Origin of the sequence: Acinetobacter sp. YH12205, assembly GCF_013418125.1 — a bacterium.
GTDB classification, from domain to species: domain Bacteria; phylum Pseudomonadota; class Gammaproteobacteria; order Pseudomonadales; family Moraxellaceae; genus Acinetobacter; species Acinetobacter towneri.
Genome location: NZ_VPCQ01000001.1, coordinates 115344 through 230686, shown reverse-complemented (window position 1 = coordinate 230686; position 115343 = coordinate 115344). Strand labels below are relative to the sequence as shown.

Below are 115343 nucleotides of genomic sequence, written 5' to 3'. Positions count from 1 at the left end.
TGGATATGAAGCATTTCACACCACATTATAATCCGTGGGATCAGCGTTTATGTGTTGTGCCTGATGGTGATTTATTTAAGATTTTACGCGAAGGACATGCCTCGATTGAAACTGATCAAATTGCTAGTTTTACTGAAACAGGTGTGCAATTAAAATCAGGTAAACATTTGGATGCCGATATTATTGTGTCTGCGACAGGTTTGAATATTCAAATTCTAGGCGGTATTCAAGCCACAATTGATGGTGAGCCTTTGGATACCTCCAAACACATGCTGTATCAAGGTGTGATGGTCAGCGATGTGCCGAATATGGCGATGATTATTGGCTATATTAATGCGTCTTGGACACTTAAAGTGGATGTGGCTGCGGATTATATTTGTCGTTTGCTCAATTATATGGATCGACAAGGTTATGACGAGGTGATTCCTCAAGGTGACCAAACAGAGTTGTTAGAAGATACGGTGATGGGCAGTTTGAGTTCGGGCTATATCGCACGTGCTGCTGATGTGATGCCAAAGCAAGGCAAACATGCGCCATGGCGAGTCACTAACAATTACTTAGAAGATCGCAAAACTTTAAAACAAGCAAGCTTTGAAGATGGTATTTTAAAGTTCAAACAGGCTGTGCCTGCACAGCAGCGTAAACCTAAATTAGTGTCTTAAATCGTTGGGTGCAAAAATAATATGGTGCAAGGGATTTAAAATCTCTTGCGCCATTTTTATGTTGAAGTGGTAATTTTATAAAGAACGTGAAATCAGCTCTTTCATAATTTCATTGGTGCCTGCATAAATACGATTGGCCCGATTGTCTAAGTAAGCACGTGCAATTGGATACTCAAGCATATAGCCATAACCACCATGCAGTTGTAGACATTCATCCACCACTTTGGAGTACATCTCTGAAATTTTATATTTGGCGGCCGCTGCAGCTTCAACACTGAGCTGATCTTGAAGTTGTAACTGCATACATTGATCTAAAAAAGCACGACAGAAATCAATTTCGGTGCGTAATTCTGCCAGTTTAAAGCGCGTATTTTGAAAGCTATGAATACTTTTGCCAAAGGCTTGACGTTGCTGAGTATATTGCAGTGTATGTGCAAAAGCAGCTTCTGCACCTGCTTGGCAAATAATCGCGACAATTAAGCGTTCCCAAGCCAGTTCTTTCATCAGCATGATAAAGCCCATGCCTTCTGCACCCAATAAATTGCTGCGAGGCACGCGGACATTATCAAAAAATAATTCGCAAGTGTCCTGACCTTTCATACCAATTTTATTCAGTGGTTTGCCTTTGCTAAATCCCGCACGGTCTGCTTCTACCAATATTAAAGACAGATTGGCTGAACCTTTGTCTGTGTTCGCTGTTTTACATACCACAATCGCCATGTCGCACAAATAGCCGTTGGTAATAAAAATTTTAGAACCATTAATCACGTATTCATCGCCATCCAATACCGCAGAGGTACGCACAGCTTGTAAGTCTGAACCTGTACCGGGTTCGGTCATGGCAATCGCGGTTATCACTTCGCCTGTGGCCATGCGGGGTAACCAGTGTTGTTTTTGTTCAGTTGTGCCAAAGTTATTAATGTAATTGGCGACAATATCTGAATGCAGTGAAAAACCGGTAGCACTGTCACCTGCATAGGCTTGTTCTTCAATCAAAATCATGCTGTATAAGCGGTCTACCCCTGAACCTGCATATTCTTCAGGCATGGTGCTACACAGCAAACCCAAAGTACCTGCTTTACGCCATAGCTCACGGTCTACATGCTGCTGCGCTTCAAATTTTTCAGTATGGGGGATGACTTCCTGCAAATAGAATTTTCGTACCAAATCACGAAAACTGTCGTGTTCAGCACTGAATAAGGTGCGCGGTAACATATTGGCAATGGGGCGAATTGCGGCAGATTGCATGGTTTTATCTTCCTGATGTTGTTATTTTGAATTCACCTTAGAAGAATTTATAGGGGGCAACAAGGTGCAAAAGTTTCAATTGCAAATGAAAGATGATGCTTTTGGTCAATGCTGCATAAAAGTCATCGAAACTTTAAAAGGGGTCGGTTAAACTAGCCTGAGTTTAATTTTAATGGGGAAACCGCATGAGTGATGACATCAGCTTAGAAGAACGCAAAGTGATTTACCGTGCCCGTCGTGGTTTAAAGGAAATTGATGTCTATTTTGACCCGTATGTGAAAAATCATTATTTGACTGCCAGTGCGGAAGAAAAACAAATGTTTGCCGATTTGGTTGAGCAGGAAGACCCAGATTTATTGGATTGGTTTATGGAAGTGTCTGAGCCACCACGTCCTGAGTTGAAAGATTTTATCCGTAAACTAAAGCATTATGTGCATGGCTAAGCAGCAGTTTCAGCTGAAACCTAGTGTCATCGCAATAGTGTTTCAGCTGATGATCGCTCTACTCATCGTTTGGCTTTTACTACAAGTGTTAAAGCCATGGCTTAGCGTTGTATGTATTGTCATTATGGGCTGGACATATTTTAAATTTGTTCGTGCAAACCGAATTGTTGGTTTAGATCAATTAGATGACCGTGAATGGTCAATTTCCTATCTCGCGCCTCGTGTAGTATCACAACAGATTAAAAGCACAGCTCGCCAAATTGAAATTCAGCGTGTGCAACTGCGTCAAGTGATAGATCATCAAATTTATATCGTCATGGAATTTCAGCAAGCCTTTAAACCTCTGGTGATTTGGTGTGATCAGGTTTCCAAGGCGGAATGGAAGGCTCTAAAAGTATTGGCGAAAATGCTCTAATTTACAGACAGCTGTATATTTTTATAATAATAAAAAACTATAAGTATCATAAAGATAAAATTATCATCTATTTTTCGTGTCCTGATCAGTCATTTTATATTGGCATAAAAGATTACACATATCCCTATTTTCAGTTATATTCATTCCAGACAAGTGTAGATCAATACAAATCAGATTCCTGAAATGTGCAGATTTAAATTTAGTCGAAAGATTTTTTAAGATAAGCCCGAATTGGGCATCAGTTAATAAGTAGCATGTGCTGAACCGTCGCAATGCTACTTTTTTTTGCCTAAATTTTGTCGGATGACAGATTTCAGTCAATTTTAGTCACTTTAAAACATGGCAAAGTTATCCATCTGAAGCAGCAAGTAGACGCTTTTATTCAGATATTGCTTCTGCTATGTTTGTTGCAATGGACATAAACACAATTATAGAGGACAGGAAAATGTCGCAAGTCCAAAAAATAGGCCAGGGTGTGGCCGTATTTGCAATCACAAGTTTATTATTATCAGGTTGTTCACAAGTGATCAAAACAGGTGCCAATGTCGCACTTGGATTTACTGAAAAACATATTGTGCCGCCAATTTTAGCGATGGAAGATGCTGAAATGGTGTGTAATTCTGGTAATTCCTTAACCCCTGCCATTATGGCGACTAAAGATATGGGCGCAGACCCAACCCGTGTTGCGGTACTGATGTACTCGGCAGCGGGCATTTGTGCCGAAGAAAAAGCTTTGGATGCTGAATTGCGTTATTTACGTGCAGCAAAAGCAGGGCAAGTAGGCGAAGCGCAAGATGCGCGGATTCAACAAAAGCGTTGGGCGGCTTTGGCGGCACAGCGTCAATACACAGGCTATCAACTGTTTCAGCATCGTTGGGAAAAGAAATACCAGAAACCTTTGGGCGAAGGTTGTCCAAAAATGAACAGTGATATTGACCAAACCGTGTATATGTTGGGGATGTTGAGTGGCTTGCAAGCCATGACCAATGATATTAATTCAGGGGGGGCAGTACATGTGCCTAAAGACATTGCTGCGATTGTTGAACGTGGCATGACCTGTTTAAATAATGAAAAATTCTGGGGCGCACCAGAGGCCACACGTGCCGTAATTTGGACTTTGCTTCCAGGCGCGGGAGATGGCAAACCTGATCCGTATCAAACCTTAAAGCAGTCGATGCAAATCGGTGAAAATAAAGGCGTGCGTTTATCACACGCTTTATACGCGGTTGCTGCCCAAGCCAGTGGTGAAGATGCCAAAATCCGCGACGCACTCAAAGCCTTTTCTAATGCACGCAGTGACGAAAAACCTGTAAATCCACAATTTAAATTGATTGATGCCATGGCGGGAAGCATGGTACAAGGAATTTCAGACCGTTACTGGACTGAACATACAGGTGTGCGTACGGGTGATCAGCAGCGTTTCTGGGATGAGCAAGATAATTCTTCTGAATTAGATGATTTATTTAATGAGGACACGGCAGCTCAATTGTAAAAATATCAAGATTGCCCAATTCAATATAGACAAGATGTTTTAGGATTGGGCAATCCATTTGCCGAAGCACATAACAAGAATAATTTGGAGGATGCCAGCGCCTATGCAATATTCATCTCAATTTCTCAGTCGAAAAATTGTGTTTATTGCGGCATGTATGTCAGTTTCGGCATGTTTGCAGATTTTTGTAGAGCATTTTATTTATTGGTCTACACATTTATTGGATGAATTCTGGCGCTTATGGACAGGACATTGGGTGCATGTGGGCTGGATTCATTATCTGCTCAATATGATCGCCTTTGCCTGTTTACCTTTTATTTTTCCGCATGCCAAAGTATGGCACTTTGTGGCACTTTTGCTGGTACTACCGCCTGCCATTAGTCTGAGTTTCTATTATTTCCTTGCCGATATTGATGCCTATGCAGGACTTTCTGGGGTGCTGCATGGTGCTTATGTGGCGGTGGCATGTGTGCATTTGCTCTATAAAAAAGAACGTGGTTTTGCGGCATTGGTGTTGCTGCTTATTTTATCTAAACTGATTTGGGAAAATACCGTGGGCAGTTTGGGTACAGCAGAATTAATCGGAAGTCCTGTATTAGTTGAGGCACATTTATTGGGGGTGATTTGGGGAGTAATTTTTGCACTGGCTTATATTATTTGGGCCTATTGCATTGATCCGCATTAAAATTACATCAAAATGATGGCAAAAAGGGCTCACAAGAAATCTCACAATTGACCATTTTTACTTAAAAGAAAATCTATATTGTCATTTTAAAAATAACGACGTTCATTCACATTTAAACTGAATACAAAAATGCTCAATGGAAGATGGATATTCCGTTGAATAAGGACAGACAGAAATTCGAGTGTCTCGGTTTCTGCATAGAATAAAAACAGGAAAATATATGCACAATAACGGACAACGCAGGTCTGGCTTGGCTTTGCTCAGACATATATGGACAGAATGGATTTCTACATTCGTTATTTTGATCTTGTTGCTACTGACACTTATTATTGGTACAGGTGAAATGGTACATGGTCAGTTGTTGCGCATGGGTGAACGCCTATATGGTGACCCTGCAACAGGTATGCAATATTCATTTTTACGTGCCGAACCCACTGCACCTGACTGTGAACGCAACCCCGATGTCGATGCGCAAGTACATGCCCAAATGCAAGCCAATGCTGCTGATGAGTTTGCCGATATTTTTGGCACCGCCTCTGAGTCAGATGTCCGTGCTTCAATTTTGGCAGCCAAACAAATTTGTGAAGAAAAATTTCAATTTCATGATCAGGCGATTCAGCATATTCAAGCTCATCCAAGCTTGAAAATGTATCGAACCATTGAAACCTCTTTCTTTGGCATTTTTAAATTTGGTACTGAAAACCGTGCCATTTTATTGGTGTTGATGGTGGTCTTTGCCGCAATTAGTGCCACTTTAAAAACCCATCACATTGGTTTACGTGGCCCTGCGACCAAAATTGACTTCAAGGTGTACTCGACCTTAATGGTGGTGGCGAATGGTTTCTTAACCTCGTCAAGTATCAGTCAATATCGTTCAGTACTCGATTCGGGCGTACCGATGAGTGGCGAAACACAGGTCATTTACTGGATGTGGATGATTCTGTTTGCAACCCTGACTTTGATTAGTTTATTCCAGCTCATTAAGCCACCTGCACCAACTCGTGAAGGCGGCAGTTTAGGTCTTGCGTTCCTGAGCGTGCCTTTGTATGCCTATATGGCAATTAGTACAGGTTTCTCCTTTACTTTCCTAATGGATTATCCGATGGGGCAAGGGATTTACTTGGGGCAACTGGTCGAATTCTCCAGTATTTTCCTGAACTTGGCTTTGTTTGTTTGGGCGGGGATGCTGCTCAAACAAACCCGAATTGTGGATTTGTTCCTGAATATTCTACGTCCGTGGAATTTGGCACCTGAAACCTTAACCTGGCTGATTCTGATTGCCGCTGCATTGCCGACAGCTTATACCGGTGCATCGGGGATTTTTGTTATTGCTGCAGGTGCGATCATTTATAAAGAAGTTTGGAATGCGGGTGGACGACGTCAGTTTGCACTGGCGGCAACAGCTATGTCGGGTTCAATGGGGGTCGTGCTTCGTCCATGCCTATTGATTGTTGTGGTGGCATCGCTGAACAAAGAAGTTACAACAGACATGCTGTATCACTATGGTTTGTATGTGTTCCTCTTGACTTCAACCCTGTTTTTAGTGATTTCGTTGTTCTTTGCTGAAAATAAATTCCGCATTGCTGCACCGCGTATAGCTGTGCCATTGTCCTTACGTGCTTTTGGCCCAGTATTGCCATATATCCTCATTTTTATGTTGATTTGGTTGTTCTATAAATATGCTTTAGACACCAATATGAATGAATTTACTGCACCTGTAATGATGCCGGTTATTTTATTGATGATGGTGTTGTTTGATAAATTGCGCCATGAACCTGCGCCTATTCCAGCGATGGGGCAGTGGGATCAGACTTTAGATCACAAGCCTGTAGCACAACAGACAGCAGCTTCATCTGAGCGCTCATTATTGACTGCACCTGATTCACCATTGCGTCAGTATGGTTTCTTCAAAGCTCTGCATTTATCGACCAGTGAAACGGTGGGACATATTGGTGCATTGGTGATTTTGATGGCGCTTTCAGTCAGTGTGGGCGGCTATTTAGAACGCATTGAAATTATGGAAGCGTTTCCAACAGACATTAGCAGCATCTTTATTGTGATTAGCCTGATTGTTGCCCTGATGATTTTTGTGGGCATGATTATGGATCCATTCGGTGCGGTGATTCTAATTTCGGCAACTGTTGCACCTGTGGCGTATCAATATGGAATTCATCCTGCGCATTTCTGGATGATTACCCTAGTTGGTTTTGAATTAGGCTATGTGACGCCACCTGTAGCGCTGAATCACTTATTGGCAAGGCAGTCGATTGGTGATGAAGAAGTCGCTGCAGCCGATGCAGAAGTTCGTCATAAATCGTTCTATTATCGTTATGAGCGTTGGATTTTGCCTATGATTGTGATGCTTCCTGCGATGTTGATTATTGCTTATGCACCGTATGCGTTTAAGCTATTCGGCTGGTATGAATAAGCACATGGATACTTAATCACTGTCATCTTATTATTTAACAGCACCCTGTAGTTCGCTACGGGGTGTTTTTTTATAAGGTTTATGAGGCTGATGTGTAGGGAATACAAAAACAGCATTAAGAATGTGGTGCGTGGTGATTCAGGTGTTTTTGTAACAGTGGACTGCACAAAATAATGGCAAGTAAAATTAGGGCAAAGCCAATTAAACTAAATAAGTCTGGTGTTTCATGCCAAAAGCTAAAGCCCCAAATCCCTGCAAAAATAATCGCAATGTAATTCACAGGGCCAATTTGTCCTGCAGGGGCAAGACGGTAGGCATTGGACATAAAGATCTGACTGATATTGGCCAGCAATCCTGCACCAATTAAAAAACTCAATTCTTTTAAGTTGTAGGGTCGCCATGACCAGAACATCGGTACAACAGAAATGAGAGTCCCAATCATGCAAAAATAAAACACAATGCGTTCAGGTGGTTCGGTTTGAGTTAAGGCGCGTACCGTGACAAAAGCCATCGCTGCTAAAAAACTAGCACTGAGTCCAATCGCGGACATGCTATTAAACATACCTGCATCGGGTTTGGCGACAAATAACACGCCAAATAAACCAATGAACGCAGCCCATAGCATTGGTTTGGTGATTTTTTCTTTAAGGAATAGCCATGCAATTAAGGGAATAAAAATAGGCGATGAATAGGTGAAGACCATCGCATTGGACAGTTTTAGATTGGCAATCGCGTAGAAAAAACCATACATGGCGGTTAATCCGACTACCGAACGCCAAGTGTGCATCCATAACTTTTCAGTTTTAAAAAAGCCCAAGCCTTTATTGAAAATGAGCGGGATAAAAATAAACAAACCAATGAAATTACGGAAAAATACCACGGTGGCATTATCTACCGTTTCTGAGGCGTAACGAACGCACACGCCCATGAGCGAAAACAGAAAGGCAGAGCAGGTCAACAGCATAATTGCTTTGAGCAAATTTTGTTGGGCAGAACCAGAAGATGTCATACAAATAAAGCCAGAATAACCTCAGGCTATTCTAGCTTAAATTGGCTACAACACTGACCCTTTATCGTATTTTAAAATGACTGATGTGAAGCAGAGGAGGCTTACTGTGCCAGTTGGGCTTCCAGTATTTTGATTTGTTCTTCTTTCAGTTTAATCAATTCATCAGCATCGTTATGTTGCTGTTTTAATAAGGCACGTTGATCATTCAGCTGATTTTGAATGTCATCTAATTTAGCCACTTCTTCTTTGGCAAGCGCTGCATTCTCAGATATAGGTGCTTTGAGTAAATCTTCTGTGACCAACTGTTTTGGTGCTGCTTCATCTTCTTGCAATGGCGTTGCTTCAGCAGGTACAGCTTTCGCTACAGACGCCGTAGTTGGGGCAGTTTCTATAGGCGCAGTATTGTCGCTATCGCCCATCCATTGAAAGATAAATACGGCAATAATGACAATAATTAACCCGCCCGTAATGGCCCATAAGAGCTTAGGGTTATGTCGTTGATCTTCAGTCATGCGTTGTTGAACCTTATTGTTTTACTTTGACTGACGCGGCTTAAACTGGATCACCCCAATTTCATCTGAAACCTCTGGGATTTCAGGTTCATCAATATGTGTTGGACGGTTTTCCGTATAATCACACTCGATACATTCGATCCATTCAGCTTCGTCAGCGGTGAGCATGACAACCCGATCCATCGCCTGACATTTCGGACATTTTGCGCCTGCAATGAAACGACGTTTAATGGTCATCACGACTCCCCTAACTTCATCTAAAGTTCTTAGTTTAAGCGTTTTTGACTATGTTCGTCCAACCTTGATGACGTAATAGTGCGTCTATTTTTGGCTCGCGTCCGCGGAAATTGATAAATGCGTCAAGCGCTGAATCTTTTCCGCCAACTGCTAGAATAAACTGTCTAAACTGCTTGCCAGTTTCGGTGTTAAATAGCCCTTCATTTTCAAAGCGATCAAAGGCATCGCTGGCCAAAACCTCTGCCCATTTGTATGAATAATATCCTGCAGCATAGCCGCCTGCGAAAATATGGCTGAAGCTGTGCTGGAAGCGGTTGTAAGCTGTAGTTGGTGCAACGGCATAGTTTTGACGAATGTCATCTAGCATGGCTTGAATCTGTTCCGCATTTAAAGCAGGGTTGCTGCGATGAATACTTAAATCGAACAGCGCAAATTCAATTTGGCGCAGGCTTTGCATTCCCGACTGGAAGAAACGTGCATCTAACAGCGCTTTAAGCAGGTGTTCAGGCAGGGTGTCTTGGGTTTCAATATGCGCACTCAGCATATCTAAACTGTCTTGATCCCAAGTCCAGAATTCCATGAATTGGCTTGGTAATTCCACCGCATCCCAAGCGACACCGTGTGTACCTGCCACAGCAATATTATCTACTTCAGTCAGCATGTGATGTAAGCCATGTCCAAATTCATGGAATAGGGTGATGACTTCATCATGCGTTAAAAGCGCGGGTTGGTCTGCAACAGGTGGGGTAAAGTTACACACCATATAGCAAATTGGTTTTTGTAAACCTTGTGCCAATTGCATGCGTGAACGGAAACCACTCATCCATGCGCCGCCGCGTTTGCCTGTACGGGCATATAGATCAAAGTAAAAACCACCAATCACTTGACCTTGATCTTCAAGTTCAAAATAACGTGCATCAGGATGCCAAACAGGGGCAGCGCGCTCAATAATATCGACATCGTATAAACGCTTGACGATGCTAAATAGACCTTCAACCACTTTCGGTGCAGGGAAATATGGTTTTAACATTTCTTGTGAAAGGTTAAATTGCTGTAATTTTAATTTTTCAGAATAGTAGCCTGTATCCCACGGTTGTAAGGTATCAATCCCATCTTGGGCGGCAATGGCTTTGAGTTCGGCAATTTCTTGTTCTGCAGGTGCACGAGCATGTTCTGCCAGTTCACGCAGGAATTGATCGACTGCTTCGACACTTGGTGCCATTTTGCTGGCAAGGGATAATTCTGCATAGTTGTTAAAACCGAGCAATTGCGCCATTTCTTGACGTAAACGCAAGATTTCTTCCATGATCGGGGTGTTGTCAAATTCAGACTGGGCTGATTGATCGGACGCGCGAGTAGTGTATGCCTGATACAAGGTTTCGCGCAAAGCACGATCATCGGCATAGGTCATAATGGCTAAATAGGCAGGAATATCCAGTGTTGCCACAGCTTGTTCCAATTCGCGTTGCTGACCATATTGTTTCAGTAACTCAATGCTACTTTGTGGCAAACCTTTGAGCTGATCTTCGGACAATACTTTGTAATAGGCTTGGGTGGCATCCAACACATGATTGGAAAAGTCTGATGACAGTTGCGATAAACGCGCTGAAATTTCAGCATAGCGTTTTTTAGCTTCACCTTCTAAGGCCACACCTGACAGTTTAAAGTCGCGCAATGCCAGTTGAATTGCGCTTTGTTGTGCAGCAGGCAAATCTTTAAAGGTGTTGGCGTCGTGAATATGTTGATAGCTTTGATACAACACCGTGTGCTGACCCAATTGAGTGTAGTAGTCGCTTAAACTTGGTAACAGCGCTTGATACACTTCGCGGGTTTCAGGATTATTCATGACCGCATTTAAATGTGACAGCACGCCCCATGCTTCGCTCATGTTATTTTCGAGCTGATCAATCTGTTCTAAAACATTTAATTGCGCCGTCGTATTTTCAGGTACTGCAGTCAGATTATTTAAAAAGTTTTGTCCCTGCTGAATGGCATGCTCAATTTTTTGTTTTAAATCTGCCAGGGTAATTTGATCAAATTGTGGAACAGGCAAAGTTGCCTTTTCTAATGTCATGTCGGTCTGCCGATTTATTTCCTGTGTTATTTGTAGAAGTAAGGCTTCTAGAAGGATAAATCAAGCCTTGGGTGCTATTTATTCGCTCTTGTTTCACCGTGGATAGATTGAATATCTTGGATGTAGGTGCCAAAGCGCCCCTCAATGACCGATAATTTTATGAATAGATTTTGATTTTTGTAGTGTTCATATTCATCTACATTGATTCGAAACATACCAGTAGAGTCATACGGTGTTTCAATAGAATAGTAGACACTTCCTTTTTTACCATGTTTTTTAACAGCGCTTGCTTCCAATGTCACCACAGTAGGTGTACCCAAAACTAGGGTATGAAGCAGAGGAGGATAGACAACTAGATTTAAGTAAAGAAACAGAATTACAAAAATAGGGAAGAGGAGTAAAAAATAGAATTTTGGCTTTTTTTGTACATTTGTCCATGTACGTGGAATGATCCATTGTCCGTATCTATGCAGAACATAAAAGTAGATCAAAACAGCCAAATAAATCAACGTTGCAACAATGAAGGCTGTGATTTTGACTTGATTTGTTGGGGTGAAGTCTATAAAAAAGAGAGCAATCAGTGCTGAAATACTAAGTACAAAGACTAAGCATATTACATATTCATGGTAATAGTATTTAGTAATTTTCTGTGATGTCATGATTTTTAAGTGGTTTATTTTTATAGAGATATATTAAATGAAAAAGAGCGCCGTAGCACTCTTTTTTATTTAGTAAAATTTACTCACCCTTTGCTTTGGCATTGGATTTTTTCTTTTTCACCTTGGTCTTTTTTTTGGCTTTGTCTTTCGGTTTAGCTTCCGACTTCGCTGAGGTTTTTTTACCGTAAGAACTCGGTTTGTTTTTTGGTTTTTTCTTCGGCACAGGTTGCTCACCGTTTTCACTTAAAGTCGCCTTGCTTGGACGCTCAGAAAAAACTTCTTCGGTGGCTTCACGGCTGAACGGTTTTGCCACGCGCGGTGCGCGCATACGAATAGCGCGACCTGCATGGGTGAGTTGTTGCATGAGTTCAAAATCAATTTTGCGGTCTTCTAAATTGACAGCCGCGACTTTAATTTTGACTTCATCACCCAAGCTAAAGCTTTGACCACGTGCTTGTCCAATTAGGCTTTGGCTGGCTTGGTCAAATACAAAGAAGTCATCGCCCAATTGGCTGACATGAATCATGCCATCGACATAAAGGTCTTTGAGAGTGACAAACAGACCGAATTCGGCTACTGCAGAAATTACGCCTACAAATTCTTCGCCCAAATGCTGCTGCATATAGTGGCATTTTAGCCATGTGGTGACAGAGCGCGAGGCTTCATCGGCACGACGTTCAGTTGCAGAATAATGTTCGCCTGCATCATCTAAAGCTGCACCTGAAAGTGGTGATGGCTTTTGTTTTAAATGCGCTTTAATGGCACGGTGTAACAATAGGTCAGGGTAGCGGCGAATTGGTGAAGTGAAATGCGTGTAGGCATCATAAGCTAAACCAAAGTGTCCTGCATTGTTGGCACCATAATAGGCCTGCATCATGGAACGTAATAACACCGCGTGAATACTTGGCGCATCAATACGATCTTTAGTGGCTTCAATCACCGCTTGATAGTCGGCCTGAGTGGGTTGTTCTGGAAAATGTAGCCCAAGTAATTTGACAAAATCACGGACTTTTTGAATACGTGAAAACTCTGGCGGTTCATGCACACGGTACAGCATCGGCACATCATGTTTGAGTGCATATTCTGCTGCTGCGACGTTGGCGAGTAACATACATTCTTCAATCAGTTTATGCGCATCGTTACGGCTGCGCGGCAAAATTTCTTTAATTCCACCTAACTCATCAAAGGTCATGTAGGTTTCAACGGTTTCAAACTCCATGGCATGACGTTCAGCACGTAAACCTTTCAGCACTTGATACAGTTGGAACAGAGTATTTAATGATTTGCACACCTCCCGATCTTCTGGAATTGCCGCACTATCACCCTCAAAATATTGTGCCACTTGAGTATAGGTTAAACGCGCTTTGGAATGCATGACCGAAGGATAAAACTCAAAACCTGTGACCCGACCTGCGCGTGACAGTTTTAAATCGCAGACCATACACAAACGGTCAACCTGCGGATTGAGTGAACATAAACCATTCGATAAAGCTTCAGGCAACATCGGTAATACAAAATGCGGGAAATAGACTGAAGTCCCACGTTCCTGTGCTTCATCATCCAATGGTTTGCCTGTGCGGACATAATGGCTGACATCGGCAATTGCGACTACGACACGGTAACCACCGCCTGGACGTTTTTCGGCGTATACCGCATCGTCAAAGTCGCGGGCATCTTCACCATCAATAGTCACTAAGGCTAAATCGCGTAAATCAACACGTCCTTCACGGTCTTGGGCTGTCGGTTCTTGAAAGCTTTCGGCTTCTTGAATGACATCTTCAGGAAATTCATACGGCAGACCAAATTCTAAAATGGTTTGCGGAATAATAATTTCAGTTTCGGCTTTGTCTGCCATCGACTGAATAATATGTCCTGTGGCAAATTCTTCGCGGGTTGGATAGTCGTCAATGGCAATGCGCACGGAATCGCCCAATTTAACTTGGGCATGTTCAATTAATTCTTTTTCAAGGGTAATGGGTTGATGGCTATTTGGCTGGGCAGGCTGAATAAAATATTCACCATCGTATTCTGACAATTTACCAATGATTTGTTTGACACGACGCTGGGTGACTTCGGTAATAAAGCCCCATGCCTTGCCTTTACGATCTACCGAAGTCTGGCGGACTTTGACTTGATCGCCATTAAACACCAAACGTAGTTCGCGTTCAGGCAATAAAATATCTTCATGACCTGCAATATTGGCTGTGCCTAAACCTTTACTGTTGATGTAAACCGTGGCGTCATGAGTCGGTTGTTCTGCAGCCAGCTGGAACTTTAATCCATCTTTCATGAGCTGACCATCACGTACCATGGCAATTAAACGATGGCTCAGGGCATCAATACTTTTTTGATCGGCAATCGCAAAATGCTCTACCAAGTCTGCATGTGACTGTGCCGCCTGCAAGGTTTCAATGGTTTCTAAGATTAAGGTACGGCTTGGAATAGGATTTTCGTAGCGTTCGGCTTCAGCTTTCGCTTCAGGATCGACCCAATTTTTCATCATGGAATAAACTTCATGTCAGAAGATAGGTTTAGCATAAGTCATGTACGGAAAGACTGCACGTAAATGATTGCAATAATGTGTTTTCTGTCGTTATTTTACGATGTTTCTAGTTTTTGTGCAGCGATTGCCAAAAGTTCAGGCGTAATTCTGGTGATGAATCCTGAAAATTGTTTAAAAAATATTTAATTGAGCAAAAATATGCAAAAATTGTGGTATCGAAGCTTGCAGTGCTAGCACTTAATTTGTATTATGGCGGCACGTTACGGTGAGATGGGTGAGTGGCTGAAACCACGTCCCTGCTAAGGACGCATACGGGTAACTGTATCGAGGGTTCGAATCCCTCTCTCACCGCCACGCTTTACTTATGTCGCGCTCATAGCTCAGCTGGATAGAGCACTTGGCTACGAACTAAGGGGTCGGGAGTTCGAATCTCTCTGAGCGCACCAATAAGTAAACCGAACAGTAACGTATCGCCTAAATTGGCACACAAGTAATGCGCTCATAGCTCAGCTGGATAGAGCACTTGGCTACGAACTAAGGGGTCGGGAGTTCGAATCTCTCTGAGCGCACCAACTTAAACAATCAACCGCTTAAATGCGGCTTTTTTGTGCCTGAAATTTAGTAAACTCAAACAATAATCAGTTTATTAAAAAGAATAGCGTACTCATGGTTTTACGTTAAAATTCTTTTGAATCGTCCAATATCTGTGCATTTGATTGCAAAATGATGAATTAATACTTAACAGCCAGAAAAAAACACGTATAATGCACCCCATCAAGTCGTCGCGCTCATAGCTCAGCTGGATAGAGCACTTGGCTACGAACTAAGGGGTCGGGAGTTCGAATCTCTCTGAGCGCACCAACTTGAAATAAAAAACCGCACTTTTGATGCGGTTTTTTTGCATCTACACTATCTAAAAATGATGAAATTTTTGTGTCAAAAGCATGACCATTGTTTTACGTCTGGCTTTGAGCGAATAAACACGAAAAAAATAAGGAAAGTGCTCAATCTAGTGTAAGATTTAGCTCAATTTGAATGACTTGATGATGAGCTTATGTCTGACACGCAGCCAGCATTGTCTTTGCGCTATTTTTTAAATTTAGAAGAATCTCAAGACGGCTTTGCCCTTGCGACTTTTGGTAAAAAACAATTTACCCGTTTTATTACACCGTTGATTAGTGTGGCGATTATTGCTTGGGGCTTTTATTTGGGCTTCGATGGGGTAGGTCGCTATTATGTTGCACTCGGTGCTTTCTTTTTAATCTTGCAAACTTTAATGCGTTATTGGTTTTTGCCAATGATGTTTAAACGCCAGTTTGTAAAATACCAATTTGGAAAAAGCGAGCAAGGCATTGATTTATTTCAGGACTATGCCGAGCTGTATGCCAATGGTCGTAAACAGGTATTTCATTATAACGAGGTGCAAAATTTCGCTGTGGGTAAACTCACCTATATGCTGGAATTAAAAAATCGTACAGTGGTGATTGTACCGAAACGTGCATTTAATCTGCCTGCAGAACAAACGGTTTTTGAAAATACTTTTAAAAAGTAAGTTCTAATTTTCCCAATTTACGAGTTATTCGAGGATGATCATGAGTACACGTCCATCTAAAATTGTCTGTGTCGGTCGCAGTTATGCAGACCATGCCAAAGAATTAGGTAATGCTGTACCTGATCATCCTGTGTTATTTATTAAACCGCCAAGCAGTTTACGCAGTTTAAGTGATGGGATTACGTGGAATAAGGTCTGGGGCAATTGTCACTATGAATGTGAATTGAGTTTACGCATTGACCAGCCTTTAAATGCAGACACAGATCCTGCCAAAGTATTGGATGCTGTAAGTGCAGTGACTTTGGGCTTGGATTTAACTTTGCGTGAATTGCAGGATGAACTTAAGAAAAAAGGACAGCCGTGGGAACGAGCCAAAGCGTTTGACGGTTCTTGTGTGTTGGCAGATTGGGTGGATGTATCGGAAATTCAGGACTGGAAAAACGTGCAATATCGTTTGGACATTAATGATGAATTACGTCAGCAAGGCGATACCAGTTTATTGATTTTTGATATTGCGGCATTGTTGGCAGATATTAGCCAAGTATTTAGTTTAGAACCTGGTGATGTGGTAATGACTGGTACACCTGCAGGGGTGGCAGCATTACAGTCGGGCGATCAGTTGAAGATGACCTTACAAGGACGTACTCAGGCATTTGTCTGGACGACTTTTGTAAAATAAATAGTGGTGTAAACGGTGATGTCATCAAAAGATGAGTATCACCGTTTTGTACTTGCTTTTAAATCCAATGGTTATACTTTCAGTAAATGCTGAAATTTACTGCGTAATTTATTCAGTTTCGGTGGAATGGAAAAATTGCAGTAGCCCTGATTTGGATTTTTGGCAAAGAAATTCTGATGATAGTCTTCTGCAGGGTAAAATTCAGGTGCTGCACTGAGTTCAGTCACAACATTCACACCTTCAGCTTGTAAGGCTGCAATCATCTCGGCGGCAGCTTGTTGCTGTGTAGCATCTAAATAATAAATCACAGAGCGGTATTGTGTGCCGACATCATTGCCCTGACGGTTTAATGTGGTTGGGTCGTGTGTGGCAAAAAACACCTCAAGTAATTGTGAATAGCTGATCTGCTGCTCATCAAAATCAATCAAAATGACTTCTGCATGTCCGCTGTCGCCACGGCAAATATCTTCATAGCTTGGGTTTAAGGTATGTCCACCTGCATAACCGCTGGTGACTTTTTCTACGCCTTGCAGTTGTAAAAATACGGCTTCGACACACCAGAAACATCCGCCACCAAACAATGCTTGTTGCATGATTTTGTCCTTATATTTTATGAATAAACCATTTTAAGCCTGTCTATTATTTGGCTTAGCCGTTAACGTGCAGCCGTTGGTGTTTCAAATTGAATCAGTAAATTTCCATGGCGATCTAGCAATTTCAGGGTTTTACCATAGACCTGATAATGCGTCACTTTATTTAGGGCTTCATGAAATTTCTGATCTAAGTTGTTGTTATTTAAGCAAGCCATTCGCGTGGTTGCCAATTGCCCCAATTGTAGGGTGTCACGTCCTGCGACATAACTACCGCTGAGTCGGTTACAACTATCTGAACCTGTGACTGTTTGTGTGGCGGCATCAAAGTTTAAATATGGCAAGTTTTGGCGGTTTGCTTCTGTTTTTAACATGCTGTTGCCCAATTGCGTAGCAGTCCATGTACGTTGTACTAAGTTGGCTTGATTGATTGCGCTAATTTGGCTTGCACTCGTTTGAGTTGGCATAGTTTCACATCCTGATAAAGCAATCATTGCACCCAATAAGGTGATCCCGAAGTATTTTTTTAGCATGGAATGATCTCTAATTTTTTGAAATTGTTGCTATCTAAACAAATTATGCGCCGTGGCTCTAGTTAAATTTGTATGTTTGCTGCAACTTTTTCCAAGATATGGTGTGGTTTTTTCTCTGAATTGATTGTATCTGCGCAAAATGACCAAAATAGGTCAGGGCAGCACTTTGTTCTGATAAGTCGGATGCGAATAAGGCGTGCTGATGTTTGCTGAAGAATCGAGCTGCACGCCTTGTCGAATGAGCGCGGAAAAGTCTTGGCTGTGGATATCTTTTAAGTTTTCCACACGTGGGTTAATGTGGGCACGTTGATACCAAGTTTGCATATCCCAACGATGATCCAGCGCATGCAAATCATATAAATAATTGGGTAAATAACCCGAAGCAAACAGACGATAGTCGGCAGGGAAACGTTTTTGAGATACTGCCTGAATCATGTCAAACAGCAGCGTGGTGCAATTACTGGTCAACGTATTATACCAACGCGCTTTGGCGGCTAAAGCATCGGCTTTATGCAGATATTCCTGAAACAGTGCTTGTGCTTCTTGTGGATTGAGCTGGATCGGGAAAAAATAAACTTGCTCACCCCGAATATTGCTGCGGGTGTAGATGATATCTTTTTCATCGGCAGCGACAAGGCTGAGTTCATATTGCCGAAAGAAGCCACCAATCGCAGAAAACTCTTCGTGTTTTTCTTTGCGAATTTCAATGGAAAAGGTGAGTGGCGCTTGATCGGCAAAGTCAAAACTGACTAAGGTATGCGCAATTTTTGGCCCCATCCAGTAAGAGGTGATGATATTCACCCCCGTAATCTGTTTCAGGTTAAATTGGCGGGTTTCCCAACGTTCGGTATAGCGACCATCGGCATGCCAGTCAAAATTGCGGACATTGTGCAGCGTGACCTGATCTTGTACTTGTTCATAATGCAGCATACGGGCTACTTCAGGGTTCCAGTCACGGTCTTGCTTGGCATCCATCCCAAAATACCAAAACAGCCCCAAGGCAAAACCCAAAAGATAAACCAAAATATCCTGATTGCGACTGAGCAAATGCTGAGTGATATAAATGCCCAAAATGCTGAGGGTGAAGGCTAGCCAAGTCCCAATCAGCACACGGCTCATTAACCAACCCAAAGGCTGATGAATCCACAAGGCCATACTGAGCCAAATAGAAGAAAGAACGACACCTAAACTGAAGATGAAATGCAGCATCCGCCATTCCTGAGGCAAAGTTAAATTCCGTTTAAGTCATCATAATCAAATATTGCCAAGGCTGTCAGCATTATTTTTGATAGCGGGCAAACTCAAAGGCAATCCCTGATTTTTCATCGACATGCTGTTCTGAGGCCACTTTTTTAAACTCGGCAGGAATGGCAGGATAATGCGCATCTCCCTGAACATCTAGTTCAATATGCGTCAGTTCCAAACGGTCAGCAATCGGCATAGTTTGGCTAAAAATTTCACCACCACCAATAATAAATAAAGTGTTTGGTTTTTCTGAGGCTTGAACATCGGCAACGGCTTGTTGCAAGGCATCTTCAATGCTATGCGCCACTTTTGTGCCTTCAAATGCCCAGTTTGGGTCGCGGGTAATCACCCAATTGACACGTTTAGGCAGGGTGCGTCCCATCGACTCCAAGGTTTTGCGTCCCATAATCACCACGCCACCTTGGGTGATTTCTTTGAAGTGTTTTAAGTCTGCCGAAATATGCCACGGCAATTGGTTACCCTGACCAATGCAGCGTTGTTGATCCATAGCGACTACGTGTACAACTTCTAAATTTTGAAATGACATAATTAGGCTCGTATTTTCTTAGTCTGCCAAGCATCTTTTGGGGACGTTGGGGCAATTTAAATGTTGAGATGATAAATCTAGCAACAGGCAATTAAACAGCGACAGGTGCTTTAATTGCAGGATGTGACTCATAGCCTACAATTTCAATATCTTCAAATTTAAAATCGAAAATATCTTTGATTTCAGGATTGAGTTTTAACTGACATAACGCCAGTGGTTCACGGCTTAGCTGTAACTGTGCCTGTTCAAAGTGGTTGGCATATAAATGCGTATCGCCACCTGTCCAGACAAAATCTCCGACTTCTAAATCACAGACTTGCGCGATCATGTGGGTTAGTAAAGCATAGCTGGCAATATTAAAAGGCACGCCTAAAAACACATCGGCACTGCGTTGATATAGCTGGCATGAGAGTTTGCCGTTGTGCACAAAAAACTGGAATAAAGTATGGCAAGGCGGTAAAGCAACTTGACCTGCTTCTTTCGGGTTCCAGCCTGACACGATTAAACGACGTGAATTTGGATTGGTTTTAATTTCATTGATTAACCATGCAATTTGGTCAAAACCATCTTGCTCATACAGACCATCGGCTTTTTGTGTTGCACCAAAATTACGCCATTGATGTCCGTACACTGGGCCAAGTTCACCTTCAGGACGACCAAAGCGCGCGGTTTGTTCTGCGGTAGACCATTCATCCCAAATACTGACTTTATGTTCTTGGAGATATTTGACGTTGGTATCGCCTTTTAAAAACCATAACAGCTCAATTACGATAGAACGGAAATGTACTTTTTTGGTAGTCAGCAGTGGAAAACCTTGTGCAAGGTTAAAACGCATTTGGTGCCCAAACACTGAACGTGTGCCTGTTCCGGTACGGTCACCTTTGTCGCCACCATGGTCAAGAATATGTTGGAGTAGGTCTAAATACTGGCGCATAGCGTTCTCTGGTCAAGCAAAAGAAATATTTTTTGTTTGGGCAATTCGATGCCCAGTAAATCAGAAAGAATAATAGCAGAGTTTTTAAAGTTGTGACTTTATTGTGTGTCGGAAGCGTGATGTTGATGCAGTAAAGCCAACGGCGAAAACAGGCAAATAGCCAAAGCGGTAAAGCCAATGCCTTGAGCGCCCGACAGTAAAATTTCACCGTGTTGAATCTGCATGAAAATTATTGCGAGTAACAACGCCAGTGGAATCCAAGTCAATAGTCGTGCCAACCAACCTGTGGGATGTTGTGCAGTAAAATGAATTTTGCAGTAACGACAAATTAAAAAAACAATACCTGTGGCCAGAAACATTAAAATCGCATCGAGCTTTAAGGGTTCTAAGAAGTATACCGCTGCAGTGACCAGCGCGATCACCATCAGCAGGGCAATTTTCTTTGTGACCGCAACCTGTGGGTTAAACCAAAATTCAAGCATGTGAGATATTGATGTCTGAAAAGTGTAAGTAATAGATAGCACTGTAGCATAAAAAAGGCGAAGATTGACTTCGCCTGAATGGATGAAACCTGCATTTAAATGGGTAGTAGCTTAGCTGTTTTTTTGCGGCCCCCAATCATAAATTTTCTTTTGATAGGCATACCACATCATCCAGAAACCGACCAAAATCATTGGTAAGCTCAGGAATTGTCCCTTACTCATCCATGCAATAAAGAGCTGACCATGATCGGGTTCGCGGAAAAATTCGACAACAAAGCGCGCCAAACCATAACCAATCAGGAATAGGGCAGACACTGCCATGCGTGGACGTGGCTTTGAACTAAACCACCACAGTACAATAAACAGGATTAGACCTTCACATAAGGCTTGATACAATTGCGATGGATGACGTACCAATTGTAAAGGATCGGTCGGGAAAATCATCCCCAAAGCAAAATTCGGATCGGTCACAGGGCGACCATATAATTCACCACCAATAAAGTTACCAATACGACCAAACATTAGACCTGTAGGTACACATGGGGCAATAAAATCCAAAGTTTGAAACCACGTCATTTTGTATTTTTTACACCAGAACAGCATGGCTAAAATCACGCCCAGAAAGCCGCCATGGAAACTCATGCCGCCTGTCCAGACTTGGAATAACCACAGTGGATTTTCCAAAAATTGTTCAAAGCCGTAGAAAAACACATAACCGACACGTCCACCAATCACCACGCCCAAAGCGCCGTAAAAAATCAGGTCGGAAACCATGTCTGGTGTCCAGCCACGTTGTTTGGCACGGTAAGTTGCCAAACCCCATGCAAATAAAAATGCCAGTAAATACATCAAGCCATACCAATGGACTTGTAAAGGCCCGAGCGAAATAGCAACGGGGTCAATATTTGGATAGGTGAGCATTCCTGTTCCTTGTGATTCTGTTTTGCACAGATTTTAGCTGAATGTGATGAAAAATGTTGTACATTCAATGTGTAAAGATCAAGAGTTTAAATTATGTGTATTGTGGCATTGGCTTGGCAGGTCTTGACAGACACACCACTGTGTTTGATTTCAAATCGAGATGAGTTCTATCGACGTCCGACAGCAGCACTGGCAGCATGGTCTGATAGTCCAATTGTTGCAGGGCAAGATTTAGAATCGGGCGGTACGTGGATGGGCATTACCCCATCGGGACGCTGGGCTGTGATTACCAATTATCGTGATGCGAATGATGTTCGTGAATATCCAACTTCACGTGGGCATATTATTCAGGCTTTTTTAGAATCTGAGCAAACGCCTATCCGTTTTGCGCAAGCCTTAGAAAAACAGCAATGTGAATATGCAGGTTTTAATTTATTTGTGGGTGACACCACTCAAGCGGTGTACATGAGTAACCGTGGAGAAGCGCCGCAGGTTTTAGCTAAAGGCGTTTATGTGGTGTCGAATGGATTGATGAGTGACCCTTGGGAGAAAACTGCACGCTTACGCAAACGCTTTACGCAGGAGTTTTTACCGATGCTGCAATTGCCTGATCTTGCAACGGCAGAGCTAAATGCTGCGGCGTGGGATATTTTGCAAGATGAACGCAAAGTTGCATCTGAATTGTTACCGCAAACAGGGATTTCATTGGAGATGGAAGCGTTGTTGTCATCGACTTTTATTCAAAGTCCACTTTACGGTACACGTTGTTCCAATTTTTTACGTATGCAGGCGCAGCAATTTACATGGCTGGAAAAAACACAATATGGTGAGCAAAAGGGAGATATTGTGCAGCAACAGTTGAACATTGAGGCATAAAAAATGCCGACGTGATGTCGGCATTTTTAATTTATGGATGTTATCCAGCAATTGCTTTGCCGTCTTTACGGGTGATGACAACCGTTGCTGAACGAGGACGTGCAGTTTTATTGTTCATGTCAGTTTGTGTTGCAGGCCAATGGCTGCTTGGCGCATCAAAACTCTTTGAATCTTCACCTGGGTGCTGAACGTTAATAAAGATTGCTTTGTAGTCAGGTGTCATGGTTACACCTGTAATTTCACATTCTTTTGGCCCAACAAGGAAGCGACGTAAGTTTTTATCGGTGACTTGAGCACCAGCAATTGTACTTTGATCACCAACAGTTTTTACAACACCGCCATCACCAACTTGACCAGGTAGTGCTGCTAACATCATACAGTTTGTAACATCTGTATATGCGCCATCATCTGTTTGAATCCAAAGAACACCACGTGGGTCAAACCACATACCATCTGGACTTGAGAAGTCGTTTGCATCGCTTAAATTAGAAAGGTTAATTGTCGGATCCATACTTGCTTCAGCACCAAATAGATAGATATCCCATTCAAATGATGTTGCTGCAGTATTCTCTTCTTTAAAGCGGATAATATGACCATTGACGTTACCTTTACCACCTTCAGGATCGGTGTAGTTACGTGGGTTTGCAGGATCTGTTGCATAGCTTGAACCACGGTTCGAGTTATTGGTTAAAGTCACGTACACTTCACCATTTTCAGGGTTTACAGCAACCCATTCTGGACGATCCATTTTTGTAGCTCCTACAGCATCTGCTGCAAGACGAGCAAAAGTAAGGACATCCGCTTGTGAGCTAAATGGGTAAATAGCGTTTGTTTCGGTTAAGCCATTTTTACCATAAGCCAGTTCAATCCACTCTCCTGTGCCTGATGCATTAAATTTAGCGACATAGAATTTCCCTGAATTCATATATTTGTCGCCAGCTCGATAGCCACCATTCACATCTTTAGGATCCCATGTTGCATCTGATACAAATTTGTAGATGTACTCACCGCGCGAGTCATCGCCCATATAGAATGCAAATTTTTGCCCTTCAATTGCGCGGCTGGCGCGACAGTCTTCGTGAGCAAAACGACCTAATGCAGTACGTTTTACTGGGTTTGAGCGGCTATCGAATGGATCAATTTCTACAATCCAGCCAAATGTATTTGGCGCATTACGATAGTCTTGAGTTGCAGACTCTTTGGTTACGTTAGCAGCCCAACGATCATACATGTCTTGAGATTCAAAACCAGCTTCTGCTGTTTCCCAACCATAGCGTGAAGATTTATTCAAATACACGATGCGATCTTGCTCATCGCGTTCTGGAATTTTTTTACCATCAGCATCTAAAATATAAATGATGTTGTTTTTCGCATCACGTTTAACACTACCGTCTGCATTTTTTTCAGTTTGATAAGAGATCTCTAAGCCTAAGCCATAGCGTTTAAGTGCTATTTTTTCAGCTTCACTACGGGCTGAGTATTGGTCTGTACCTGAGCGTTGGAAATAACCAATAAAATTTTCTTCAGCAGTTAAATAAGTGCCCCATGGTGTATAACCATTACCACAGTTATTTTGTGTGCCTCGAGTTTGACGACCAGCGGGAGAGAATGCTGTGTGCAGTAATGGAGAACCAGCTACAGGCCCTGCAAAATCCATGACAGTCGAAGCTGTAATACGACGGTTAAATGGTGATGACTTCACAATCTCTACAGCTTGAGTTTCAGCATTTTTCTTAATATGAACGACTGAAACACCGTGTGCATTTACTTCACGAATCACTTCATCTTCTGGGCGACGTCCATCCTTTTTAGTTGCGCCTTTTGGATGTAAGAAGGTTTGGTTGATATATTCGTGGTTCAAAACCAATAAGCCATGATCTGATGCATTTTCATCATAACGACCAGTTTTAGTACTTAAGCCAAAATAGCTCATGCCATCGTGACAGTCACCAGAGCGGAATTGGAAACTTGGGCCAGATGGAACATCTGCATCTGCATTCCAATTGCTATAAGAAGGATTGATTGAGTCACCTAAAGCATATAATACAGTTGCTTGGTAACCTTCAGGAACAGTAACAATATCATTTAAATTTTTATCTACAGCTTTAAATGTTAATGTTTCAGGCTTGGTATTGGGTTCTTCTTTACTTGTTGGTGGTGTTACATTTGTATCTTCATCATCATCACTACATGCAGATAAAGAAGAAGCTAAAGCTAAAGCTGCTGCACCGCTTGCAGTTTTTTTAATTAAACTGCGACGGCTCATGCGTTGTTCTAGAATGTCACGAAAGTGCGTATTGTCTGAAGTGTTATTATCTAACTCTTGATCTTCATTGTAAGGCATAAAATCAGTCATTTTTTTTCCTAGCAAATTGCTTAGTCGTTTGAAAGTTATATGTAAATTAGTGGCTAAACATGACATGCGGGTTAAGCTTATGTGTCAAACTGATTAAATCCGTTCAGTTGTGATCTACACGCACAAAAAAAGAAGCAACCATGTGCTTCTTTTTAAAATTCAATATTTTAGATTAGCTGTGACTGACTCGGCGCTTCTCAATTAATTTGCCAAAAAACAAACCAATTTCAAACAGCATCCACATCGGAATGGCAAGCATGATCATCGATAAAGCGTCTGGCGGTGTGACAAACATGGCCACAAAAAAACAGCCAACAATAATAAAGCGACGTTTTTCAACCAAAGTTTGCGTAGACACGACACCAATCATAATCAGCAAAAGTGTGACAATTGGAATCTCAAAGGTAAAACCAAAAACCAAAAACAGCTTCAAACAAAACGTAAGATAGCTATTAATGTCGGTCATCGGGGCGACTGTTTCAGGGGAAACGCTAATGAAAAAGTGCAGAATGGATGGCAAGGCGACAAAGTAAGCAAAGCTAATTCCGATATAGAACAAGCAAATACTGCCGATCAGCAAAGGCAGCGCCAAACTTTTTTCTTTTTCATATAACGCTGGTTTTACGAATGCCCAAATCTGATACAAAATAAATGGCATCGCAATGAACAGCGCGACAAAAAAGTTTAGTTTAAACGGCGCCATAAAGGTTGCGGTAACATCAGTCGCAATCATGGTTGATGTATGTGGCAACTGTGCACGTAATGGTTCCGACAATACTTGATAAGTTTTATTGGCAAAGGGCAATAAACAGAAGAATAAGGCAAGAATAAGCCCTACAATTTTAAAAAGATGATTACGCAGCACCATCAAGTGCTTGGTAATTGGCATTTCTTCTAATGCGGCTTGCTCTGCCTTCACAGGCAAATGTGAAAGCTCAGAAGCGTTTGATTGGCTCATACTGCAACCTTCATTTCAGTATAGGGCGCTGTAGTATGTTGTAGCGCAGATAAATTTGAATGTGATGTCATTTTAGTTTTAGGGAGTAACACCGCAGAGGTTTTTTCAGTATTTAAAACCAAGGTGTAATGATGCTGTTGTAAGGTATTTTTTGATACGGCATGCGGGGAATGTGTGCTTTTTGCAGTTATATCTTCAAATATTTTTTCTTGCTGCATTTCATGCATTTGTGCTTGCATCTTTGCTTCAAGTTCCTGAATACGCGCCATTTCTTGCTGCATTTGCTCGCGTAATTCAGATAAACGCAATTCGCGGTCAATGTCATTTTGAACATTACTGACCATACGTTTAATTTTAGCGTACCACTTGCCGACAAAACGCGCTGCTTCAGGGAGTTTTTCAGGACCCAGCACCAATAATGCAATGATGCCGAAAATCAGCAGTTCCGTCATTCCAATATTGAGCATAATCTCAAACCCTCAGCCTTAATGCTTTACAGTCGAATTTACATCACTGCTATTGGCTTGATGTTCAATCGTACGAGGTTCTTTCAGTTGCGCCGCTTCTGCCTCATCATCTTTTATTGATTTTTTAAAATCTTTGACCGCGCCACCTACATCTTTACCTAAGTTTTTAAGCTTAGATGTACCAAATAATAAAATGACCACAATTGCAAAAATCAGCACGTGCCAAATAGATAATCCTGCCATGATTTAGACCTCTCAATAGTTGAGCCTATCTCAACAGGTCTGTATGACAATGCGGTGACGAATGTGTTGCGATTTGACGACAAGGGATGTTTGACCTGATTTGTAAAGCTTGAAAATAAAACAGCCCGTGTTTGAAAACGGGCTGTAAGATCAATCACATCTGTTAAATCTAAGCTTGTAAACTTGCTTTAAACAGTTGCATCGCCTGACCACGGTGACTGATTTTATTCTTTTCTGCTTTCGACATTTCTGCGCTCGACACTCCCAATTCAGGCAACCAAAAGAGCGGGTCATAGCCAAAACCATTTTCACCACGAGCTTCTGCTAAAATCTCGCCTTTCCAAATACCTTGGAAAATTTGTGGTAATGGATCATCGGCATGTTCAACCAAAGCCAAAACACAAACAAACATACCTTCAATTGCTGCGCCGTCTTGACGTAGTGGTTTGAGTTTATTCAAAAGTTTTTCATTGTTGGCTGCATCATTGCCATGTTCGCCTGCAAAACGTGCAGAATAAATCCCCGGTGCGCCGCCTAAAATAGGCACACATAAACCAGAGTCATCTGCAATGGCAGGCTTTCCTGAAATTTTTGCGGCATGGCGTGCTTTTAAAATGGCATTTTCAACAAAGCTCAAACCATCTTCAACAGCATCTTCAATATTTAGTTGACCTTGCGGAATCACTTGCACAGGCAAGTCTAATTGCGCAAACAGGGTTTCAAATTCTGCAATTTTTCCCTTGTTATTGCTTGCTAAAACCAAAGTACCTTGAGCGCGCCAATCAGTTACAGCCATAATTCAGATCTTAATTCAAAATAATATTGGATATTTTAACGGATTTTGCAGACTTAAAAGTTTAATCTTGCACAGATTTGTTTTCATACATGCTAATAATATTTAGGTTTCAAAAAGTAGGGGAATCATGATGAGCAAAATATCAGAGATTTACCGTTATTCGAGTCAGCACCGCGCATTACTGCAGCAAAGTGAGCGTTGTGGCTGTTTTTACTGTCTGGAAACTTTTGCTTATAGCGAAATTGAAGATTGGTGTGATGATGAGCAAACCGCAATTTGTCCGCATTGTGGTATAGATGCGGTATTAGGTTCTGCTGCAGTAGAAGAATTCAGCCCTGAACTGCTACAGGCCATGCAGGCAGTTTATTTCGGATAAAACAAAAAGCACCCGAAGGTGCTTTGAGATCACTTCAAACGTAGTTAAATTTATTGCGCTTGAATCCATTGGTCAGCACGGTCACGTGCTTGACGAATTTGTTCTTGAGTTAAGTTAGCTGCCAAAGCGGTTTTCTTACCTTCAGACAAAGAAATTACTTTATTGTCGAGCATGCCATCACGGGTAGATAACTCATACCACTGATACGCGCCCATATAGTTTTTCTTTTGTTCTTCCATCATGGCAAGGTTAAAGCTGGCACGGTTATCACCACGGCTAGCCGCCTTTTCAAAATATTGACGTGCTAAGACTTCGTCTTTTTTCGTGCCAATACCATCCGCCAACATACGGCCTACATTTAATTGCGCAGCCGATAAACCTTGATCTGCCGCAGCTTTGTACCAAGCAAACGCTTGACGGCTGTCTTGTTGAACGTCTTTACCTTGTTGATATTTCGTCGCTAAGTAAAATTGTGCGCCTGCCTGACCTGCTTTGGCTGCTTTAATCAAGCCATTAATATCCATAGTTGAATATTGAGCCGCTTGGCTCGCTACAGAAGATGACGGTGAAACATAATCTGCATGGGCTTGAATGCTCAACAGTCCAACCAATAGCGTGGTGCTTAATAATAGTTTTTTCATAGAGCGCTCACTCGATAAATTGCGACTTCACCAAACAAATTAGGCAGATGCTTACTGAGTAAACTATCTTGTTGATTCCCATTCACGGCAAGTCGGTTAATGATGCGAATATTATTTTCGGCACAAAGTGCCTCAAAATCACGAAACGTACATAAATGAATATTTGGGGTGTTGTACCACATATAAGGTAATGCATCTGAAACAGGCATTTTTCCTTTTAAGGCAAGAAAAGAGCGAGTCTTCCAATGCGCAAAGTTTGGAAAGGTAATAATTGCCTGTTTACCCACACGTACCATATCTCTTAATAATACGTCAGGTGCATCTACTGCTTGCAAGGCTTGTGCCATGACCACATAGTCAAAAGACTGGTCAGCAAAACGGCTAAGCCCCAAATTCAAGTCTTGTTGGATGATATTTAACCCGCGACTGATCGCAATTGCAATCTTTTCTTGATCAATTTCTAATCCGTATGCACGAATATTATGCTGTTTGCTCATGTGTGCCAACAGTTCACCATCGCCACAACCCAAATCGAGTACTTTAGAATTGGGTTTAATCCACTTTTCGGCAAGTTGCTGATCAAGACGCATTACACGGCCTCCTGTGGGGTTGCTTGAAGATGTTCTGTTCCACCCAAGAATGCACGCATGGCTTTTACGTATAGTGGAATTGGGAATAAGAACGAGTCGTGTCCTTGTTCGGCATCAATATCTAAATAGCTGACAGGCTTATGATTGCTAATTAACGCATCCACAATTTCCTGCGAACGTTCAGGGCTAAAACGCCAGTCGGTGGTAAAAGACACCACTAAAAACTTGCATTTTGTATTCGCCATGGCTTTTTGTAAGGATTGTTCGTATTCACGTGCAGGATCAAAATAATCCAGTGCCTTAGTCATAATTAAATAGGTATTGGCATCAAAATTACGGCTAAATTGTTCGCCCTGATAGCGTAAATAGCTTTCGACCTGAAACTCGACATCAAAACCATACATAAACTTGCCAGACTTTAAGTCACGCCCAAATTTCTGTTTCATGGCTTCTTCAGACAAATAGGTGATGTGGCCGACCATGCGTGCCAAAATCAATCCACGTTTTGGATAGCTGTCATGTTCCAAATAACGACCATGATGAAAATCTGGGTCAGATAAAATCGACTGACGTGCCACTTCGTTAAAGGCAATATTTTGTGCGGAGAGTTTTGGTGCACTGGCAATAATGACGCATTTTTTCAGACGGTCAGGATAATCTACCGACCACTGCAAGGCCTGCATACCACCCAAAGAGCCGCCAATAATCGAATACCAGACCTCAATGCCTAAACGATCAGACAGCATGGCTTGGGTTTTTACCCAATCTCGCACCGTAACTAACGGGAAGTCTGGGCCATAAGGACGGTTGTCATTTTCAGGGTTAGGCGATGTGGGGCCAGTAGAACCGTTACAGCCGCCAATATTGTTTAGCGCCACCACAAAGAAACGACTGGTATCAATGGCTTTTCCAGGGCCAATACAGGCATCCCACCAACCTGCTTTTTTATCATCGGCATGATGATAACCCGCAGCATGGTGATGCCCTGATAGTGCATGACAGATCAGAATCGCATTGGATTTATCGGCATTGAGCGTGCCATAAGTTTCGACCATGAGTTCAAAGCGGGGCAGAACACGACCACATTCGAGTTCTAAAGGTTCTTCAAATTGGAATTTTTCTGGAACAACAATACCTACTGAGTCAGCTGGAAAAGACACGGGAATAATTCGCCTTAAATCCTGAGGATGAATAAATAAAAGGATACCACTTGGGGTATCCTTTTCAAAATGCTTTTACATGTTAGCGCAAGATTATACTGCTGCTGCAACCACTTGATCTGTGCTTAACACACCTTGTTCAATCAAGCGGTTGGTGCAGGCAATAATTGCATCAATAGATGAGGTCACGATGTTGTCATGTACCCCTGCACCAAAGGCAGATTTACCTGTGCCTTTCACTTGCAATTCAATTAAAGCCAACGCTTTTGCATGTGCGCCCGAGCTAATGCTGCGCTCTTCATAGTTCAAGACATCAATTGGCAATTGCAATGCATTCAAAATTGCTGAAATTGGACCATTGCCTTCGCCGCGTAAGCGTTGCGTTTCGCCGTTTACCACAACATCTAGTTCAATGACTTGATTGCCATTTTCATCAGACAATTTGTAGTTTTGCGTTGCATATTGCGCATCTTTTACCGCAACGTAAGTTTCTTTAAACAAGTTCCAGATTTCGCTTGCGCTAATTTCTGTACCTTGTTCATCGGTACGTTGTTGCACAATTTGCGAGAATTCGATTTGTAAACGACGCGGCAAAGTCACGTTGTAGTTCGATTCTAACAAGTAAGCAATACCGCCTTTACCCGATTGTGAGTTGACACGAATCACTGCGTCATAGTCACGACCTAAATCTTTCGGGTCAATTGGCAAGTAAGGCATATCCCAAATTTCTTCGTTTTTCTGGAACTCAAAACCTTTCTTAATTGCGTCTTGGTGTGAACCAGAGAATGCGGTAAAGACTAAGTCACCTGCGTACGGATGACGAGGGTGTACTGGCAAGCCTGTGCATTCTTCAACTGTTGCAATAATTTCGTTGATGTTTGAGAAATCCAACTCAGGTGCAACACCTTGGGTGTACATGTTTAAGGCAATTGCCGCAACGTCTACGTTACCTGTGCGCTCACCGTTACCAAATACACAACCTTCTACACGGTCTGCACCCGCCATGATGGCCAATTCAGAAGCGGCAATACCACAACCACGGTCATTGTGACAGTGTACTGAAATGATCACGCCATCACGACGCTCAATGTTACGGTGCATCCATTCAACTTGGTCTGCATACACGTTTGGTGTAGACACTTCCACTGTTGCAGGCAAGTTTAAAATGACTTTATTGGTTGGCGATGCTTCCCAAATTTCAGTCACCGCATCACATACATCCTTAGCCACGTCTAACTCAGTTGCAGTAAAACATTCTGGGCTGTACTGGAATACCCACTCAGTTTCAGGTTGCTTCGCTGCGTATTCTTTTACTTTGGTTGCAGCGTTGATGGCCAATTGTTTGGCACCCGCCACATCTACATTCAAGACTTTTTGGCGGAAGGTAGGCGAGTTGGCATTATAAATATGCACAATTGCACGTTTTGCACCTTGTAAAGATTCAAAAGTACGTGCGATTAAATGGTCACGTGCTTGTACCAATACTTCAATATATACGTCATCTGGAATATGACCTTCTTCAATCAATTTACGTGTGAAATCGTAGTCAACTTGAGATGCCGATGGGAAACCAATTTCGATGTGTTTAAAACCAATTTTCACAAGCATTTGGAACATTTTGAATTTTTGTTCAATGTTCATTGGCTCAAAGATCGCTTGGTTGCCGTCACGTAGGTCGGTACTCATCCAGATTGGCGCTTTGGTAATTTCGTTATTTGGCCATTGGCGGTCTGGTAAGTCGACACGCTGGTACATACGACGGTATTTTTTACTTGGATCTGCCAACATCATGTGAAAACTCCTTGAATAGTAGCGGTTGCATCGGTCGTGGATAACGGCAACTTACTATAAATATAGATTGTGTCTATTCTATCAATTTACAAGCTATTTTCAGGAGACTATCGCTAAAAGTCGAATCATGGCACTTGTAAACCAATATCTGTATGTTAATCGATCTGCAAGGGTAATAATTCCCTGTTTTTTACATATACGGCATGTGCTGTGAAATATTTTTCGGCTATTGGCTGTTTTGGTGATAAATATAACTGCTGTTGATTAGTTCGATGCAGTTTGTTCCCATAAGTGCCATTGTGACTTCAAATTCTTCTTTTAACAACTTGATAGTATGCGCTGCCCCTAGCGCGCCTGCAACTGCCAAGCCATAAATATATGGACGACCGACCAAAACTGCATTTGCTCCCAAGGCCAGTGCTTTAAAAATATCTGTGCCACGACGAATACCACTGTCCAATAAAATGGGGAAATCTTGCGGTAAAATTTTTCGCAGCGTGCCTAAAATTTGAATTGGGCTGACTGCGGTATCTAAGATTCGACCACCATGATTAGATACAATAATACCGTGTGCACCGTACTGATACGCCTGCTGCGCATCGGCAGGATGTAGAATACCTTTGAGTAAAATAGGCAGCGGGCTGTGTTGTAACAACCACACAATATCTTCCCATGTGGCAGCCTGCTGCATTAGTCCATCAAAAAGAGGATGCTGATTTTCCTTGAGATGAGAGGTGTTTACAGGTGTTTGATATACTGCCTGAATATGTGCAGGTAATTGAAAATAAACGCGACGTTCACGATCCCGAATGCCCATGTACGGTGCATCAACCGTGAGAACAATGGCTTGAAAAGCATGATATTGAGCTTGAAAAATCAAATCCAAAGCGGCTTCACGACTACCTTGCCAATACAGCTGAAACCATTTTGGCGCAGAAGAAACCTGATTCAGTGTGCTCATTGAGGTGGTACTTAAATGACTGAGAATCATAGGTGCTTGCAGGGCGGCAGCGGCTTGTGCTGTGGCAATTTCCCCCTGCGGATGAAACAGTTGTTGATAAGCCACGGGGGCTAAAAAAATCGGGTGGGGATACTGTTCGCCCAAGAGCTGAATTTGGGTATTTGCCCCTGCAAAAGAATTTAAATGACGTGGCAACAATTGAATATTGGCAAAAGCAGCTCGGTTATTGTTTAGACTGTATTCATCGCCCGCAGCGCCTTCTAAATTAGCCCATGTGGTTGCATTTAAATGTAGTTGCGCCTGTTTTTGATAGTCGGCAATGGTTTGTAAATGTGGGGGAATATGGTTTAAGGCTGCCAATGGTGCGGTATTCATAATTGACTCCATTGACGAATCAAATTGTGATAGTGCGCAGTCAGGGACAATACTTCTGTGGTATCACCAAGTTGTTGACGTAATTGCAGAATGGTCATGTCTAAATTGAACAACATACTGCGCTGCCAGTCATCTTTCACCATACTTTGACACCAAGTAAAAGCTGCAATTCTTTGACCTGCTGTTACTGGTTCAACCCGATGTAAACTGGTCGCAGGATACACAATCGCATCGCCCGCACTGAGTTTGACTTCATGGCTACCATAGTTGTCTTCAATAATCAGTTCACCACCCTGATATTCTTCGGGTTCACTTAAAAATAAAGTCATAGAAACATCAGTACGAATCGGACGTTGTGCCTGCGCACAATATTGCACCGCACTATCGACATGATTGCCATAAGTTCCTGTGTTTTGATAACAATTGAACATTGGCTGGAGGATATGCAAAGGGAGCGCGAACGACTGTATTAAAGTCTGCTGTTTCAGTGCGCTGAGGATGTCTTGTGACAGTGTTGCACAGCTCGGATGTTGCAGGTCAAACTGCAAATTCTGTTTAATTTTCTGTGCTTGAGCCCCTGCACTGAGTTGACCATTTTGCCATGCATCTGCGGTGTCCAATTCAGCACGAATTCGTTGGACTTGAATTTTGCTGAGGACCTCTGGAATGTGAAGCATCATACCGATTCTTCCTGAAAAAGTTTGAATTCAAACTGCTGAACATTCTACAGCGTTGTTCGGCATGCAAAGTTCGAGCAATAGATGGTATGAAAAATAATCTATCGCTCGAATCTAAATCTGTAGCCTGTTTTAAGCGGGCTACTACAGATTTGCTATAACTTAGAACTTGTAGTTTAAGCTGATTGCTGCCGAGCGTGGCTGCCCAAGCACGACGCGACCACCACCATTGTTTAGCGTGCTGATGTATTCTTTATCGGCAAGGTTATAAAGGTTTAAATTTAACGAGGCATTTTTGTTGAAGTTGTAGCCTGCCAATGCATCAAACACGACATAGCCTGGAATATTTGGCATGTTGGCTGGTGCGTTGCTGTCAGTCACAACACGTTTTTGTTCATCGACATAACGCGCGCCCAAACCTAATTTAAAGCCCGCCCAGTCGTAGGTTGACCATAAACTTGCAGTCCATTCAGGCGACCAACGTTCCGATAAGGTTGTGGCACTCGTTGAACGTTGATTGAGTTGTTTCACTTTCATGTGCGCAACGCCTGCAGACAAATTCCAGTTTTCGGTCATTTGACCAACGGCACTCAACTCAATGCCATCGACCCGTTTTTTACCCTCTTGTACAGCAAGCTGAGAAATTGGATCTATAGTCGATTGATTTTCATTTTCTGTACGATACGCTGCAGCAGCCAAAGCCAGCTTGCCTTGTAGTAACTCCCATTTGCTGCCTACTTCATAATGATGGGTTTCTTGAGGCTTGGCATTGATTGCGTCATTGCCCGATTCAGACAGGCTAAAGTTGGCGCTGCCGGGCGGAGTCAGCGATTTTGCATACGCAGCGTAAATGCTGCTATTTAACGTAGGCTTATACACAGCGCCAAGTTTCCAACTGAACAGCGTATCGTGGGTGCTCAGATCTGTGGCCACCAAAGCATTTCCCCCACGTGGCAGAGTAAGCCCTTGATAATCTGTTTCATAATAATCGACCCGTACGCCACCATTCAGTTGAAAACGCTCCCCAAATTTTAGAGTATCAAATAAATATGCGGCTGCCGTTTGGGTTTCACCATCGGTATAACCGCCATTATAAATAAGCGCTGGCATGGCTTGATTGCGGTCTGGGTGATAAAGATTGGCCCACGGTGTATCGGCAGTGGCTTCGCCAGGCATCTGGGTTGCCATGAGTTTGCTAGATTGCTGTTCTTTTAAAAACTCCATGCCTGCAACAACATCATGCTGTACTGCCCCCGTTTTGACACTCCAGTTTAAAGTGCTTTGATTGGCCAGAATTTTATTTTCTTGATCGACGCCTTGGCGGGAGCGGTTCACTTCCCATTCGGCAGGGTTTGATGAACCATTGGTTCGAAGACCATTTGCACCTGTATTGATGCCTGTTAAAACCCGATTCATGTGGGTTTTCGCTACACGGGTGATATTGGTCAGTTTGAGTTGATCGGTTAAATCACTTTCAATTTTTGCGGTGAACATATCAGCATCGACATCTTCATAGTCATTGACATGACCATAAAAATTCTCCCGATTAACTTTAGGCGCAGTGGCTAACAGTGAATCGGTATTGTAAAAGCCTTGCATGCCCACAGTTGGAATGCCACCATCTGGAATATTGCGTTGTCTGATGTGTTGAGAATATAAATAAAGGCGTGTGGCAGTGTTTAATCCAAAGGCAATAGAAGGGGCGATGGCATAACTATTGTTTTCAATATAGTCACGTCCTTCTATGCCGCCTTCTTGCCCCATTACATTTAGACGAAATGCGGTATTTGGATTGATGGCCTGGTTAATATCTGCAGAAAGTCTTGTATGTTGTGCTGTGTTGTAAGTTGCAGAAATTTCCTGACTGCTTTCACTTTGCGGTAATTTGCTGACTAAATTGATATAACCCGATGCTGCACCACGACCCGCTTCTGAACCCGATGGGCCTTTGACAACTTCAATTTGATCAATGTTAAATACATCACGGCTGATTGCGCCTAAATCTCGGACACCATCAACATAGGTCGAGGTTTGGGTGGAAAAACCACGCATTTGAAAGGCATCGCCAGCACTAGTATTGCCATTTTCTCCCAATTGTAGAGTAATGCCTGGTGTATTGCGTAAGGCTTCAACTAAGGACGTTGCGCCTTGTTCTTGTAGCATTTCTTTTTTAATCACAGAAATTGTTTGTGGGGTATCCAACAACGGCTGTGTATATTTTGCAGAACTTAAACGGTCTGCCTTGTATTTGCTTTCGGCTTCTGATTTAACCGTAATGGTGGGTAAGTGGGTGACGTCATCTTCAGGGCTTGCGGCATGTGCAAGTAGTGGAAGAGAGGCGGCTAAAGCCATCAGTTGCGCAGAGCGATTGTGTTTGCGGCTTTTGATCTGTGCCATTTATGGTATTTCCCTAAATGTAAACCAACAGGAGGCCACGCTTTATTCAGCGTTTTTAGTTCAAAATGAATAAAGTGTGAAGTTGTTGTTATGACGTCTATAACAATTGTTGCTAATTGTATTGAGAATCATTATCAACAACAATGTGCGGAACGGCACTTTTTTCTAATTCTTATTTGAAAATAATAATCATTATCAATATTTTTATTTAATAAAACGATGTGAACGTGAAAGGCTTGGGAGTAAAGACAGAAAACCCTGCCGAAGCAGGGTTTGAGATGAAGTTTTAAGACTTAGAAGTCATAAGAAACAGAGAGCCAGTAGTTACGACCTGCTAAATATGTACCTTCAGAACTGCGTCCGATAGATAGATATTTATATGCCTGTTGTGTATCACCATTGATATCGATGTAATCCATATTTTGGGTAAAGTCTTTATCTAGTAAGTTGTTTACCGCAGCATTAATACGAATGTGATCGTTAAATTGATAGCTTGTGCCTAAGTTAAAGAGGTTATACCCAGAGAACTCATTATTTGTTTGTACTTCAATGCTTTGTGAGCCGGCATCTGTTGGTTTGGCAGTAAAGCGAGGGCGACCAGATTGGTACTCATGTTGTAACCAAATATCAAATGCATCATTAATATGCCAAGTTGAAGTCAAGTTAAGTAAATGTTTAGCAGTTGATTCTAAAGCATACCCTTTATCATCACCTTTGGTGATTTCTGATTCTGTAAAGGTGTAGGAGGCTTTGATATCCCATTCTGGGATAATTTGGTACTGCAATGAAGTTTCTAATCCGTAAATTTCTGCTTCATCAGCATTAAAGCTTTTACTAAAAGAGGTAACTTTGTTGCTGAAGTTAGAACAGTTATTGGTTTGACAGCTAAATGTTTTAGAAATAATTTTATCTTCAACTTGGTTGAAGAATGCTGTTGCCGTTAAATTTAAAGCATCAGTCGGTTGATAATTAAAACCAAGTTCATAGTTGACTGAAGTTTCTGGATCTAGATCAGGATTTCCGAGACTTGGTGTTGCACCTTGTCCACTATAACCATTGATACCGTTATACAAATCTTTGGCTGATGGAGTTTTATAGCCTGTGCTGACGCCTCCTTTAATCGTTAAGTCATCAGTTGTATTCCATACTAAATATGCGCGCGGGCTAAACTGTCCACCAAAACCACTGTGATCCTCAAAGCGTCCACCAAAGGTAAAATAAAGGTTATCTCTTAATTGCCATTCATCTTCAGCATACAGTGACCAAGTATCTTGAGTAAATTCTTTACCAATGCCTGCGATATCATCTGCAATAGTAGTGTCTTTATATTCGGTGCCAATAGTGAGTTTGTGGTTCGCAATTGGAGTGACTAAATGTGAGTCAAAGACTAAATCAGTATTTTCTAATTTGCGGGGTTGTCCTGCAAGTGCTGGAAATGCATCCGTTGGAATGGTGCGTCCTTTAGTCTCAGTTGTATTCTGACTGATATAAGTTTTCCACAAACCGAAGTTATATTGTCCATCATGACCTGCAGCAATTTGAATACGATTAAACTCAAGTTCATCTTCATATCCTGCAATACCGCCACGAGAAATGAAGTTACCCAAACGTTGATCTGAATTGTCATATTTTTGAGTTGATGAAAAACCATCGATCCAAAAAGAGTTTTGATCATCAAGTTTAAAGTCTAATTTTGCACCGATATCATAATTATCAGCTTTGCTTGGGCGTGGGTCACGACCTGTTGAACCCTGAATACGCTCTGAACGTTGACGGTCTAAATAGCTGCCACGTAGTTGCAAACCTAAACGGTCATTGATCAGTGGTCCATTGACGACAAAACTGGTTTTCCATGAGTCTGCTTCGGCATTACTTTCCATGACATTACCGCTGACAGTGACATTCCCATTCCACTCATCAGACACTTTTTTGGTAATGATATTGATCACACCACCCATCGCTTCTGAGCCATAGCGAGTAGCCATAGGTCCACGAATCACTTCAATTCTTTCGATTGCAGCCAGTGGGGGTAAAAATCCGTTTGATGTTTCTCCAAAACCATTTGGGGTAACATCTGAAGAGGTAGTTTGACGACGACCATCAATTAAAATTAAGCTGTAATCATTTCCAAGACCACGCATTTTTATATTTAGACCAGAGGTTTTACCGACACCAGAACGTATATCGATACCAGGAACATCTGCCAGTAAGTCTGCAATGCTGGTCGCATTTTTTTTCTCAATATCTTCTTTACTGACTATACTTATAGATGCGGGTGCATTTTTTAGCTCTTGTTCAAAACCTGCCGCTGAAACCACAATTGTGGAAAGTTGGTGGGTTGAAGTCGCATCGGTAGAGGTATTTGCGAAAACAGCAGTAGAGGTTGCCCCAAGTAATGCAAGACACAGCGGGTGTAGGTTGAACTTAGCCATAAAATTATATCTCTAATATGAATCAATGATCCTAATTTAGACCTATATGGTAATTAGAATCATTCATGAAGGAGTTGGCTAATAATAATGATAAGGATTCTTATTTACAACAAGAAATATACACAAAGTTGAAAATTTACAGAAAATAGCGCTCCGATTAAAAAAATTCAGTCGAGATCAGAACGTATTTTGTATATCCTTTAATGTTGTCATATAATGTGGCACTTTTTTATAAACTGTTATTACTAACTATATCGAGGAAGCCATGCAAGTAACTTCTGAAGCGGTTTCGGGCGTTGCCCGTCGTTTAAATGTATCTGTACCGACGAGCCGTATTAACGAGCAGTTTGAAGCTCGCTTGAAACGCACTGCCAAAACTGTGAAGATCAACGGCTTCCGTCCAGGTAAAGTGCCTCTAAACGTTGTTCGTCGTGAATACGGTGCGGGTATTTATCAAGAAGTGGTCAACGACATTATTCGTGACACCGTGTTTGAAGCAATCCAACAAGAAAAAATCAATGCTGTGGGTATGCCAAACATCGAAAAAACTGAAATGAAAGACGACGCTTTAGTATATGAAGCGACTGTTGAAGTTTATCCAGAAGTTGAAGTGAAATTTGACGGTTTGGAAGTTGAACGCAAGTCTTCTGAAGTAAATGATAGCGATGTTGAACAAATGCTTGAAAACCTTCAAAAGCAACGTGCTTCTTGGGTTGAAACCAAAGGCATGGCGAAAAAAGACATGCAAGTGACTTTCGACTTTGAAGGCACTGTAGATGGCGAAAAGTTTGAAGGCGGTGCTGCTGAAGACTTTAAACTAGTACTTGGTTCTGGTCGCATGATTCCTGGTTTTGAAGATGGCATCGTGGGCATGAAAAAAGGCGAAGAGAAAGTTATTGATGTAACTTTCCCTGAAGACTACCAAGCAGCAAACCTTGCAGGTAAAGCAGCTCAATTCAAAATCACTGTGAAACTTGTTGAAAAGCAAAAACTTCCAGAAATTGATGCTGAATTCCTACAAATCTTCGGTATTTCTAAAGAAGATGGCGTAGACAAATTAAAAGCTGACGTTCGTAAAAACATGGAACGTGAAGTGAAAAATGGTTTACGTAACCAAGTGAAAGGCGCAACTTTTGATGCTTTGGTTGCTGCAAACGAAGTTGAACTTCCAGCAGCGATGGTTGCTCAAGAAGTTGACCGTCAACGTCAGCAAATGATTCAGCAATTCACTCAGCAGTTTGGTGCGCAAGGTGCAAAAGCATTTGACTCAAGCATGCTTCCAGATGAATTGTTCAAAGAACAAGCTGAAAAATCTGTAAAACTAGGCGTATTGGTTAGCAAAGTATTGGCAGATGCTAAACTTGAAGTTGACCAAGCACGTGTAGATGCTTACATCGAAGATATGGCTTCTTCTTATGAAGATCCAAACGAAGTAATTGAATACTTCAAAAATGACAAACAACAGCGTTCACAAATCGAAGCAGTTGTTTTAGAAGATCAGGTTGTAGATCACATCTTGGCTTCTGCAAAAGTGACTGATACATCTGTAAGCTATGAAGACTTATTGAAAGAGCAACAAGCTCGTCAACAAGGCTAATTGGCTTTAGGTAAAAAAGGCGCTTTGTGCGCCTTTTTTATTGCATCGCAGTTTTTGGTTTTTCACAGATCGACAACATTTAACTCAAAATATCTACGATTTAAGCTGTGAATATTTTGCAATTTAGACAATTATCCCTCATATTGTGAACATGAGTCGTGTCACAAGAATTTAGGAATAAATAACCATTATGTATGTTCCAACAATTGAAAATGCTTTAGTACCCATGGTGGTCGAACAATCATCTCGTGGTGAGCGTTCTTTTGATATTTATTCACGTCTTTTACGTGAACGTGTCATTTTCTTAACGGGTGAAGTCGAAGATAATATGGCCAACTTAATTGTGGCGCAGATGTTGTTTTTAGAAGCTGAGAACCCAGATAAAGATATTCACCTTTACATTAACTCACCAGGTGGTTCAGTGACTGCAGGTATGGCAATTTACGATACCATGCAATTTATTAAACCAGACGTCGTGACTTACTGTATGGGACAAGCAGCATCTATGGGTGCATTCCTGTTAAATGCAGGCGCAAAAGGTAAGCGTTACTGTCTTGAGAATGCCCGCGTTATGATTCACCAACCATTGGGTGGTTTCCGTGGTCAGGCATCAGATATTGAAATTCATGCGCGTGAAATTCTATTCATTAAAGAGCGTTTGAACCGTTTAATGGCAGAACATAGTGGTCAGGACTATGAAACTGTCGCAAGAGATACCGACCGTGACAACTTCATGACTGCGCAGGCAGCGAAGGAATACGGTCTTGTGGATGAAGTTTTAACAAAACGTCCATAAGTTTTAAAGATTGAGATATTGGAGTGACTATGTCCGAACATCCTCAGGGACAAAAACATTGTTCATTTTGCGGTAAAACGCAGTCTGAAGTCGGGAAGCTGATTGCAGGCGAGGACGCATACATCTGTAATGAATGTGTGGACGTATGCTTAGACTTGGTTCAGACCAGTCAACAAGTTGAGTCGGGTGATTGGGCAACACGTCCATTGCCAAAACCACATGAAATTCGTGCTGCGCTTGATCAGTATGTAATTGGTCAAGATACTGCGAAAAAAACCTTATCGGTTGCAGTATATAACCATTACAAACGCCTAAAAGTGAGCAATCAGGCGCATAAAGCAGGCGATGCTGTCGAAATCTCAAAAAGTAACATCATGTTGGTAGGTCCAACGGGTTCGGGTAAAACCTTACTTGCACAGACCTTAGCACGTCTATTAGATGTGCCTTTTGCAATGGCAGATGCCACGACTTTAACCGAAGCGGGTTATGTGGGTGAAGATGTCGAAAACATCGTGCAAAAGCTGTTGCAAAAAGCCGATTACGATGTAGAAAAAGCACAAAAAGGCATTATCTACATTGATGAAATTGACAAGATCACGCGTAAGTCTGAAAACCCATCAATTACTCGTGATGTGTCTGGTGAAGGTGTTCAGCAAGCCTTGCTCAAAATGATTGAAGGCACGGTGGCTTCTATTCCGCCTCAAGGTGGACGTAAGCATCCGCAGCAAGAATTCATTCAAATTGATACTTCAAATATCTTGTTTATTTGCGGTGGCGCATTCTCTGGTTTAGAGAAAATTGTGCAGCAACGCCAAGAAAAAGGCGGCATTGGTTTTACGGCAGACGTGAAGAAAAAAGATGAAGGCAAGAAATTGTCTGATTTATTTCGTCAGGTAGAAGCAACCGATTTGGTGAAATTTGGCTTAATTCCAGAGTTCATTGGTCGTTTGCCTGTAATTGCAACGCTAGACGAGCTAGATGAAGATGCATTGATGCAAATTCTGACCGAGCCGAAAAATGCCTTAACCCGTCAATATCAATACTTATTCGAGATGGAAAATGTCGATTTAGTCTTTGAAGAGGCGGCATTACGTGCAGTGGCGAAAAAAGCCCTTGAACGTAATACAGGTGCGCGTGGTTTGCGTTCAATTCTGGAAAATGCCTTGCTCGAAACCATGTACGACTTGCCAAGCCGTACCGATGTTGGCACAGTGGTAGTGACTGAAGCGGTGATTGAAGAAGGTGCTAAACCTGAATTTCAGACCGAACGTCAGCCTCAAACAGAAGAACCTGCAGCAGAAAAAATTGACTTAAAAGTATTAGACAGCAAAACTGCTTAATACGCTATTCGTCTGAAACGTGCAGAAACGCTAGGTTTCGGCACGTTTTTTTATTGTCAAAAAAATCAAGGCAGTGTTAATCTTAGACCTAGGCGTGGATGCCCATTATTCAAAACAACAATTGCAAAATGAATTTGCAGCGTGATTTCAAAAACGTGATTTACAAAAATAAGAAACGCAGTGAGGGATAGACATGCGTGGTGTCGCAATCTTGGTCGTGACCAGTTTAATGTTGCTGGGATGTCATGGCAAAAAAAACGTGGTGCAACAAACGCAACCACCTAGTACCTTAAAAGTTTTAGATTTAGAACAAAAACCTGGTTTTGTAGAACAACACCGTTTGGGCATGATGACCATTGGTGGTTGGGTCAATCAAAAACTAGGGCAAAATTTTAAACCTGTTCAGGCACAACATGCCGATGCTGCCATCGTGTATTTATATCGTCCAGATTCTAAATGGAACAGACAGGAAATTGTCGCTGCTAGTATGTTTATCAACAAACATCGGATTCCAAGTTTATTGCACAATCATTATTACTGGGTTGAACTGGCACCGGGCGCGTATCGTCTGAGTGTGAGTCGTCCTTTGGGTGCATTACATTTCCAAAAACCAAAGTATTTGGATTTTCAGGTACAGGCAGGGCAGTCGTATTTTATTAAATATGATGAAGAAAACTTGAGTACCCGCAAAGAGGTTTCAGGGCCTTTAATTCTTATGCCTTCAAGTACGGCACAACAGGAAATAGCGTTTACTCAATTGAAAACCGAAAGCTATAACTTTGTCGCGGAAGATCAAACCACAGGTAAGTTGCGTAAAAAGCCACAAAAAATCAAGCATGAGAAATATGACCCTGCGGAAGATGTGCACTTAACCCAACCCTTTAAATTGTGGGATCCGAGAACGTGGTAAGGTTTTGCATCTTTATCTCATGCATTGCTTTTATTTATTTCCAGTAAGCATAAAAAAGCACCCAATGTTGGGTGCTTTTTCGCTTATTACTAAATTGGAATATTATTCTGCTGCAGCATCTACAACGGGAATCTTGCCAATTTTAGCTTGCCAGATTTTTGGTGCAATCGCGTGGATAGATGTACCATTGACATCTACCGCAACAGATACAGGCATATCTTCAACTTTGAATTTGTAGATTGCTTCCATACCTAAGTCTTCAAAAGCAACCACTTCTGCTTCACGTACTGCTTTAGATACGAGGTAAGCCGCACCACCTACAGCCATGAGGTAAGTCGCTTTGTGATCTTTGATGGCTTCAATTGCTGCAGGACCACGATCTGCCTTACCAATCATACCGAACAAACCAGTGTGTTCTAAGACTTGGCGGGTGAATTTGTCCATACGGGTTGCCGTTGTTGGACCTGCAGGGCCAACGACCTCATCACCAACAGGATCGACAGGGCCAACGTAGTAAATGAATTTGCCTTTTAAGTCGACTGGTAATTCTTCACCATTGTTGATCATGTCGACCATGCGCTTATGTGCAGCATCACGACCTGTGTAAATCGTACCGTTTAATAACAACGTGTCGCCCGGCTGCCAAGAGTTCATTTCTTCTTGGGTAATGTTGTCTAAATCTACACGTTTAGATTTAGATGAATCCCAAGTTACTTCTGGGTAGTCCTCAAGTTTAGGCGCTTGAATATGCGCTACACCTGAACCATCTAACTGGAAGTGTGCGTGACGAGTTGCCGCACAGTTTGGAATCATACCCACTGGTTTGCCTGCAGCGTGGCAAGGGTAGTCTTTGATTTTAATATCAAGAACTGTGGTTAAACCACCTAAACCTTGTGCACCAATACCAAGTGCGTTCACTTTCTCGAAGATCTCGATACGGAGCTCTTCCATTTTGTTTTGTGGGCCACGACGTAATAATTCGTCCATGTTGATTTCTTCCATGAGTGCTTCTTTTGCAAGCATCATGGCTTTTTCGGCAGTACCACCAATACCAATACCAAGCATACCCGGTGGACACCAGCCTGCGCCCATAGTCGGAACAGTTTTAAGTACCCAATCTACAATTGAGTCAGATGGGTTCAACATCGCCAATTTAGATTTGTTTTCTGAACCGCCACCTTTGGCAGCAACTGTAATATCTACTTTGTTACCCGGAACGAGTTTGTAGTGAATTACTGCAGGGGTGTTGTCTTTGGTGTTTTTACGACCAAATGCAGGATCAGCCAATACCGATGCACGAAGTACGTTTGAGTTTTCTAGGTAACCTTGACGTACACCTTCGTTGATCGCATCGTCCAAGCTCATGGTTAAATCAAATTTAACGTCTAAACCCACTTCAAGGAATACGTTTACGATACCAGTATCTTGACAGATTGGACGATGACCTTCTGCACACATACGTGAGTTAATTAAGATCTGTGCAATCGCATCTTTCGCAGCTTTGTTTTCTTCACGATCATAAGCACGGCTCATCGCTTGGATGAAGTCTTGTGGATGATAGTAGGAAATGAACTGAAGCGCGTCTTTGATCGAAGTGATCAAGTCATCTTGCTTGATAATAGTTGTCATATCAAAAATCTCTTGAGCGGGCGGATAGCTAGCGGGCTAAATTATAAGATAAAATGCAGCGATTGTGGGCACTTTGATCAAGCTTTGGGCGAAAGTTTAATATCAGTCGTTAGCTTGAGAGAATTTGTGAAATATCCATAAAATTATGTCGTCAAAACGGGCCATGATTTTGCTGTTTTGTTGGTGCAAATTTAGCTATGTTCAAAGACTTCTTTGGAATGATGTTTGGGGTAAATATGAATGATCACACGCATTTAGCTGCTCAGATTATCCCCATTTATCAACGGCATGCAAAAGCGTGGACAGACTTGCGCGGTCAGTTGTTATATGAAAAAACTTGGCTGGATCGTTTTCTTGCTTATTTGCCTGCGCAGGCCAAAATATTAGATTTGGGCTGTGGTTCGGGGCGTCCTATTGCTGCATATCTATTACAGCATGGGCATCAACTTACAGGAGTAGATAGCGCAGACAGCATGCTGGAGATGGCACGTGAACATTTTCCTGAACAGTGCTGGATTGAAGCCGATATGCGCTCAGTGAACTTGAATCGGTGCTTTGATGGTATTTTGGCGTGGGATAGCTTTTTTCATTTAACGCCAAACGATCAGCGCTGCATGTTCGAGAAATTTGCGCAATGGTCTACCGCCAATACAGTTTTAATGTTTAGCAGTGGACCTGCTGCGGGTGAGGCGATTGGGGAAATGTTTGGTGAAGCACTTTATCACGCCAGTTTGTCGCAGGATGAATATCGGCAATTGTTAAAAGATTATGGCTTTAAAGTTGTGAAAATGCTCGCGGAAGATCAGGACTGTGCAGGGCATACGGTGTGGTTGGTGCAGAGGTTTTAAAAATAGATTGGATGGAGCTAATCAATTTTTGTAGTGATCTATGAATCTACAGTGTGGAATAAAAAAACCACCCAATTTTTCAATCAGGTGGTTTGTAAAACTTAACTTTACGAATTATTGAGCTGCTTGTTGCTCTGCCTGAATCGCAGTCAATGCAATCGTGAACACAATGTCATCTACCAATGCACCACGTGACAAGTCATTCACTGGCTTGTTCAAGCCTTGTAGCATTGGGCCAACACTCACCACGTTAGCAGAACGCTGTACTGCTTTATACGTCGTGTTACCTGTGTTCAAGTCAGGGAAAATGAACACATTGGCGCGACCTGCAACTTGAGAGTTTGGTGCTTTAGAGCGACCAACACTTTCAACCGATGCTGCATCGTACTGTAATGGGCCATCAATCAGTAAGTCAGGACGACGTTGTTTCGCAATTTCAGTCGCTTTCGCTACTTTTTCTACGTCAGCACCTGCACCCGAAGTACCAGTTGAGTAAGAAATCATGGCAATACGTGGGTCAATACCAAACGCTTTTGCAGAGTCAGCAGATTGAATCGCAATTTCAGCCAATTGTTCAGCATCTGGGTCTGGGTTAATCGCACAGTCACCGTACACATATACTTCATCTGGTAACAGCATAAAGAATACTGAAGATACCAATGAATAATCAGGTGCAGTTTTAATGAGCTGGAATGCAGGACGAACTGTATTGGCTGTAGTATGCACAGCACCAGACACCAAACCATCAACCTGATCAAGTGCTAACATCATCGTACCTAATACGACAGTATCTTGCAGCTGTTCACGTGCTTGATCGTCAGTAAGTTTGCCTTTACGCATCGCAACCATTTTTTCGACATAGTTTTCACGAATCAAGTCAGGATCAATGATTTCTAAGTCGTGTGGAAGCTCAATACCGCGTGCTTTGGCAACATCGACTACCGCTTCTGGTTTTGCCAATAATACGCAGTGGGCAATACCACGTGATTGACAAATCGCTGCAGCTTGAACGGTACGTGGCTCATCACCCTCTGGAAGCACGATACGTTTTTTCGCTGCAATAGATTTTTGCACCAATTCATGGCGGAACGCAGAAGGCGATAAACGTGGTTTATGCGTATCGCTGATTAATTGGGTTAACCATTCTGCATTGATGTGACTGGCCACAAAGCGGGTAACTTGTTCTGCACGCTCAGTATCATCTACAGGAATTTCGTTGCTCAGGTTTAATAACTGTTGTGCAGTTTCAAAGGTGCTCAATTTAGTATGTAAAATTGGCAAGCCATTTTTCATTGCTGCTTGGCAGAACTCTAAAGCTTGTGCGCTTGGTGCTTGATGTTCAGTTAACACCAAACCTGCAAGTGGAATACCATTGCTGCTGGCTAAGCTACTGGCAAGCAATACATCGACACGGTCAGAACCACTGATAATCAGCTCGCCTGCAACGAATTTATGCATTTCGTGTTCAATATTCGATGCAATTAAGCTGCTGTGTAATACACGGCGCTGCGCTGCTTCACCTTGGTTAATCCATTCTGCAGAAATGTGTGCAGCCAAGTCCGACATGCGTGGCACACTTAAAGTATTGCTGAATGGCACCAAGCCAATCACTGGCATGCAATCTTTACCAATCATTGGATGTGTAGTTTGAATTTTGCTGACAAACTGGTTGGTGTCGCTAATTAAACGTAAGTTTGGATCAAGCGTAACAGGAATTTGTGCAGAATCTTCTGGTAAACCTTTGGTACGCATAAACAATACGCCCGCAGTACGCTCACAAGTTGCACCACCAAAGAAACGTAATTGATTGTCTACTTTTGACGCTGTTTTAACAGCATTGTTGATGTCGGCATTGCTGACAATAATGACTTTTGCATCAAGTGCTTTAGCCAAATTTGCATTCAATTCAGTTGCAAATGGATCACGTCCGTTTGGCAACACGCCTTCTACAATAATGATATCGTGATGTTTAGAAATTTCACGATGTAAACGAACTGCATCTTCAAGCAATTCGTCATTTTCATCATTTTTTAAACGCTCAGTCAGCGCAGTATAAGAAATCGGCTCAACTGTTTCATGCTTGAACAGGTGACGATACAACGCAGTTGTGCGGTCTGCTTCAGGTTGTAATTCTTGTGAAAAAGGCTTTAAGAAACCTGCTTTTACGCCTTGGCATTCCAAAGCGTAAATTAAACCTAAACATGCTGATGTTAAACCAACACCAATTTCTGTAGGAACCAAAAGTATTGTTTTCATAATTTTTTCTAAATCGTAAAGGGACTGATTGAAAGTGGCTGAGCACTACGATTGCTTAAGCAATCGCAGCGTCACATTCAGACTTTTTTGCAGCTGACTTTAGCTCCTCTGCAACTTGCGCAGTTTCTTTCGCAATACGGCCTTCTTCGTCAGTTGGTACAACCCAAATTTGTGGACCGCCTGTACCTGCATCAATACGACCTTCAGTACCGCGTTTTAAGCTGTCATTGCGTTCTTTGCTGAAGTTAAAGCCAAAGTGTGGCAAGTAAGATACAGTTTTTTCACGGATGTACGCAGAGTTTTCGCCAATACCACCTGTGAAGAATAAGCCATCTAAGCGTGGTAAACCACAGCTAAGTGCAGCTAAAGATTTAGCTAAACGGTAGCAGAATACTTCAATTGCAAGCGTTGCATCTTCGTTGCCTTGTTCAGATGCTTCAATCAGGGTACGCATGTCGTTCGATAAGCCTGACAAACCAAGTAAACCACTTTGGCTGTTTAGCATTTTGTCAATTTTGTAGATATCCCAACCTAAGTTGCTTGCAAGGAAGCTGTGTAAGCTTGGGTCTACATCACCACTACGAGTACCCATCACCAAACCTTCAAGTGGGGTTAGGCCCATCGATGTGTCTACACTTTGACCATTCCAGATTGCACAAGTCGAGCTACCGTTACCCAAGTGAGCAGTTAACCAGCCACCTTGTTTGAAGCTGCCAGCCAACTCTGAACCGCGCTCTGAAACGTATGCGTGACTTGTACCGTGGAAGCCATAACGACGTACGTTGTGGTCGGTATATAAGAATTTAGGCACTGCATAACGGTAAGCGTGAGCAGGCATCGTTTGGTGGAATGCAGTATCAAATACAGCCACTTGCGGAAGTTCTGGGAACAAACGCATTGTTGCTTCAATACCCACCAAGTGTGCAGGGTTGTGTAAAGGTGCAAGCGGAGTTGCTTCACGAATACGTTGCACGATTTCTTCAGTTAATAATTCTGCTTTGGTTAAAGTACCGCCGTGTACAACGCGGTGACCAATGGCTTGTGGCTTATATTGAGATAAGCGACCAAGAATAGTTTCCAATGCTTTTTCATGGTCAGCATGTGGAATAGAAAGTTCGAGCGGCTCACCACCTGCGGTAATGCCTTTAATGCGCGCATCAGCAGAACCTAGATTTTCTGCCAAACCAAAGATACGATCTCCAACGCTTTCAGATACAAGCGCATATTTGATAGAAGAAGATCCGCAGTTAATCACTAATACTGATGTAGTCACTTTTATGTACCCGAATTCTAATTGAAGTTATCCCTAGTCAATCAAGCTGCATTGCAAGATATGGCAAACGGCAATCTATTGTGTTGCAATCTTGATCATTACGTATGTTTTATCATGGGTTTTTTATTGCTCCTAGATAGACTTTAGGAGATTAGACTTAAGCATTATCGACCATGAAATCAGAAATAATTAAAATTTATCAGCCCGAAACTTTCATTTTTTCATGAAATGATGGTCTAAAATTTCTGCTTAATTCCTGTTGTATTCTCTTAACATAGCACACTTCATTCTGCAGGCGAGTGGCAAACTGTTTTAAATTATTTCCTCAATCTTTGTCGGTTTATTTTGATTTGGCAGCGTATTTAATTTCCGACCAACGGACAATCACATAAGCAATCAGTGCCACCATAAAAAACACCAACATCATCCACGCCAAGCCTTGTAAGGTTTCAATAATGGTGCGGTAAATTTCCAATACCCAGCGTTCTTGCGTCAGTTCAATCACAATTCTTTTGTCATTTTCGGCATAGGTGAGTGGGGTAATGTATTTTTCCATATCGTAAATACGAATGCCTGAAGATGTGCCGACCACCATGCCTGCAAATTTGGTGTACTTTGCCCATGCTTCATGAATTGGGTCGTGGATGATACGCGCCAAAATTGCATTGATGGAGCTGGAAAACAGACGCATGACAATGAACGACACCAACAGTGCTAAAGCAAAGGTACTAATAATCAAATAATAAAACATAAGCATCGCCACTCTTTTTGATGATTTTTCTAATCTTGATGGTGTTTTTATTTTAAGTGAGCGTGAGGCAGAAATGTGTAGTGGAACTGTGTCTTAAAACAATGTCTAAAAAATAGAAGGGAATAATGTTCAGCTTCCTGTGAAACTGAACATTATATTTGGATATTGCAAAATTACAGATGGATTTTATTGGCGGATTTGACCATCGCCAAACACGATCCATTTTTGTGAGGTTAAACCTTCCAAACCGACAGGGCCACGGGTATGAATTTTATCGGTAGAGATTCCAATTTCAGCACCTAAACCATATTCAAAACCATCAGCAAAGCGTGTAGAAGCGTTAATCATGACTGAACTAGAATCTACCGCAGCCAAGAATTGACGCGCCAAACTAAAGTTTTCAGTAATAATGGCATCAGTATGATGTGAACCATATTTATTGATATGTTCAATTGCCTCATCAATTCCTGAAACCACTTTAACTGCCAAAATTGGGCCTAAATATTCGGTGTACCAATCTTCTTCGGTTGCTGTTTTAACACTTGTACCCAAAATCTTTTGGGTTGCAGGACAGCCGCGTAATTCGACTTGTTTTTCTGCATATAGCTCGGCAATACGTGGCAAGAATTGTGCGGCAACAGCCTCATCGACCAACAATGTTTCCATGGCATTACAGACGCCATAACGGTGAGTTTTTGCATTCAGGGCAATAGGCAGGGCTTTTTGTAAATCGGCCTGTGCTTCTACAAATACGTGACAGTTACCATCCAAATGTTTAATCACTGGAATACGCGCTTCATTGCTGATGCGTTCAATCAGACTTTTACCGCCACGTGGCACAATTACATCTACATATTCAGACATGGTAATTAATTGCCCAACGGCAGCACGGTCTGAGGTGTTAATCACTTGCACCGATGTTTCTGGCAAGCCTGATGCTTTTAAGCCGTGTTGAATCGCGGCAGCAATCGCTTGGTTAGATTCCAGTGCTTCAGAACCACCACGTAAAATAATCGCATTGCCTGATTTTAATGCCAAAGACGCAGCTTCAAGGGTTACGTTTGGACGTGATTCGTAAATCATGCCCACCACACCTAGCGGTACACGCATTTTGCCCAATTGAATACCAGATGGACGGTAAGCCATATTGGTAATTTCACCAATTGGATCCATGAGACCAATCACATCTTTCAGACCTTGTAACATGCCTTTAAAGCGTGCGGGGTTAAGTTCTAAGCGATCAAGCAGTGCGCTATCCAAGTTGTTGTTACGACCTTTGGTCATATCAATTTGGTTGGCAGCTAAAATAGCGGACTCGCTATTTTCCAATGCCGTATAAATAGCCGATAACGCATTGTTTTTAGATTGGGTAGAAGCGCTTGCTAAGACACGAGAGGCTTGGCGTGCTTGTTGTCCTACCGTTTGCATATATTGTTCAATAGACTCTTGCATAGCGGTTTGATCACTTAGAAATTTCAACTCGATATTAACAGTCTGTGCCTGCACAATGAAGCGTCTCAGCGGAAAATCGACTAAATTGTTCAATCTTTTCATATTTTTCAATGCTTTCATCACAAAAATTAATATTTTGAAATGCTTTATGATTTAAAAGTAGATGAGCGGTCATAGAAAATGTTGCGTATAAAATCAGCACCTGTATAGAATGATGCGATAACGACATTGATGTCATTCACAACAATAAGCAGGATGCCACTTTAATTCAGATAAGTGGGTAATCGTTCAATGACGAACACTTGCACAATAAAAATAAAATGCGCATGGAGGTAAGGAATATGAATTCCATGATCCAGATGGACACGGATGTACAGGACGCAAGTTCGCATGTCTGTTTTTTTGATATTTACGATAAACACAGCTTTAAACAACCCGCTCGTACCACTTGGATCAACGGCTGGAAAGTGGAATACATGGCAATTGCTCAGCCAGAAACCGCACATTTAACTCCAATTGTGATTATTGGTGGTGCATTCCAAAACTTTAATTCATATAAATATTGTGTCGAGCAGCTTTTTCGTGCAGGGCCAATCATTTTAATTGATATGCCATCTATGGGCGCCAATCAGCAAATGACCAATGTGGAAACAGGTGAGTCGGCAGGAACGCTAGAACTGCATGATTTAGGTCAGATGTTGGGTGATTGGCTGGATATTGTCGGCTTAGATAAAGTATCCGTCATGGGCATGTCATTGGGTTCGGTGGTGGCATCGTGTCTAGCAGATCAGCGTCCTGAATTGATTGATCGCATGATTTTAATGGGGGTTATGCAAAAGACCCGTAAAAGTTGGCGCATGTTGCTTGAAGAATCACTGCATTTAATGAAAGAGCAGCGCATGGATGAATTTGGTCAGGCGGTGATTTTATACTTGGTCAATCATGCCAAAATGGAACAAACTCGCATGTCACCGACTGCAAAGCGTTTGTTTTACCGACAAATGGCCGACTTTACCGCTACAGAGCAAGATCGCTACGATGTGAACTGCAACCGTTTATTGCGGTTAACCAATGTGCCTATTCCGCAATGTAAGGTTTTGGTGGCGTGTGGGCAATATGACAGTTTTACCTTGCCGCATGAAAATGCCAATTTTGCCTTACAGTGCCCGAACATGGAATTTGCCATGATTGCCAATGCAGATCATGTGCCGCAATTACAGCGCCGTAAAGAAACCATGAATTTATTTGCGACCTTTTTAAGCGATGAATCTATTCAGGACTTAGATGGCATTATTCCAATGACACGTGCGCAACTATTGACGATGGAACGCCGTGGAGAAGCGCGTATTCGGGTGCAAAATCCGCAAAGTCATTTGCAGTATCGTCATTCTGATTTGAAAATTGCTACGCACATTGTCGATTTAAACTTCTTTGGTGTATTGCTTGATTTTGAAAATGCTGCGTTGGCGGCACAAGCAGCACAGTTTGAACGAGATATGGCCTTAGAATTACAGGATGAGGAAGGCAGTTTTAGCATTGAATGTTTAATTTTTGAAAGCCAAGGGCAGCAACTACGCGCATTATTTAAGCATGGTAGTTTTGAGGTGGCAGAGCGTTTGTTGCGTTATGTGGAACGTCAAAAAGCGGCTGCACAAAATTTGGAATATGCCCGTTAGTAGATAAAATCAGTGCTTGGTTTAAAATTATCCAAAGAAAATAGAATCAAAATAGCGTGTTAAACCACGCTATTTTTTTTGTAGGCATGAACCATCCAGACTAAATCGCCTAAATGTTCTGCGGTTGTTTTTTCTAAAGAGCTGTTGGAAAAATACAGTTGTGGTTGTTGTAGCTGCACTTGCTCAAAACCTGCATTTTGAAAAAACTGAGTTAATTCCTGCGGAGATTGAAAGTGAAAGGTGAAAGCACTGCGTGACATAAATTTCAATAATCGGCTGCAGTTCCAAATAAAATTGGCGAGCTTGTTTTTGACGGGTTCAGGGTAAATATCGGTTAAATAATGCAGTTCTGGAAAGTCTTGGGTGTAGTTACACATGCCATTTAACAGCTGTTGTAGCATGTCTTTGCTGAAGTAGTTAATTAAACCTTCACTAATAATTACTAAGGGCTGCGAGTGATCAAAATATTCAAAGGCCTGTTGAAAGGATTCACTAAAAATATCGGCGGTGAGAACTTCAGGTGCGTCGTGGTCAATTTGTCGTAACGCTTGAGTTTTAATTTGCGCCATATCAGGCAAATCCAGTTCACGGTAATTCAGTTCAGGATATTTTTGTCGAAAGTTCCAGCTGCGTGGTGACAGCCCAGATGCAATTTCGAGCACTTGTAATTGCGGATGTTGCTGAATCAGTGCGGTTAAGTGTGCATCAATCATTTGGTGACGTTGTTTGAGGGTGCTGCGCATACTGCCGCCCACATGACGTTCTGCCCAGTTTTCTAAAGGATGTACCAATTTGGCTAAAAACTTGCCTTTTCGGGTCGCAAATACAGGATGTGAAATCCCCCTTTGATACCAGATATATCCCGTATAATGTGCGGTAAAAGAAATATGCCGATGTTTGGACAATGCAGTCGTGTCTGAGCGAGTTGGCTTGGCATCCGAGTTGTGCATTTCAGTCCTTTTTTCTGTCGTGATTTTGCTGTTCAGCAATGTTTTTGTCATTTTCGTATAGACCTTAATTGTTTGTATGGTGGTCGTTGTCTTTTTAGGCATGCTTTGACACTCAAGCTGCGGTGTCAGGCATATACTCAAAATAGAATAAGTTTATCATAATCAAAAAGGAACAAGCTGTCGTGTTCCTTTGTCGTATAAATGCTGTGAAAAAGTGAAGGCGTATAGGGTCTGTTGACATTTCATAAATGGCTTGCGCTGTAGGCTAAAACTGAGCAGATCAGGCATAAAACGCAGGGAATAGTGGACCTATTTTCAAGTTCCATAACGCAATCTGAGAAAGTTTTAGCCACATGAGCAAGAACAAAGCGTTGCTTTGTTTGCTGCGCAAGGGGGCGAGCATATTTTTTGCTGCTATTGCGTTATGTGCCAGTCATTTAGAATGACTAAATTTCCTGTCCCATGCCTTATATCAGCTAAAAAATCTTGCGAGATATATCTCTCACGTCGCAAACATAGACGAATTGTCAACAGACCCTAGTTAGTTTGTGGTGATCTCAAGTCGCAGCGTTTTTAGTGGTACTTGAATAATTGGTCGGGTCGTGACTAGTTTGTGCTGCCAGTAGCGCGGCACTTTGTTCTTTAAATACCAAGATACGATCACGGACGCTTCGCCATTCATCACCCAAGTCTAAAACTTCAGCAATGCTAAACTCTGCACTAAGCTCAGGGATTTTACCGCGCATGCGTTCTAAACGTGCCTGATTCGGCAAGGGTAAATCGGCAATCGCATTTAAAGCCAATCGTTGTGCAGCACGGTTGTTGCAGACCAATCCCATGTCACAGCCTGCAAGCAAAGCGGCATGAATACGTGCATCGGCATCGCCTGCTACACAAGCCGCCTGCATGCTTAAATCATCCGAAAAGAGTACACCATCATAGTCCAAGTCTTTGCGAAGCACTTGCTGTAACCAAAACTCAGAAAAACCTGCAGGGTTCGGATCGACCTGATCATAAATGACATGCGCAGGCATGAGCGCATCCAGTTGATTTTGCAGTTGGATAAAGGTTTGCATATCCTGTTGTTGAATTTCGGCAAAAGAACGTGAATCTATCGCGGCAGCAACGTGAGAGTCTGCTTTAACCGATCCATGTCCAGGAAAGTGTTTGCCTGTGGTTGCCATTCCTGCACGATGCATTCCACGTAAAAAAGCATCTGCCAAAGCAATAATATCGACAGGACGCGCAGCAAAAGCACGATCTCCAATGACATCACTGATGTCATTTAAATCTAAAACGGGTGCAAAACTAAAATCAATGCCTACGGCTAATACTTCGGTGGCCATCAACCAGCCACATTCTTCGGCTAAATCTAAGGCACGTTCAGGTTCGTTTTGGTATAACTCGCCAAATCTACCCATAGCAGGCAATAGGGTAAAACCTTGTTTTAAGCGTTGTACGCGTCCGCCTTCCTGATCGACTGCAATTAAAATATCAGGGCGTACCTGACGCATGTGGTCGGTCAAGGCGCGTACTTGCGCAGGAGATTGGATATTTCGGGCAAATAAAATGACTCCACCGACTTGCGGAGCGCTTAATAGTTCAATATCTTCTTGAGTAAGTTCTGTGCCAGCGATGTCGAGCATCAATGCGCCAATCATATTGGGTGTCCGTATTCGATTTTTATCAATAAAAAAACAATACCTGAATTCTGCAATGATTTGCTACATTTTGACAGCACAGATTATGATAAAACTACACGACAGACCCAAATTAAGTTGTATAAGATTTTGAATCTGCTCAATTCATTGTGAAAAGCAGAGATTGGTCAAAAACCAAGGACGTAAATATTTTTATGAAACTTCAAACCATCGCTTGTGCGGTTGCAATAGCAACTGGCGGTTTTTTCTTTTCTCACGCCATTAACGAGGCAATTGCAGCCAATAATACCGCTGTCGTTGCTAACAGTATTGTGCCGACGCAGGAACAAGCTTTGGTTTCGCGTCAATTGGCGACCTTGGTCGATCGTCAGCATTATTTAAATCAGCGTTTAGATGCTGCGACGTCGCAGCGCATTTTTGATTTTTATATCGACAGTTTAGACCCTGACCACACTTTGTTTTTGGCTAAAGAAGTTGAGCAATACCGCAAACAATATGCAGCAACATTTGGCGCTTCATTAAAAGCAGGCAATTTGGCTGGACCGTATCAAATTCATGCACAGTATCGTGAACGCTTAAAACAGTTTTATCATTTCATGTTGGCAGAGCTGAAAAAACCACAAAATTTAAAACAGCCAAATGTCACGATTGAAACAGATCGGGAAAAAGCACCGTTCTTTAATACTGAAGCAGAAATGCGTAAGCATTGGCAAAAAATGCTGGTGTCGCAGCTCATTAACCTGACCATTAGCAAAGAAGAAGAATTGGCAAAACAAAAAGCCATTAAAGATAACCCTGAATTGACCAATGGTCAGGATTTGGCAAGTCCAGAAGATTTGACTCCAGTGCAGACTTTAACTAAGCGCTATACTCGTCAGTTAGAGCGCATGGATCGTTTAAAGAGCGATGATGTGCTGGATAAAACTTTGAATGCGATGATGCTGACTTATGATCCGCACAGCAATTATTTCCCACCTGTTGATGCGATGGAGCTGAATCGTCAAACGACTTTGCAGCTTGAAGGGATTGGGGTGTCGATTCGTCCTGAACGGGGCAATGAAGACTACACTAAAATTGAAACCATTGTTGAAGGTGGCCCTGCCAGTAAAACAGGGCAGGTGAAATCGGGTGACCGCATTATTGGTGTGGCGCAAGATGGCGAAAAAATGGTGGATGTTGTGGGTTGGCCGAGTAATGAAATTGTTGGGCTGATTCGTGGTAAACGTGGCACCAAAGTCACTGTGCGTTTGTTGGGTGCGGGTGCGGCGATGAATCAGGCGCGTAATGTGACCATTGTGCGTGATGTGATTCAGGAAGAAGATGCGGGAGTTCGCTCACGAACGATTGACATCAAACGTGATGGTCAAACTTATACCTATGGTGTGATTGAAATTCCATCCTTTTATTTGAATTACCGTGCACGTCGTGCAGGCAATGAATATCGCTCGGTGTCGGAGGATACCAACAATGCCCTGAAAAGTTTGGCGGCCAAAAATGTCGCAGGGATTATTGTCGATTTGCGTAACAACCCTGGCGGTTCACTAGAAGAAGTGGCACGTATGCTTGGGCAAGTAATCAAATCAGGCCCTGTAGTGCAAATTCGTGATGGCAATGGCAACGTGAGCGTATTTGAAGATGACGATGGCGGTGCACAGACTTATGCAGGCCCATTGGCAGTGATGATTAACCTTGCTTCTGCTTCGGCCAGTGAAATTTACTCTGCTGCAATTCAGGACTATCAGCGCGGGATTGTGATTGGTAGCACCACCACAGGTAAAGGTACAGCGCAGGTACAACTCGACACCTTAGCCTATGGGCAGGCGACCTTAACTCAACGTAAGTTCTACCGTATTACAGGTGGAAGTACCCAAAACAAAGGTGTGATTCCTGACATTAAACTGGTGGATATTTACAATGAGGAGTTTGGTGAACGCAAAGCGAAAAATGCTTTGAAGTGGGATACTATTCCAACTGCACCATTTAAGCGTGAAGGTTCAGTACAGCCGTACATCACCAAGCTAGGGCAATTGTCACAGCAACGTGTCACGCTTGATCCGCAATTTCAATATTTGGAACAACGTAAGCAAATTGCCAAACAAACTGAAGATCGCAAAAGCATTGTGTTAGATATTGAACAACGCAGAGCAGAGTTGTTAGCTTTGGAGCAACAAACGCTGACTGCGGAAAACAAACGCCGTCAGGAAACAGGTTTGAAACCATTTGCTAATTGGGAAAGCTATCAGGCATCTATTGATGCTTTGGCAGAAGCGCGTGCCAAAATGAAAGCGGCACAACGCCCTGCTTTACCTGAGGAAGAAGCTTTTGTGATTGAAGCAGCGCAGGTGTTGCAAGACTATGCCATGTTACAAAAAGGTGTTTCTGAGCCGAATCAACCTTAAAACAATGTTAGAATCTTAATCAAATAGAACCAGCAGCGAAAAGTTGCTGGTTTTTTTCATCCTAAAGCGAAAAGTAAAGTGACAAGATGCATATAGCTTTGAGTCAGACAGCTATTTTTAGCAGTTTTGAATTGCCATTATTTCATGATGACATATTATATATTTGACTATTGACCAAAGCGGAATAGTATTAGACTCTTAAGTCAATGCAGTCTTTGCTAGATCAATCCGTCGTTCAGGTTGCTTTTTAGTTATTATTTATAAGAGAGTGTGAGATTGAGTAGCCGAAAAACAATAAAATATGACAGAGATGGATACATCTAATGATGCATGTACATTATGATCTGAGCTTGGTAATTGGCTCGGTAGCAATCTCAGTATTGGCCTGCTATTTTGCAGTGTCTGTTGGGCAAATGCTTTTTCAAAATGTACAACAACAACTAAAAAAAATTGCATTAATCATGAGTGGTTTGCTGCTGGGTGCGGCAGTGTGGAGTATGCATTTTGTGGGCATGTTGGCCTGCCAGTTACCTGCACCGTATCAATTTGATCTTAGCTTTACGACCCTATCTTTTGTTATTGCATTTATCGCCTCTACGTTTGCGGTTTGGCTGACCACGCAATCGACCTTGCCTGTGGCGCGTTTGATCCTGAGCGGCATTTTAATGGGGTTGGGTATTTCAGGCATGCACTATACGGGCATGATGGGAATTCAGGTAGAAGGCTACCGTAGTTATTATGATCCTACCATTGTTTTGCTGTCTGTATTAGTGGCCATTGGCGGAGCAATACTTACCTTTTGGTTTATGTTTCATTCCAAGTGCAGAATGGGGCGTCAGGCACAATATAAAATTTTCATTGCGGTGCTCATGAGTCTGAGCATTGTTGCCATGCACTATATAGGCATGGAAGCACTGCATTTTTACTCTACAGCAGATTTGCCTCAATCAGGGCACTTCCAGATCGGGCAAGGGCCAGCTCTGTTGGTGGTTATTTTAGTGACCAGTCTGATTTTTGCTGCTGCGGTGGGCGTATCTCTGCTGGAGCTGCGCTTAGAAGAAAAAAGCAGACAATTGTCTTTAGCCAACCGTGAATTGGCCAATCAGGCAGTCAAAGATAACCTGACCAAATTGCCCAACCGTTTATATTTAGCTGAATATGCACAATTGCTTTTTTCTGAGCATCGGCAAAAAAACACTAAAATTGCATTTTTGTATATCGACTTAGACCGCTTTAAAGCGGTGAATGACGTATTTGGGCATCATGTTGGCGATCAATTGCTGATTCAGTTGTCTAAACGTGTGCAATCCCACTTGGGCGAAAATACCCAGTTATTAAGAATTGGTGGCGATGAATTTCTTTTGGTGATTGAACATACCGATATCGCAGAAGCCACGCTCATTTCTGAAAAAATATTAGAACTGATTCAGCAAAGTTTCTTAATTGCAGGCAAGGTCATTAATATTTCAGGCAGTATTGGCATTGCGATGTATCCAGAGCATGGCACCAATTTGCAAGATATTTTAATGAATGCTGATGCGGCGATGCTGACCTCTAAATATCAGGGGCGTAACACCAGTTCGGTATTTAATTATGATCTGGAGTTACTTGAGGCCAAAAGCCAAAGTAAGTTGATTAATGATTTATATAAAGCGGTTGAACAACAACAATTTGCGTTGTTCTATCAGCCAAAGTTTAAAGCCGCTGACCATAAAATTTGTGGCGTAGAAGCTTTAATTCGTTGGTATCACCCCGTACATGGTTTACTTACCCCAAATATGTTTATTAAAGGGGCTGAAAAGACGGGGTTGATTATTCAAATTGGCTATTGGACGCTAGAAGAAGCCTTTAAACAAATTCAAATTTGGGAAAGATCGGGTGCACCGTTATTTCCTGTGGCTGTGAATTTATCGGCAGTGCAGTTTGAACATAAACACTTATTTTCGACGTTAGAAAACTTGTTTAAACGCTATGAGATTCAACCCCATCACCTGATGATTGAAGTGACTGAAAGTACAGCAATGCATCATATTGAATCGAGTATTCGTAGTTTTGAGCGTTTGCGTCAAATGGGGATTCAATTGGCGATTGATGATTTTGGTACAGGACATTCGAGTTTCTTGTATTTGAAAAAATTGCCAGTCGATGAGTTGAAAATTGACCGTGCTTTTATTTTAGATTTGTGTTTGGACAGCAAAGAAGAATTAATTTTAGAAAGTATTATTCAGTTAGCCATTAAACTGGGTTTAACTGTGACCGCTGAAGGGGTGGAAACGCCATTGCAAGCTGAGATTTTAACCCGTTTAGGCTGTCAGCAATTACAGGGCTACTTATTAGGCTTACCAATGGATGTTGAGCGTTTAGAAGAGCTGTTTAAACATTCGGCTTAAGCTAGCGATCATGCTACCGCTCAAGATAGCGTACAAGTGAGCGACCAAGTCCAGCGTTTAATTTCAGTGATGAAACAAGATGAATATAGTTTGGCTGAGTTGATGCAGTTGTTAGGTTTAACTCATAGCGCAACATTCCAAAAGAACGATATGAATCCTGCCATAGAAGTAGGTTTGATTGAACGTACGATTCCAGAAAAACCGAAAAGCCAAAAGCAAAAGTATAGATTGAAAAAATAACTATATTCTCAGTTGTGGATAAATTAGAACATATCAACAATCAATAAAATTTGATTCAAATCTGCTACAATTACGCCAATTTTTCATATTGATCATTTTGATCTTATACACTGCGGTTCTGCAGTAGGTGTCTTGCATGAGTTTTAAAGATGAGTTAGCGGCGCAGGTCGCACAGCGACGTACTTTCGCGATTATTTCCCACCCCGATGCTGGTAAAACCACCATGACAGAAAAACTGCTGTTATGGGGACAAGCCATTCAAGTTGCAGGGATGGTAAAAAGCCGTAAGTCAGATCGTGGCGCAACATCTGACTGGATGGAAATGGAAAAAGAACGTGGTATTTCCATTACAACTTCGGTGATGCAATTCCCGTATAAAGACAAAATGATTAACCTGCTCGATACCCCAGGGCACGAAGATTTCTCTGAAGATACTTACCGCACTCTAACTGCGGTGGACTCTGCACTGATGGTGATTGATGGTGCGAAAGGTGTCGAAGACCGTACCATTAAATTAATGGATGTGTGTCGTATGCGTGACACACCCATCATTTCATTCGTCAACAAAATGGACCGCGAAATTCGTGAACCATTAGAGTTGTTGGATGAAATTGAAAATGTCCTCAAAATTAAGTGTGTGCCAATCACTTGGCCAATGGGTACAGGGCGTGATTTCGCAGGGGTGTTTAACCTCATCGAAGAAAAGTTTTATGTGTACAAATCAGGTTTTGGTTCAACCATTCCTGAAATTGAAGTACGTGATGGCTATAACCATGCAGACCTACGTGAAAAAGTAGGTGAATTGGCATGGGCGGCATTTGAAGAATCACTTGAGTTGGTACAAATGGCGAATGAGCCTTTAGACCGTGAAGAGTTTTTAGCGGGTCGTCAAACACCAGTGCTATTTGGTACTGCTTTGGGTAACTTCGGTGTAGATCATGTATTGAATGCATTCAGTGAATATGCGCCGCCGCCAAAAGCACATCCAACGCAAGACCGTATTGTAGAAGCCAATGAAGAAGGCTTTAGTGGTTTTGTTTTTAAAATTCAGGCCAATATGGATCCGAAGCACCGTGACCGTATTGCTTTCATGCGAATCTGTTCAGGCAAGTATGAAAAAGGCTTAAAAATGAAGCATGTGCGTATTGATAAAGATGTACGTATCAGCGATGCCTTGACCTTCTTGGCAGGTGACCGTCAGCACCTCGAAGAAGCTTGGCCGGGCGACATTATTGGTCTACATAACCACGGGACGATTCAAATTGGCGATACCTTCACTTCGGGTGAAAAGTTGCAATTTACAGGGATTCCGCACTTCGCACCTGAAATGTTCCGTCGTGTACGCTTGAAAGACCCATTGAAGTCCAAACAGCTGCAAAAAGGCCTTAAAGAGCTTTCAGAAGAAGGTGCAACGCAAGTCTTTATGCCACAAAACAGCAATGATTTAATCGTAGGTGCTGTTGGTGTGCTACAGTTTGAAGTCGTCGCCTATCGCCTGAAAGAAGAATACAAAGTCGATTGTATTTACGAGCCTGTCAGCATCAACACGGTACGCTGGGTGTCTTGTGCCGATGAGAAAAAGTTTAACGAATTTAAGAAAAAAGCCCACGATCAGTTGTCTGTCGATGGTGGTGGTCACTTAACTTATCTCGCGCCAAGTCGTGTGAATTTACAGTTAATGCAAGAGCGTTACCCTGACATTGAGTTTAGAAATACACGCGAGCACTAAGCCTCAGGTTGATGATGCTTAATCTGGCAGATGCAATCAGCGTAGCGCAGATGAATGTTCGGCATGCCTAAAAGTTTCAAAATTAAAACAGCTTCTTTAGGAAGCTGTTTTATTATGGGGGCGGTAAAAGATTAAAGATTATTTTTGATAAATGAATTGGGGAAATCATGCAGCAAAAATCGGTTTATCTGGGTGCAATTTTGAGCGGGATGGTTTTGCTTAGCGCCTGTGACTCATCTAAACAAGATCAAAACTCAGATGAGCAAACGTCTATTTTTCAGAAAGATCAAGCGGATGTTTTACCGTATTTGAATATCAAGCAACAGGCGGCAGAAATTGCCTTGCCATTTTGTGAAAATAAAAACTGCATTGAATTAGAAGTACAAACTTTAAATACCCAAGATACATGGCTCAACAGTTGGATTGCAAAAAATCAGGCCATGGTGATTCAAGACCAAATTGGCTTAAAACAAAACATGAATTTGCAGCAAGCCGTAGATGCCTATGTGAAAAAATCCGATGCTTGGCAGGCACAATTAGATCAAAATAAAGCTTATGAATTGGCGATGTACACCCGTATGGCATATCAACGCAATCAATATGTTTTGTTGCAAGTCGGGGTAGATAGCAAACAGGAAGGCACGCAAGTCAAGGAACGCTATTATTTCTTTGTGGCAGATCGGAAGCAGCAAAAAGCCTTGTCTGTTTTAGATGTGATTGATGCCAAACAACAAACCCGTATGAATACTTTTGTACAGCAGGCCTATCAGGATTGGCTCAAAACACAAAGCAGTGACGTGCAAAAAGCAGCACCTGCCAAATTATACTGGGGGCAGGCAGATTGGTTTTTTGATGATCAGGGCTTAGGATTGCATTATCGCACCCATGAAATTGTCAAAGATGGCACGCAGTTAGATATTTACCTAAGCAAAGCACAAACACAACAAGTTTTAAAAGCAGACATCTATCCATCTATGTTTTAGTAGGTGAGTACGGTGACAAGCAAAAATAGATGAAATCAAGGTTGGATCCATGTTGAAAAATAAAAGTATTTTGGCCATCAGTATTTTAATTACAACGCTAGGGATTACTGCATGTCAGCCAAAGAAAACCGAACCAGAAACAGTCGAGCCAGAGCAGACGCAGGCGGAACAACAAAGCTTAAAACTGGTCGGGGATACTGAAAAACTGAATTTGTCGTTGCCTAAATGTGAAGGGAATAACTGCCCTGAAATTTCAATTGAGCGTTTGAATAGTAATCAGGCCTTTATCGACCATTTTATTGATCAGAAAATTATTCAAGAATTGGCACAAATTTTAGAAATTGCACCACAGCAGGCGGCTTCTGAGGCTATAGCAGTTGAGAATGCAGCCAGTGAAAATACAGCAGCCAGTGCTGCAGATGCACCTGCCAGCAACCCCACTGCAGCAGCCATTGCACAAGTGGAAACTTTGGCGCAAAAATTAGAAAAACAAACTGTGCCTTATGTGCAAAGCTTTTTGGTACTTGATCAGGAACTGAAAGCTTTAAGCTCAAATCATAAAATCAGTTTGATGATTAAGCCTAAAATTTTGAATGCAGATCAGCCTTTGGCAACCGTGGTACTGAATAGCAGTAGTTATTTGGGAGGAGCGCATGGTGCATCGGCACAGCAATACTATAATTTTGATTTAGAACAGAAAAAATTAGTATTGTTAAATGACATTCTGTTAGAGAAGCAGCGTCCACAATTGGAGCGCAAAGCCTACGAAGCGTTTAAACAATGGGTCATCGCATCTGAACTTTCCACCAATGTGCAAGAATATGAACAAGCGTGGAAATTTAAGCTGTCGGAAAATTACTATTTAGGTCAACAGGGTTTAATTCTGCAATACGCAGAATATGAAATAGGCCCTTATGTCGTTGGTTTACCGCGTTTAACCATTCCGTATGCAGAACTGCAGGGGATTTTAAAAGCTGCGTATTTGCCTGTAACAGAAGCAGCCTCTGAAGCAACCGCAAAATCTGCCGAAGCCAGTGCAGTAAACACAACCAAAGCGAAATCTTAATATGAGCATTGCGCTGTTTGATACGCATACCCATTTTGATGTACCTGATTTTGACTCAGATCGGGAGCAATTGGCGTATGCGGCCAAGGCAGCAGGCGTAGAACATTTGGTACTGATTGGCTTTGTACAATCACGTTTTCAAGATTTAATCTCTACACAACAGTTTTTAAACCAACTTGAGCATGTGCCACAAAGTCATCTTGCACCAGGCTTGCATCCTTTTTATATCGAACAACATCAAGACCAACATTTACAAGATTTAGAACAGTTTTTGCAACAACAGCATTGTGTCGCGGTGGGTGAAATTGGCTTAGACACTTTTTTGGTTGAACATAAACAGCCTGAAGCGTTTCAAAAGCAGCAAGATTTTTTTGCCGCGCAATTGGAAATCGCACGCCATCGACAAAAACCTGTACTGCTACATATTCGTAAGGCTCATGCCGAAACCTTAAAAATACTCAAACAGCAACAATTTCAGTTTGGTGGCATTGCACATGCTTTTAGCGGTGGGGTAGAAGAAGCCAAAGCACTGATCAAATTGGGCTTTAAAATTGGTGTGACAGGGCAGATTACCAATCCCAATGCAAAAAAACTGCGCCGTGTTGTGCAGGAAATTGGTGCTGAACATTTGGTTTTGGAAACCGACTGCCCCGATATGACGCCTTTATGTTGTCAGACAGATACTCAATCACGAACCCGAAATACCCCTGCGAACCTGATTTATGTGCTTGAAGGTTTAGCGGATTGTTTAGATATTGCACCGCAAACTTTAGCCGCACAGCTTTGGCAGAATAGTGTTCAAGTATTAGACCTGCCTAAACTTTAGATGAAACAACACGAAGTCTGCGAAACGCAGTAAAATGCCCACACTTTGAAATTAAATTTGATTGCAGCATGACAGATCTTCTTCAAGATGATGAATATGAACGCCGTTTTGCAGGTGTGGCCAAAATTTATGGCGACAGTGCTTTTCAGCATTATGCCCAAAGTCATGTCATGGTGATAGGAATTGGCGGTGTCGGCTCTTGGGCGGTTGAGGCGTTGGCACGTACGGGTATCGGCGAGCTGACATTGGTGGATATGGATGTGGTCGCAGCATCTAACATTAACCGTCAATTGCCTGCCATGAGCTCAACCTTGGGGCATGAAAAAATTAATGTCATGGCAGAGCGTTGCCGTTCTATTAATCCACGTATCAAAATTAATTTGGTCGATGATTACCTCAGTCCAGATAACGTCAAAGCGTTATTGGCGACTGCACCTGATTTGATTTTAGATTGCATTGATGACGTAAAAGCTAAACTAGCGTTGATGCTGCATTGTCGTTTTAACAAGATTCCACTGATTGTTTCGGGTGGTGCAGGTGGCAAACTTGATCCGTTGAAAATTCGAGTGGCAGATTTATCTAAAACCGAACAAGACCCAATGTTGGCCAAATTGCGCGCCCAATTACGCAGCAAAGGTATTTGTAAAAAGCCAAAAGAAAAGTTTGGGATTACCTGTGTGTATTCCATCGACAATCCATTTTCTAGTGCCGATGTATGCCCAAGCGCAGGCTTGCGCTGTGGCGGCTATGGTTCGGCGGTGGTGGTCACGTCCAGTTTTGCGATGGTAGCTGTGGCAGAAGTGTTGAAAAAGTTAGATGCCTTACAGGCTAAAAATACATAAATCAAAGCCATGCGAGGCATGGCTTATAAAAAAGTTCTTTGATTTTGCACATCGCCAATGACTTTATTCAGTAGGTCGTTGTAGCTGCTGCTCTTTTGAATAGTCTTCCGTACGCTGCATTGCTGCTTGAATATTGACCAATGCTTGCTCTACATCTGCAAATGTTTTGGCATTGCCGCCACTTAGTGCCTGACGCCATTTACGTGCACCTGGCAGGTTTTGGAATAAACCTAAAATATGGCGGGTAATGACAGAAAGTGGTGCACCTTGTTGTAGACGTTGTTCAATATACGGCAACATGCGCTGCATAATTTCAAAACGGTCAGGTAATTCTAGCCCCCATAATTGCCCAAGCTCTGCCAGTAAATAAGGGTTGTGATAGGCTTCACGACCAATCATCACCCCATCGACATGCTTGAGGTGTTGTTGGGTTTCGGCAAACGTTTTAATTCCACCATTAATTTCAATTAACAATTCGGGGCGGTCTTGTTTTAGGCGATACACATCCTCATAACGCAGAGGCGGAACTTCGCGGTTTTCTTTAGGCGATAAACCTTGTAATAAGGCAATTCGGGCATGCACGATAAAGTTATTGCAACCTGTTTGAGCCACAGTATCCACAAAATACAGCATCTCTGCATAAGAGTGCATGTCATCAATCCCGATGCGATGTTTTACGGTCACAGGAATATCAACCGATTGACGCATGGCGGCAATACACTCTGCAACCAAGTCTGGTTCTGCCATTAAACACGCACCAATTTTATTGTTTTGTACTCGATCACTTGGGCAGCCAACATTCAGGTTGATTTCATCATAACCCCAGTCTTGTGCCATTTTACTGCAGGTCGCAAGGTCTTTCGGATTTGAACCGCCCAACTGCAAGACAATAGGATGTTCTTCTTTGCTGTAATCTAAATGGCGCTTGGCATCACCAAATAAAATTGCGCCAGTGGTTACCATTTCAGTATACAGAATGATATTGGGGTTAAATAAACGTGCAAAAAAACGGTAATCGCGGGTAGTCCAATCCATCATCGGGGCAACCGAAATGCGAGGTTGTAAAGTTTGGATGGCACGTGTCATAACCCACCTGAATTGAAAAACAAAAGCACAAGACCGCGCATTATACGGGGTTTAAGTGAAAATCGACAGTATCCCCAACCCACATCCATTGGCATTAACTTTGCTTTGTTCGCTATGAACAAAGCAGCGCAACCGTAGATGCTAAAGCGGAACTGCTCAGTATTTGTATGCGTAGCCGTTTTTTAGTATGTTGAAAAGATAGGATAACGCAGCATAAGAGGGAAAATAAAATGTTGGTATTAGAAGAAATTTATCGAACTAAGAAAAATGAATTTTCAACGGCATTTAATTTACGCATGCAGCGCAGTTTAAGTTGGTGGAAAAAAGCCATTGAGTTTCATGATGATGTCGATATGCAATTTATGACAGCATGGGTGGCGTTGAGTGCCTTGTATGCGCAAGGTCAAACGGCAGAGCATACACAACAGACCTTGCAGCAATTTGTGCAGCGTATGTATCAAAAAGATGTCGATCAGCGCATGGCGAGAATTATTTGGGAAAAATATCCACAAAGTTTAGAGGTGTTGCTGACCAACCCTTATTTGTATCAAAGTTTTTGGGATTGGCGTAATCAAAAAATGACTGAAGCTGAATGGCGTGCAGATTATGAAGCAGAGAAACAGCAGATTATGCAGGCATTGCACATCCATGATTCAGCTACAATTTTGGCATGTTTGTTTAAGCGCTTATTGACGTTACAGCAGCAACTTTTACAAGGTGGTGCAACTTATAACAGTGCAATCAACCGCAAACAACTCAGCCATGCCAATACTTTACTGTGTGCGTTGATGCCGTGTTTTATCCAAATCTTATTGGAAAATTTAGAAAATGTGGAATTGAGTCAGCCATTTTACCCTGTGATGCAAATGTCTTAAGCGACTTGCTTGATTGTAATCGCAGCGTTTAAGGCATGGCGGTGTGTTGACGTTGATGCTGCCAGTCGAGTAGGGCAAAGCTCATTGCGGCGGTAACAAAACACAAACCAACTAGGCAACTCCATAACCATCCACCGTGTTGCCATGCATAGATTCCCAAGGCAGAACCACAAGCACCGCCAGTAAAATAACTGGTCATATAAATTGAGTTAATCCGCGATTTGGCATCGGGGCGTAAGCGAAAAATTACATTTTGGTTGCTGCTGTGTACGGTGGCAAGCCCAAGGTTAATTAAGCCAAAACCAAGAATATAGCTCCATAAGCTAAATTGTCCGTTGTATAGAAAGACCCAACTGATTGCCAATAGCGCCAAACCACCCCACGTCAGCGCTGTAACATAGCCACGATCTGCAATTTTCCCCACGTGTTTGGTCGAAAGAGCACCGAATACACCCACCATTGCCACAATGCCCACCATAAAGTCAGCTAAGCCAAAACTGGATTTGAGTAATACTGCAATGGTGGAAAACAACACGCTCATCGCTGCAAAAGCAAACGCACCGAGCAAGGCACGATAGACCAAACGACGTTCTTCTAAAATGAGTTTGCCCATAGACTGAAACACGGCCAAATAGCTGAGTTTGCTGGTTGAGATAAAGGGTAAGCGTGCTTTGAGTACCGCGGCAATGCAAAGCATCAGCACACCGCTAATCAGGTAAATCACTTTCCAATGGAATAAGTTGGACAGCAAACCTGCCAAACTGGTCGAAAGTAAAATACCGACCAATAAACCACTCATCAATAAACCGACCACTTCACCCATTTTTTCAGGTTTTACGGTCATGGTGGCAAAGGGAATTAAGACTTGTGCTGCAACTGAAAACAGCCCTGTGATAATCGTGCCAATCCATAGCATGCTTAAATTGCTGGAAAAGGCACATAAAAATAAGCCAATCGAGGCCAAAAACATCAATAAGGGAATGAATTTGGTTTTATTGACAATATCGCCCATGGGCACAATGAATAATAAACCCAGAGCATAAGACACTTGTGCAAAAGTCACTGTCAATGCCACTTGGGATTGCGGAATTTGGAAAGATTGATGAATCGAGTAAATCAGCGGTTGGCAATAATAATTCGCCCCCGCGCATAGACCACAGGCGATCGCCATCAACCAGAGCAGGGTTTTATCTTGGCTGATGTCGGGTGCAGTGTTCATAATTATCCTAAGGTCAATGGTAAAACGGGGTTGCAGTAGCTCAAAGATTGAATCCAATATTCAACTTCATTAGTGGCAGGATGTCGCCTTTAACTTAATGAGAGAACTTGTTTTTGGACAAGGTGATCATCATCACGCCTACAATATTGAGCATGCAGCCGAACCATTGTATGCCATTTAGATGTTCACCTAAAAATGCTGTGGCCAATAGAATCGTCAAGATGGGGCCAATTGAAGCAATCATGGCCGATTGTGCCGCACCTAAACGGGCGATACTGTGCGCCATGAGTAAGGTGGGCAAGACTGTGACAAATATCCCTAAAGCTATGCCATAGCCCAGCACTTCTACAGGCAGTTGTTGCACCAGTCCCAGTGGATTCGGTGTGACCAAACTGTAATGCGTAAGCGTACCGATGCAGGCAATACTTAAAGCCAGACCTGTAAAATTCCATGAACCAAAATGCTGAATCAGGCTTTTGGTCAGCAATAAATAGCCTGCAAAACACACTGCACTGGCGAACACCAAACTACTGCCTAACCAAAAATACGTGTCATGTGGGGTATTGCTCTGTTCCTGTAACATCACAATCACTGTTCCGCCATAACTCAGAGCAATTGCAAACAGACTCAGCCAGCTCAGTTTCTGCCGATACATTACGCTCGAAGCCAGAACGGTGAGCGTTGGATATAAAAACAGAATAATGCGTTCTAATGAAGCGCTAATGAACATCAGCCCTAAAAAATCCAGCCAGCTAGAAAAATAATAGCCCATCAGACCTGCAAATATTATTAGCAGCCAATTGCGTGTAGAGATGTTGCGACTGTGATGGCGATTGAGCCAACAAATCAGCAAGAAGAAAGGCAGGGCACTTGCCATGCGCAAAGCCATGAGTACGGTTGCATCGACCAACGGTGAAAGTGCATAAGCCTGTTTAATAAAAATGGCTTTGGTACTAAACAAAAAGGCTGCAAATAAGGCAAAGATGGAGCCCCATTGTGTGGCGTTAAGTCTGATCATGAAAAATGCTGTCGAGCAAGGTGGATGCAAGAGAAGTGACACATGCCGCGCACACAAATGCAAGTTGCATGATAGATAAAGGCAGATGCGACTGCATGGATCAAGCTGTGTGTGCTGTATTTGAGCAAGCATAGCCGATTTTATGCAGATGGTCTGCTTGAGATGGCATAAATTTTGTGAAAAGTAGAGTAAATGGGATTTGCACGATAATGGTGCAAATTAGTTGAAAATATTGCAAAACAGAGAAAATCCATCATCAGACAAAATGACGCACAAAAAAAATGAAAAAATAGCAGCACTTAACTTAGACCTGAGTTGAATAAATTCAAGCTTCTTTTAAAAGTTTTACTGTTTCAAATATTCGGTTTTACTCATAAGGCAAAGGTAGGTTTTTCTAAGGTTTTCAGATGCGCAAAACACTTCTAAATTGAACCATGTTGTGCGGTGTAAAAATTGTCAAAAAAGTCAATTTGGTGTTTAAGTTTTTGCTTTTAGCGCTTAAATGTATAGATATGCAATCTTTTAGCGCTAAGTCGGATTTTCCCAATTAAGTGAAATGCGTGTCAGAATGATCAATGCTTAATTCATTTAAATGTGGTCAACTGCAAGCTCAAAGCATCGCTTTTTTTCTTTTAGACACTTCAAATCGAAGTTTTGCTGAATAATTATACTTATATTCAATAAGCAAAACTTATCAATTATATCTCGCAACAATATTTTTATGAATCATCAGTTCAAAATATAGGTATTTATTAAATAAATATTGGGTGGTAATTTAAAAATGTTGCATTAGAATCCAAAAATTCAACAAAACTTATCCTGAGGGGAAAGCATCGTTATCCACGATGTTGACTTAAGAAAAACTAGCTTGAGGAACGCTCATGCAGATCGGAATTCCAACCGAAACTGTTGTCGGTGAAAATCGTGTCGCTGCGACGCCAGAAACAGTAAAGAAGTTGATTAGCGCGGGTCATAGCGTAGTCATTGAACGTGGTGCAGGCGTAAAAGCCGCTTATATCGACAGCGCTTATGAACAAGTAGGCGCGACCATGACAGATGATGCTTATCGCGGTAGCCAAATGATTTTGAAAGTTCGTGCCCCAAAGGGTGAAGAAATTCAAAAACTTGCACCGAACAGCACTGTGGTGGCGATGTTTGATCCTTACCGCAATACTGAATTAGACCAATTTGCTGCGGCTCAGGTGTCTGCATTTGCTTTAGAGCTTTTGCCACGTACCTTGTCGCGTGCGCAAAATATGGACGTGTTGTCATCACAAGCCAACTTGGCAGGTTATAAATCTGTGTTGTTGGCTGCAGCAGAATATCAACGCATGTTCCCAATGTTAATGACGGCAGCGGGTACTGTAAAACCTGCGCGTGTTGTGATCATGGGTGTGGGTGTTGCTGGTTTGCAAGCCATTGCAACAGCGAAGCGTTTAGGTGCTGTAGTCGAAGCAACTGACTTGCGTCCAACGGCAAAAGATCAGGTGGAATCTTTGGGTGGTAAGTGGTTAGACGTACCAATGTCTGAAGAAGAACAACAAAAAGCTGCCGATGCTGCCAAAAATGGTTATGGCTGGATGCCTGGTGAACAATACATTAAAGACCAAGCAGTGATTGTCGATAAAGCCGTTTCTAATGCGGATATCGTGATTACCACTGCGTTATTGCCGGGTCGTGATGCACCGCGTTTAATCAAAGCGGAAACTGTGGCAAAAATGAAGCCGGGTTCTGTGATTTTAGATATGGCAGTCGAAACGGGCGGTAACGTCGAAGGTTCACAATGCGGTGAAACTGTAGTGACTGCCAATGGTGTGAAAATTTTGGGTATTCCAAACATTCCATCGACTGTATCGACAGAAGCATCTGCACTATATGCGCGTAATGTGTTGAATTTTGTTGAAACATTATTTGATAACGACAAGAACTTCGCATTGAATCCTGAAGAAGAAATTCAGAAAGCGTTGCTGGTCACTCATAACGGTCAAGTGCTGTTAAAGCGTGGTTAAGGAGAATTCTCATGGTTGAAACAATTACGATTTTTGTCCTTGCCATCTTCGTAGGTTACTACGTGGTGTGGGGGGTAACACCTGCGTTACATACGCCATTAATGGCAGTAACCAATGCACTTTCTTCAATCATTATTGTCGGTGCGATGATTCAAACTGTTGGTCTACCAATCATGGGTGTAGAAGGCAGTGTCGATTTCCAAACCATTAATGTGGTGAGTGTACTGGGTGCGATTGCTGTGTTCTTGGCAAGCATCAATATTTTCGGTGGTTTTGCAGTGACTGCACGTATGCTGGAAATGTTCAAACCAAAAGCAAAGAAAAAAGAGGGCTAATGCATGGAATTTATTCGTGAATATGCAGACTGGTTCTATTTAATCGGGGCTGTGCTCTTTATCTTAACTTTACGTGGTTTGTCTGGGCCTAAAACTGCGATTGCGGGCAACCGTTACGGCATGATCGCAATGGCGATTGCAGTCTTGACTACATTCTTTGTGGCAGACAATCCAGTTGTGTGGATGATTCTGGCAGCTATGGCAGCAGGTGCGGTGGTGGGTATTGCCCGCGCACGTACGGTGCCAATGACTCAAATGCCTGAAACTGTAGCGTTAATGCACTCTTTAGTCGGTTTGGCTGCAGTTTTAATTGCGATTGCTGCGATTATTCATAACAACAAGTTAATCGAACTTGGTCCAGACTTGTTGGCTGCAAATGGCATTACTTTCCATGAAATGAGCAAAGTTCATTTATTTGAATTGTTTGTGGGCTGTTTCGTGGGGGCGATTACCTTTACTGCATCTGTTTTTGCATACGGTAAATTGGCGGCGAAGAAATGGGCAAAAACTATTTCGGGTGCATGGGTAAAACCTGTTCAGGCGTTAATTTTCCTTGCTATGCTCGGTTTTGGGATTCACTTCTTCCTGAGCGGCAACATGACTTCATTCTGGGCAATGACAGGTTTAGCATTGGCATTCGGTTGGGTATGGATTGCACCAGTGGGTGGTGGTGACATGCCAGTTGTGGTGTCATTGTTGAACTCGTTCTCAGGTTGGGCGGCAGCAGGTATTGGTTTCACACTTGAAAACAACATGCTGATTGTTGCAGGCTCATTGGTCGGTTCTTCAGGTGCGATTCTGTCTTACATCATGTGTAAAGCCATGAACCGTTCAATCATCAACGTATTGTTTGGTGGTGCGATGGGCGGTGCAGCAGCACCAACGGCAGCAGCGGGTGCGCAAGTGCAACGTAACTACCGTTCAGGTTCTGCTGATGATGCTGGCTTCTTGATGTCAAATGCAGACAGCGTAGTAATTGTACCGGGCTATGGTATGGCGCAAGGTCGTGCACAGAATGCGGTCAAAGAATTGGCCAACTTGTTAAAAGAGCAAGGTGTAACTGTTCGTTTTGCGATTCACCCAGTGGCAGGTCGTATGCCGGGTCACATGAACGTATTACTTGCAGAAGCAGACGTACCGTATGAAGACATCTTAGAAATGGACGAAATCAACTCAGATTTCCCTGCAACAGATGTGGTGTTGGTGATTGGTGCAAATGACGTAGTTAACCCTGCGGCAAAAGACGATCCAAACTCGCCAATTTACGGCATGCCAATTCTTGAAGCGCATAAAGCACGTACCATTATGGTCATCAAGCGCTCAATGGCAACAGGTTATGCGGGTCTAGACAACGACTTGTTCTATAACGACAAGACCATGATGATCTTTGGTGATGCCAAGAAAGTTGTGGAAGATATGACTAAATCAATCAACGGTACAGGTCACTAAGACACTGTTTCCAGATATGAAACCGCCTTCGGGCGGTTTTTTTTATGGCTGATGTAAAGTGGTTAATTGAGATCAGGCAGATTGAGTTTGGGCGAGTTTTATAGGATTGGTTTGAAGCAATGTATTGGGTAGGGGATGATATAAACCAATATTTGGTGGGTAGATTAATGCGATATAAAAATGATTAGGGATATGAGCTTCAAAAGATCTGCATTAAAAAAGCGACTTATTTGAAAGTCGCTTATTGTGTATCTTTAAGGCTGCTCAAGTGAGCTGTTGTATTAAGCAACAGACTCAGGCGTAGTGCGCCATAAGCTTTCTAGGTCGTAGAATTTACGTGCTGTTGGTAGCATTATGTGAACCACTACCATACCAAGATCGACCAAGATCCATTCTGCATCACGTTCACCTTCAATACCAATTGGGCGGAAGCCTGCTTTGCGCGCTTCTTCGGCAACATTGTCGGCAAGAGATTTTACGTGGCGAGTTGATGTACCGCTAGCAATCACAATGGCATCTGAAACATTGCTGATGCTGCTGACATCAAGTTCAACAATTTCTTTGGCTTTTACATCAAGGAGAGCTTCATGTACAACTTTAAGACAAGTTTGTACGTCATGCTTTTGGGTATTCATTGCAAGATCGTGAGAATTAGAAGCGCCGGGCGATGGTTCTAAATTCATGGGGTGTATAATTTCCTAAAATTATTCATCGTCTAATATAGCTGTTTTAGCCTGAAATTTCAAATCGGTTTAATTTTAACCACTTTGATTTGAGGGAAAGTATTTGTCTTTCCATGCAAATGATTGATTTGACGCCAGACTTGGGCGGTATTCTGCAGCGATATAGCCTGAATAAGCACTGTGCTGTAACCATTTGAAAATAGTAGTATAGTCTAGCTCGCCTGAATCGGGTTCATGGCGTCCTGGATTGTCGGCAAACTGGATATGACCAATATCCTGAATGTTTTCTTGCAATGCGCTCAGCACATCTTCACCCATCATCGCCATGTGATAACAGTCATATTGCATTTTAAGAGCAGGATGTTTGACTGCTTCTAGCATCTCTTGAGCTTGCGCAATATTTTGTACCAAAAAGCGTGGCATGTCGGTGCCATTAATCATTTCAAATACAGGCTGAATATGATGTTGGGTGAGCATCGAGCAGGCCAGTTTTAGATTTTCTGCCAGCGTGTTTAAGCAAGGTAGTAGATCGGCATCGACAGGTTGTTTACCTGCCAAAATATTGACGCTAGGGACATTTAACGCCGTGGCATAACGGATGGCTAACTCTAGGGCGTGATGAAATTCAATCTCTTTCCCCGGTACGCCCGCCAAACCATTGCCGCCTTGCATGAGGTCGCCCGCAGGGACATTAATTAAACACAGGCTGAGTTGGTGGAGTGTGAGTTGGGTTTGAATCTGCTCAATACTCAGTTCATAGGGAAACTGAATTTCAACATGCTGAAAACCATGTTCGCGTGCAAGGGCAAAGCGTTCAATTAAAGGCACTTCGGTAAAAATCATCGACAGATTAACCGCCAGTTTAGACATGCAGATGCTCCTTGCAGGCAAAGGGTGGATCAGGAATCAAGCCGATTAGGCTTCGACTTGATGGATAATGGTGGCTAAATCTGCTTCTGCAAAACCTTTGGCTTGATGAGCTTGCAGTTGTGAAAGGGCTTTTTCTGCCATAGGAATCTGTAACTGAAATTGTGCTGCCAGTTGTAAGGCATTGTTTAAATCTTTAGATAGGGTTTGGACTTTCCATTGCACAGGTTCAAAACTGTGAGTCGCCATGCGTGGAGTTAAAATCTGAAACGGTTTCGAGTCGGCAAAACCACCGGCCAAAGCAGGTGCAAGTAAACGGGTGTCTACGCCTGCCTGTCCTGCTAAGGCAACAGCTTCGGCAATTAGGGTGCTGTTGGCAGCAACAATCAGTTGGTTGCAGATTTTAGTGGCTTGTCCTGTGCCTGTTTCGCCCATACGGGTCACACGTTGTGACAGCACATCATAAATCGGGCTTAATTTTTCGATGGTGTTTGCATCACCCCCTGCAAAAATCACCAAACTACCTTGTTCGGCTCCCGCAGTGCCTCCCGATACAGGTGAGTCAATCCATGTGACCTGTTTGAGGTTGGCTTGCTGCGCTAGCTTTTGGGTTTGATCTACAGACAAACTGGAAAAATCGACAATGACTTGTTGAGCAGTCAAAAAAGGCTCAATTTGATCTAATACAGCTTGGACGGCATTATCATCGGCAAGGCAACTCAAGATCACTGGATATTGTCCGATCTCGCTCAATTGCAGCGGTTTTGCCCCCAGACTGAGCACAGATTCGCAAGCCGCAGGGCTACGATTCCACACCGCGACCTCAAAACCTGCCTGAACTAAGCGGGTTGCCATGCGCGTCCCCATAAGTCCCATACCTAAAAAAGCGATTTTTGTGTCACGATCAAAATGCATAGCGCTGATTCTCCATTTTTGCCTACAGTACAAGTCTGGCTTGAAATGTCAATTTAGCCTTTGGTCAAAGTCTGTTGTGTTTGAACTGAATCAAAACTGACGCGGTGCAAAGGTCACTTCAGGGTTCTTGTCCTTTTTACGTGCCAGTTGGCTATTTTTACCCAGCAATAATTTTAATTGCCAAATTTTTTCTAAACGTAAAGATTTATTTGGCGCATGTTCCATAGCATCCAGCACTTGTTTGGCTGCAGCCAATGCATCTGGGGAGCGTTGTGCAATTTCTTCAGCAAGGGCTTGTGCTTTTTGTAAGGGGGTTGCATCTAAATGCGTGACCAAACCAATTTCTTTGGCATAGTTGGCATCAAAAATACGCGCAGTTAAAGTCAGCTCTTTGGCAAGGTCTAGACCGATTAAACCTTTTAAAGAACGGCTTAGCCCCATATCAGGCACTAAGCCCCAACGGCTTTCCATAATCGACATTTGTGTGTCAGGATGCGCGATACGAATATCTGCGGCCAAGGCCAATTGCATCCCTGCACCAAAACAATAGCCTTCAATTGCAGCAATTACAGGTACAGGCAATTGTTGCCAAACGAGAAATGCTTTTTGAAACAGGCTTTGCCCTGGCTTAATTAACTCCCAAGCCGCAAATGCACGGTTTTGTGGATTGTTGAGGTCGGCCAAGTCAATGCCTGCACTAAATACCTTTGCTTCGCCTGTTAAAATTACACAACGTAAGCTGCGGTCTTTTTTAAGTTTTTCGGCAGTCCGCACCAATTCTTTGAGTAGGGCAAAACTCATGGCATTGCGTTTGTCTGGGCGGTTCAGGGAAACTGTGGCGATGCCATTATTTTTTTCGATACGAAGTAAGGTCATGATGTGAGCTCTTGTTTTTACTGGGCAAAGCATAACATGGGCAGCAGTGCGATAAATGACAGCAGAGTCACGGCAAAGCCTTGCGACCTTGCCTTTGATTACGTGACTTTTTTTTGTGAATAGTGCTGGGTGAGTCGTGCTTACAAACTGTATCTTCTCGTTGAGGCGTTCGCGGTGAATGTCACTTTGATGTTGGCTAACTCACCGCATTGTGTTTGGTAAAAATGTGTTCTGCCGCATGTTCAACTTGCTGTATACAGGTTTGTAATTCCTGATAACGGTTTAAGACCTCTTGCACAAACAGATCATCGGCTTTACGACGTTCTTTACGTAAGGTCGAAACAAACTGTTCAAATGAGCCTGTTACTTCTTGCAGGTTCGGTGTGCCAACATAGCGGGTCGCACCATACAGACGATGCAACACATGCTCGAGTTGTGGGAAATCTTCCAGTTCAATCAGCTGTTCAATTTCATGTAATTCTGTGGCAAAGCTATCCACTAGCATTTTCAGTAAATCCACTGCAAGGTCTTCTTTGTTGGCTGCCAGCATTAGGCTTTGTTGCCAATCCAACACCTGTGGATCTAGCGCTTCAATCACAATGGCTTTATCGACTGCAGGTGGCTTATTAAAACTTTGCGTGGTCCAATGGGTTAAAATTTGGATGATTTGTTCAATCTGAATCGGTTTGGTGACATAGTCATCCATACCGACTTTGAGTAATTTTTGCTTTTCATCGGCAAGAGCATGCGCGGTGAGGGCAATAATAGGTAAGCGTTTGTGATTTTCCAAAGTCGATTCTAAAGAACGAATCGCACGGGTGGTATCTACCCCCGACATCACAGGCATTTGAATATCCATAAAGATCAGGTCAAATGGTTGCTGTCCCTGCTCAATGCGTTGCTGCAAAATCCCCAAAGCTTCCTGACCACTTTGCGCTTTGGTGGTGGTCACATTCAGTTCGCCCAACAAGGCTTCGAGTACAATCAGGTTTGGTAGATGGTCATCCACCGCTAAAACGTGCAGGCCTTTACCATCAAATGATGCAGACTCCTGTTCATCAAAACTGTTTTCATTGTTGAGTAAGTCAATTAAGGCTGAACGACTGAGCGGTTGATACAAAGCGCGCGCACGATATTCATTTAACAGACTTGGGTCTAGCGCCATTTGATAGCCATACACTGCCAAGTTACCTTGATAACGGGTACGAATTTCTTTTAATAAAGCTTCGGTGTCGCCACTATGATCAACAATCAACCAAGTATTGTCTTGCAGGTCGGATACATCTTTTAAGCGGCTAAATAAATCTAAAATTGAAGCGGCTTCAATATGTCGCACCGCATAATTTTCAAGATAATGACGCAAGACATTCGCTGTGGCAGGGTGCGCCAAATACGACACCACCTGAATCTCTTTAAAGTTTGGATGCTGCTGTGCATGCGCTTCATCTACCGCAAACATGGCAGTAAACCAGAAGGTCGAGCCTTTTTCGGTTGGGGCGCGTTCCTGATTGTCTTCAAAGCCAATTTGACCTTGCATCAAATGCACCAACTGTTTGGAAATGGCCAAACCTAAACCTGTACCACCAAATTGACGCGTGACCGAAGTATCACCTTGAGAGAAAGACTCAAACAATTTTTTACGGTCTGTACCGCTTAAGCCAATGCCACTGTCTTGGACGCTAAAGTGAATTAAGCATTGTCCAATATCGTCATGTTCTACCCGCGCCCGTACAATAATTTCACCATCGGGGGTGAATTTAATCGCATTGGAAATTAAATTGGTTAAAATTTGCTTGAAACGTAAAGCATCGCCCAGCACATATTGCGGCACGTTATCGGCAAAATAAAAGGCCATGTTGATGTGTTTTTGCGCAGCCAAAGGCGAGAGCATATCCATCACATCAAAAATGGCTTCTTCTAAATCAAAGGGTGCGGTATCCAGTTCCAGTTTGCCTGCATCAATTTTAGAAAAATCCAATACGTCATTAATGAGTGCTAAAAGATGCGCCGATGATTTACGAATGGTCTGTAAATATAAATTCTGTTCATTGCTAAGATTTTCCTGACGCAATAACAGGTGAATAAAGCCATCAATACTGTTCAATGGTGTTCTGAGTTCGTGACTGATGTTGGCTAAAAATACCGATTTAGACTGGTTGGCAGAAATCGCTTGGTCACGTGCCTGACGATAAGTGATGTTTTGCACTTCCAAAGTATCGAGGGTGCGGCGCAAGTCATCTTCGGTTTGTTCGGTATGTTCTTTGAGTTCTAAAAAGCTGAAATGCAGGCGTTTTACCACATTGGCAATATCCCGCTGCAGTAAGCGTAATTCGCCAGTACTGTTAATGACCATGTGTTGATCGAGCGTATCGGCATTCAGGCGTTGTAGCTGCATGCGAATTTCATACATGGGTGCAATCCAGCGTCGTGAATAGAAATTCAGACACAGCAATAACAACAACAGGGTCAGCAAGCCTGTGGCAATTAATACAATCATGACCCGATAACGGGCAATTTGTAATGGCTGATTGTCCAGTTCAATCAGCAACCATGCAGGACGGTTGATGTCTTGCTGAATTTGCATGCCATACACATGATTATTTTTATACAGAATTGGGCCAAAAAAATCGGCATTTTTAGGGAATTTGGGCCATTCGGCTTGGTCTTGAAAGCCCATGCTTAAACGGCGTGTACCAGAAGCATCAATCAGTGCAGTACGAATCAAGTGCTTTTCGTTCATCATGTTTTGCATAAAAGTACGTGCTTCTTCGTACTTCCACGGAAAGCTAGCCAGTTGATGCAAAGCTGCTTCAGATGGCAACTCAAAACGGGTCAAAATCGCAATTGCCATTTGTCGCTGCTGTGCTTTTGCGGCATTCGAGGTTTCAGATAAAACTAGCATCGTGCCGACGCATGCCAAAACCATAATTGGCACAAAAATAAGTGCAATCAGCTGTCCATAAGCATGATTTAAATGTAAGCGCTTAAATAACTTTTTATTGATATTTGACATGGTTAACGCAGTTTAATCCCTATGTTTGGCAGTTTAGCATGCTTTATCAAATGGAGCGTAAAACTCAGTCCTTCAGGTCAGAGATATAAGCGACACGACATGAAGTGTCGTTTGATTTAACTAAGGACTATTTTCCTTGAGTTTTGATTGTTAATATAAGTACATGAAAACCCTTAAATTACGTATAAAAGACAAACATTGCAAGGTGTTAGACCAACTAGCATCAGAAGTGAACTTCGTCTGGAATTATGTCAATGATTTAGGGTTTAGGCATTTGAAGCGGAAAGGTGAATTTCTCTCTGCTTTTGATATTGCCAAATATACGAAAGGCACATCCAAAGAATGTAATTTACATAGTCAAACCATTCAGGCTGTAACTGAAGAATTAGTCACCCGAAGAAAGCAATTTAAAAAGGCAAAGCTGAAATGGCGTGTCAGCAATAAAAAATCAGCAAGGCGCTCTTTGGGATGGGTTCCCTTTAAAAAGTTGGCTATCAAATATGCCAATGGATATGTCCAGTATGGAAAACACCAATTTAAGCTTTGGGATAGCTACGGTTTAAGCAAATACACGTTAAAAACAGGTTCATTTGTAGAGGATAGCCGTGGGCGTTGGTATGTATGTCTTGTTGTTGAATCGCCTAAGCAAGATAAATCGACAGCAACCAAATCGATTGGTATTGATCTAGGCTTAAAAGATATTGCCACCTGTTCTGATGGCACTGTAATTTCAAATCCAAAATTCTATCGAAAATATGAGCAGAAATTATGTATTGCTCAGAGAGCCAGGAATAAGAAGCGTGTTCGTGCATTACACGCCAAGATTGCAAATAGTCGAAAAGATCATTTGCATAAAGCAAGCACCAAGCTTGTGAATGAAAATGCATTGATTATTGTAGGTGACTTGAGTGCTAAAAAATTAGTAAAAACCAAAATGGCAAAATCTGTTTTGGATACAGGATTTTCGGCACTAAAAACAATGCTCAAGTATAAATGCGAGAACGCAGGCGTATTGTTTGAAGAAGTCCAAGAAGCCTATACCACCCAAATCTGTTCGTGCTGCGGTGAGATCACCTCAAGTAGTCCCAAAGGTAGGACAGATCTTGGAATAAGAGAATGGGAGTACATGAGCTGTGGTACAGTTCATGATCGAGATATAAACTCAGCTCTAAACATTCTTGCGCTTGGGCATAAGCGTCTAGCTGTAGGAATCACCCTCTTTTAAGGGGGGGAGGATGTCAATTCTCCTGACTGTGTTTTCATCTGTTTGGTGCGAGTGGTTCAGCTGCATCTCGCAATCAATCGGTGTGCATTTTTTTGCATCCATCCCGCAAAAGACAATCTGAAATTGTGTTCATCTTGCCTAGAATTGTGTAGGCAGTGAGTGATGCATAAATTGTCGGCAGAGTATTGCTGTTTTGATAAAAAGCCTGTGAAAAACGTGCAGGAAGGTGCAAATTTTCATACAATAAGCCCACCTTGATATTGGTGCAGACCATGCTTGATACCCAATCAGATTTCCAAAGTGATGAATTTTTGTTAGATCATTATGTGGGCAAAACCCCATTGGTGCGTTTGCAGCGTTTGGCAAGTCATACGCAGGCAACGGTTTTGGCAAAACTGGAAGGCAATAACCCTGCGGGTTCTGTTAAAGATCGTCCTGCCTACAACATGATTATGCAGGCAGAAAAACGCGGTGAAATTCAACCGGGCGATACTTTAATTGAGGCAACCAGTGGCAATACCGGCATTGCTTTGGCGATGGTTGCAGCTATGCGTGGCTATAAAATGCAGCTGATCATGCCTGACAATATGAGCCAAGAACGTAAAGATGCCATGCGTGCCTATGGTGCAGAATTGATTGAAGTGACTAAAGCACAAGGCATGGAAGGCGCGCGCGATTTGGCTTTGCAAATGCAACGCGAAGGCAAAGGCTTGGTGCTGAACCAATTTGGTAACCCAGATAATGTTGAAGCACATTACCTGACCACAGGGCCTGAAATTTGGCAGCAAACGGGCGGTAAAATTACCCACTTTGTCAGCTCTATGGGCACAACAGGCACCATTATGGGGGTGTCTAAATACTTAAAAGAACAAAATCCAGAGATTCAAATTATTGGTTTACAACCTTCAGATGGTTCAAGTATTGCAGGGATTCGCCGTTGGCCTGAAGCATATTTACCAACCATTTTTGACCGTAGTCGTGTTGATCGTATTATTGATATTCCGCAAATTGAAGCGGAAAAAACCATGCGTAAACTGGCGCAAAAAGAAGGCATCAGCGCAGGCACATCATCGGGCGGTGCGGTATGGGCAGCTTTAAAAATTGCCGAAGAAAATCCAGATGCAGTGATTGTTTGTATTGTTTGTGACCGTGGTGATCGTTATTTATCGACAGGTTTGTTCTCTGTTCAAGATACTGAATTGTGATATTCATTTTTCTATCATCCATTGAGTAAGATTTTATGCGTTTACCTGTGCTGATTTTCGATATAGAAACCGTTACCGATTTGAAGTCAGGCGCGCATTTATATCAACTCGATTTACCCGAAGCAGAGCTTGAACAAGCATTAATGAAGTTGCGTCGCCAAGAGGCAGGAACCGATTTTCAGCGTTTGCCTTTGCATGAAATTGTGTGTATTTCAGGCTTGTGGATTGATGAACACGGCATGAAGCTGTTTTCCTTTAGCCGTGAACATGACAGCGAAGCGACAATGCTGAAAAAGTTTTTGTCTATTTTTGATAAGCGTCATCCGACTTTGGTCAGTTGGAACGGTTCGCAGTTTGACTTGCCAGTGATTTTATTCCGCGCCATGTATCACGGGCTGTCTGCACCAAGTTTATTTGATCAGGGCGAGATTGATCAGCAAAAGCGCTATAACAATTATCAAAACCGTTACCATCAGCGTCATGTCGATTTAATGGATGTGATGGCAATGTTTAATGGTCGTCATTTTCAAAAGTTGGATGACATTGCGTATTTGCTAGGTTTTCCGGGTAAACGTGTAGATGCGGGCTATCATGTTCCTGCATTTATGCAAAGCGGCGAATGGTCAAGGCTGACGCGTTATTGTGAAGGCGATGTCTTAAATACTTGGTTGATTTATTTGCGTTGGCTGCTGCTCAAAGGGCAATTGCTGCTTGAAGAGCATACTTTATGGGTACAGCATACCATTCAATATTTGCATACTCAGCCGCAGCATGCAGACTTTTTAAGCGTGTGGCAGCACAGTTCGCAGCAAACTGAATTTACCCGTACAGATTTTCCTGAACAAAGTGTCACCACGCCTTCAAATGAATCCGTGATGCCTTTTCAATCTTCCCCATCTTCCGATATTTAGACTGATATGAAACATCGCAGTAAAAACCGTACCACGCAGCAGGCTGAATATTGCTTTCAGGTGGAATCGTTGTCACATGAAGGGCGCGGGATTGCACACTACACAGCTCAGTCGGGTCATCCAGCCGAGAAGCAGGGGAAAACAGTTTTTATAGAGGGCGCATTGCCTGGTGAAACAGTACGCGCCAAAATTACGCATAGTAACAAACGCTTAGAAGAAGCCGAGTGTCTAGAAGTGCTGGGTGAGCCTTCGACATTACGGGTTACGCCACAATGTCCACATTATCAGAGTTGCGGTGGTTGTAGCATGCAGCATATTCAGTTGGATGAGCAGATTCATCTCAAACAACAGGTGTTGCAGTCGCATCTGCAACATTTTGCGCAAATTCAGCCTGAAGAATGGTTAGCGCCTTTGCGTTCACAGCGTGAAGATTATCGCCGCAAAGCCCGTGTTGGGGTGCGTTATATTGCCAGTCAAGACAAATTGGTGGTCGGTTTTCGTGAGCGCAATAGCAATAAACTGACCTCAATTGACCGCTGTATGGTGTTGGATCAGGCATTTGGTTCGTTAACACGAATCAAGCAGCTACTCCAAAGTCTAACAGGCAAGGCCCATATTGGTCATATAGAATTGGCGATGGGAGATCAAGAGATTGCTTTGGTGGTGCGGCATACAGAACAACTATCTGCAGCCGATATCAACCAGTTACAGCAGTTTGCGTTACAGAAACACTGGCAATTGTATTTGCAGCCTGAAGGTCCAGACAGTTTGCATCGGGTTGATGATCCGCATGCAGCAATGCGTTTGCATTATCGTTTAGATGATTTTGATGTGAGTTTTGGCTTTCATCCCCAAGACTTTACCCAAGTCAATTCTACAATTAATCCACAAATGGTTAAGCTGGCATGTGATTTGCTTAACTTAAAATCAGGTGATCGGGTGCTTGATCTGTTTTGTGGATTAGGCAACTTTTCATTGCCGCTTGCACGTTGTGTAGGTGCAACAGGAAAGGTGGTTGCTGTAGAGGGTTCAGAGCAAATGGTGCAGCGTGGTGCAGAGAATGCACAACGTAATGATTTAGACAATGTTAAGTTTTATTCACAAGATTTAACAAAAGATTTTTCGCATCATTCTTGGGCAAATCAAGGATTTGAGGCATTATTAATTGACCCTCCGCGTTCAGGCGCAGAGGAAGTGATGTATTATGTGCCCAAATTTGGCGCAGATAGAATCGTTTATGTGTCTTGTAATCCAGCCACACTCGCAAGGGATGCAGGTGTATTGGTCAAGCAGGGCTATCAATTGAAAAAAGCAGGCGTGATGGATATGTTTCCGCATACGGGGCATGTCGAATCCATTGCCTTGTTTGAGAAAGAAAAGCAAATAAACGATTTATAATATGAAGTACATAGAGGTAGGAGAAGGGTATGGTCACAGTACGTGAACAACTTCCTGGACGTTTAAATGAACTGTCTGAGGAAACGACTGTAGAACATGCCGAGCAAGCCCGACAGGATTTAGCAGAATGGCTAGACCGAGTACGCGGGATTTACGATGGGGCGGCACTTGAACAATTAGAACGCGTTGCCAATTACACCCTGAAAAAAGAGCTGGAAACAGACGTCAGTCATCCATCGCATACCTTATATACAGGTATTGAGATGGCGAATATTTTAGCGCACTTGCATGTCGATGAAGACACTTTGTCTGCAGCCATGCTCTATCGTAGCGTGCGTGAAAATGTCATGCAGTTAGATGAAGTGCGTGAAGAATTTGGTGAAGCAGTTTATGGCTTGATCAAAGGCACCTTGTCGATGGGTAAGTTGTCTGAACTGATTGAGAAAAATAAGCGTTTAGAAGACCATTTTAATAATAACCAGCGTGAACATTTAACAGGCATTTATAAAATGCTGATTTCCATGACGGAAGATGTGCGCGTGGTGCTAATTAAACTGGCAGAACGTACCTATTCATTACGTGAGTTGGCAACCGCTTCCAAAGAACGTCAGGAGCGTGTGGCGCGAGAAATTTTAACCATTTACTCGCCATTGGCACACCGTTTAGGCATTGCCCAACTGAAATGGGAACTCGAAGATTTAGCCTTCCGTTATTTGGCGCCAGACCGTTATAAAGAAATTGCGACGTTACTGAATGAAAAGCGTTTGGAGCGTGAAAACTACATTCAAAACGTAATTGAGCAATTGCGTACAGAGCTGGGCAATAATGGTATTCATGCCGAAATTAGCGGGCGGGTGAAACACATTTATTCGATTTATCGAAAAATGAAGAGTAAAAACCTCAGCTTCGATCAGCTCTATGACATTCGTGCTGTACGTGTTTTGGTGAAAACCATTCCAGAGTGTTACCACTCTTTGGGCATCGTACATCAATTGTGGCGGCATATTCCGCACCAGTTTGATGATTACATTACCAATCCAAAAGCCAATGGTTATCGCTCATTGCATACTGCCGTAATTGCAGAAAACAAGTCGCTTGAAGTGCAAATTCGTACCCTAGATATGCACGAAGAAGCCGAGCTTGGGGTATGTTCACACTTTAATTATAAAGAAGGTTCTAAAGCCACAGACCATTCGTTTAATCATCGTTTACATTCTTTGCGTTCTGTTTTGGAGCATTATCAGGAACGTAACGATGCCAGCGCACATAAAGAAGATGATGATTCTGAAAACTTTGAACAAATCCAAGAGTTTGAAGATTTTGAGAAAATTTATGTGTTCAGCCGTGATGGTGATATTAAAGAATTGCCACGTGGCTCAACGGTGCTGGACTTTGCTTATCATGTGCATACCGAAGTCGGCAATAAATGCTATGCCGCACGGGTCAATCAGCGCTATGTGCCGCTCACCTATACTTTAAAAACAGGCGAGCAGGTCGAGATTTTGACCAAAAAAGACCGTGAACCGAACCGTGATTGGTTGGTGAATTCTTTAGGTTATATTAAGACAGCACGTGCGCGCGATAAGCTGCGTCATTGGTTTAGACAGCAAGACCGCAGTAAAAATCTGGAAGTTGGGCGTGAAGTGCTCAATAAAGAATTGTCACGTTTGGCGATTCATCCAAAAAGTATTGATTTAAATGATTATTGCAATCACTTTAACGTCAAAACAGGTGAAGACATTCTGATTGGTTTGGTGAATGGTGATATTAGCCTGCATGCCTTAATTAATCAGGTCAATCGTCACATGCACTTAGATCAGGATGAACCTGAACTGGTGTTGAAGCCAACCTTGAACCCACGTGCCAGCCATACCTTATCGGCACATGGCATTTTGATTGATGGTTTGGATAACGTTGAACTGCATATCGCACAATGCTGTCAGCCTGTGCATGGTGAAGCGATTGCGGGGTATATTACCCTGAACCGTGGTGTGAGTATTCACAAAGTGGCGTGTTCGGACTATGTGCGTATGATTGGCAACGAACCTGAACGTGCGGTAGAAGCCGATTGGGAAATGCAGCCAACCCGTGGTCAAAGCGTGCAAATTGTGGTGGAAGCCTATGACCGCCGTGGTTTGCTCAAAGACTTAACCCAAGTGATTTTTGCCGATCAAATTAACATTCGTCAGGTGAATACTATTTCTGAAAGTGATGGTATCGCCAATATGAAATTGTTAATTGAGGTTAAAGGCTTGGCGCAACTTTCTCGTTTGTTGGCACGTTTAGAGCAGCAACCAGGGATTATCAGCGCACGTCGTTTGGTGCAAGGCAGCTAAGCGAGCACGCTTTAAAAAACCAGCATGTTTGCTGGTTTTTTTTCTATCGTATTTCAGCCAAAATGGAGAAGGGCGGATGAATAAAACACCTAAAAAAATTTGTGTGAATGTTAGCCGCATTCAGCAGATTTTTAGTCCCGATCCAAGTGCTGTACGCAGTGAACAGATTCAACAGCAAAAACAGGCTATTTATCGGCATCGGAATCAATTGCTTTCTGGATACTTAGAACACGATATTCAAAACAGCGATATTGAGCGTAACCCACATGGCAAGCCATTTTTGACAGCATTCCCTCAATTGCAGTTTAACCATAGTCATAGCCGTCAGCATTATGCTTTGGTAAGCAGTTTTGAATTGCTCGATGTTGGCGTAGATGTCGAGGACTTAGACCGTAAGGTGCGTTTCGATGCCTTGGCACAACATGCGTTTCATCCCAATGAACTCCAATACTGGCAAGATTTGGAACACGACGCTGATTATTGGTTTCGTGTCTGGACAACTAAAGAAGCAGTGCTGAAAGCATCAGGTTTAGGGATTCGTTTAAGCCTGAATGAGTTGGATACTCGTATGCATCCCAATGCACAGGGCGGCATTTGTCATCATCCACAGATTGGGCATTTTGCCTATCAAAACTTTCGTTTATCAGATTGTATGTTGACCGTAGCATGGCGAGCAGCGCCATCTTGCGTAGGCTTTCAGTTTCCACAGATTCATATTATTCAGCATTAACATCGCAACGTCAGCGTAAATATCGCAATGCTAAGGCACAAAAAAGCCTATCCGAAGATAGGCTTGAATGTTGGTGTCAGCAGAAATGCATTAAGGAATTTCTTGCTCTTCACCTTCAAATTCAGGTTTGACTTGAACAATGAAGTCCTGACGGTTCAAACCGCGCCATAAGGCAAAGGCTGTACCAATGTAAATAGATGAATATGTTCCGACAAAGACACCCACAAACATCGCAATCGAGAACCATTTCAGACCATCACCACCCATGAGCATCATCGCGACTACAACCAATAATAGGGTCATAGAGGTGTGAATGGTACGACGTAAAGTTTCTGTCAGCCCAATGTTTACCACTTCAAGTGGTGTTGCACCACGGATTTTACGGAAGTTTTCACGAATACGGTCAGATACAACAATGTTATCGTTGAGTGAGAAGCCAATAATCGCCAATAACGCTGCCAATACAGTCAGGTCAAATGGCCATTGCATCATGGCAAAAATACCCAGTGTCACCACAATATCGTGGAACAATGACAGTACCGCACCCATTGCCAGTTTGAATTCAAAGCGAATGGTGACGTATACCAACATCAATAACAGCGCTAAAGCTACAGCGCCCGCAGAACGTACGTACAGCTCATTACCGACTTGACCACCAACCACATCTACCTTTGGCACAGTTGCCGTGTTATTTGGTAGTTGTACCGCAGCAGTAATTGCTTTGGTTAAGTCTTCTGCTTCAACATCTTCTTGCACAGGCATACGTACCATTAGGTCGCGGTCTGAACCAAGCGTTTGTACCACAGGGTCGTTAAAGCCTGCTTTGACCAATGCGTTAGAAACATCGGTGGCTTTTACTGGATTGCTATAGTTGAGTTCTGCAGCAATACCCCCAGTAAAGTCCAAACCTAAGTTTAAACCTTTGGTGGCAATGAAGAAGATACTGGCGACCGTTAATAGAATAGAAAGCAATGCCGCAGGCAAAGCAATCTTCATAAACGGAATCACGCGCTCATCATCAGGGCGGCCATATTTTTTTGAAGGCAGTTGAGTATTCTCAGTCATCAGTGATCTCCTTAAATGCTCAACTTTTTCAAGTTACGTTTTTTGCCGTAGATGATTTGTACAATTGCACGGGTCACTGTAATTGCAGTAAACATCGAGCAGACAATACCAATCATGAGCGTCACAGCAAAGCCTTTGATTGGACCTGTACCAATCGCAAACAGAATGAATGCCACCAAGAATGTGGTTAAGTTCGAGTCGAAAATAGTGTTATACGCTCGGTCATAACCCGCCACAATGGCTTGTTTGGGCGAGGCCCCCCACTTAATTTCTTCTCGTATTCGCTCACAAATCAAGACGTTGGCATCCACCGCCATACCAATGGTAATTACGATACCCGCAATACCCGGCAAGGTGAGTGATGCACCAATCCAAGACATGACGGTTAAAATCATGGCTAAGTTAAACACTAAAGCGAAGTTGGCAATCAGACCAAATAGACGGAAGAACACCACCATCCAGATTGCAACCAAAATGAAGCCAATCTGAGTCGACAATACGCCTTTATCAATGTTTTCTTGACCCAAGCTTGGACCAATCACACGTTCTTCGACAAAGTACATTGGCGCTGCCAAGGCACCTGCACGAAGCATTAAGGCCAATTCAGAGGCTTCTTGTGGGGAATCTAGACCTGTAATACGGAACTGCGAACCCAATACCGCCTGAATGGTTGCAGCATTAATGACGACAGATTCGGTATATGGGGTGCGTACTTCAGTTTGTGTGCCAGTTTCATCGGTCACATAGCTAATACGTTGTTTGTTTTCAATAAACAATACCGCCATACGTTTACCCACAGCGTTACGTGTCGCATCTGCCATGAGTTTACCGCCCGCAGCATCAAGGGTAATGTTAACTTCTGCACCGCCTGTATCTTGGCTAAAACCACTCGACGCATTTTGAACACGCTCACCCGTTAAAATACGGCTGCGGTTCAATAATAATTGGCGACCACTGTCCAAAGATTCAAAGGCAAACGCTTCTGTGCCAGGTGGTACTGTACCTGTAGTCTGACCTGTGTACGGATCAATATATTGATCATTTAAGTCAGACACCAAACGGAATTCGAGGTTCGCAGTACGACCGAGTACACGCTTCGCTTCAGCAGTATCTTGTACGCCTGGCAATTCCACTACAATACGGTTGCTACCTTGAGTTTGTACCAAAGCTTCAGCCACACCTAACTCGTTAATACGGTTACGTAAAGTAGTTAAGTTCTGATTGACCGCATACGACTGAATTTCCTGTTTACGGACATCGGTATAGTTCAGACGTAAGCTAGAGCCTTCTGTGGTGGCTACAGCTTGCTGTGTGTATTCATTGCCGTTACGACGCAAGAAATCCATCACTGCATCACGGTCTGCATTATTGGCAAACTGTAGGGTGATGGTGTTGTTATTCAGCGAAAGGCTATTAAATTTCAGCTTGTTGTCACGCAATTGACGGCGTAAATCGGTGGCTGAAGTTTCCATACGCTGGCTGATGGCCTTGTCCATATCCACTTCTAATAAGAAGTGCACACCACCACGTAAGTCCAGACCGAGTTTCATTGGTTTTGCACCAATTTTTTGTAGCCATTCTGGTGTGGTTGGCGCAAGGTTCAGTGCCACGACATAGTCATCACCTAAACCGCGACGTAAAGCTTCTTTGGCTTTGAGTTGGGCTTCTGAGGTGTCTAAACGCAACAATGCAGCATTGTTGGTAAAGCTGTTGTCATGACTGGCAATATTTTCTGATTGTAAAATTTGCTCTGCTTTTTGTATGATGCTTTGATCAATTTGGGTACCAGCTTTGGCACCTGAAATTTGAACAGCAGGTTCATCTGGATACAAGCTAGGCAGGGCATATAATGTACTCACCACAAGAACAACGAGGATGAGCAGATATTTCCATGCTGGGTAACGCATTTATTTTCTTCTTAAAATGAAAAAGTCGTGCGTGAGCACGACTCTTTTTGATTAGAGGTTGTTTAATGTGCCTTCAGGAAGAACTGAAATGACACTCGCGCGTTGTACTTTTACTTCTACACCACGGTTCAGCTCTACCACTGCAAAATCACCTTCAATTTTCGTGATTTTACCCATAAGACCACCTGCGAATACCACTTCACTGCCTACGCCCAAGCTTTCAATCAGTGTACGATGCTCTTTGGCACGCTTTGATTGTGGACGCCAAATCAGGAAGTAGAAAATTGCAATGAAGACTGCAATCATTAAAAGGTTAGCCACAAGGCTTGGTTGTTGTGCAGCTTCACCTGCTGCGTGAGCGGTCGAAATAAAAAGGCTCATTTCATTTTCCTAAACTAAAAACTGGCGATCAGTGATCTGATAATAAATTGGGTTTGTTCTGCAATTTACCTTGTCTTTTTACTCAGCGCAAATACTGAAAAGACTAATCTTCAGGACAAGGCGGTACTTCTAGGCCACGACGGGCATAAAAGTCCTGTACAAATTCATCGAAAGTGCCGTTATCTAAGGCATTGCGAATATCTTGGGTAAAGCGTTGGTAATAACGTAAGTTATGAATAGTGCCCAACATTGACCCCAACATTTCGCCACATTTTTCTAAATGAAACAAATAAGCGCGGGTAAAGTTCTTGCAAGTATAGCAATCACAATGCGGATCGAGCGGGCTTTGGTCATGACGATACTTACTGTTACGAATACGCACCAAGCCATCGGTTACAAAGTAATGACCATTGCGCGCATTACGGGTTGGCATCACGCAGTCGAACATATCGACGCCACGACGAATTGCTTCCACAATATCTTCTGGCTTGCCGACGCCCATCAAATAACGTGGTTTATCTTCTGGCATTTTAGCTGGCAAATAATCCAGTACTTTGATCATTTCTTCTTTCGGTTCACCCACCGAAAGACCGCCAATGGCATAACCATCAAAACCAATTTCAAGTAAGCCGTTTAAAGATTCAACACGTAAATCTTCGTACATACCGCCTTGAATAATCCCGAACAGCGCGTTGCTGTTTTGTAGTTCATCATGGTGATGTGTTTTACAGCGTTTTGCCCAGCGTAAAGACAATTGCAAAGATTTTTGTGCTTCTTCATGCGTTGCAGGATAAGGCGTACATTCGTCAAAAATCATCACGATGTCAGAGTTCAAAGTTTTTTGAATTTCCATCGAGATTTCAGGCGAAAGAAAAACCTTTGAGCCATCAATAGGCGAACGGAAGGTCACACCTTCTTCTTTAATTTTACGCATTGCGCCTAAGCTAAACACCTGAAAGCCACCAGAGTCAGTCAAAATAGGCTTATCCCATTTGATGAATTCATGTAGACCGCCGTGTTGCTGAATCACTTCTAGCCCTGGACGCAAATATAAATGAAAGGTATTGCCTAAAATAACCTGTGCCTGAATTTCTTCAATATCGCGTGGCAGCATGCCTTTGACTGTGCCATACGTCCCCACAGGCATAAACACAGGGGTTTCTACCACACCATGAGCAAGTGTTAAACGACCACGACGGGCGCGCCCCGACTGACCTAATTTCTCAAACTTCATATATGTTCCAAATCAAGGCGAAAAAACAGTTCGCTGATTGTTCATGCTAAAAGTGCAATATTTTCCTAGATTCTGCACGGAATTGCCAGTTGAGATACGTTTTCCTTGGTAAAAATTGCGAGTAAATATTTTGTTCAAATCCATTGTGCTTACATGGCGTAAAATTGCTGAATACGTTGGGTAATTTCTTTATGTAAGGCAATTTCACCTTGTTCATGATTGTCCATTGCAGCAACGTGCTGAATTAAACGCTGAATATATAAATTACTGTCAATAAAACTCGGTTCTAATGTGAGCAAATAGGCTTCATGTGCAATGCTCAAATAATCATACGGTTCCACTTCTAAAAGTTGTGCCAGATCAATCAGCAAGTCTTTATCCACTTGTTGTAGTTTGAGCTTGGGTTGTGCGGTGGATTGTTCCATCGTGGTTTGAGGCGCTTTGTTGTGCAGGAATTCATCGAGCAAAGCACTTGGAGTGTTTAGAAATTGCGCTGAGTGGATTTCTACATCGACCTGTTTGGGCACATGAATAAAAAACAGAATTTGGCTTAAATCTAAGCCATAAGCGCCCGATAAAGATTGTTTAGCCTGCTGAAATATATCCAGTAAAAGTTCAAGATGGTTGTATTGCAGCGTGTCATTGGAATTCAGCAGAGGATTGCCATAGATATGTCGCTGTTTAAAATAATCTGCAAAAATATTTTTAAATTGATGCAGACCGCTAGAATTGTTGGCTTGAGTGCGATAACGCCATTTTTCTATATTCCATTTATTTACTTCAGATAAATATTGTGCTTCATCTTCCTGTTCATTAAACAGGCTGCGTTGGCTTGAAACAGCTAAATAATCGACCCCAAGATATTCATTAAAGACCAGTACACAGGCATAAATTTGGTCTTGTTCATATTGCTCATAGAGTTGGAAAAACTCTTGAATGAGGGGTTTTTCAGGTTCTGAATATGTTCTAACATTTTATCGGCTTACTTTTTATTTTGGGATTTATGTTTTGAGCAATTGTTGTTTATATTTTGCTCAACCTCATGATTGTGTCAAAGCTGAGAAAAATGTCAATAAGACAAAACAAATTGTAGTCAAAGCTCACTTAAGTTGTTAAATTGTAATTAAAATCAATTCATAGAGGTGGGCTATGAGTGAATTAAACAGTGCACTAAAAGAAGACCAATTCTATAAAACACTTTTGGAAACCACGAATGCAATTCTGTGGCAGATTAACTGGAAAACCAAAGCTTTTAGCTATATTGGCCCACAAATTGAGTCTTTACTGGGTTGGACGCAAGACAGCTGGAAAACTGCACAAGATTGGATTGATCGGATGCATCCTGAAGATCGGGACAAGACCGTGAATATGTGTGTGAGTCTGTCCGATCAAGGCACAGACCACGAAGCGGATTATCGTGCCTTAACCGCTACAGGAGATTATGTCTGGATTCGTGATGTGGTGCATGTGATTCGTGAAAATAACGAAACTGTGGCGATTATTGGGTTTATGTTTGATATTTCTGCGCGTAAACAAATGGAGTTGGAACTCGAAGCGTTGAGTCGCAAAAATCTGGCTTTGAGCTTACAAGACCCGCTGACCTTGGTTGCCAATCGAAAGGCGCTCAGTGAGCGTATAGAAAACGAATTTAAACGTGCTGTGCGTCATCAACATGCATTGTCTCTCTTGTTTATCGACATCGACCATTTCAAGCCTTATAACGACAATTATGGACATTTACAGGGTGATCATTGTTTGATTAGTGTGGCGCAGTTGCTTAAACAACACTTTGCTCGTGCATCTGACTTTGTGGCTCGCTTTGGTGGCGAAGAGTTTGTGGTGCTGTTGCCTGAAACACCATTGGCAGATGCTGTACAACTTGCTGAAAACTTTAGACAGGCAGTATATGCGCTGGAAATTCCACATACCAAGACAGGGGAGACGACCCAAGTTACTGTGAGTATTGGTGTAAATAGCTATCACCAAAATCAGCAGTATCACAATGTGGTCGATTTTCTGCATTCAGCCGATGAATTGTTGTATTTGGCAAAAAACAAAGGACGTAATCAGGTGCAGTATCTGACACAGTCTTGTGTTTAGTCGAAATCTGAAAAAACAGCAAGCTTCGTGCTTGCTGTTTTTATAAATAATTTCAAAGGAGCGGCTTAGAATTAAATGGCTTAAAAGTTTGGACGATAATCAAAACTTTGTGCTGCACTGTTGTCCCGAAAGGCGCGCACAGGTTTTTTCGCTGTGGTTGCAGTGTTAATCATGTTGTTAGGAAAGACCTGAATATAGTTATTAAATAACTCGACATTGCGGTTATAAATAGTAATCGCAGCACCGACATTTTCGTTCTGCTCATCAATTTCATGCATCATTTTTAAATACAGTTGGTCGGCTTTGAGTTCAGGGTAATTTTCGACCACCACATTTAAGCTGCGCATCAATTCTTTGCTCAAGGCTTCAACACGTTGTAATTGGCTGACATCGGCATTGTTGATGTTTAGGTTCATAATATTTTGGCGCAGTTCAGTCACTTTTTCTAAAGTGCCTTTTTCCATACCTGCATATTGTTCGACCACTGGCGCAAGTTCTTCAAGCGTTTTTAACTTCTGTCGTTCAAAACTGGTCACATCTGCCCAAGCGCGGATGGTGGCGTTGTGGTGGCGTATGATGTTGTTACGAATCATGATGCCCAGCATCACCAAGACGATGACAACCAAAAGAAAAATTGCGATACCCATGTTTTGCCCCAAGACGATTTTCTTAGTCCAGAAAATCAATCAAATCTGTCTGTAATTGTTCTAAATAAGGTAATTTAAAAGTGCGTAAGTGTCCACGCAATGCGGAAATATCTTGAATATTTTTTGCTTTACTGGAAATTTCAAACAAGTTGCGATTACCTAAAAAACAGAGCGTGTTCCGCTCAGGGTGAAATAACAAATCACCTTGCTGATGCTGAAAAAAATCATCCAGTTTTAACACCATTGCAGGGCTGAGCGTACGCGCCAGTTGAATTGCATCACTGCCAAAAAAGTTGAGTTTTTGATTCAGGCGAATGTCACTGGTATGCCACGGCACATGATAAGGCGCACCAAAGGTTTTATTGTTTGAGGTAACGGCTAAACCTTGTAGCTGCACATCAAAGACAAATACGCCCGATAAATGTCGCACCACTTCACGTACTTTGTAGTCATTGCCATTTTGATCTTTAATGCGGGTTTCACTGACATAGCGATATTCAAATACCAAAACCTGATGCTGCTTGCCTTGTTGATCTTGCCAAACTGTACTGGCGTAGCGGCGAATTTCATTGGACAGATTCCCCAAATTAAATAAAGGGAACAGACTTTTTAAATGGGCAATCAAATAAACGGGTTGTAGGGTTCGGGCAAGATGTTGCGGTGGTTGCTGCCATGCCAGTTGATAGCGTTGAGCAATGCTTTCTTGTTCTAAAAAAGTGATGACTTCTTCAATGGGGTCGTCTTGTTCATAGGTAATAAATGCCCAGAAGATACAGCCTAACCCAATCAGCAAGCAGAATTGCAGCCAAATATTACTCGGTTGAATCAAGAGCAATAAACAGAACAACACACCTATAATGCCAAGCAGGACAGGCAAAACATTTTCAAACTTGAGGGTGATGTCATCTTGCCAAGGGTGTAAGCCATCTAAAATATCTTGATGGCTTTGTGCTTTTTTTCCAATATCCCATAACCGCGCGATATTACGAAATACCCGTTGATTCTTCTTGCGTCGAATATGAATGGAGTGTTGCACGGAATCGAGCGGCATGGCGGTTTCTTTTACAGTTTGAAAATTAAGTCTGAGCTTGATCAATCAGCATGGCATCGCCATAGCTAAAGAAACGATAGCGTTCCGCCACAGCATGTTGATACGCCTGCATGACATTTTCACGGCTTGAAAGCGCAGATACCAACATTAATAAGGTGGATTCAGGCAAGTGGAAATTGGTGATTAGACGATCCACCACTTTAAACTGATAACCTGGGTAAATAAAAATTTGCGTATCACCCGACCAAGCCGCAAGTTCGCCTGAATGGGCTTGAGCTGCACTTTCCACGGCACGGGTAGCAGTTGTACCCACTGAAATAACTTTATTACCTCGTGCTTTGGTTTCACGAATCAGCGCTACGGCAGCTTCAGAAACTTCACACCATTCACTGTGCATGATGTGATTGGCAATATCATCGGTACGTACAGGCAGGAATGTGCCTGCGCCCACATGCAAGGTCACAAAGGTTTTTTGAATGCCTTTATCTGCTAGCTGTTGCAGTAAGGCTTCATCAAAGTGCAAGCTGGCAGTGGGTGCGGCAACACTAGCGAGTTTTGTTGGGTCGTTAAATACGGTTTGATAACGCTCGGTATCAATCGCTTCTGCTTCGCGGTTAAAGTAGGGTGGAATCGGCAACTGACCGTAGGCATCCAATACGTCTAAAATAGGCTGCGAAAACTCGACAATAAATAAGTTTTCATGGCGACCTTGTACGGTCACTTTTACAGCATCAGGCCCAATAAACAGTTCTGCACCTGCTTTTGGTGAGTTGCTGGCTTTAATATGGCAATGGGCAATAAATTGATCTTGCAGACGTTCTACCAAGACTTCCACTGCACCGCCTGTGGCACGTTTACCTTTAAGACGCGCTTTCATGACTTTGGTATCGTTAAGTACCAGTAAATCGCCCGCTTCGAGTAAATTCAGTAGGTCGGTAAATTGATGGTCATGATACTGACCTTGAGCATCAAGATGCAGCAGACGAGAGGCGCTACGACTTGCTAGTGGGTAACGAGCAATGAGTTCATCGGGGAGATTAAAATTAAAGTCAGAAAGCTGCATGATAAAAACAAGTTAGAACACTGGGAAAACTGCGCCTAGTATATGCTTTTTTAGGTTTTATGGATGAAATTGGTCGATTATAAATCAAAAAAATGACAGCTGATTTAATTTTAAACAATTGCAAAAAACTTGCGTTGACAAGCTGTCAAAAAAGTTTATTATACCCATCAACACCTACCCGAGGTGGTGAAATTGGTAGACGCGGCGGACTCAAAATCCGCTGTCAGAGATGACGTGTCGGTTCGAGTCCGACCCTCGGGACCATATAAAGGAAAAGCCCTCAAGCATATTAAGACTTGGGGGCTTTTTTATTGTCTGTATATTAATGGGTTGTGCCATTTTTTAGCTCCAGTCTTAATGATTCCATTAGCCACAATTCAGGTGGTCACTTTGGAAAATGAGTACCCAAATGAGTACCTGATTTTTCATTGGTACTCATGGTGGAATCAGATGCTAAGCTTAAATTATTAGATCAATACAATAATCAAATGTGATTGATCGGGTGTCTTATAGGGCTTGTAGTACTTAAAAGCTTTATTCACTATCTAAAGCTACTTTGATGACATCTGCAATTGTCTCAGTGGTGACGCCTCTTTTTCGAGCATTCTCAGAATGGAGCCAAGTTGCTAAGTCTTTATTGCCTTTAGATGCATTGCAGCCAACACAGCACAATGCAATATTGGATAAGGTTGTTATTCTTATATCGTTGATAATGTGTTCCCAAGACTTCTTATTAGCCCTTTCAGTGCCAAACTTTTTGCCGCAATATACACAGCACAGGTCTCGCTCCGAGACCGCATCTTCTATGTGCTTTGGTATTCCCCATGAATTTGCCATTTTAGGTTTTCCTTATTTTATGGCTATAGTTGAATGAAAAATCCTAACCTTTGATAACTCACATTCATAAAATTTAGATCTAAGCATAAAATGAAATAGTTGTCATAACACTATATAAATGAGGGTGTAAAAAAACCAGCGCCGAAGCGCTGGTTTTTTACATCACTAACTTAGGTTAGTTTTGCATCATCTTATTGAGCTGCATCAAGTGCAGCATTGAATGTTGCGCTTGGACGCATTACTGCATTCACTTTAGCTTGATCTACTGCGTAGTAACCACCGATATCAACCGATTTACCTTGTACTTCCGCAAGTTCAGCAACAATTTTGTCTTCGTTTGCAGCTAAAGCTTGTGCAAGTGGTGCAAACTTCGCTTTCAACTCAGCATCTTCATCTTGAGCAGCAAGTGCTTCTGCCCAGAATTTTGCCAAGTAGAAGTGGCTGCCACGGTTGTCCAGTTCGCCAGTACGACGTGATGGAGACTTGTCGTTATCAAGTAATTTGCTGGTCGCTTGATCAAGAGTTGATGCAAGTAATTTCGCACGAGTATTATCTTCTTTAATACCCATTTCTTCTAAAGAAGCAGCAAGCGCAAGGAACTCACCTAATGAATCCCAACGTAAGTGGTTTTCTTCAACAAGTTGTTGTACGTGTTTAGGCGCAGAACCACCCGCACCAGTTTCGTACATACCACCACCCGCCATTAACGGAACGATAGATAACATTTTCGCAGAAGTACCAAGCTCCATAATTGGGAACAAGTCAGTGAGGTAGTCACGTAAGATGTTACCTGTTACAGAAATGGTGTCTAAACCACGCGCAACACGCTCAAGTGTATAACGCATCGCACGAACTTGTGACATGATTTGAATATCTAAACCAGTCGTGTCGTGATCTTTTAAGTATTTTTGAACTTTCTTGATCACTTCGTTTTCGTGTGGACGGTACGGGTCTAACCAGAAAATTGCTGGCATACCAGAGTTACGTGCACGTGTTACTGCAAGTTTAACCCAGTCGCGAATAGGTGCATCTTTCACCTGACACATACGCCAGATGTCGCCTTCTTCTACGTTTTGAGTCATCAACACTTCACCCGTGTCAATGTCGGTGATGTTTGCAACACCTGCAGCAGGAACTTCAAAAGTCTTGTCGTGTGAGCCGTATTCTTCAGCTTTTTGCGCCATCAAACCTACGTTTGGCACAGTACCCATCGTACGTGGGTCGAAGTTACCATTCCACTTACAGAAATTGATCATTTCTTGGTAAATACGCGCGAAAGTAGATTCAGGCATTACTGCTTTACAGTCGTAAGGTTTACCGTCAGCACCCCACATTTTACCGCCACCACGAATCATTGCAGGCATAGAAGCATCTACAATTACGTCGTTTGGAGAGTGGAAGTTGGTGATGCCTTTTGCAGAATCCACCATTGCAAGTGCAGGGCGGTGTTCTTGGCATGCGTGTAAATCTTCGATGATTTCTTCACGTAAAGAAGTTGGTAAGGTTTCGATCTTTTCATAAAGACCTGCCATACCGTTGTTGACGTTAATGCCAAGTTCTTCAAACAATTTACCGTGTTTTTCAAACGCTTCTTTATAGTAAATTTTCACACAGTGACCGAATACAATCGGGTGTGAAACTTTCATCATGGTCGCTTTTACGTGTAAAGAGAACAAAATGCCTGCTTCTTTACAATCATCCAATTCTTTTTCATAGAAGTCGCAAAGCGCTTTCTTGCTCATGAACATAGAATCGATGATTTCGCCATCAAGTAACGCTACTTTTTCTTTCAATACAATGGTTTCACCAGAATGAGTGATGAGTTCCATTTTTACGTTACGTGCGCGGTCAAGCGTCATTGATTTTTCGCCATGGTAGAAGTCACCTTCATCCATGTGTGAAACGTGAGTTTGTGACCATTGCTTCCATTCACCCATAGAGTGAGGGTGTTTTTTTGCATAGTTTTTCACTGCAGCAGGTGCACGACGGTCAGAGTTACCTTCACGTAATACAGGGTTTACTGCTGAGCCTAAGCATTTGCCAAAACGAGCGAGTAAAGCTTTATCTTCTGCAGTATTTTCATTTTCAGGATAGTCAGGAATTGCATAGCCTTTTGCTTGTAATTCCTTGATACATGCAACTAACTGAGCAACTGAAGCACTGATGTTTGGAAGTTTGATGATATTGGTATCTGGATCTTGCGTGAGACGTCCAAGCTCTGCGAGGTTGTCGGCTACCTTCTGTTCTTCGCTTAGGTATTCCGAGAATTCAGAGAGTACGCGTGCTGCTACAGAGATATCACTCTTGACAATCTCGATGCCAGCAGGCTTAGTAAAGGTCTCAATGATCGGCAGTAGAGAGTAGGTCGCCAACAATGGCGCCTCATCGGTCAGTGTGTAAATGATTTTTGACTTTCCACCAGCCATATATAGCCCCTTGCTTTGATTGAGTTTTTTAGGAGCGAGATGATGACTCAGCCCCTGCGAACCGATTTGCCTAATTTAACCTTGAGAGTATCGACTCTCTATGCATTTCAGTCAACGTAATTACAGTGATGACGCCATTTCGCTACGAAATGATGTGTCGCATTTGTGCGAATCAAGACACGGCTTAATGTAAAAACGAGCCTATTTAAACCTAAAAATCGCCTTGAGTATTTAGTGTTGAAATACTAATCAAATCGTATGATGAAGATATGACATCAAAAATATATGTATATTTTATTATAAATTAACCAGTTGAGGGTTCGACTTAAGTCGAATGTTTGATAAATAACCGATGAAAATGATAGGTGGATATATTTATTCTATTTATTTTATATGTTTATCAATATGTTGCTTCTATTTTTTACAGTGTGATGCAATGTAAACTCTTGTATAGAAGTTGAGATTTTCTTCAAAAACGGAGGGAAATCTACAGATAAAAAGCCTGATTTATATTTTAAAAGTTTAGATCTATTTTTATGGTCCAAATTTTACAAAAATAAGCGTATTTTTTAGCGGGTTTGTAGCACCGTTTGATCCATCAAAAATCATAATCAAGCGTGAGCTAAACCCTTGTTAATCCATAGATGAAAAAATCAAGTAGTAAAGAAGAAATGCCGAGTTGTTACGCAGTTTTTAAATTAGTTTGAAAGCTTGTGTTTTGTGTTAAAGTTTGTAGGTTAACTCTGAATTCAGTGGATGAGTTTTGTAGACAAAATAATTCATAGGCGCGGCACACTTTAATTAACGAGGCAAAAATGAAAATACAGTTGCTGGAAATTGGTCCTGAAACGGAGCAACTCAGTGCTTGCACACTCTCGTTATTATTGGGTGTACATACGCCAAGTAACCAAATTGATGGTTTTTTGAAGTTTGCCCGTCAAATGCTGCAAGTAGATCATGCCATTTTGACTTTTAAAAATGAGCCGTACATCTGGTATTCCACCAATCAAGTTTTTAAAGCCTTTCGTGCCAACCCAAACGCACGGTTAGACGCTTTCTTTCAAGGTCAGCAACTGATTGAACCTCAACATCCTCAATATGCAAATTTTGTGCAGCACATCGCAAGTTTGGGGATAGAAGCCGCGCGCCTAATCGCACTGGATTTACTCAAAACCGATGGCGAGTCGATTGGGCAGTTGTTGTTATTTGATCATCGTGAAGAAGCGTTTAGTTTAGGTGCTTTGCCGACAGTCGCGGAGTTTGCTGCAGGTTTGGTGCGTTATATTGAATTAAAAGTTGATTATGCAAGCTTAAAAGAACTGTATGAACAGCAGTCTGCATTGAATTTTAGTAAAACTAAATTTTTCCAAATTATTGCGCATGATTTGCGCGCGCCATTTCATGGCTTATTGGGGTTTTCGGAAGTTTTAGCGCAAGAGCGCGAAACTTTGGATGATTCTAGTATTCAAAATATTGCCGACTATTTATTCGACACAGCACAATCGACCTATAACTTGCTAGAAAGTTTATTGAATTGGGCGATGGCAGAGGGTGGACGCTTTGTGTATCACCCAATTAATTTTGAGTTAAAGCAATCGACCAAAATTGTTTGCGATGTGTTGAAAAGTTTGGCAATCAAGAAAAATATTGAACTGATTGATCAAGTTGAAGAAGGCATTAAAGTTTATGCCGACATCAATATGATTACCTCGGTGATTCAAAATTTGGTGTCGAATGCGCTGAAATTTACCTTTACCGATGGCACAGGCAAAGTCATTTTACGTGCAGAGCAAACAGAAACCAGTGTGGATATTTATATTCAAGATACGGGTTTGGGCATGACTGCACAACAACTCGAAACGCTGTTCGAGCCTAAACTTACTGTTAGTTTTAAAGGCACTGCAGGTGAAAAGGGTATTGGTTTAGGTTTGGTGTTGTGTAAGCGTTTTGTCGATTTGAACCACGGGCAAATTGTGGTGGAATCGAAAGAAGGTGTGGGAACGACTTTTAAAGTCAGTTTGCCAATTGCGACCAGTAGCCATCAAGTATTAAGTAAAGAAGCGTTATTATCTGAGAAAACTTAATTTCAAAGTTTATATACAAAGCAAGCAAAAGCCTGTGGATGTTTAAAATCATCCACAGGCTTTTTTTATCGTGATCAATTTAGATCAACTCTTGCATTATTGAATGTTTTGAATCGGACTACCACCCAACGCTTGCAATAAAGTCACATAGGCGTTGTATTGGTTTTGCTTGGTCTGCAATAAACTTAAACGTGCATTGCGGGTGGTTTCTTGTGCATCTAGCAGGTTTTTTAAGGCAATCGCACCATGCCGATAACGCACCTCAGTTAAGCGTTCAGTTTTCTCTGCCAGTGCTAAATTGCGGCTTTGCAGCGCGACTTGTTGATTCAGCGCGGTTCGTGCTGACAGTGCATTTTCGACATCGGCAAAGGCTTTATATAAAGTTTGTCGATATTGCACAATGGCTTTTTCATATTCCAAAGCATTCACTTTTAGATCGCGCTGCATATCATTCCATTGCAAAAATGGCAGGGTTAAACCTGCACCTAAAGTGGCAATTGGGTTTTTTAGGGCATCGCTTAAAGAGGTATGCGCGCCTGTACCGACACCTGTACTGAGTGTGCCTGTAAGACTGATGGATGGGTAATAACTGGCTCGATTGGCATCTTTATTGGCCAAGGCTTTACGTAAACGTAATTCGGCTGCACGTAAGTCGGGACGACGTGACAGCAGTTCTGCAGGTAAGCCAGCAGTAATATTCGGTAAACGAACAGCGGCTAAACTCTGTGGTTCATTGATATTCAACATTTGCACAGGTTGATGCAGTAAAACTGCCAAGGCGGTGCGTGTTTCAACTTTTTGCTGTGCAATTTGGCTCAAGGTTGATTTTTGACTTTGCAGGGCTTGTTCGGCTTGGTTTAAATCCAATCCTGAAACTGCACCCGCGCGATATTGCGCACTGACCAATTGATACGTTTTTTGCGTACTGGCAAGGTTTTGTTGTGCGACAACATAGCGTTCATTTAAATAACCCAATTGCCAATATAAATTGGCAGTGGTTGCAATCAGGCTTTGTGCGGTGGCTTGTAAGTCTTGTTCGGTGGCTAAGGCTTCCCAACGTGCAGCTTCAGTCTGATTGGCAAGTTTACCGAATAAGTCCAATTCATAGCTCAGTCCGGGATAATTCAGCGAAATCCCACGCGCTGTATCACCATTGCCCTCTAAACTAAATTGATGCCCTGTAGAAATACCTGCATTGCCAATCCGGACACCTTGCTGACTTTGGCTTTGTTTTGCTTGTAATCTGGCTTGTTGTAAATTCAGTCCTGCAACCGCGAGGTCACTGTTACGCGCCAAGACTTGTTCAACCAATTGATTTAAAGCAGCATCGTGAAAGAGTGTCCACCAACGGTCTGTATTTAGTTGTGCAAGGACTTGCTGGCTTTTTTGCTGCTGCTCAAACTGTTGAGGAATATTTACAGCAGGTGCCTGATAAGGTGTTTTGACTACGGCTGCACAACCCACTAAGCTGCTGCCAAGAAAAAGCGCAGTGACGAGTTGGCTGAATTGTCGTGACTTCTGGTTAAATCGCATCATCATTCCTTACTCTAATTCCTTATTCTCTAGATAGCGCATCGACAGGGTTCAGTTGGGCAGCATTACGTGCAGGAATAAAACCGAACACAATTCCAATCAGGCTTGAACAGACAAAAGCGGCTACAATCGAGGTGGTGGAGTACGCCATTTGAAAGGTTCCGCCTGCCACATGGTTAATCAACTGACCAATTCCGAGTGCGAGTAAGACGCCAAGTACACCGCCTAAAATACACACCAAAATGGCTTCAATTAAAAATTGCTGCAAAATATCGCTTTGTCGTGCGCCGACTGCCATGCGTACCCCAATTTCTTGGGTACGTTCTGTGACAGAGACCAACATGATGTTCATTACACCAATTCCACCGACCACCAGTGAAATCACTGCAATAGCAGAAACCAGTAGGGTCATGGTGGCGGTAGTTTGCTGAATGGTTTCGCGAATACTGTCGGCATTTTGAGTAAATACATCCTGCGCACCATGACGCTGTACCAATAGACTCAGAATGGCATTTTCTGCTGCAGCACTTGGATATTCATCTTTGACTCGTACAATAATGCTGCGCACATGGCTTTGACCGAGCATGCGACTCATTACCGTAGAGTAAGGCAAATACACATTTAAGCTGTCGGCATTGCCCATCATGCTTTTTTGTTCTTCGACCACGCCAATAATACGGCTGGGTACACTGCCCAATAAAATCACTTGCCCAACTGGGTTGCTGCCATCACTAAAGAAAGTATTTTTGGTATTGTGATCAATCACCACATCTTGCGCTTGTTCCAGTACGCTGTGTTTGTCAAAAGGCTGACCCGACTGGAAATTCATGCCGCGTACATAGAAAAAGTCTTCACTCACACCATTGATTGTGGCAGAAGCCTCGGTGTCTTTAAAGCGTACTGTGACGTTGCTATTGACCGATGGGCTGACGCCATCTACATAAGGCTGTTCTGCCAAAGCATCGGCATCGGCAGGAATCAGGGTTTTAAGCTGCGATGAGCGCGAGGTATCGCCAAAACCACGCCCCTGAAATACGGTGATGGTGTTGGTACCTAAACTGCTGATGTTCTCTAAAATTTGTTTCTGTGAACCATTGCCGAGTGCCACAACAGATACAACCGAAGCGATCCCGATAATAATGCCGAGCATGGTTAAAAAGGTACGCATGCGATGCGCATTCATGGCCAGTATCGCCATGCGGAACGCTTCACCTAAACGATCAAATACAGAACGCCAAGCTGAAGTTCTTTTTTGTGGCGGATGTTGCAAGGTTTGTTGGGCAATATCATCCTGATTGGCAGGTGTGTTGGGCTGATCAGAAATAATAAGACCATCACTGATTTCAATAATCCGTGTGGCATTTTTAGCGACATTATGGTCATGTGTGACCAAGATGATGGTGTGACCTTTAGCATTTAGCTCACGTAAAATCCGCATCACTTCAATACCGCTATTCTTGTCGAGTGCACCTGTGGGTTCATCGGCAAGAATCACATCGCCACCATTCATCAAGGCACGTGCAATGGACACACGTTGTTGTTGTCCACCTGAAAGCTGACTTGGGCGGTTTTGGGTTTTATCGGCTAGACCTAAGTCACTGAGCAGCGCAGTCGCGCGTGCTTGTCGTTCTTCAACATCGGCACCTGCATAAATTGCAGGCACTTCGACGTTGCCCGCAGCGCTTAAATCACCCAATAAGTGATAGCGCTGGAAAATAAAACCAAAATATTCACGACGTAGCTGTGCCAGTTCATCGGCTTCAAGTTGTCGGGTTTCACGTCCTTTGACTTTATAGCTGCCCGTGGTGGGTTGATCCAGACAGCCCAAAATATTCATGAGAGTGGATTTCCCCGAACCCGACTGACCTACAATGGCAACCAATTCACCTGGGTAGATCTTCAGGTCAATGCCTTTGAGAATCTGCACTGTAGATTCACCCGCAGGGAATTCACGGGTCAGATTGGTGACCTCTAACAGAGGTTGTGACTGACTCATCTTACATTCTCACTGATGGGCCAACACGACCACCACGCTTCGCCGCATCGTTTGAGGTATCGGAGCCATCGGCAATAATGACTTGATCGCCCAGTTTTAAGCCACGAATGACTTGTACTGTTGCACGGTTATTTAAGCCAAGCAATACCGATTGAGGTCGAGCTGAGCCATCGGCTTGCAGTACACGTACCATGCCTAAAGAGGCTTTACCTTGATCAATCAAGGCTTTTTCATTGGCAGTCAATTCCAAACGGGCAGGGCGTTTGGCAGAACTGGCATCGGTATTGTCGCGCTCAGCACGTGCGTTGCTGTCAGAATTATTGCTGTTGCCACGACTGCGTGAACGGTTTGCACCTTGCACCGCAGCAGCAGGAATGGTCAGCACATTGCGCGCTTCTGCCAAAACAATGGACACTTGTGCGGTCATATTGATGCGTAGCTTGCCGTCTTCATTTGGTACGTCAAATAAAGCGTTGTAGTACACGGCAGAACTTGAAGATGATGAGGTGTTGTTATTGCTTTCGGTATTGATGGATTTGGGTGCAGGTTCTACCTGACGTAAAGTAGCGTAATGTTTTTTCTCACTGTTGCCCAAGGTGGTGAAATAGACCGTTTGTCCCTCTTCGACCTTCATTACATCCGCTTCAGAAATTTCTGCTTTTACAGTCATGGTGTCAAGTTTGGCTAATTTAACAATCGTGGGCGCACTTTGATTGGCGTTCACGGTTTGACCTTCTTCGGTCACAATTGCAACGACAGTGCCATCCATTGGGGCAAGAATACGGGTATAACCTAAATTTTCTTTAGACGTGTCTAAAGTTAGGCGTGACTGTTCAATTTGAGCATTAATGGCAGCAATTTCTGCTTGTGCAGTTTTATAGTTGGCTAAGGCAGTTTCAAGTTCGGCACGTGAGGTCGCATCTTGCGCATACATGGCTTGTTGACGCTGATATTCTGCTGCGACTTTGGCGAGATTGGCTTGTCGAACCGCCAATTGTGCCTGTTGGTTTTTAATACTGGCCTGCGCTGTTTTAAACTCATTTTCCTGTCGTACGGAGTCAATTTGGGCAATCAACTGTCCTTGTTTGACTTGATCGCCTAACTGAACATACATTTTTTTGACTTGACCTGAAACTTGCGCACCAACACTGACCATTTTGGTGGCTTCAAGTACGCCTGTTGCCAACACCGCACTTTCAATATCTCCACGGCTCACTTCGGCAGTAATGTATTGCGGTTGTTGTTCTTTGGGTTTTAAAAAATACCAAGCGGCAAATGCCAGCATCAGCGCAATGATAATTCCCGCAATAAGTTTGGTCGATTTTATTTTTGGCATGAGTCAAAAAACAGAAAAAGAAATTAAAAGGATTATAGAAGTGAAATAAGGATAAATCGTGAATTTTTTGAAGAAACTGCAAATGAGAATTATTTATTAGTGGTTTGAGCTAGATTTAATACAGTCTGAGTACGGTATTACATCCATAAAAAAAGTGAAAATAGCATCTGTTAACGAGGTGGGGGTAGTTTGTTTCATCTCTATGATAATTTTATGAATTTTTATGATAAATGCTGAAAAATACAACTATGGTCTAAGTTGCTTAAAAAACCTTATTTTCTATATGGATTTAAGAATTAAAAGCAGCTAGTATCAAATTCCATAAAATAATTATGGATTTAATCATTAGGATAATACGGCATCGGGACGATGCAATAAAACATGACTTTAAGCAAAAAATCTGAGGGGTAAATCATGGAGTGGAGTGAGAAATTTAATATCGGAATTGATGTGATTGACAATCAACATCGACAAATTCTGGACTATATTAATGCGCTGGAAAAAATTCGGGCGACAGGTGCGCGGGAGCAAATCAAAGAAGTCTTGGATGACTTGATTGACTATACGCAATCGCATTTTAGCTTTGAAGAAAACTTGTTGTCACAGGTCAATTATCAATACTTACCATCACATCGTGGTATTCACGAACTCTTTGTGAAGCGTTTGAATGATTGCCGTCAGCGTTTTGCCAATGGCGAATCGGTAGAACATGATTTGTATCGTTTGTTGTCTAAATGGTTGATTAACCATATTCAGCATGATGATCAGGATTATGTCGATGCGGTACGCGACAATATGCTGCATTATTTGCGTTCACAGGAACAGAAAAAAGGCAAAAGTTGGTTTGCACGTTTCTTTAGCTAATCCTCTGAAAAGCAGATGATTTTAAAAATTATTTGATGAAGTCTGCTTAATTAAGCCGAGTGAGAAGCAAACAGCGTTTTACCACAGAGTTCTGTAATGGCTTGTAGCACCAAATGTTCAGGGTTTTCCTTGGACATCCCTTTGATGGCGGCATCAATACGCAATAATAGGGCGGGCCATTGCAAGAAACTATTTGGATTTAAACGTCGCAAAGCTTGCTGGTAAACACTGACTTTGTTTTTCCAAATACCCAGTTGCAAAGCATTTTGTGGTTGTTCAAATAATTGCATCAGCAGGCGCATTTCTTTGCTGATGCTCCACAAAATTAAACTCATGGCTTCACCCGAAGCCATGAGGTATTGAAAAATTTTCATGGCTTGCGCCAGATTTCCTGCCAGTAAAGCATCGTTTAAATCATAAGTGCTATAACGAGATTGATCTTGTAAACAGGCATGTAAATGTTCAATCTGAATCTGCTGAATTTCAGGAAAGGTGTCACTGACCCGCATTAAGCTATTTTTGGCAGCCAAAAGGTTGTGTTCATGATGTTGTTCCAACCATTGCCACGCATCATGTCCCAATTGGATGCCAAGCTTTTCTGCTTCCAAACCTAAAATCAGCTGCCGATCTTTAGGATAATTCGCCGTGAGTGCAACATTGACCCCATTGGCATCAATCAACTGAAAAAAACTGGATTTCAGGCTATTGCTGTCCTGTTTTGGCATCACTACCAACAGCAAGTTTTGTTCATTGTGCTGAATATAACTTTTCAGTTGTTTTAGTGTGCTGGCATCGGGCTTGATATTGCCGTGTACTTCAACCGCCAATTGACTCGAAAACAGTGACAGACTGTTTAAGGCATTGAATACATTTTTCCAATCACTAACGCTATTTAAATCATAACGCTGACGTTCAATATCCTGTTTTTGCCAACTGGCACGAAAAGCATCCAGCAAGTTTTGTTCGAGTAAGGGTTCTTGACCATGCAAAATCCATACGCCACGTGCTTCATCGACACGTTTGAGGGCTTGTAGATAGTCAAGTTTCATAAAAAATTCGCACTCGAAAACTTATTTAGGGTTTGAATACACAGGTGGGTTGACCAAAGGTAAACGATTAGATGAAATTTGACGCACAATTTGCTGTGCTACATCATCAATAATGACTTCTTTTAAGAATTTTTGTTCCTGATCATCGGTATTCACAGTTGCGACATCGTATTGATAACTGCGCGTTGCCATGACGGTACGAGGTTCGGTGATCGGGTTGCCTTGCGCATCTTCAATACGGAAAGTCACACTCAAACGTAATAAGGTTTCTACCAGTTTGCCATTCAATTCCAAGCGACGTGGCGTATAGTCAAGTACACGCAGTACATAGGCATTAGGGTCATTGCTGAGTTGTACGCCCGCTGTACCCATGTGAATGGAAAGTTTTTCTTCTAATTCTTCAGCATTGCTCGGTAAAGCCAGACTCATTTTTGAATAAGCCACAGGTGCAATGCTTGGATTGGTGCCTTTAAGATGAAAACCACAGCCGACTAAGCCAGCACTGAGTCCACAAGTTAAAACAATGACTGCTAGACGTTGGCTAAAGTGCATGTGCTGTCCTCTGTAATATTCTTGAAAGTTTAAAAGCGGAAGTTGAGAAGATCTTGATTGTAGGTGCAAAGCCCATTGACTGACAACGGGCTTTGTTTGGAAATTGTTTTAATTCCTTCAGAAAGTTCCTTCTCTTGCGCCACATGTGGCTCAGGATGAGGAATATATTCCGCAAGAGGATGAGGGGTTATATATTTACCTCTCCCTAGCCCTCTCCTGAAAGGAGAGGGTTAGTAAGGACTTAAACCACCAAATTCACTAACTTATTCGGTACCACAATTTCTTTCTTGGTTGGCCCAGTCAAGAATGGTTGTACTTCAGGTAAGGCTTTGGCAAGTGCAAGAATGTCTTCTTTAGATGCATCTACTGCTACATCAAGCTTGCCACGTAATTTACCATTTACCTGCACCACAATCGTTTGAGTATTGCGGGTTAATGCAGACTCATCGACCACAGGGAATAGGGTGGAGGTTAATTCAATTCCGAACTCTGCCAACAAGGTTTGGCTCAAGTGTGGTGCAAATGGCGCAAGCAAGGTCAATAACGTCACAATTGCTTCACGTTCAACCGCAAGGTCTTGTTCGTTCTGCGCTTCAAACTTGTTGCAAGCATTCAAGAGTTCCATCAATGCTGCAATTGCAGTGTTGAACGCATGACGACGCTCAATATCATCGCCCACTTTTTGAATGGTTTCATGGGTTTTGCGACGTAAGTCTTGTGCTGCTGTAGCAAGTTTGCTGCTGTCTATTGCAGTTGCATTGCTGCCTTTTTCAAGGAAACCTGCCGCCAAACGCCAAACACGTTTTAAGAAGCGGTTCGCACCTTCAACACCTGCATCTGACCATTCTAAAGACTGATCAGGTGGTGCAGCGAACATCATAAACACACGTGCAGTATCTGCGCCGTATTGGTCAATAATGGCTTGCGGGTCGATACCGTTATTTTTCGATTTCGACATTTTTTCCTGACCGCCAACAATCACAGCTTGACCATCGCCCATGTATTTTGCAGAAAGAACACGACCTTTTTCGTCTTTTTCAAGCTCAATATCGGCAGGGTTGAACCAAGTTTTCTTGCCGCTTTCTGCTTCGCGATAGAAGGTGTCAGCCAAGACCATACCTTGGGTCAGTAAGTTGGTAAATGGTTCATTGCCTTGTACCACGCCTTCATCACGCATAAGTTTGTGGAAGAAACGTGCGTACAACAAGTGCAAGATGGCGTGTTCTACACCACCAATATATTGATTAACTGGTAACCAAGTTTGTGCAGCTTCGGGCTTGACCATACCGCCCGTAAAATCTGGAGATGCATAACGTGCGTAATACCAAGATGATTCTACAAAAGTATCTAAGGTATCAGTTTCACGACGTGCTTCGCCACCACAGCAAGGGCAAGTGGTTTGATAGAATTCAGGCATTTTATTTAACGGGTTGCCTGAGCCATCTGGCACAACATCAGTAGGTAAAATGACAGGAAGCTGATCTTCTGGAACTGGAACTTGTCCACATTTTTCACAGTTGATCATTGGAATTGGACAACCCCAGTAACGTTGGCGTGAAACACCCCAGTCACGTAAGCGGAATTGTACTTTTACATTGGCTAAGCCTTGTGGCTCTAATTTCGCTAAAAGCGCATCAAAAGCCGCTTGGAAATCTAAACCATCAAATTCGCCTGAATTGACCAGTTTACCTTCTTTAGAACCGTACCATTCTTGCCATTGGGTTGTGTCAAAGTCCGCATCGTCTGCACCTTTGGCATCAATCACCTGAATAATTGGCAATTGGAATTTGTTGGCAAACTCAAAATCGCGCTCATCGTGTGAAGGTACAGCCATCACCGCGCCAGAACCGTAAGACATCAACACATAGTTGGCAATCCACACAGGTAATTCTTTACCTGTTACTGGATGCTTCACAAATAAGCCAGTCGCCATGCCTTTTTTCTCGGCAGTGGCAAGGTCAGCTTCTGCCACAGAACCCATGCGGCATTCTTCAATAAAGGCTTTTAATTGTGCATTGTTTTCTGCTGCTTTTAACGCCATAGGATGTTCTGCAGCAACAGCCACATAAGTTGCACCCATTAACGTGTCAGCACGCGTTGTAAATACAGTCAGATCATCTGCATAAATTTCAGGATTTGCCGATGGGAATGTGATTTCCATCCCTTGCGAACGCCCAATCCAGTTGCGTTGCATGGTCAAGACTTGCTGTGGCCAGCCATCTTTTAAAGTTTCTAAATCGTCTAATAATTCTTGGGCATAATCGGTAATGCGGAAGTAGTACATTGGAATATCGCGTTTTTCTACCAATGCACCTGAACGCCAACCACGGCCATTTTCGACCTGTTCATTGGCCAAAACTGTTTGATCGACAGGGTCCCAGTTGACTGTCGAGAGTTTGCGATAAATTAACCCTTTTTTATACAGTTGCACGAATAACCATTGTTCCCAGTGGTAATACTCTGGAGTACAAGTGGCAAATTCACGATCCCAATCTATTGCCAAACCTAGTTTTTTCAATTGGTCGCGCATGTAGGCGATATTTTCAAAAGTCCATTTAGCTGGGGCAACCTGATGCGCAATCGCTGCGTTTTCTGCAGGTAAACCAAAAGCATCCCAACCCATAGGTTGTAAGACTGTTTCACCTTTTAAACGGTGAAAACGGCTAATTACATCACCAATGGTGTAGTTACGCACGTGACCCATGTGCAGTTTGCCGCTTGGGTAAGGGAACATCGAGAGGATATAACGATGTGGACCTTCGACTGTGTCGGCAACTTTAAAGGCTTTACGAGATTCCCAGTCGCTTTGGACTTGGGGTTCAATCGCACTGGCTTGATATTCAGGGTCAATGTGAGTAGTCATAAGGTTAAATCAGGAATAAACGGTTAAAAAAAGTGTGTCACACAGCATAGCGCAAAATGCAGCTAAATTGAATTTTGCGCGTTGGATTGTGCAGGAAAATTTAAGCGAGTCGTACTTTATGGCTTAAAACTTAAAAAACTTGTGGGTTGGCACGTTCTTGTTGTGCCTGATTTAAAGCTGCATTGGCTTCACGTTGTTGCTGATCCATGGCTGGATTTCCTGCAGGATGATTTGTGGTTGGTGTCGCTTGTTGGTTTGTTGCATTTGCAGCAGTAGGCTCAGGGTTCGCAGTAGAATTTGCAGGAATGGCAACAGTAGGTGCTGAATTTTTCCAGCCGTAGGTATCGACTTTACCTTTTTTCTTGGCTGTTTTTGGTGGTGGTGTCGTGGTGTAATGGGTTGATCCATTTGCATCGACCCACTTGTAATATTGTTTTGCAGAAACTGAGCTAGTGGCAAAAATTAGAATCAAGCTTGCAGAAAGACAACTCAAGCGGATCATTGGCGTTTTCATGTTTGGAAGTCCTGAGCAAAAAAGGTAAATGGCAGAAAAACCAATTACAAAAAATCATGTTGGCTAAATTTTAGCAATAATTCCCCGTGAAGCTAGGATTTATTGACAATTTTTTGATGATTTTTATCTGCAATATCGCCTATTTAAAATTGGAGCATTGACTTGTCTATTTGCAAGTTAAAATAAGCTGAAATGCGTTGGTGAATCATAACCAAGCGATTTATATATTTTTTAATTCATTCTTTATTTTTATGTATGTGATATGAAAAAATTATAAAAAATTCAGCAAATCTCTGAAATTATTTGTTTTATATGGAAATATTGGACTTGGGATTAAATTGTGATGGATGACACAAAGCGTAAAAAATACCCAGTTTATAAATAAAGCAGAAAAAGCCGATTTTTAAACTTGACTTTAGTCGGGTAAACTACAAAAATGCACACTTTAGTTTTATGTGCCTTAGATCGATCACCCTTCGAATAAGTGTCATGTCATGCAATGGGCAACTTCTCTAGCCGAGAAGCTGAACAAAGCTTATAAAATGTGTTTACCCCAACACGTTTTAGATCTCATATTGCTTATACGGTAATCAGATCAGAAATTTTTCCTATTGCCATGAAAACTATGAAATATGTGTGCTATAACAGTGCAGGAATTAATGAACAAAACACTGCAGGTGTCTCCCATTTTGCAGTGACAAGACTAGGGTGAATCACGTTGGAACTTTTATCTGGTGGTGAAATGCTCGTTCGCGCATTGGCGGACGAAGGCGTTGAGCATGTTTTTGGATACCCAGGCGGCGCAGTACTTCATATTTACGATGCGTTCTTTCAACAAGACAAAATTAATCATTACCTTGTGCGCCATGAGCAAGCTGCTGGTCATATGGCAGATGCCTACTCGCGCGTAACAGGTAAAACTGGTGTGGTGCTGGTGACTTCAGGTCCTGGTGCAACCAACACGGTAACTCCAATTGCAACGGCTTATATGGACTCAATCCCAATGGTGATTTTGTCTGGTCAGGTTGCAACACACTTAATTGGTGAAGATGCCTTCCAAGAAACCGATATGGTGGGTATTTCACGTCCGATTGTAAAACACAGTTTCCAAGTGCGTCATGCAAGCGAAAT

Annotated in this window: 96 protein-coding genes, 5 tRNA genes and 1 pseudogene (2 of these 102 cut by a window edge); 43 read left to right on the top strand and 59 right to left on the bottom strand. The window is 42.5% G+C overall.

Features of this window, described 5'->3' with window-relative positions:
* A protein-coding gene (locus tag FTU92_RS01030) for an NAD(P)/FAD-dependent oxidoreductase (protein WP_179989874.1) crosses the window boundary here: on the top strand, positions 1–662 show its final stretch. 829 nt of this gene lie to the left of the window's left edge; 662 of the gene's 1491 nt are visible here — the last part of the coding sequence; its start codon lies off the left edge, out of view; the stop codon is at positions 660–662.
* Between the two features lie 75 nt (positions 663–737).
* Here the strand turns inward: FTU92_RS01030 and FTU92_RS01025 are convergent, their stop codons facing one another.
* Positions 738–1910 (bottom strand): acyl-CoA dehydrogenase family protein, encoded by a 1173-nt coding sequence (locus tag FTU92_RS01025; protein ID WP_104852582.1) that lies wholly within the window; start codon positions 1908–1910, stop codon positions 738–740.
* Positions 1911–2095: 185 nt separating this feature from the next.
* Between FTU92_RS01025 and FTU92_RS01020 the strand changes: the two genes are divergently transcribed.
* From FTU92_RS01020 to FTU92_RS01000, 5 genes are all read left to right on the top strand, one after another.
* Complete coding sequence (locus FTU92_RS01020) at positions 2096–2353, top strand: succinate dehydrogenase assembly factor 2 (RefSeq protein WP_004974752.1); 258 nt, start codon at positions 2096–2098, stop codon at positions 2351–2353.
* Positions 2346–2768 carry a protein YgfX gene (locus FTU92_RS01015; protein ID WP_096901367.1) on the top strand — a complete coding sequence of 141 codons (423 nt, stop codon included), beginning with the start codon at positions 2346–2348 and terminating at the stop codon, positions 2766–2768. Before FTU92_RS01020 ends, FTU92_RS01015 begins: the two co-directional genes overlap by 8 nt.
* Before the next feature lie 445 nt (positions 2769–3213).
* Positions 3214–4260, top strand: coding sequence for a hypothetical protein (locus FTU92_RS01010; protein ID WP_180079551.1), 1047 nt, complete (start codon positions 3214–3216; stop codon positions 4258–4260).
* Positions 4261–4363: 103 nt separating this feature from the next.
* A complete protein-coding gene (gene rrtA / locus FTU92_RS01005; RefSeq protein WP_180095309.1) occupies positions 4364–4945 on the top strand; it encodes a rhombosortase in 582 nt (193 codons plus the stop codon).
* A 220-nt stretch (positions 4946–5165) separates the two neighbouring features.
* Positions 5166–7373: a TRAP transporter large permease subunit gene (locus tag FTU92_RS01000; RefSeq protein WP_180095308.1), complete on the top strand. Its 2208-nt coding sequence runs from the start codon at positions 5166–5168 to the stop codon at positions 7371–7373.
* A 115-nt stretch (positions 7374–7488) separates the two neighbouring features.
* On the opposite strand, the gene FTU92_RS00995 is transcribed toward FTU92_RS01000, so the two are convergent.
* The 6 genes from FTU92_RS00995 to rnr all read right to left on the bottom strand — a co-directional run bounded on the left by FTU92_RS00995 (position 7489) and on the right by rnr (position 14367).
* Entirely contained in the window at positions 7489–8382 is an 894-nt protein-coding gene (locus FTU92_RS00995) for a DMT family transporter (RefSeq protein ID WP_179988900.1), read from the bottom strand.
* Positions 8383–8483: 101 nt separating this feature from the next.
* Entirely contained in the window at positions 8484–8894 is a 411-nt protein-coding gene (locus FTU92_RS00990) for a hypothetical protein (protein WP_004974772.1), read from the bottom strand.
* Between the two features lie 21 nt (positions 8895–8915).
* On the bottom strand, positions 8916–9125 hold the full coding sequence (locus FTU92_RS00985) for a YheV family putative zinc ribbon protein (protein WP_171324836.1): 210 nt from the start codon (positions 9123–9125) through the stop codon (positions 8916–8918).
* Between the two features lie 40 nt (positions 9126–9165).
* Entirely contained in the window at positions 9166–11205 is a 2040-nt protein-coding gene (locus FTU92_RS00980) for a M3 family metallopeptidase (RefSeq protein ID WP_180095307.1), read from the bottom strand.
* Between the two features lie 74 nt (positions 11206–11279).
* Positions 11280–11864 (bottom strand): hypothetical protein, encoded by a 585-nt coding sequence (locus FTU92_RS00975; protein ID WP_111885424.1) that lies wholly within the window; start codon positions 11862–11864, stop codon positions 11280–11282.
* 79 nt (positions 11865–11943) lie between these two features.
* Positions 11944–14367: a ribonuclease R gene (gene rnr, locus FTU92_RS00970; RefSeq protein WP_180072686.1), complete on the bottom strand. Its 2424-nt coding sequence runs from the start codon at positions 14365–14367 to the stop codon at positions 11944–11946.
* Positions 14368–14631: 264 nt separating this feature from the next.
* On the opposite strand from rnr, the gene FTU92_RS00965 reads away from it, so the two are divergent.
* The 6 genes from FTU92_RS00965 to FTU92_RS00940 all read left to right on the top strand — a co-directional run bounded on the left by FTU92_RS00965 (position 14632) and on the right by FTU92_RS00940 (position 16598).
* Positions 14632–14721 (top strand) — tRNA-Ser (locus FTU92_RS00965).
* A 15-nt stretch (positions 14722–14736) separates the two neighbouring features.
* A tRNA-Arg gene (locus FTU92_RS00960) sits at positions 14737–14813 on the top strand.
* A 49-nt stretch (positions 14814–14862) separates the two neighbouring features.
* Positions 14863–14939, top strand: a tRNA-Arg gene (locus FTU92_RS00955).
* 212 nt (positions 14940–15151) lie between these two features.
* Positions 15152–15228, top strand: a tRNA-Arg gene (locus FTU92_RS00950).
* Positions 15229–15421: 193 nt separating this feature from the next.
* On the top strand, positions 15422–15919 hold the full coding sequence (locus FTU92_RS00945) for a YcxB family protein (protein WP_096901373.1): 498 nt from the start codon (positions 15422–15424) through the stop codon (positions 15917–15919).
* A 40-nt stretch (positions 15920–15959) separates the two neighbouring features.
* Positions 15960–16598 carry a fumarylacetoacetate hydrolase family protein gene (locus FTU92_RS00940; RefSeq protein WP_154320311.1) on the top strand — a complete coding sequence of 213 codons (639 nt, stop codon included), beginning with the start codon at positions 15960–15962 and terminating at the stop codon, positions 16596–16598.
* Positions 16599–16669: 71 nt separating this feature from the next.
* Here the strand turns inward: FTU92_RS00940 and msrA are convergent, their stop codons facing one another.
* The 7 genes from msrA to lgt all read right to left on the bottom strand — a co-directional run bounded on the left by msrA (position 16670) and on the right by lgt (position 21850).
* Positions 16670–17191, bottom strand: a complete 522-nt coding sequence (gene msrA / locus FTU92_RS00935) for a peptide-methionine (S)-S-oxide reductase MsrA (protein WP_004974785.1) — start codon at positions 17189–17191, stop codon at positions 16670–16672.
* A 62-nt stretch (positions 17192–17253) separates the two neighbouring features.
* Positions 17254–17721 (bottom strand): META domain-containing protein, encoded by a 468-nt coding sequence (locus FTU92_RS00930; RefSeq protein ID WP_004974787.1) that lies wholly within the window; start codon positions 17719–17721, stop codon positions 17254–17256.
* A 153-nt stretch (positions 17722–17874) separates the two neighbouring features.
* Positions 17875–18930 carry a DUF4105 domain-containing protein gene (locus FTU92_RS00925; RefSeq protein WP_131260577.1) on the bottom strand — a complete coding sequence of 352 codons (1056 nt, stop codon included), beginning with the start codon at positions 18928–18930 and terminating at the stop codon, positions 17875–17877.
* Positions 18931–19000: 70 nt separating this feature from the next.
* Positions 19001–19513: a dihydrofolate reductase gene (locus tag FTU92_RS00920; protein ID WP_004974792.1), complete on the bottom strand. Its 513-nt coding sequence runs from the start codon at positions 19511–19513 to the stop codon at positions 19001–19003.
* A 91-nt stretch (positions 19514–19604) separates the two neighbouring features.
* The gene (gene thyA / locus FTU92_RS00915) at positions 19605–20447 is read right to left on the bottom strand and encodes a thymidylate synthase (RefSeq protein WP_004974795.1); all 843 of its coding nucleotides are present in this window, start codon (positions 20445–20447) and stop codon (positions 19605–19607) included.
* A 98-nt stretch (positions 20448–20545) separates the two neighbouring features.
* The gene (locus tag FTU92_RS00910) at positions 20546–20929 is read right to left on the bottom strand and encodes an AzlD domain-containing protein (protein WP_004974797.1); all 384 of its coding nucleotides are present in this window, start codon (positions 20927–20929) and stop codon (positions 20546–20548) included.
* Between the two features lie 111 nt (positions 20930–21040).
* Positions 21041–21850 carry a prolipoprotein diacylglyceryl transferase gene (lgt, locus tag FTU92_RS00905; protein WP_096901379.1) on the bottom strand — a complete coding sequence of 270 codons (810 nt, stop codon included), beginning with the start codon at positions 21848–21850 and terminating at the stop codon, positions 21041–21043.
* Positions 21851–21943: 93 nt separating this feature from the next.
* Here lgt and FTU92_RS00900 point away from each other — a divergent pair, with 93 nt between their 5' ends.
* The gene (locus FTU92_RS00900; RefSeq protein WP_004974805.1) at positions 21944–22726 is read left to right on the top strand and encodes an NRDE family protein; all 783 of its coding nucleotides are present in this window, start codon (positions 21944–21946) and stop codon (positions 22724–22726) included.
* A gap of 40 nt (positions 22727–22766) precedes the next feature.
* Here the strand turns inward: FTU92_RS00900 and FTU92_RS00895 are convergent, their stop codons facing one another.
* The 5 genes from FTU92_RS00895 to rdgB all read right to left on the bottom strand — a co-directional run bounded on the left by FTU92_RS00895 (position 22767) and on the right by rdgB (position 27546).
* Entirely contained in the window at positions 22767–25082 is a 2316-nt protein-coding gene (locus FTU92_RS00895) for a PhoX family phosphatase (protein ID WP_131260576.1), read from the bottom strand.
* Between the two features lie 172 nt (positions 25083–25254).
* Positions 25255–26040, bottom strand: a complete 786-nt coding sequence (tatC, locus tag FTU92_RS00890) for a twin-arginine translocase subunit TatC (RefSeq protein WP_004974811.1) — start codon at positions 26038–26040, stop codon at positions 25255–25257.
* On the bottom strand, positions 26037–26507 hold the full coding sequence (gene tatB / locus FTU92_RS00885) for a Sec-independent protein translocase protein TatB (RefSeq protein WP_167846331.1): 471 nt from the start codon (positions 26505–26507) through the stop codon (positions 26037–26039). The genes tatC and tatB overlap by 4 nt, the downstream gene beginning before the upstream one ends.
* A gap of 18 nt (positions 26508–26525) precedes the next feature.
* Positions 26526–26750: a Sec-independent protein translocase subunit TatA gene (gene tatA, locus FTU92_RS00880; protein WP_004974820.1), complete on the bottom strand. Its 225-nt coding sequence runs from the start codon at positions 26748–26750 to the stop codon at positions 26526–26528.
* Between the two features lie 169 nt (positions 26751–26919).
* Positions 26920–27546: an RdgB/HAM1 family non-canonical purine NTP pyrophosphatase gene (gene rdgB / locus FTU92_RS00875; RefSeq protein WP_154320316.1), complete on the bottom strand. Its 627-nt coding sequence runs from the start codon at positions 27544–27546 to the stop codon at positions 26920–26922.
* Between the two features lie 130 nt (positions 27547–27676).
* On the opposite strand from rdgB, the gene FTU92_RS00870 reads away from it, so the two are divergent.
* Positions 27677–27922 carry a cytoplasmic protein gene (locus FTU92_RS00870; protein ID WP_242769824.1) on the top strand — a complete coding sequence of 82 codons (246 nt, stop codon included), beginning with the start codon at positions 27677–27679 and terminating at the stop codon, positions 27920–27922.
* A gap of 50 nt (positions 27923–27972) precedes the next feature.
* On the opposite strand, the gene FTU92_RS00865 is transcribed toward FTU92_RS00870, so the two are convergent.
* The 8 genes from FTU92_RS00865 to FTU92_RS00830 all read right to left on the bottom strand — a co-directional run bounded on the left by FTU92_RS00865 (position 27973) and on the right by FTU92_RS00830 (position 38946).
* Positions 27973–28563, bottom strand: a complete 591-nt coding sequence (locus FTU92_RS00865) for a tetratricopeptide repeat protein (RefSeq protein ID WP_070153255.1) — start codon at positions 28561–28563, stop codon at positions 27973–27975.
* Positions 28560–29153 (bottom strand): methionine biosynthesis protein MetW, encoded by a 594-nt coding sequence (metW, locus tag FTU92_RS00860; protein ID WP_004974832.1) that lies wholly within the window; start codon positions 29151–29153, stop codon positions 28560–28562. Before metW ends, FTU92_RS00865 begins: the two co-directional genes overlap by 4 nt.
* On the bottom strand, positions 29153–30313 hold the full coding sequence (locus FTU92_RS00855; protein WP_004974835.1) for a homoserine O-acetyltransferase: 1161 nt from the start codon (positions 30311–30313) through the stop codon (positions 29153–29155). The genes metW and FTU92_RS00855 overlap by 1 nt, the downstream gene beginning before the upstream one ends.
* 93 nt (positions 30314–30406) lie before the next feature.
* Positions 30407–32104, bottom strand: coding sequence for a 2-isopropylmalate synthase (leuA, locus tag FTU92_RS00850; RefSeq protein ID WP_179988896.1), 1698 nt, complete (start codon positions 32102–32104; stop codon positions 30407–30409).
* A 226-nt stretch (positions 32105–32330) separates the two neighbouring features.
* Positions 32331–33440: an alpha-hydroxy acid oxidase gene (locus tag FTU92_RS00845; RefSeq protein WP_179988895.1), complete on the bottom strand. Its 1110-nt coding sequence runs from the start codon at positions 33438–33440 to the stop codon at positions 32331–32333.
* Entirely contained in the window at positions 33437–34120 is a 684-nt protein-coding gene (locus tag FTU92_RS00840; protein WP_179988894.1) for a Fe2+-dependent dioxygenase, read from the bottom strand. Before FTU92_RS00840 ends, FTU92_RS00845 begins: the two co-directional genes overlap by 4 nt.
* A gap of 159 nt (positions 34121–34279) precedes the next feature.
* A complete protein-coding gene (locus tag FTU92_RS00835; RefSeq protein WP_179988893.1) occupies positions 34280–36514 on the bottom strand; it encodes a catecholate siderophore receptor Fiu in 2235 nt (744 codons plus the stop codon).
* 293 nt (positions 36515–36807) lie between these two features.
* Positions 36808–38946: a TonB-dependent receptor domain-containing protein gene (locus tag FTU92_RS00830; RefSeq protein WP_004974851.1), complete on the bottom strand. Its 2139-nt coding sequence runs from the start codon at positions 38944–38946 to the stop codon at positions 36808–36810.
* 265 nt (positions 38947–39211) lie between these two features.
* Here FTU92_RS00830 and tig point away from each other — a divergent pair, with 265 nt between their 5' ends.
* The 4 genes from tig (at position 39212) to FTU92_RS00810 (ending at position 43589) form a co-directional block, all read left to right on the top strand.
* Complete coding sequence (gene tig, locus FTU92_RS00825; protein ID WP_179988892.1) at positions 39212–40543, top strand: trigger factor; 1332 nt, start codon at positions 39212–39214, stop codon at positions 40541–40543.
* Between the two features lie 190 nt (positions 40544–40733).
* A complete protein-coding gene (gene clpP / locus FTU92_RS00820; protein WP_004974855.1) occupies positions 40734–41339 on the top strand; it encodes an ATP-dependent Clp endopeptidase proteolytic subunit ClpP in 606 nt (201 codons plus the stop codon).
* A gap of 29 nt (positions 41340–41368) precedes the next feature.
* Positions 41369–42679 (top strand): ATP-dependent protease ATP-binding subunit ClpX, encoded by a 1311-nt coding sequence (gene clpX / locus FTU92_RS00815; RefSeq protein WP_179988891.1) that lies wholly within the window; start codon positions 41369–41371, stop codon positions 42677–42679.
* Between the two features lie 193 nt (positions 42680–42872).
* A complete protein-coding gene (locus FTU92_RS00810; RefSeq protein WP_070153234.1) occupies positions 42873–43589 on the top strand; it encodes a DUF2846 domain-containing protein in 717 nt (238 codons plus the stop codon).
* Between the two features lie 102 nt (positions 43590–43691).
* Here the strand turns inward: FTU92_RS00810 and FTU92_RS00805 are convergent, their stop codons facing one another.
* A complete protein-coding gene (locus tag FTU92_RS00805) occupies positions 43692–45218 on the bottom strand; it encodes a fumarate hydratase (RefSeq protein WP_004974861.1) in 1527 nt (508 codons plus the stop codon).
* Positions 45219–45454: 236 nt separating this feature from the next.
* On the opposite strand from FTU92_RS00805, the gene FTU92_RS00800 reads away from it, so the two are divergent.
* Positions 45455–46066: a class I SAM-dependent methyltransferase gene (locus FTU92_RS00800; RefSeq protein WP_026438429.1), complete on the top strand. Its 612-nt coding sequence runs from the start codon at positions 45455–45457 to the stop codon at positions 46064–46066.
* A gap of 114 nt (positions 46067–46180) precedes the next feature.
* Here FTU92_RS00800 and pta read toward each other — a convergent pair whose 3' ends face one another.
* The 4 genes from pta to FTU92_RS00780 form a co-directional block, all read right to left on the bottom strand.
* On the bottom strand, positions 46181–48322 hold the full coding sequence (pta, locus tag FTU92_RS00795) for a phosphate acetyltransferase (RefSeq protein WP_004974865.1): 2142 nt from the start codon (positions 48320–48322) through the stop codon (positions 46181–46183).
* Positions 48323–48377: 55 nt separating this feature from the next.
* Positions 48378–49595 (bottom strand): acetate/propionate family kinase, encoded by a 1218-nt coding sequence (locus tag FTU92_RS00790; protein WP_096901391.1) that lies wholly within the window; start codon positions 49593–49595, stop codon positions 48378–48380.
* Positions 49596–49935: 340 nt separating this feature from the next.
* Positions 49936–50346, bottom strand: coding sequence for a hypothetical protein (locus FTU92_RS00785; protein WP_026438428.1), 411 nt, complete (start codon positions 50344–50346; stop codon positions 49936–49938).
* Positions 50347–50532: 186 nt separating this feature from the next.
* On the bottom strand, positions 50533–51798 hold the full coding sequence (locus FTU92_RS00780) for a glutamate-5-semialdehyde dehydrogenase (protein WP_180095464.1): 1266 nt from the start codon (positions 51796–51798) through the stop codon (positions 50533–50535).
* A gap of 341 nt (positions 51799–52139) precedes the next feature.
* Between FTU92_RS00780 and FTU92_RS00775 the strand changes: the two genes are divergently transcribed.
* Entirely contained in the window at positions 52140–53474 is a 1335-nt protein-coding gene (locus FTU92_RS00775; protein WP_004974874.1) for an alpha/beta fold hydrolase, read from the top strand.
* 59 nt (positions 53475–53533) lie between these two features.
* Here the strand turns inward: FTU92_RS00775 and FTU92_RS00770 are convergent, their stop codons facing one another.
* Together FTU92_RS00770 and nagZ are read right to left on the bottom strand one after the other, a co-directional pair.
* A complete protein-coding gene (locus tag FTU92_RS00770; RefSeq protein ID WP_004974878.1) occupies positions 53534–54424 on the bottom strand; it encodes a class I SAM-dependent methyltransferase in 891 nt (296 codons plus the stop codon).
* Between the two features lie 557 nt (positions 54425–54981).
* Positions 54982–56085: a beta-N-acetylhexosaminidase gene (gene nagZ / locus FTU92_RS00765; protein WP_179988890.1), complete on the bottom strand. Its 1104-nt coding sequence runs from the start codon at positions 56083–56085 to the stop codon at positions 54982–54984.
* A 194-nt stretch (positions 56086–56279) separates the two neighbouring features.
* On the opposite strand from nagZ, the gene FTU92_RS00760 reads away from it, so the two are divergent.
* From FTU92_RS00760 to FTU92_RS00725, 8 genes and pseudogenes are all read left to right on the top strand, one after another.
* Entirely contained in the window at positions 56280–58484 is a 2205-nt protein-coding gene (locus FTU92_RS00760) for a carboxy terminal-processing peptidase (RefSeq protein WP_096901393.1), read from the top strand.
* Positions 58485–58807: 323 nt separating this feature from the next.
* Positions 58808–60874, top strand: a complete 2067-nt coding sequence (locus tag FTU92_RS00755; protein WP_154320324.1) for a bifunctional diguanylate cyclase/phosphodiesterase — start codon at positions 58808–58810, stop codon at positions 60872–60874.
* A gap of 3 nt (positions 60875–60877) precedes the next feature.
* A pseudogene (locus FTU92_RS00750) lies at positions 60878–61114 on the top strand (Fic family protein); the annotation flags it as partial.
* Between the two features lie 136 nt (positions 61115–61250).
* Positions 61251–62843 carry a peptide chain release factor 3 gene (locus FTU92_RS00745; protein ID WP_004974887.1) on the top strand — a complete coding sequence of 531 codons (1593 nt, stop codon included), beginning with the start codon at positions 61251–61253 and terminating at the stop codon, positions 62841–62843.
* A 167-nt stretch (positions 62844–63010) separates the two neighbouring features.
* The gene (locus FTU92_RS00740; protein ID WP_004974888.1) at positions 63011–63826 is read left to right on the top strand and encodes a hypothetical protein; all 816 of its coding nucleotides are present in this window, start codon (positions 63011–63013) and stop codon (positions 63824–63826) included.
* Between the two features lie 49 nt (positions 63827–63875).
* Positions 63876–64892 (top strand): RsiV family protein, encoded by a 1017-nt coding sequence (locus tag FTU92_RS00735; protein WP_096901396.1) that lies wholly within the window; start codon positions 63876–63878, stop codon positions 64890–64892.
* Position 64893: 1 nt separating this feature from the next.
* Positions 64894–65718 carry a TatD family hydrolase gene (locus FTU92_RS00730; protein ID WP_096901397.1) on the top strand — a complete coding sequence of 275 codons (825 nt, stop codon included), beginning with the start codon at positions 64894–64896 and terminating at the stop codon, positions 65716–65718.
* Between the two features lie 68 nt (positions 65719–65786).
* A complete protein-coding gene (locus tag FTU92_RS00725; RefSeq protein ID WP_096901398.1) occupies positions 65787–66560 on the top strand; it encodes a ThiF family adenylyltransferase in 774 nt (257 codons plus the stop codon).
* Between the two features lie 63 nt (positions 66561–66623).
* On the opposite strand, the gene dusA is transcribed toward FTU92_RS00725, so the two are convergent.
* Entirely contained in the window at positions 66624–67646 is a 1023-nt protein-coding gene (gene dusA, locus FTU92_RS00720; protein WP_179988889.1) for a tRNA dihydrouridine(20/20a) synthase DusA, read from the bottom strand.
* Positions 67647–67876: 230 nt separating this feature from the next.
* On the opposite strand from dusA, the gene FTU92_RS00715 reads away from it, so the two are divergent.
* Positions 67877–68521, top strand: a complete 645-nt coding sequence (locus tag FTU92_RS00715) for a hypothetical protein (RefSeq protein WP_004974903.1) — start codon at positions 67877–67879, stop codon at positions 68519–68521.
* Positions 68522–68549: 28 nt separating this feature from the next.
* Here FTU92_RS00715 and FTU92_RS00710 read toward each other — a convergent pair whose 3' ends face one another.
* Together FTU92_RS00710 and FTU92_RS00705 are read right to left on the bottom strand one after the other, a co-directional pair.
* Complete coding sequence (locus FTU92_RS00710) at positions 68550–69740, bottom strand: MFS transporter (RefSeq protein ID WP_096901400.1); 1191 nt, start codon at positions 69738–69740, stop codon at positions 68550–68552.
* A gap of 94 nt (positions 69741–69834) precedes the next feature.
* On the bottom strand, positions 69835–70758 hold the full coding sequence (locus FTU92_RS00705) for a DMT family transporter (protein ID WP_004974922.1): 924 nt from the start codon (positions 70756–70758) through the stop codon (positions 69835–69837).
* 881 nt (positions 70759–71639) lie between these two features.
* On the opposite strand from FTU92_RS00705, the gene FTU92_RS00700 reads away from it, so the two are divergent.
* The 3 genes from FTU92_RS00700 to FTU92_RS00690 are packed head-to-tail and all read left to right on the top strand — an operon-like array spanning position 71640 to position 74551.
* Complete coding sequence (locus tag FTU92_RS00700; RefSeq protein ID WP_004974923.1) at positions 71640–72767, top strand: Re/Si-specific NAD(P)(+) transhydrogenase subunit alpha; 1128 nt, start codon at positions 71640–71642, stop codon at positions 72765–72767.
* Positions 72768–72778: 11 nt separating this feature from the next.
* On the top strand, positions 72779–73102 hold the full coding sequence (locus tag FTU92_RS00695; RefSeq protein ID WP_004974924.1) for a proton-translocating transhydrogenase family protein: 324 nt from the start codon (positions 72779–72781) through the stop codon (positions 73100–73102).
* 3 nt (positions 73103–73105) lie between these two features.
* Complete coding sequence (locus FTU92_RS00690) at positions 73106–74551, top strand: NAD(P)(+) transhydrogenase (Re/Si-specific) subunit beta (RefSeq protein WP_004974925.1); 1446 nt, start codon at positions 73106–73108, stop codon at positions 74549–74551.
* Between the two features lie 281 nt (positions 74552–74832).
* Here FTU92_RS00690 and rsfS read toward each other — a convergent pair whose 3' ends face one another.
* From rsfS to FTU92_RS00665, 5 genes are all read right to left on the bottom strand, one after another.
* Positions 74833–75234 carry a ribosome silencing factor gene (gene rsfS, locus FTU92_RS00685; protein ID WP_004974926.1) on the bottom strand — a complete coding sequence of 134 codons (402 nt, stop codon included), beginning with the start codon at positions 75232–75234 and terminating at the stop codon, positions 74833–74835.
* A gap of 75 nt (positions 75235–75309) precedes the next feature.
* Complete coding sequence (locus tag FTU92_RS00680; protein ID WP_096901402.1) at positions 75310–76104, bottom strand: hydroxypyruvate isomerase family protein; 795 nt, start codon at positions 76102–76104, stop codon at positions 75310–75312.
* Positions 76105–76149: 45 nt separating this feature from the next.
* Positions 76150–77016, bottom strand: a complete 867-nt coding sequence (locus FTU92_RS00675; RefSeq protein ID WP_179988888.1) for an NAD(P)-dependent oxidoreductase — start codon at positions 77014–77016, stop codon at positions 76150–76152.
* A gap of 90 nt (positions 77017–77106) precedes the next feature.
* Positions 77107–77892 carry a crotonase/enoyl-CoA hydratase family protein gene (locus FTU92_RS00670; RefSeq protein WP_004974929.1) on the bottom strand — a complete coding sequence of 262 codons (786 nt, stop codon included), beginning with the start codon at positions 77890–77892 and terminating at the stop codon, positions 77107–77109.
* A 196-nt stretch (positions 77893–78088) separates the two neighbouring features.
* Positions 78089–80905 carry an ATP-binding protein gene (locus FTU92_RS00665; RefSeq protein ID WP_131260559.1) on the bottom strand — a complete coding sequence of 939 codons (2817 nt, stop codon included), beginning with the start codon at positions 80903–80905 and terminating at the stop codon, positions 78089–78091.
* 163 nt (positions 80906–81068) lie between these two features.
* Here FTU92_RS00665 and FTU92_RS00660 point away from each other — a divergent pair, with 163 nt between their 5' ends.
* The 6 genes from FTU92_RS00660 to FTU92_RS00635 all read left to right on the top strand — a co-directional run bounded on the left by FTU92_RS00660 (position 81069) and on the right by FTU92_RS00635 (position 88710).
* Positions 81069–82130, top strand: a complete 1062-nt coding sequence (locus FTU92_RS00660) for an RNA-guided endonuclease TnpB family protein (protein WP_180095306.1) — start codon at positions 81069–81071, stop codon at positions 82128–82130.
* A gap of 272 nt (positions 82131–82402) precedes the next feature.
* Entirely contained in the window at positions 82403–83335 is a 933-nt protein-coding gene (gene cysM / locus FTU92_RS00655) for a cysteine synthase CysM (protein WP_179988696.1), read from the top strand.
* 35 nt (positions 83336–83370) lie between these two features.
* Positions 83371–84246 carry a 3'-5' exonuclease gene (locus FTU92_RS00650; RefSeq protein ID WP_004974933.1) on the top strand — a complete coding sequence of 292 codons (876 nt, stop codon included), beginning with the start codon at positions 83371–83373 and terminating at the stop codon, positions 84244–84246.
* Between the two features lie 6 nt (positions 84247–84252).
* Positions 84253–85644: a 23S rRNA (uracil(1939)-C(5))-methyltransferase RlmD gene (gene rlmD / locus FTU92_RS00645; protein ID WP_131261992.1), complete on the top strand. Its 1392-nt coding sequence runs from the start codon at positions 84253–84255 to the stop codon at positions 85642–85644.
* Positions 85645–85673: 29 nt separating this feature from the next.
* Positions 85674–87980 carry a bifunctional (p)ppGpp synthetase/guanosine-3',5'-bis(diphosphate) 3'-pyrophosphohydrolase gene (locus FTU92_RS00640; protein ID WP_004974935.1) on the top strand — a complete coding sequence of 769 codons (2307 nt, stop codon included), beginning with the start codon at positions 85674–85676 and terminating at the stop codon, positions 87978–87980.
* A gap of 76 nt (positions 87981–88056) precedes the next feature.
* Positions 88057–88710 carry a 4'-phosphopantetheinyl transferase superfamily protein gene (locus FTU92_RS00635; protein ID WP_096902676.1) on the top strand — a complete coding sequence of 218 codons (654 nt, stop codon included), beginning with the start codon at positions 88057–88059 and terminating at the stop codon, positions 88708–88710.
* A 90-nt stretch (positions 88711–88800) separates the two neighbouring features.
* Here FTU92_RS00635 and secF read toward each other — a convergent pair whose 3' ends face one another.
* The 5 genes from secF to FTU92_RS14150 form a co-directional block, all read right to left on the bottom strand.
* A complete protein-coding gene (gene secF, locus FTU92_RS00625) occupies positions 88801–89778 on the bottom strand; it encodes a protein translocase subunit SecF (protein ID WP_171458235.1) in 978 nt (325 codons plus the stop codon).
* Positions 89779–89786: 8 nt separating this feature from the next.
* A complete protein-coding gene (gene secD / locus FTU92_RS00620; protein WP_104852524.1) occupies positions 89787–91682 on the bottom strand; it encodes a protein translocase subunit SecD in 1896 nt (631 codons plus the stop codon).
* Positions 91683–91733: 51 nt separating this feature from the next.
* Complete coding sequence (yajC, locus tag FTU92_RS00615) at positions 91734–92063, bottom strand: preprotein translocase subunit YajC (RefSeq protein ID WP_004974939.1); 330 nt, start codon at positions 92061–92063, stop codon at positions 91734–91736.
* A 103-nt stretch (positions 92064–92166) separates the two neighbouring features.
* Entirely contained in the window at positions 92167–93297 is a 1131-nt protein-coding gene (gene tgt, locus FTU92_RS00610) for a tRNA guanosine(34) transglycosylase Tgt (protein WP_004974942.1), read from the bottom strand.
* A gap of 149 nt (positions 93298–93446) precedes the next feature.
* Positions 93447–93824 (bottom strand): hypothetical protein, encoded by a 378-nt coding sequence (locus FTU92_RS14150; RefSeq protein WP_306669350.1) that lies wholly within the window; start codon positions 93822–93824, stop codon positions 93447–93449.
* 622 nt (positions 93825–94446) lie between these two features.
* Between FTU92_RS14150 and FTU92_RS00600 the strand changes: the two genes are divergently transcribed.
* On the top strand, positions 94447–95397 hold the full coding sequence (locus FTU92_RS00600; protein ID WP_179988695.1) for a sensor domain-containing diguanylate cyclase: 951 nt from the start codon (positions 94447–94449) through the stop codon (positions 95395–95397).
* Between the two features lie 80 nt (positions 95398–95477).
* On the opposite strand, the gene FTU92_RS00595 is transcribed toward FTU92_RS00600, so the two are convergent.
* Genes FTU92_RS00595 through queA form a run of 3 tightly spaced genes read right to left on the bottom strand, consistent with a single transcriptional unit; the run spans position 95478 to position 98158 of the window.
* Positions 95478–96044: a LemA family protein gene (locus tag FTU92_RS00595; RefSeq protein ID WP_104852521.1), complete on the bottom strand. Its 567-nt coding sequence runs from the start codon at positions 96042–96044 to the stop codon at positions 95478–95480.
* A 22-nt stretch (positions 96045–96066) separates the two neighbouring features.
* Positions 96067–97095 carry a hypothetical protein gene (locus tag FTU92_RS00590; protein ID WP_179988694.1) on the bottom strand — a complete coding sequence of 343 codons (1029 nt, stop codon included), beginning with the start codon at positions 97093–97095 and terminating at the stop codon, positions 96067–96069.
* 25 nt (positions 97096–97120) lie between these two features.
* Positions 97121–98158, bottom strand: coding sequence for a tRNA preQ1(34) S-adenosylmethionine ribosyltransferase-isomerase QueA (gene queA / locus FTU92_RS00585; RefSeq protein ID WP_131262001.1), 1038 nt, complete (start codon positions 98156–98158; stop codon positions 97121–97123).
* 177 nt (positions 98159–98335) lie between these two features.
* Between queA and FTU92_RS00580 the strand changes: the two genes are divergently transcribed.
* A tRNA-Leu gene (locus FTU92_RS00580) sits at positions 98336–98422 on the top strand.
* Positions 98423–98692: 270 nt separating this feature from the next.
* Here the strand turns inward: FTU92_RS00580 and FTU92_RS00575 are convergent.
* Together FTU92_RS00575 and FTU92_RS00570 are read right to left on the bottom strand one after the other, a co-directional pair.
* Positions 98693–98995, bottom strand: a complete 303-nt coding sequence (locus FTU92_RS00575; protein ID WP_136144735.1) for an HNH endonuclease — start codon at positions 98993–98995, stop codon at positions 98693–98695.
* 191 nt (positions 98996–99186) lie between these two features.
* The gene (locus FTU92_RS00570; RefSeq protein ID WP_180095305.1) at positions 99187–101421 is read right to left on the bottom strand and encodes an NADP-dependent isocitrate dehydrogenase; all 2235 of its coding nucleotides are present in this window, start codon (positions 101419–101421) and stop codon (positions 99187–99189) included.
* 815 nt (positions 101422–102236) lie between these two features.
* Between FTU92_RS00570 and FTU92_RS00565 the strand changes: the two genes are divergently transcribed.
* Positions 102237–103505, top strand: a complete 1269-nt coding sequence (locus tag FTU92_RS00565; RefSeq protein WP_004974961.1) for a sensor histidine kinase KdpD — start codon at positions 102237–102239, stop codon at positions 103503–103505.
* Positions 103506–103601: 96 nt separating this feature from the next.
* On the opposite strand, the gene FTU92_RS00560 is transcribed toward FTU92_RS00565, so the two are convergent.
* Genes FTU92_RS00560 through FTU92_RS00550 form a run of 3 tightly spaced genes read right to left on the bottom strand, consistent with a single transcriptional unit; the run spans position 103602 to position 108370 of the window.
* Positions 103602–105038 (bottom strand): efflux transporter outer membrane subunit, encoded by a 1437-nt coding sequence (locus FTU92_RS00560; RefSeq protein ID WP_004974963.1) that lies wholly within the window; start codon positions 105036–105038, stop codon positions 103602–103604.
* Positions 105039–105060: 22 nt separating this feature from the next.
* Entirely contained in the window at positions 105061–107034 is a 1974-nt protein-coding gene (locus FTU92_RS00555) for a MacB family efflux pump subunit (protein ID WP_180095301.1), read from the bottom strand.
* Between the two features lies 1 nt (position 107035).
* The gene (locus FTU92_RS00550) at positions 107036–108370 is read right to left on the bottom strand and encodes an efflux RND transporter periplasmic adaptor subunit (protein ID WP_179988690.1); all 1335 of its coding nucleotides are present in this window, start codon (positions 108368–108370) and stop codon (positions 107036–107038) included.
* Between the two features lie 414 nt (positions 108371–108784).
* Here FTU92_RS00550 and FTU92_RS00545 point away from each other — a divergent pair, with 414 nt between their 5' ends.
* A complete protein-coding gene (locus FTU92_RS00545; protein ID WP_004974971.1) occupies positions 108785–109234 on the top strand; it encodes a bacteriohemerythrin in 450 nt (149 codons plus the stop codon).
* 50 nt (positions 109235–109284) lie between these two features.
* On the opposite strand, the gene holA is transcribed toward FTU92_RS00545, so the two are convergent.
* The 4 genes from holA to FTU92_RS00525 form a co-directional block, all read right to left on the bottom strand.
* Positions 109285–110283 (bottom strand): DNA polymerase III subunit delta, encoded by a 999-nt coding sequence (gene holA, locus FTU92_RS00540; RefSeq protein WP_179988689.1) that lies wholly within the window; start codon positions 110281–110283, stop codon positions 109285–109287.
* A gap of 21 nt (positions 110284–110304) precedes the next feature.
* Complete coding sequence (lptE, locus tag FTU92_RS00535) at positions 110305–110835, bottom strand: LPS assembly lipoprotein LptE (RefSeq protein ID WP_004974973.1); 531 nt, start codon at positions 110833–110835, stop codon at positions 110305–110307.
* A gap of 241 nt (positions 110836–111076) precedes the next feature.
* Positions 111077–113698 (bottom strand): leucine--tRNA ligase, encoded by a 2622-nt coding sequence (leuS, locus tag FTU92_RS00530; RefSeq protein WP_180095298.1) that lies wholly within the window; start codon positions 113696–113698, stop codon positions 111077–111079.
* Positions 113699–113828: 130 nt separating this feature from the next.
* A complete protein-coding gene (locus tag FTU92_RS00525; protein WP_372238842.1) occupies positions 113829–114200 on the bottom strand; it encodes a DUF4124 domain-containing protein in 372 nt (123 codons plus the stop codon).
* 730 nt (positions 114201–114930) lie between these two features.
* Here FTU92_RS00525 and FTU92_RS00520 point away from each other — a divergent pair.
* A protein-coding gene (locus FTU92_RS00520) for an acetolactate synthase 3 large subunit (protein ID WP_096902629.1) crosses the window boundary here: on the top strand, positions 114931–115343 show its beginning. It continues 1315 nt past the right edge of the window; only the first 413 of its 1728 coding nucleotides appear in the window; its start codon is at positions 114931–114933; its stop codon lies beyond the right edge, outside the window.

What these genes read in the sequence shown, in the direction of transcription:
- lptE (WP_004974973.1), bottom strand. Translation starts at nt 110,835, where the DNA reads ATGCACTTTAGCCAACGTCTAGCAGTCATTGTTTTAACTTGTGGACTC.
- FTU92_RS00940 (WP_154320311.1), top strand. Translation starts at nt 15,960, where the DNA reads ATGAGTACACGTCCATCTAAAATTGTCTGTGTCGGTCGCAGTTATGCA.
- msrA (WP_004974785.1), bottom strand. Translation starts at nt 17,191, where the DNA reads ATGCAACAAGCATTGTTTGGTGGCGGATGTTTCTGGTGTGTCGAAGCC.
- rnr (WP_180072686.1), bottom strand. Translation starts at nt 14,367, where the DNA reads ATGATGAAAAATTGGGTCGATCCTGAAGCGAAAGCTGAAGCCGAACGC.
- FTU92_RS01025 (WP_104852582.1), bottom strand. Translation starts at nt 1,910, where the DNA reads ATGCAATCTGCCGCAATTCGCCCCATTGCCAATATGTTACCGCGCACC.
- FTU92_RS00695 (WP_004974924.1), top strand. Translation starts at nt 72,779, where the DNA reads ATGGTTGAAACAATTACGATTTTTGTCCTTGCCATCTTCGTAGGTTAC.
- FTU92_RS00910 (WP_004974797.1), bottom strand. Translation starts at nt 20,929, where the DNA reads ATGCTTGAATTTTGGTTTAACCCACAGGTTGCGGTCACAAAGAAAATT.
- FTU92_RS00930 (WP_004974787.1), bottom strand. Translation starts at nt 17,721, where the DNA reads ATGCTAAAAAAATACTTCGGGATCACCTTATTGGGTGCAATGATTGCT.
- leuA (WP_179988896.1), bottom strand. Translation starts at nt 32,104, where the DNA reads ATGATGTTGGCAGATCCAAGTAAAAAATACCGTCGTATGTACCAGCGT.
- FTU92_RS00945 (WP_096901373.1), top strand. Translation starts at nt 15,422, where the DNA reads ATGTCTGACACGCAGCCAGCATTGTCTTTGCGCTATTTTTTAAATTTA.
- FTU92_RS00705 (WP_004974922.1), bottom strand. Translation starts at nt 70,758, where the DNA reads ATGATCAGACTTAACGCCACACAATGGGGCTCCATCTTTGCCTTATTT.
- FTU92_RS00895 (WP_131260576.1), bottom strand. Translation starts at nt 25,082, where the DNA reads ATGACTGATTTTATGCCTTACAATGAAGATCAAGAGTTAGATAATAAC.
- tatB (WP_167846331.1), bottom strand. Translation starts at nt 26,507, where the DNA reads ATGCTCAATATTGGAATGACGGAACTGCTGATTTTCGGCATCATTGCA.
- FTU92_RS00800 (WP_026438429.1), top strand. Translation starts at nt 45,455, where the DNA reads ATGAATGATCACACGCATTTAGCTGCTCAGATTATCCCCATTTATCAA.
- FTU92_RS00740 (WP_004974888.1), top strand. Translation starts at nt 63,011, where the DNA reads ATGCAGCAAAAATCGGTTTATCTGGGTGCAATTTTGAGCGGGATGGTT.
- FTU92_RS00755 (WP_154320324.1), top strand. Translation starts at nt 58,808, where the DNA reads ATGATGCATGTACATTATGATCTGAGCTTGGTAATTGGCTCGGTAGCA.
- FTU92_RS00780 (WP_180095464.1), bottom strand. Translation starts at nt 51,798, where the DNA reads ATGCAAGAGTCTATTGAACAATATATGCAAACGGTAGGACAACAAGCA.
- FTU92_RS00975 (WP_111885424.1), bottom strand. Translation starts at nt 11,864, where the DNA reads ATGACATCACAGAAAATTACTAAATACTATTACCATGAATATGTAATA.
- FTU92_RS00770 (WP_004974878.1), bottom strand. Translation starts at nt 54,424, where the DNA reads ATGCACAACTCGGATGCCAAGCCAACTCGCTCAGACACGACTGCATTG.
- FTU92_RS00845 (WP_179988895.1), bottom strand. Translation starts at nt 33,440, where the DNA reads ATGAATACCGCACCATTGGCAGCCTTAAACCATATTCCCCCACATTTA.
- FTU92_RS00600 (WP_179988695.1), top strand. Translation starts at nt 94,447, where the DNA reads ATGAGTGAATTAAACAGTGCACTAAAAGAAGACCAATTCTATAAAACA.
- FTU92_RS00805 (WP_004974861.1), bottom strand. Translation starts at nt 45,218, where the DNA reads ATGACAACTATTATCAAGCAAGATGACTTGATCACTTCGATCAAAGAC.
- FTU92_RS00525 (WP_372238842.1), bottom strand. Translation starts at nt 114,200, where the DNA reads ATGATCCGCTTGAGTTGTCTTTCTGCAAGCTTGATTCTAATTTTTGCC.
- clpP (WP_004974855.1), top strand. Translation starts at nt 40,734, where the DNA reads ATGTATGTTCCAACAATTGAAAATGCTTTAGTACCCATGGTGGTCGAA.
- FTU92_RS00900 (WP_004974805.1), top strand. Translation starts at nt 21,944, where the DNA reads ATGTGTATTGTGGCATTGGCTTGGCAGGTCTTGACAGACACACCACTG.
- holA (WP_179988689.1), bottom strand. Translation starts at nt 110,283, where the DNA reads ATGAAACTTGACTATCTACAAGCCCTCAAACGTGTCGATGAAGCACGT.
- FTU92_RS00590 (WP_179988694.1), bottom strand. Translation starts at nt 97,095, where the DNA reads ATGCCGCTCGATTCCGTGCAACACTCCATTCATATTCGACGCAAGAAG.
- FTU92_RS00635 (WP_096902676.1), top strand. Translation starts at nt 88,057, where the DNA reads ATGAATAAAACACCTAAAAAAATTTGTGTGAATGTTAGCCGCATTCAG.
- FTU92_RS00545 (WP_004974971.1), top strand. Translation starts at nt 108,785, where the DNA reads ATGGAGTGGAGTGAGAAATTTAATATCGGAATTGATGTGATTGACAAT.
- tig (WP_179988892.1), top strand. Translation starts at nt 39,212, where the DNA reads ATGCAAGTAACTTCTGAAGCGGTTTCGGGCGTTGCCCGTCGTTTAAAT.
- FTU92_RS00575 (WP_136144735.1), bottom strand. Translation starts at nt 98,995, where the DNA reads ATGGCAAATTCATGGGGAATACCAAAGCACATAGAAGATGCGGTCTCG.
- FTU92_RS00745 (WP_004974887.1), top strand. Translation starts at nt 61,251, where the DNA reads ATGAGTTTTAAAGATGAGTTAGCGGCGCAGGTCGCACAGCGACGTACT.
- FTU92_RS00735 (WP_096901396.1), top strand. Translation starts at nt 63,876, where the DNA reads ATGTTGAAAAATAAAAGTATTTTGGCCATCAGTATTTTAATTACAACG.
- FTU92_RS00560 (WP_004974963.1), bottom strand. Translation starts at nt 105,038, where the DNA reads ATGCGATTTAACCAGAAGTCACGACAATTCAGCCAACTCGTCACTGCG.
- FTU92_RS00675 (WP_179988888.1), bottom strand. Translation starts at nt 77,016, where the DNA reads ATGCATTTTGATCGTGACACAAAAATCGCTTTTTTAGGTATGGGACTT.
- rdgB (WP_154320316.1), bottom strand. Translation starts at nt 27,546, where the DNA reads ATGGCTGTAACTGATTGGCGCGCTCAAGGTACTTTGGTTTTAGCAAGC.
- FTU92_RS01020 (WP_004974752.1), top strand. Translation starts at nt 2,096, where the DNA reads ATGAGTGATGACATCAGCTTAGAAGAACGCAAAGTGATTTACCGTGCC.
- FTU92_RS00715 (WP_004974903.1), top strand. Translation starts at nt 67,877, where the DNA reads ATGTTGGTATTAGAAGAAATTTATCGAACTAAGAAAAATGAATTTTCA.
- FTU92_RS00990 (WP_004974772.1), bottom strand. Translation starts at nt 8,894, where the DNA reads ATGACTGAAGATCAACGACATAACCCTAAGCTCTTATGGGCCATTACG.
- FTU92_RS00680 (WP_096901402.1), bottom strand. Translation starts at nt 76,104, where the DNA reads ATGTCTAAACTGGCGGTTAATCTGTCGATGATTTTTACCGAAGTGCCT.
- FTU92_RS00690 (WP_004974925.1), top strand. Translation starts at nt 73,106, where the DNA reads ATGGAATTTATTCGTGAATATGCAGACTGGTTCTATTTAATCGGGGCT.
- FTU92_RS00925 (WP_131260577.1), bottom strand. Translation starts at nt 18,930, where the DNA reads ATGCTGCATTTCATCTTCAGTTTAGGTGTCGTTCTTTCTTCTATTTGG.
- FTU92_RS00550 (WP_179988690.1), bottom strand. Translation starts at nt 108,370, where the DNA reads ATGCCAAAAATAAAATCGACCAAACTTATTGCGGGAATTATCATTGCG.
- FTU92_RS00595 (WP_104852521.1), bottom strand. Translation starts at nt 96,044, where the DNA reads ATGGGTATCGCAATTTTTCTTTTGGTTGTCATCGTCTTGGTGATGCTG.
- metW (WP_004974832.1), bottom strand. Translation starts at nt 29,153, where the DNA reads ATGCGTCTTGATCAGCAACTTGCCGAAAAGTGGATTAAACCCAATTCT.
- rrtA (WP_180095309.1), top strand. Translation starts at nt 4,364, where the DNA reads ATGCAATATTCATCTCAATTTCTCAGTCGAAAAATTGTGTTTATTGCG.
- queA (WP_131262001.1), bottom strand. Translation starts at nt 98,158, where the DNA reads ATGCAGCTTTCTGACTTTAATTTTAATCTCCCCGATGAACTCATTGCT.
- rlmD (WP_131261992.1), top strand. Translation starts at nt 84,253, where the DNA reads ATGAAACATCGCAGTAAAAACCGTACCACGCAGCAGGCTGAATATTGC.
- FTU92_RS00835 (WP_179988893.1), bottom strand. Translation starts at nt 36,514, where the DNA reads ATGGCACAGATCAAAAGCCGCAAACACAATCGCTCTGCGCAACTGATG.
- FTU92_RS00785 (WP_026438428.1), bottom strand. Translation starts at nt 50,346, where the DNA reads ATGTTTTATTATTTGATTATTAGTACCTTTGCTTTAGCACTGTTGGTG.
- FTU92_RS00650 (WP_004974933.1), top strand. Translation starts at nt 83,371, where the DNA reads ATGCGTTTACCTGTGCTGATTTTCGATATAGAAACCGTTACCGATTTG.
- tatA (WP_004974820.1), bottom strand. Translation starts at nt 26,750, where the DNA reads ATGGCAGGATTATCTATTTGGCACGTGCTGATTTTTGCAATTGTGGTC.
- FTU92_RS00555 (WP_180095301.1), bottom strand. Translation starts at nt 107,034, where the DNA reads ATGAGTCAGTCACAACCTCTGTTAGAGGTCACCAATCTGACCCGTGAA.
- nagZ (WP_179988890.1), bottom strand. Translation starts at nt 56,085, where the DNA reads ATGATTGGCGCATTGATGCTCGACATCGCTGGCACAGAACTTACTCAA.
- FTU92_RS00710 (WP_096901400.1), bottom strand. Translation starts at nt 69,740, where the DNA reads ATGAACACTGCACCCGACATCAGCCAAGATAAAACCCTGCTCTGGTTG.
- FTU92_RS00840 (WP_179988894.1), bottom strand. Translation starts at nt 34,120, where the DNA reads ATGATGCTTCACATTCCAGAGGTCCTCAGCAAAATTCAAGTCCAACGA.
- FTU92_RS00670 (WP_004974929.1), bottom strand. Translation starts at nt 77,892, where the DNA reads ATGACCTTACTTCGTATCGAAAAAAATAATGGCATCGCCACAGTTTCC.
- FTU92_RS00665 (WP_131260559.1), bottom strand. Translation starts at nt 80,905, where the DNA reads ATGTCAAATATCAATAAAAAGTTATTTAAGCGCTTACATTTAAATCAT.
- FTU92_RS00810 (WP_070153234.1), top strand. Translation starts at nt 42,873, where the DNA reads ATGCGTGGTGTCGCAATCTTGGTCGTGACCAGTTTAATGTTGCTGGGA.
- FTU92_RS00830 (WP_004974851.1), bottom strand. Translation starts at nt 38,946, where the DNA reads ATGGCTAAGTTCAACCTACACCCGCTGTGTCTTGCATTACTTGGGGCA.
- pta (WP_004974865.1), bottom strand. Translation starts at nt 48,322, where the DNA reads ATGAAAACAATACTTTTGGTTCCTACAGAAATTGGTGTTGGTTTAACA.
- FTU92_RS00865 (WP_070153255.1), bottom strand. Translation starts at nt 28,563, where the DNA reads ATGAAAAAACTATTATTAAGCACCACGCTATTGGTTGGACTGTTGAGC.
- dusA (WP_179988889.1), bottom strand. Translation starts at nt 67,646, where the DNA reads ATGACACGTGCCATCCAAACTTTACAACCTCGCATTTCGGTTGCCCCG.
- tgt (WP_004974942.1), bottom strand. Translation starts at nt 93,297, where the DNA reads ATGAAGTTTGAGAAATTAGGTCAGTCGGGGCGCGCCCGTCGTGGTCGT.
- FTU92_RS00570 (WP_180095305.1), bottom strand. Translation starts at nt 101,421, where the DNA reads ATGGCTGGTGGAAAGTCAAAAATCATTTACACACTGACCGATGAGGCG.
- clpX (WP_179988891.1), top strand. Translation starts at nt 41,369, where the DNA reads ATGTCCGAACATCCTCAGGGACAAAAACATTGTTCATTTTGCGGTAAA.
- FTU92_RS01015 (WP_096901367.1), top strand. Translation starts at nt 2,346, where the DNA reads ATGGCTAAGCAGCAGTTTCAGCTGAAACCTAGTGTCATCGCAATAGTG.
- FTU92_RS00870 (WP_242769824.1), top strand. Translation starts at nt 27,677, where the DNA reads ATGAGCAAAATATCAGAGATTTACCGTTATTCGAGTCAGCACCGCGCA.
- FTU92_RS00640 (WP_004974935.1), top strand. Translation starts at nt 85,674, where the DNA reads ATGGTCACAGTACGTGAACAACTTCCTGGACGTTTAAATGAACTGTCT.
- FTU92_RS01010 (WP_180079551.1), top strand. Translation starts at nt 3,214, where the DNA reads ATGTCGCAAGTCCAAAAAATAGGCCAGGGTGTGGCCGTATTTGCAATC.
- FTU92_RS01000 (WP_180095308.1), top strand. Translation starts at nt 5,166, where the DNA reads ATGCACAATAACGGACAACGCAGGTCTGGCTTGGCTTTGCTCAGACAT.
- FTU92_RS00660 (WP_180095306.1), top strand. Translation starts at nt 81,069, where the DNA reads ATGAAAACCCTTAAATTACGTATAAAAGACAAACATTGCAAGGTGTTA.
- FTU92_RS00920 (WP_004974792.1), bottom strand. Translation starts at nt 19,513, where the DNA reads ATGTCATTTCAAAATTTAGAAGTTGTACACGTAGTCGCTATGGATCAA.
- lgt (WP_096901379.1), bottom strand. Translation starts at nt 21,850, where the DNA reads ATGCTCACCTATCCAAATATTGACCCCGTTGCTATTTCGCTCGGGCCT.
- FTU92_RS00775 (WP_004974874.1), top strand. Translation starts at nt 52,140, where the DNA reads ATGAATTCCATGATCCAGATGGACACGGATGTACAGGACGCAAGTTCG.
- leuS (WP_180095298.1), bottom strand. Translation starts at nt 113,698, where the DNA reads ATGACTACTCACATTGACCCTGAATATCAAGCCAGTGCGATTGAACCC.
- FTU92_RS00725 (WP_096901398.1), top strand. Translation starts at nt 65,787, where the DNA reads ATGACAGATCTTCTTCAAGATGATGAATATGAACGCCGTTTTGCAGGT.
- rsfS (WP_004974926.1), bottom strand. Translation starts at nt 75,234, where the DNA reads ATGAATTTAGAACCATCGCCCGGCGCTTCTAATTCTCACGATCTTGCA.
- FTU92_RS00565 (WP_004974961.1), top strand. Translation starts at nt 102,237, where the DNA reads ATGAAAATACAGTTGCTGGAAATTGGTCCTGAAACGGAGCAACTCAGT.
- secD (WP_104852524.1), bottom strand. Translation starts at nt 91,682, where the DNA reads ATGCGTTACCCAGCATGGAAATATCTGCTCATCCTCGTTGTTCTTGTG.
- FTU92_RS00760 (WP_096901393.1), top strand. Translation starts at nt 56,280, where the DNA reads ATGAAACTTCAAACCATCGCTTGTGCGGTTGCAATAGCAACTGGCGGT.
- FTU92_RS00995 (WP_179988900.1), bottom strand. Translation starts at nt 8,382, where the DNA reads ATGACATCTTCTGGTTCTGCCCAACAAAATTTGCTCAAAGCAATTATG.
- thyA (WP_004974795.1), bottom strand. Translation starts at nt 20,447, where the DNA reads ATGCGCCAGTATTTAGACCTACTCCAACATATTCTTGACCATGGTGGC.
- FTU92_RS00980 (WP_180095307.1), bottom strand. Translation starts at nt 11,205, where the DNA reads ATGACATTAGAAAAGGCAACTTTGCCTGTTCCACAATTTGATCAAATT.
- yajC (WP_004974939.1), bottom strand. Translation starts at nt 92,063, where the DNA reads ATGAGCCTTTTTATTTCGACCGCTCACGCAGCAGGTGAAGCTGCACAA.
- FTU92_RS00700 (WP_004974923.1), top strand. Translation starts at nt 71,640, where the DNA reads ATGCAGATCGGAATTCCAACCGAAACTGTTGTCGGTGAAAATCGTGTC.
- tatC (WP_004974811.1), bottom strand. Translation starts at nt 26,040, where the DNA reads ATGAGCCAATCAAACGCTTCTGAGCTTTCACATTTGCCTGTGAAGGCA.
- cysM (WP_179988696.1), top strand. Translation starts at nt 82,403, where the DNA reads ATGCTTGATACCCAATCAGATTTCCAAAGTGATGAATTTTTGTTAGAT.
- FTU92_RS00730 (WP_096901397.1), top strand. Translation starts at nt 64,894, where the DNA reads ATGAGCATTGCGCTGTTTGATACGCATACCCATTTTGATGTACCTGAT.